This window comes from Clostridium sp. LIBA-8841, from assembly GCF_057782475.1.
On record NZ_CM173488.1, the window covers coordinates 2270830 to 2386172 of the forward strand.

102 protein-coding genes, 1 tRNA gene, 3 riboswitches and 1 other annotated feature (2 of these 107 only partly in view) are annotated in these 115343 nt (G+C 28.7%); of the genes, 32 read left to right on the forward strand and 71 right to left on the reverse strand.

What is annotated here, in order from left to right; all coding sequences use genetic code 11:
- From epsC to AC2A4K_RS09830, 3 genes are all read right to left on the reverse strand, one after another.
- Positions 1-12 carry the beginning of a serine O-acetyltransferase EpsC gene (epsC, locus tag AC2A4K_RS09820; RefSeq protein WP_322502308.1) on the reverse strand. It extends 498 nt beyond the left edge of the window, so only the first 12 of its 510 coding nucleotides appear in the window; its start codon is at positions 10-12; its stop codon lies beyond the left edge, outside the window.
- A gap of 18 nt (positions 13-30) precedes the next feature.
- Entirely contained in the window at positions 31-942 is a 912-nt protein-coding gene (gene cysK / locus AC2A4K_RS09825; RefSeq protein WP_322502309.1) for a cysteine synthase A, read from the reverse strand.
- A gap of 44 nt (positions 943-986) precedes the next feature.
- Positions 987-1225, reverse strand: a binding site (T-box leader).
- Between the two features lie 58 nt (positions 1226-1283).
- Positions 1284-2555 carry a magnesium transporter gene (locus tag AC2A4K_RS09830; protein ID WP_322502310.1) on the reverse strand — a complete coding sequence of 424 codons (1272 nt, stop codon included), beginning with the start codon at positions 2553-2555 and terminating at the stop codon, positions 1284-1286.
- A gap of 340 nt (positions 2556-2895) precedes the next feature.
- On the opposite strand from AC2A4K_RS09830, the gene AC2A4K_RS09835 reads away from it, so the two are divergent.
- Genes AC2A4K_RS09835 through AC2A4K_RS09845 form a run of 3 tightly spaced genes read left to right on the forward strand, consistent with a single transcriptional unit; the run spans position 2896 to position 5062 of the window.
- Positions 2896-3684, forward strand: coding sequence for an amino acid ABC transporter substrate-binding protein (locus AC2A4K_RS09835; RefSeq protein ID WP_322502311.1), 789 nt, complete (start codon positions 2896-2898; stop codon positions 3682-3684).
- A 15-nt stretch (positions 3685-3699) separates the two neighbouring features.
- Positions 3700-4341 carry an amino acid ABC transporter permease gene (locus AC2A4K_RS09840; protein ID WP_322502312.1) on the forward strand — a complete coding sequence of 214 codons (642 nt, stop codon included), beginning with the start codon at positions 3700-3702 and terminating at the stop codon, positions 4339-4341.
- 13 nt (positions 4342-4354) lie between these two features.
- On the forward strand, positions 4355-5062 hold the full coding sequence (locus tag AC2A4K_RS09845) for an amino acid ABC transporter ATP-binding protein (protein ID WP_322502313.1): 708 nt from the start codon (positions 4355-4357) through the stop codon (positions 5060-5062).
- Positions 5063-5311: 249 nt separating this feature from the next.
- Here the strand turns inward: AC2A4K_RS09845 and AC2A4K_RS09850 are convergent, their stop codons facing one another.
- The 3 genes from AC2A4K_RS09850 to AC2A4K_RS09860 form a co-directional block, all read right to left on the reverse strand.
- Positions 5312-5755 carry a hypothetical protein gene (locus tag AC2A4K_RS09850; protein WP_322502314.1) on the reverse strand — a complete coding sequence of 148 codons (444 nt, stop codon included), beginning with the start codon at positions 5753-5755 and terminating at the stop codon, positions 5312-5314.
- A 72-nt stretch (positions 5756-5827) separates the two neighbouring features.
- Positions 5828-6496: a hypothetical protein gene (locus AC2A4K_RS09855; RefSeq protein ID WP_322502315.1), complete on the reverse strand. Its 669-nt coding sequence runs from the start codon at positions 6494-6496 to the stop codon at positions 5828-5830.
- A gap of 75 nt (positions 6497-6571) precedes the next feature.
- Complete coding sequence (locus AC2A4K_RS09860; protein WP_322502316.1) at positions 6572-7453, reverse strand: YegS/Rv2252/BmrU family lipid kinase; 882 nt, start codon at positions 7451-7453, stop codon at positions 6572-6574.
- A 318-nt stretch (positions 7454-7771) separates the two neighbouring features.
- Between AC2A4K_RS09860 and pssA the strand changes: the two genes are divergently transcribed.
- Positions 7772-8293: a CDP-diacylglycerol--serine O-phosphatidyltransferase gene (gene pssA, locus AC2A4K_RS09865; protein ID WP_322502317.1), complete on the forward strand. Its 522-nt coding sequence runs from the start codon at positions 7772-7774 to the stop codon at positions 8291-8293.
- A gap of 40 nt (positions 8294-8333) precedes the next feature.
- On the opposite strand, the gene AC2A4K_RS09870 is transcribed toward pssA, so the two are convergent.
- From AC2A4K_RS09870 to thiD, 8 genes are all read right to left on the reverse strand, one after another.
- Positions 8334-8687, reverse strand: coding sequence for a hypothetical protein (locus tag AC2A4K_RS09870; RefSeq protein ID WP_322502318.1), 354 nt, complete (start codon positions 8685-8687; stop codon positions 8334-8336).
- 49 nt (positions 8688-8736) lie between these two features.
- Positions 8737-10086, reverse strand: coding sequence for a SpoVR family protein (locus tag AC2A4K_RS09875; RefSeq protein ID WP_322502319.1), 1350 nt, complete (start codon positions 10084-10086; stop codon positions 8737-8739).
- Positions 10087-10098: 12 nt separating this feature from the next.
- Entirely contained in the window at positions 10099-11292 is a 1194-nt protein-coding gene (gene yhbH / locus AC2A4K_RS09880; RefSeq protein ID WP_322502320.1) for a sporulation protein YhbH, read from the reverse strand.
- A 4-nt stretch (positions 11293-11296) separates the two neighbouring features.
- Positions 11297-13219 carry a PrkA family serine protein kinase gene (locus tag AC2A4K_RS09885; RefSeq protein WP_322502321.1) on the reverse strand — a complete coding sequence of 641 codons (1923 nt, stop codon included), beginning with the start codon at positions 13217-13219 and terminating at the stop codon, positions 11297-11299.
- Between the two features lie 92 nt (positions 13220-13311).
- Complete coding sequence (gene recQ / locus AC2A4K_RS09890) at positions 13312-15090, reverse strand: DNA helicase RecQ (RefSeq protein ID WP_322502322.1); 1779 nt, start codon at positions 15088-15090, stop codon at positions 13312-13314.
- A gap of 205 nt (positions 15091-15295) precedes the next feature.
- Positions 15296-15919 carry a thiamine phosphate synthase gene (gene thiE / locus AC2A4K_RS09895; RefSeq protein ID WP_322502323.1) on the reverse strand — a complete coding sequence of 208 codons (624 nt, stop codon included), beginning with the start codon at positions 15917-15919 and terminating at the stop codon, positions 15296-15298.
- Positions 15912-16709 carry a hydroxyethylthiazole kinase gene (gene thiM, locus AC2A4K_RS09900; RefSeq protein ID WP_322502324.1) on the reverse strand — a complete coding sequence of 266 codons (798 nt, stop codon included), beginning with the start codon at positions 16707-16709 and terminating at the stop codon, positions 15912-15914. The genes thiE and thiM overlap by 8 nt, the downstream gene beginning before the upstream one ends.
- Before the next feature lie 11 nt (positions 16710-16720).
- Positions 16721-17515: a bifunctional hydroxymethylpyrimidine kinase/phosphomethylpyrimidine kinase gene (gene thiD / locus AC2A4K_RS09905; RefSeq protein WP_322502325.1), complete on the reverse strand. Its 795-nt coding sequence runs from the start codon at positions 17513-17515 to the stop codon at positions 16721-16723.
- A gap of 74 nt (positions 17516-17589) precedes the next feature.
- Positions 17590-17699: riboswitch (TPP riboswitch) on the reverse strand.
- A gap of 120 nt (positions 17700-17819) precedes the next feature.
- On the opposite strand from thiD, the gene AC2A4K_RS09910 reads away from it, so the two are divergent.
- Positions 17820-18689: a patatin-like phospholipase family protein gene (locus AC2A4K_RS09910; protein ID WP_322502326.1), complete on the forward strand. Its 870-nt coding sequence runs from the start codon at positions 17820-17822 to the stop codon at positions 18687-18689.
- Between the two features lie 188 nt (positions 18690-18877).
- Here the strand turns inward: AC2A4K_RS09910 and AC2A4K_RS09915 are convergent, their stop codons facing one another.
- Entirely contained in the window at positions 18878-19891 is a 1014-nt protein-coding gene (locus tag AC2A4K_RS09915; RefSeq protein ID WP_322502327.1) for a LacI family DNA-binding transcriptional regulator, read from the reverse strand.
- 226 nt (positions 19892-20117) lie between these two features.
- On the opposite strand from AC2A4K_RS09915, the gene mglB reads away from it, so the two are divergent.
- The 3 genes from mglB (at position 20118) to mglC (ending at position 23814) form a co-directional block, all read left to right on the forward strand.
- Positions 20118-21182 carry a galactose/glucose ABC transporter substrate-binding protein MglB gene (gene mglB, locus AC2A4K_RS09920; protein WP_322502328.1) on the forward strand — a complete coding sequence of 355 codons (1065 nt, stop codon included), beginning with the start codon at positions 20118-20120 and terminating at the stop codon, positions 21180-21182.
- 84 nt (positions 21183-21266) lie between these two features.
- Positions 21267-22814, forward strand: coding sequence for a galactose/methyl galactoside ABC transporter ATP-binding protein MglA (gene mglA / locus AC2A4K_RS09925; protein WP_322502329.1), 1548 nt, complete (start codon positions 21267-21269; stop codon positions 22812-22814).
- The gene (gene mglC / locus AC2A4K_RS09930) at positions 22786-23814 is read left to right on the forward strand and encodes a galactose/methyl galactoside ABC transporter permease MglC (RefSeq protein ID WP_322502330.1); all 1029 of its coding nucleotides are present in this window, start codon (positions 22786-22788) and stop codon (positions 23812-23814) included. Before mglA ends, mglC begins: the two co-directional genes overlap by 29 nt.
- 43 nt (positions 23815-23857) lie before the next feature.
- On the opposite strand, the gene AC2A4K_RS09935 is transcribed toward mglC, so the two are convergent.
- On the reverse strand, positions 23858-24883 hold the full coding sequence (locus tag AC2A4K_RS09935; RefSeq protein WP_322502331.1) for an aldose epimerase family protein: 1026 nt from the start codon (positions 24881-24883) through the stop codon (positions 23858-23860).
- Positions 24884-25107: 224 nt separating this feature from the next.
- Here AC2A4K_RS09935 and AC2A4K_RS09940 point away from each other — a divergent pair, with 224 nt between their 5' ends.
- A complete protein-coding gene (locus tag AC2A4K_RS09940) occupies positions 25108-26271 on the forward strand; it encodes a galactokinase (protein ID WP_322502332.1) in 1164 nt (387 codons plus the stop codon).
- A gap of 82 nt (positions 26272-26353) precedes the next feature.
- Entirely contained in the window at positions 26354-27850 is a 1497-nt protein-coding gene (gene galT / locus AC2A4K_RS09945; protein WP_322502333.1) for a UDP-glucose--hexose-1-phosphate uridylyltransferase, read from the forward strand.
- Between the two features lie 297 nt (positions 27851-28147).
- Here the strand turns inward: galT and AC2A4K_RS09950 are convergent, their stop codons facing one another.
- Entirely contained in the window at positions 28148-29803 is a 1656-nt protein-coding gene (locus AC2A4K_RS09950; RefSeq protein ID WP_322502334.1) for a nucleoside kinase, read from the reverse strand.
- 130 nt (positions 29804-29933) lie between these two features.
- Here AC2A4K_RS09950 and AC2A4K_RS09955 point away from each other — a divergent pair, with 130 nt between their 5' ends.
- The 3 genes from AC2A4K_RS09955 to fba all read left to right on the forward strand — a co-directional run bounded on the left by AC2A4K_RS09955 (position 29934) and on the right by fba (position 32025).
- On the forward strand, positions 29934-30632 hold the full coding sequence (locus tag AC2A4K_RS09955) for a DUF421 domain-containing protein (RefSeq protein ID WP_322502335.1): 699 nt from the start codon (positions 29934-29936) through the stop codon (positions 30630-30632).
- Positions 30629-31063, forward strand: a complete 435-nt coding sequence (locus AC2A4K_RS09960; protein WP_322502336.1) for a DUF4363 family protein — start codon at positions 30629-30631, stop codon at positions 31061-31063. The genes AC2A4K_RS09955 and AC2A4K_RS09960 overlap by 4 nt, the downstream gene beginning before the upstream one ends.
- Before the next feature lie 95 nt (positions 31064-31158).
- On the forward strand, positions 31159-32025 hold the full coding sequence (gene fba, locus AC2A4K_RS09965; RefSeq protein ID WP_322502337.1) for a class II fructose-1,6-bisphosphate aldolase: 867 nt from the start codon (positions 31159-31161) through the stop codon (positions 32023-32025).
- Between the two features lie 46 nt (positions 32026-32071).
- Here the strand turns inward: fba and AC2A4K_RS09970 are convergent, their stop codons facing one another.
- A complete protein-coding gene (locus tag AC2A4K_RS09970) occupies positions 32072-33112 on the reverse strand; it encodes a nucleoid-associated protein (protein WP_322502338.1) in 1041 nt (346 codons plus the stop codon).
- A 146-nt stretch (positions 33113-33258) separates the two neighbouring features.
- On the opposite strand from AC2A4K_RS09970, the gene AC2A4K_RS09975 reads away from it, so the two are divergent.
- Entirely contained in the window at positions 33259-33822 is a 564-nt protein-coding gene (locus AC2A4K_RS09975) for a class IV adenylate cyclase (protein WP_322502339.1), read from the forward strand.
- Between the two features lie 83 nt (positions 33823-33905).
- On the opposite strand, the gene AC2A4K_RS09980 is transcribed toward AC2A4K_RS09975, so the two are convergent.
- The 3 genes from AC2A4K_RS09980 to AC2A4K_RS09990 form a co-directional block, all read right to left on the reverse strand.
- Positions 33906-34502, reverse strand: coding sequence for a hypothetical protein (locus AC2A4K_RS09980; protein ID WP_322502340.1), 597 nt, complete (start codon positions 34500-34502; stop codon positions 33906-33908).
- Between the two features lie 145 nt (positions 34503-34647).
- Entirely contained in the window at positions 34648-36525 is a 1878-nt protein-coding gene (locus AC2A4K_RS09985; protein ID WP_322502341.1) for a C40 family peptidase, read from the reverse strand.
- Positions 36526-36688: 163 nt separating this feature from the next.
- The gene (locus tag AC2A4K_RS09990; RefSeq protein ID WP_322502342.1) at positions 36689-37057 is read right to left on the reverse strand and encodes a DUF2164 family protein; all 369 of its coding nucleotides are present in this window, start codon (positions 37055-37057) and stop codon (positions 36689-36691) included.
- Positions 37058-37255: 198 nt separating this feature from the next.
- On the opposite strand from AC2A4K_RS09990, the gene AC2A4K_RS09995 reads away from it, so the two are divergent.
- Complete coding sequence (locus AC2A4K_RS09995; protein WP_322502343.1) at positions 37256-37672, forward strand: hypothetical protein; 417 nt, start codon at positions 37256-37258, stop codon at positions 37670-37672.
- 98 nt (positions 37673-37770) lie between these two features.
- Here the strand turns inward: AC2A4K_RS09995 and ybaK are convergent, their stop codons facing one another.
- The 4 genes from ybaK to AC2A4K_RS10015 form a co-directional block, all read right to left on the reverse strand.
- Positions 37771-38256: a Cys-tRNA(Pro) deacylase gene (gene ybaK / locus AC2A4K_RS10000; RefSeq protein ID WP_322502344.1), complete on the reverse strand. Its 486-nt coding sequence runs from the start codon at positions 38254-38256 to the stop codon at positions 37771-37773.
- 60 nt (positions 38257-38316) lie between these two features.
- On the reverse strand, positions 38317-38877 hold the full coding sequence (locus tag AC2A4K_RS10005; RefSeq protein WP_322502345.1) for an AAA family ATPase: 561 nt from the start codon (positions 38875-38877) through the stop codon (positions 38317-38319).
- Positions 38878-38966: 89 nt separating this feature from the next.
- The gene (locus AC2A4K_RS10010) at positions 38967-39911 is read right to left on the reverse strand and encodes a ribonuclease Z (RefSeq protein WP_322502346.1); all 945 of its coding nucleotides are present in this window, start codon (positions 39909-39911) and stop codon (positions 38967-38969) included.
- A gap of 116 nt (positions 39912-40027) precedes the next feature.
- Entirely contained in the window at positions 40028-44455 is a 4428-nt protein-coding gene (locus tag AC2A4K_RS10015) for a discoidin domain-containing protein (RefSeq protein WP_322502347.1), read from the reverse strand.
- A 221-nt stretch (positions 44456-44676) separates the two neighbouring features.
- Between AC2A4K_RS10015 and AC2A4K_RS10020 the strand changes: the two genes are divergently transcribed.
- The gene (locus AC2A4K_RS10020) at positions 44677-45330 is read left to right on the forward strand and encodes a GntR family transcriptional regulator (RefSeq protein ID WP_322502348.1); all 654 of its coding nucleotides are present in this window, start codon (positions 44677-44679) and stop codon (positions 45328-45330) included.
- Between the two features lie 30 nt (positions 45331-45360).
- Here AC2A4K_RS10020 and AC2A4K_RS10025 read toward each other — a convergent pair whose 3' ends face one another.
- The 4 genes from AC2A4K_RS10025 to AC2A4K_RS10040 all read right to left on the reverse strand — a co-directional run bounded on the left by AC2A4K_RS10025 (position 45361) and on the right by AC2A4K_RS10040 (position 53296).
- Positions 45361-46113 (reverse strand): hypothetical protein, encoded by a 753-nt coding sequence (locus AC2A4K_RS10025; protein ID WP_322502349.1) that lies wholly within the window; start codon positions 46111-46113, stop codon positions 45361-45363.
- Between the two features lie 78 nt (positions 46114-46191).
- On the reverse strand, positions 46192-47355 hold the full coding sequence (locus AC2A4K_RS10030) for a YibE/F family protein (protein ID WP_322502350.1): 1164 nt from the start codon (positions 47353-47355) through the stop codon (positions 46192-46194).
- 76 nt (positions 47356-47431) lie between these two features.
- Complete coding sequence (locus tag AC2A4K_RS10035) at positions 47432-52555, reverse strand: CehA/McbA family metallohydrolase (RefSeq protein ID WP_322502351.1); 5124 nt, start codon at positions 52553-52555, stop codon at positions 47432-47434.
- A 237-nt stretch (positions 52556-52792) separates the two neighbouring features.
- Positions 52793-53296, reverse strand: coding sequence for a GNAT family N-acetyltransferase (locus AC2A4K_RS10040; protein ID WP_322502352.1), 504 nt, complete (start codon positions 53294-53296; stop codon positions 52793-52795).
- 307 nt (positions 53297-53603) lie between these two features.
- On the opposite strand from AC2A4K_RS10040, the gene AC2A4K_RS10045 reads away from it, so the two are divergent.
- The 5 genes from AC2A4K_RS10045 (at position 53604) to AC2A4K_RS10065 (ending at position 60153) form a co-directional block, all read left to right on the forward strand.
- The gene (locus AC2A4K_RS10045) at positions 53604-54383 is read left to right on the forward strand and encodes a histidinol-phosphatase (RefSeq protein WP_322502353.1); all 780 of its coding nucleotides are present in this window, start codon (positions 53604-53606) and stop codon (positions 54381-54383) included.
- A gap of 350 nt (positions 54384-54733) precedes the next feature.
- A complete protein-coding gene (locus AC2A4K_RS10050; protein ID WP_322502354.1) occupies positions 54734-56047 on the forward strand; it encodes a sodium-dependent transporter in 1314 nt (437 codons plus the stop codon).
- Positions 56048-56127: 80 nt separating this feature from the next.
- The gene (locus AC2A4K_RS10055) at positions 56128-57966 is read left to right on the forward strand and encodes a S8 family peptidase (RefSeq protein ID WP_322502355.1); all 1839 of its coding nucleotides are present in this window, start codon (positions 56128-56130) and stop codon (positions 57964-57966) included.
- A 110-nt stretch (positions 57967-58076) separates the two neighbouring features.
- Positions 58077-58179: riboswitch (TPP riboswitch) on the forward strand.
- A gap of 90 nt (positions 58180-58269) precedes the next feature.
- Entirely contained in the window at positions 58270-58965 is a 696-nt protein-coding gene (thiT, locus tag AC2A4K_RS10060; protein ID WP_322502356.1) for an energy-coupled thiamine transporter ThiT, read from the forward strand.
- Between the two features lie 111 nt (positions 58966-59076).
- A complete protein-coding gene (locus tag AC2A4K_RS10065; RefSeq protein WP_322502357.1) occupies positions 59077-60153 on the forward strand; it encodes a pyridoxal phosphate-dependent aminotransferase in 1077 nt (358 codons plus the stop codon).
- A gap of 142 nt (positions 60154-60295) precedes the next feature.
- On the opposite strand, the gene cax is transcribed toward AC2A4K_RS10065, so the two are convergent.
- The 7 genes from cax to AC2A4K_RS10100 form a co-directional block, all read right to left on the reverse strand.
- On the reverse strand, positions 60296-61342 hold the full coding sequence (cax, locus tag AC2A4K_RS10070; protein WP_322502358.1) for a calcium/proton exchanger: 1047 nt from the start codon (positions 61340-61342) through the stop codon (positions 60296-60298).
- Positions 61343-61720: 378 nt separating this feature from the next.
- Positions 61721-63007, reverse strand: a complete 1287-nt coding sequence (locus AC2A4K_RS10075; protein WP_322502359.1) for an alkaline phosphatase family protein — start codon at positions 63005-63007, stop codon at positions 61721-61723.
- A 141-nt stretch (positions 63008-63148) separates the two neighbouring features.
- Positions 63149-63508 carry a hypothetical protein gene (locus tag AC2A4K_RS10080; protein ID WP_322502360.1) on the reverse strand — a complete coding sequence of 120 codons (360 nt, stop codon included), beginning with the start codon at positions 63506-63508 and terminating at the stop codon, positions 63149-63151.
- Positions 63509-63636: 128 nt separating this feature from the next.
- Complete coding sequence (locus AC2A4K_RS10085) at positions 63637-64050, reverse strand: hypothetical protein (RefSeq protein WP_322502361.1); 414 nt, start codon at positions 64048-64050, stop codon at positions 63637-63639.
- Positions 64051-64248: 198 nt separating this feature from the next.
- Positions 64249-65160: a DUF368 domain-containing protein gene (locus tag AC2A4K_RS10090; RefSeq protein WP_322502362.1), complete on the reverse strand. Its 912-nt coding sequence runs from the start codon at positions 65158-65160 to the stop codon at positions 64249-64251.
- 35 nt (positions 65161-65195) lie between these two features.
- A complete protein-coding gene (locus AC2A4K_RS10095) occupies positions 65196-65969 on the reverse strand; it encodes a M15 family metallopeptidase (protein WP_322502363.1) in 774 nt (257 codons plus the stop codon).
- A gap of 285 nt (positions 65970-66254) precedes the next feature.
- Positions 66255-66803 carry a hypothetical protein gene (locus AC2A4K_RS10100; RefSeq protein ID WP_322502364.1) on the reverse strand — a complete coding sequence of 183 codons (549 nt, stop codon included), beginning with the start codon at positions 66801-66803 and terminating at the stop codon, positions 66255-66257.
- Between the two features lie 223 nt (positions 66804-67026).
- Between AC2A4K_RS10100 and AC2A4K_RS10105 the strand changes: the two genes are divergently transcribed.
- Both AC2A4K_RS10105 and AC2A4K_RS10110 read left to right on the forward strand, forming a co-directional pair.
- Complete coding sequence (locus AC2A4K_RS10105) at positions 67027-67386, forward strand: GntR family transcriptional regulator (RefSeq protein ID WP_322502365.1); 360 nt, start codon at positions 67027-67029, stop codon at positions 67384-67386.
- 31 nt (positions 67387-67417) lie between these two features.
- Positions 67418-68530 (forward strand): DUF5808 domain-containing protein, encoded by a 1113-nt coding sequence (locus tag AC2A4K_RS10110; RefSeq protein WP_322502366.1) that lies wholly within the window; start codon positions 67418-67420, stop codon positions 68528-68530.
- A gap of 22 nt (positions 68531-68552) precedes the next feature.
- Here the strand turns inward: AC2A4K_RS10110 and AC2A4K_RS10115 are convergent, their stop codons facing one another.
- From AC2A4K_RS10115 to AC2A4K_RS10125, 3 genes are all read right to left on the reverse strand, one after another.
- Positions 68553-68879, reverse strand: coding sequence for a hypothetical protein (locus AC2A4K_RS10115; RefSeq protein WP_322502367.1), 327 nt, complete (start codon positions 68877-68879; stop codon positions 68553-68555).
- A 94-nt stretch (positions 68880-68973) separates the two neighbouring features.
- A complete protein-coding gene (locus AC2A4K_RS10120; protein WP_322502368.1) occupies positions 68974-69564 on the reverse strand; it encodes a class D sortase in 591 nt (196 codons plus the stop codon).
- 70 nt (positions 69565-69634) lie between these two features.
- Positions 69635-69721 (reverse strand) — tRNA-Leu (locus AC2A4K_RS10125).
- A 231-nt stretch (positions 69722-69952) separates the two neighbouring features.
- Between AC2A4K_RS10125 and AC2A4K_RS10130 the strand changes: the two genes are divergently transcribed.
- On the forward strand, positions 69953-70894 hold the full coding sequence (locus tag AC2A4K_RS10130) for a DUF6414 family protein (RefSeq protein ID WP_322502369.1): 942 nt from the start codon (positions 69953-69955) through the stop codon (positions 70892-70894).
- A gap of 41 nt (positions 70895-70935) precedes the next feature.
- On the opposite strand, the gene AC2A4K_RS10135 is transcribed toward AC2A4K_RS10130, so the two are convergent.
- Together AC2A4K_RS10135 and AC2A4K_RS10140 are read right to left on the reverse strand one after the other, a co-directional pair.
- Entirely contained in the window at positions 70936-71805 is an 870-nt protein-coding gene (locus AC2A4K_RS10135; RefSeq protein WP_322502370.1) for a methionyl aminopeptidase, read from the reverse strand.
- A 307-nt stretch (positions 71806-72112) separates the two neighbouring features.
- The gene (locus AC2A4K_RS10140) at positions 72113-72709 is read right to left on the reverse strand and encodes a zinc dependent phospholipase C family protein (RefSeq protein ID WP_322502371.1); all 597 of its coding nucleotides are present in this window, start codon (positions 72707-72709) and stop codon (positions 72113-72115) included.
- A 101-nt stretch (positions 72710-72810) separates the two neighbouring features.
- Between AC2A4K_RS10140 and AC2A4K_RS10145 the strand changes: the two genes are divergently transcribed.
- On the forward strand, positions 72811-73731 hold the full coding sequence (locus AC2A4K_RS10145; RefSeq protein WP_322502372.1) for an FG-GAP repeat domain-containing protein: 921 nt from the start codon (positions 72811-72813) through the stop codon (positions 73729-73731).
- 64 nt (positions 73732-73795) lie between these two features.
- On the opposite strand, the gene AC2A4K_RS10150 is transcribed toward AC2A4K_RS10145, so the two are convergent.
- From AC2A4K_RS10150 to AC2A4K_RS10195, 10 genes are all read right to left on the reverse strand, one after another.
- Positions 73796-74419 (reverse strand): hypothetical protein, encoded by a 624-nt coding sequence (locus tag AC2A4K_RS10150; RefSeq protein ID WP_322502373.1) that lies wholly within the window; start codon positions 74417-74419, stop codon positions 73796-73798.
- Positions 74420-74502: 83 nt separating this feature from the next.
- Complete coding sequence (locus AC2A4K_RS10155; protein WP_322502374.1) at positions 74503-74793, reverse strand: hypothetical protein; 291 nt, start codon at positions 74791-74793, stop codon at positions 74503-74505.
- A gap of 36 nt (positions 74794-74829) precedes the next feature.
- The gene (locus tag AC2A4K_RS10160; RefSeq protein ID WP_322502375.1) at positions 74830-75339 is read right to left on the reverse strand and encodes a hypothetical protein; all 510 of its coding nucleotides are present in this window, start codon (positions 75337-75339) and stop codon (positions 74830-74832) included.
- Between the two features lie 220 nt (positions 75340-75559).
- The gene (gene yihA / locus AC2A4K_RS10165) at positions 75560-76153 is read right to left on the reverse strand and encodes a ribosome biogenesis GTP-binding protein YihA/YsxC (RefSeq protein WP_322502376.1); all 594 of its coding nucleotides are present in this window, start codon (positions 76151-76153) and stop codon (positions 75560-75562) included.
- Complete coding sequence (lon, locus tag AC2A4K_RS10170; protein WP_322502377.1) at positions 76153-78483, reverse strand: endopeptidase La; 2331 nt, start codon at positions 78481-78483, stop codon at positions 76153-76155. The genes yihA and lon overlap by 1 nt, the downstream gene beginning before the upstream one ends.
- Before the next feature lie 121 nt (positions 78484-78604).
- Positions 78605-80317, reverse strand: a complete 1713-nt coding sequence (gene lonB, locus AC2A4K_RS10175; protein WP_322502378.1) for an ATP-dependent protease LonB — start codon at positions 80315-80317, stop codon at positions 78605-78607.
- 103 nt (positions 80318-80420) lie between these two features.
- Positions 80421-81728, reverse strand: coding sequence for an ATP-dependent Clp protease ATP-binding subunit ClpX (gene clpX / locus AC2A4K_RS10180; protein ID WP_322502379.1), 1308 nt, complete (start codon positions 81726-81728; stop codon positions 80421-80423).
- A gap of 39 nt (positions 81729-81767) precedes the next feature.
- A complete protein-coding gene (clpP, locus tag AC2A4K_RS10185; protein WP_322502380.1) occupies positions 81768-82352 on the reverse strand; it encodes an ATP-dependent Clp endopeptidase proteolytic subunit ClpP in 585 nt (194 codons plus the stop codon).
- A 188-nt stretch (positions 82353-82540) separates the two neighbouring features.
- Positions 82541-83827, reverse strand: coding sequence for a trigger factor (gene tig, locus AC2A4K_RS10190; protein ID WP_322502381.1), 1287 nt, complete (start codon positions 83825-83827; stop codon positions 82541-82543).
- 123 nt (positions 83828-83950) lie between these two features.
- Complete coding sequence (locus AC2A4K_RS10195; protein WP_322502382.1) at positions 83951-84742, reverse strand: sugar phosphate isomerase/epimerase family protein; 792 nt, start codon at positions 84740-84742, stop codon at positions 83951-83953.
- Positions 84743-84945: 203 nt separating this feature from the next.
- On the opposite strand from AC2A4K_RS10195, the gene AC2A4K_RS10200 reads away from it, so the two are divergent.
- A complete protein-coding gene (locus AC2A4K_RS10200) occupies positions 84946-86532 on the forward strand; it encodes a DEAD/DEAH box helicase (RefSeq protein ID WP_322502383.1) in 1587 nt (528 codons plus the stop codon).
- A gap of 37 nt (positions 86533-86569) precedes the next feature.
- Here the strand turns inward: AC2A4K_RS10200 and AC2A4K_RS10205 are convergent, their stop codons facing one another.
- Complete coding sequence (locus tag AC2A4K_RS10205; protein WP_322502384.1) at positions 86570-86827, reverse strand: hypothetical protein; 258 nt, start codon at positions 86825-86827, stop codon at positions 86570-86572.
- 200 nt (positions 86828-87027) lie between these two features.
- Here AC2A4K_RS10205 and deoD point away from each other — a divergent pair, with 200 nt between their 5' ends.
- Positions 87028-87735, forward strand: a complete 708-nt coding sequence (gene deoD, locus AC2A4K_RS10210; RefSeq protein WP_322502385.1) for a purine-nucleoside phosphorylase — start codon at positions 87028-87030, stop codon at positions 87733-87735.
- Between the two features lie 45 nt (positions 87736-87780).
- Here deoD and AC2A4K_RS10215 read toward each other — a convergent pair whose 3' ends face one another.
- The 5 genes from AC2A4K_RS10215 to AC2A4K_RS10235 form a co-directional block, all read right to left on the reverse strand.
- On the reverse strand, positions 87781-89067 hold the full coding sequence (locus tag AC2A4K_RS10215) for a TcaA 3rd/4th domain-containing protein (protein WP_322502386.1): 1287 nt from the start codon (positions 89065-89067) through the stop codon (positions 87781-87783).
- 10 nt (positions 89068-89077) lie between these two features.
- A complete protein-coding gene (locus AC2A4K_RS10220) occupies positions 89078-89422 on the reverse strand; it encodes a hypothetical protein (RefSeq protein WP_322502387.1) in 345 nt (114 codons plus the stop codon).
- A gap of 258 nt (positions 89423-89680) precedes the next feature.
- On the reverse strand, positions 89681-90589 hold the full coding sequence (locus AC2A4K_RS10225) for an exonuclease domain-containing protein (protein ID WP_322502388.1): 909 nt from the start codon (positions 90587-90589) through the stop codon (positions 89681-89683).
- Between the two features lie 214 nt (positions 90590-90803).
- Positions 90804-93725 (reverse strand): insulinase family protein, encoded by a 2922-nt coding sequence (locus tag AC2A4K_RS10230; RefSeq protein WP_322502389.1) that lies wholly within the window; start codon positions 93723-93725, stop codon positions 90804-90806.
- Between the two features lie 378 nt (positions 93726-94103).
- Complete coding sequence (locus AC2A4K_RS10235) at positions 94104-94373, reverse strand: hypothetical protein (protein WP_322502390.1); 270 nt, start codon at positions 94371-94373, stop codon at positions 94104-94106.
- Between the two features lie 168 nt (positions 94374-94541).
- On the opposite strand from AC2A4K_RS10235, the gene AC2A4K_RS10240 reads away from it, so the two are divergent.
- Complete coding sequence (locus AC2A4K_RS10240) at positions 94542-95693, forward strand: amidase domain-containing protein (protein WP_322502391.1); 1152 nt, start codon at positions 94542-94544, stop codon at positions 95691-95693.
- A 186-nt stretch (positions 95694-95879) separates the two neighbouring features.
- Here the strand turns inward: AC2A4K_RS10240 and AC2A4K_RS10245 are convergent, their stop codons facing one another.
- Entirely contained in the window at positions 95880-96605 is a 726-nt protein-coding gene (locus tag AC2A4K_RS10245) for an N-acetylmuramoyl-L-alanine amidase (protein WP_322502392.1), read from the reverse strand.
- A gap of 157 nt (positions 96606-96762) precedes the next feature.
- Between AC2A4K_RS10245 and AC2A4K_RS10250 the strand changes: the two genes are divergently transcribed.
- Positions 96763-97344, forward strand: coding sequence for a flavin reductase family protein (locus AC2A4K_RS10250; protein WP_322502393.1), 582 nt, complete (start codon positions 96763-96765; stop codon positions 97342-97344).
- A gap of 47 nt (positions 97345-97391) precedes the next feature.
- Here AC2A4K_RS10250 and AC2A4K_RS10255 read toward each other — a convergent pair whose 3' ends face one another.
- Positions 97392-97571, reverse strand: coding sequence for a hypothetical protein (locus AC2A4K_RS10255; RefSeq protein WP_322502394.1), 180 nt, complete (start codon positions 97569-97571; stop codon positions 97392-97394).
- Positions 97572-97671: 100 nt separating this feature from the next.
- Positions 97672-99243, reverse strand: a complete 1572-nt coding sequence (locus tag AC2A4K_RS10260; protein ID WP_322502395.1) for a ClC family H(+)/Cl(-) exchange transporter — start codon at positions 99241-99243, stop codon at positions 97672-97674.
- Positions 99244-99505: 262 nt separating this feature from the next.
- On the opposite strand from AC2A4K_RS10260, the gene rsxC reads away from it, so the two are divergent.
- Together rsxC and AC2A4K_RS10270 are read left to right on the forward strand one after the other, a co-directional pair.
- Positions 99506-100816, forward strand: coding sequence for an electron transport complex subunit RsxC (gene rsxC / locus AC2A4K_RS10265; protein ID WP_322502396.1), 1311 nt, complete (start codon positions 99506-99508; stop codon positions 100814-100816).
- A gap of 13 nt (positions 100817-100829) precedes the next feature.
- Positions 100830-101795, forward strand: coding sequence for an RnfABCDGE type electron transport complex subunit D (locus AC2A4K_RS10270; protein ID WP_322502397.1), 966 nt, complete (start codon positions 100830-100832; stop codon positions 101793-101795).
- 311 nt (positions 101796-102106) lie between these two features.
- Here the strand turns inward: AC2A4K_RS10270 and AC2A4K_RS10275 are convergent, their stop codons facing one another.
- The 10 genes from AC2A4K_RS10275 to metF form a co-directional block, all read right to left on the reverse strand.
- Entirely contained in the window at positions 102107-102361 is a 255-nt protein-coding gene (locus AC2A4K_RS10275) for a DUF1653 domain-containing protein (protein ID WP_322502398.1), read from the reverse strand.
- A 131-nt stretch (positions 102362-102492) separates the two neighbouring features.
- Complete coding sequence (thiI, locus tag AC2A4K_RS10280; RefSeq protein ID WP_322502399.1) at positions 102493-103650, reverse strand: tRNA uracil 4-sulfurtransferase ThiI; 1158 nt, start codon at positions 103648-103650, stop codon at positions 102493-102495.
- Positions 103647-104792: a cysteine desulfurase family protein gene (locus AC2A4K_RS10285; RefSeq protein WP_322502400.1), complete on the reverse strand. Its 1146-nt coding sequence runs from the start codon at positions 104790-104792 to the stop codon at positions 103647-103649. The genes thiI and AC2A4K_RS10285 overlap by 4 nt, the downstream gene beginning before the upstream one ends.
- A 175-nt stretch (positions 104793-104967) precedes the next feature.
- Positions 104968-105405: an ACT domain-containing protein gene (locus AC2A4K_RS10290; RefSeq protein ID WP_322502401.1), complete on the reverse strand. Its 438-nt coding sequence runs from the start codon at positions 105403-105405 to the stop codon at positions 104968-104970.
- Positions 105406-105796: 391 nt separating this feature from the next.
- Positions 105797-108376 (reverse strand): alpha-mannosidase, encoded by a 2580-nt coding sequence (locus AC2A4K_RS10295; protein WP_322502402.1) that lies wholly within the window; start codon positions 108374-108376, stop codon positions 105797-105799.
- Positions 108377-108690: 314 nt separating this feature from the next.
- Positions 108691-109287, reverse strand: a complete 597-nt coding sequence (locus AC2A4K_RS10300) for a GNAT family N-acetyltransferase (protein WP_322502403.1) — start codon at positions 109285-109287, stop codon at positions 108691-108693.
- 46 nt (positions 109288-109333) lie between these two features.
- On the reverse strand, positions 109334-110173 hold the full coding sequence (locus AC2A4K_RS10305; protein ID WP_322502404.1) for a homocysteine S-methyltransferase family protein: 840 nt from the start codon (positions 110171-110173) through the stop codon (positions 109334-109336).
- Between the two features lie 107 nt (positions 110174-110280).
- Positions 110281-112632: a homocysteine S-methyltransferase family protein gene (locus tag AC2A4K_RS10310; protein ID WP_322502405.1), complete on the reverse strand. Its 2352-nt coding sequence runs from the start codon at positions 112630-112632 to the stop codon at positions 110281-110283.
- Positions 112625-113296, reverse strand: a complete 672-nt coding sequence (locus tag AC2A4K_RS10315) for a vitamin B12 dependent-methionine synthase activation domain-containing protein (RefSeq protein ID WP_322502406.1) — start codon at positions 113294-113296, stop codon at positions 112625-112627. Before AC2A4K_RS10315 ends, AC2A4K_RS10310 begins: the two co-directional genes overlap by 8 nt.
- A 22-nt stretch (positions 113297-113318) precedes the next feature.
- Positions 113319-114203: a methylenetetrahydrofolate reductase [NAD(P)H] gene (gene metF / locus AC2A4K_RS10320; protein WP_322502407.1), complete on the reverse strand. Its 885-nt coding sequence runs from the start codon at positions 114201-114203 to the stop codon at positions 113319-113321.
- A 77-nt stretch (positions 114204-114280) separates the two neighbouring features.
- A riboswitch (SAM riboswitch) is annotated at positions 114281-114393 on the reverse strand.
- 159 nt (positions 114394-114552) lie between these two features.
- Here metF and AC2A4K_RS10325 point away from each other — a divergent pair.
- On the forward strand, positions 114553-115281 hold the full coding sequence (locus tag AC2A4K_RS10325) for a lysophospholipid acyltransferase family protein (protein WP_322502408.1): 729 nt from the start codon (positions 114553-114555) through the stop codon (positions 115279-115281).
- Positions 115282-115325: 44 nt separating this feature from the next.
- On the opposite strand, the gene AC2A4K_RS10330 is transcribed toward AC2A4K_RS10325, so the two are convergent.
- Positions 115326-115343: the 3' end of an alanine/glycine:cation symporter family protein gene (locus tag AC2A4K_RS10330; protein WP_322502409.1), read on the reverse strand. It continues 1371 nt past the right edge of the window; the window shows 18 of its 1389 coding nt (coding positions 1372-1389); its start codon lies off the right edge, out of view; the stop codon is at positions 115326-115328.

Here is a 115343-nt window from a genome sequence, read left to right on the forward strand (position 1 = left end):
TTTTTCAAACAAAATTTTCACTCCTACTGATTAATCATATAGCCCTGTTGAAAAATATTTCTCCCCTCCATCAGGTGCTATAACTAATACTTTTTTATCCTTATCTAGTTTCTCTAAAACTTCTTTTGCACCTTGTAGAGCTGCACCTGAAGATATTCCTATAAGAACACCCTCTTTATCAGCAAAACTTTTTGCCATAGAATATGCATCTTCATTGCTAACCTTTATTATTTCATCAACTACTGAATCATCATATATCTTTGGTACAAATCCGGCACCTATGCCTTGAATTTTATGAGGCCCTGGCTTTTCTCCTGATAAGACTGCTGAGCTACTTGGTTCTACAGCAACTATCTTTATATTCGGATTAAATTCTTTTAATCTTCTTCCTATACCTGTAATAGATCCCCCAGTTCCAACTCCAGCAACTAGAACATCTAAGTCTGGTAAATCTTTTATTATTTCTTCAGCTGTTGTTTCATAATGTTTCTTTGCATTTGCCTCATTTAAAAATTGTTGTGGCATAAAATACCCTTTTGTTTCAGCTAATCTCTCAGCCTCCTCAATAGCTCCTTTCATACCTTTGCTACCTTCAGTTAATATGATTTCTGCTCCATAAGCTTTTATCATATCTCTTCTTTCCTTACTCATAGTTTCAGGCATTGTTATAATAACCTTATATCCTTTAACTTTTCCAATCATAGCTATTGCAATTCCTGTGTTTCCACTAGTAGGTTCTACTATAACTCCATTTTCCTTTAATAAGCCATTTTTTTCAGCCTCTTCTATCATTCCTAAAGCAGCTCTATCTTTTATGCTTCCTCCAGGATTAAACTTTTCTAGTTTAACAAACACTTGTGGCAATTCCTCTCCAACAAATAGATTGCTAGCTTTTAATATTGGTGTGTTTCCTATTAAACTTAAAAGATTGTTAAAAACCATATAAATTTCCTCCTAAAAATATATAATAAAAGGCCCTTACACTATTTAGAGACGAAGTATTTTACTCCGTGGTTCCACTCTAATTAGGTAAAGACCTCACTTAATCAAGTACAATAAATACTTTATCACTTTAACGGGTGATACTCGAAAATTTCTACTATTTAACTTCTTCGAAATTTCTGTTCAAAAGCGCACTTCTTATAAAGTTATGGTGAAAGATTTCCAGCATCACTTTCTCTCTGTGACCTTTCTTTATAATACTTTACTTTATCACAACATTTATCCGACTATTCTGATAAGAATTATATATTTCATTATATGCTTTTATTCAATTTTGTCAACTAATCTGCATACTTTTTCTTAAATTTTCTTTTTAAATTATTAGGAATCAATTCATCAACTATATCATGAATAAGAACCATACCAACTAATTTTTCTTCATAGTCTACAACAGGAATAGATATTAAATCATACTTAGTAGATTTTTCTATGGCATCCTCAATAGTACTATCTATATTAACACTTATAGAAGATGTATGCATAATCTCCTTAAGTCTAGTATTTTCTTCATTCATTATTAAGTCTCTTAGAGTTACTACTCCATTTAATCTATCCTCTTCATCAGTTATATAAACATAGTACATAACTTCTTCATCAGCATTTAATTCTCTTAATAACTCTATTGTCTCCTTAACTGTAAGGTCTAAGTTAAAAGATATAAAATCCTTATTCATGATACTACCTACAGATTCATCTGAATAACCCATAAGTTCTTTAACTTCTTCAGCATCTTCATTTTCTAGAGCAATTAAAACTTTTTCTCTTTCCTCTTCATCTAACTCATCTATAATATCTGCGATTTCATCGTTTGGAATATTTTCAAAAAGTTCTGCAGTCTTAGAATGAGAAAGCCCCTTTATTATACTGCTTTGTACTTCTGGTTCTATTTCTTCTAAGGTATCTGCTGCTAAGTCTTCATCTAAGCTATCAAAAACCTTTTTTCTGTTTGTGGCATCAAGTTCTTCAAGTATATCTGCTAAATCTGCTGGATGTAATTTTTGAAGCTTTTTATAAGGGATAGATAATTTTAAGTTCTCATTTATCATTTCTAAAGACTCAACGTCTTCCCACATAATAACTTTTTCTTGGAACCTCTCTCTAAATATCTTAGCTAGTATTTTCCCTAAAGTTTCCATACCCTTACGTCTAAACTTAACTATTTTTCCTGTTTCAACAGCTATAACTCTAAACTCTCCTGCTATCTTAACTATTCTTAAGTCATCAACCTTAACTACCTTTTTCCCGTTTATATCAACTATTTTTCTATCTAATAAGTTTTGAGATAATAGATAACTATAATTTCTAGGCAAAATTTCTCTGCTACCTCTTATTTGTATTTTAAACTTACCATTATCTTTTTGATAAAAATCTATATTTTTAAATTCATAATCAAATATGACTCCATCTCTCTTTACCTTATATCCTATAATTCTTGGATATCCATCTTCTGTTGTTACATATACGTCCTTTAAAACGCCTAGAACTTCATTAAATTCATCATATATTTTCTTATTGATTATATTACTGTATAAAAACATTGTTAATTTATTCATTCATATCTCCTCCTCTTAACTCTAAAATTCAAAAGAATTTTAAAATTAAATTTTATTATCAAGAAAAGGAGAAGTATGTCCTAAATTTACCAAATAGAAAATAACTTCCCTCTTCTCTTTTTTTATTTAATTTTAAATTGCACCTATCTTCTCGAGGGCTATCTTCCATTTAGTTTCACCACCTATAAATAAAAAATTACATAACTCTCTAATTTATTATATTATATAAACTCTAAAATGCAACGTTTTCCACATATTTAAATAAAAATATTTTATTTTTCCATTGACTTCATCACTTCATCATGGTAAAGTGATAATAAGATAAAGCAAGGAGGAAGTTATGAAAAAAGTATTATTTTTATTATTTAGCATATTAATTTTTTCAACTATACTTTATGGTTGCTCCTCAAAAAAATTAGAAAATAAAAAGGATGAAAATACTGTAATAGTTGGAATAGACGATACCTTTGTTCCTATGGGATTCAGAGATGAAAAAGGAAGTATTGTAGGCTTTGATGTTGATTTAGCAAAAGAAGCCTTTAAAAGAATGAATTTAAATGTTACTTTTCAACCAATTGATTGGTCAATGAAAGAAACTGAACTTAATAATGGAAATATAGATGTAATTTGGAACGGATATACAATGACTCCAGAAAGAGCTGAAAAAGTTGCCTTTACAAAACCCTATTTAAAAAATAGACAAGTTATTGTTACTCTTTCTGATTCTAACATAAAAACTTTAAATGATTTAAAAGGAAAAACAGTTACTACTCAAGACGGTTCAAGTTCTTTTGATGTTTTATTTGAAAGATCAGACTTAACTAAAACTTTTAAAGGGAAAGAACCAGTATTATTTGATAGTTTTAATGATTGCTTTATGGATTTAGAAGCTGGAAGAAGTGATGCTGTTGTTTGCGATGAAATTCTTGCTCAGTATTATATTTCAAAAAAAGATCAAAATAAATTTTATGTGTTATCTGAAGATTTAGGAGAAGAAAGCTATAGTATTGGTCTTAGAAAAGATTCTAACTTAGTATATTCTCTAAATAAAACTTTAGAGGAAATGAAAAAAGACGGAACAACAGCTAATATATCTAAAAAATGGTTTGGAAAAGACTTAGAAAGCTAAAAGGAGGTACAAGTTTTGGATTATATTATTACTTTAATGCCTTCAATATTTGACGGCTTAAAAAATACATTAGGAGTTTTTATATTAACATTAATACTTTCTATTCCTTTAGGAATATTTGTTGCAGTACTTAGATTATCAAAAATCAAACTAATAAGTTCTCTATCATCTTTTTATATTTGGGTAATGCGTGGAACCCCATTACTATTACAGTTAATATTCATATTCTTTGGATTACCTATAATAGGAGTTAGTATTGATAGATTTCCTGCTGCTATAATAGCCTTTACATTAAACTATGCTGCTTATTTTGGAGAAATATTTAGAGCTGGTATAAAAGATGTTGATAAAGGACAATTTGAAGCATGTAAAATCCTAGGGATTTCAAAGTGGTTTACATTTAAGAAAATAATTCTTCCTCAAGCATTTAAGAAGATTTTACCATCTATAGCAAACGAGGTTATTACACTTGTTAAAGATACATCATTGGTTTATGTAGTTGGTATAGGAGAACTTTTAAGAGCTGGGAAAATAGCAAGTAATAGAGATGCTTCTCTTATTCCATTATTCTTAACAGGAGTTATATACTTAATATTAGTAGCAGTATTAACTAAATTATTTGATAGATTAGAAAAAAAATATTCATATTATAATTAGGAGGGTTTATACAATGATAGAAATTAAAAATCTAGAAAAATCTTTTAAAGGCAATAAAATATTAAAAAATATTTCTTTTACCTTTAAAGAAGGAGAAATATTAACTTTACTTGGACCTTCTGGTGCTGGCAAAACCACAATACTTAGAATATTAAATGGTCTTGAAAGTTGTGATTCCGGCAGTATAAGCCTAGATAATATAAAAATTTGTGAAAATGGAGTATATGCTGATTCAAATACTCTAAAAGAACTTCACAAAAAAATAGGTCTAGTATTTCAGACCTTTAACCTTTTCCCTCATATGAGTATTTTAGAAAATTTAATCTTAGCTCCAATGCACACTTTAAATCTTTCTCTTGATGAAGCCACTGATAAAGCATTAAAAATACTTTCTAAGCTTTCTCTAGAAGATAAGGCTAATTCTTATCCTTGTGAGCTTTCAGGAGGTCAAAAGCAAAGAGTTGCAATTGGAAGAGCTTTAATGTTAAACCCGAATTATATATGTTTTGATGAACCAACTTCCGCCTTAGATCCTACACTAACAAAGGATATTGCAAATATCATAAAATCTTTAGCTGAAGAAAATATAGGAGTATTAATAATAACTCATGATATGCTATTTGCAAAGGAAGTTTCTTCAAGAGTTATAAAATTAGACTCTGGAGAAATATTAAAAGATCTTCCATCTGAAGAATTTTGGTGTGAGGCACCTGTTATATAAAATTTAATCTTATAGCTCTGTTTTAGGCAAATCTTTAAAACAGAGCCAATCTTATAAAACAAGAATAATCAAAGTAACTTAAAATAAATCCTATAAATACGCTCTAATAATTACTATATTTCACTAAAAATTTATTGCCATTACTTCGAAGATCTTACTTAAACTCAGAAGTTAAGTGAAATTCTATCTAGATATTCTCTTCATACTATTATAAGTTTTATTCTTTAAAGTTTTAATGCATCTCCATTCTTATTTTATGTTAGATTCAATCTTTCCCTTCAATTTTTTTATTTCTTCTTTATTGCCATTTCCCTTTAAAAACTTATCATATTCATAAGTTAAGTTTTTTAATAATTCTATATTTTTTAAGCTTTCAGTTCCTTTTAATTCTTCTTCTGCTTTTGCAAGTTCATTCATATAACTCTCCTTAAAGTCACTCCAATCCTTCTCATTAAACTCTTTAATTCCATCTACTTTATTCACCAGCTCATCATATAAACTCTTGATTTTATTTTTACCATATTCCTCTTTTGCATTTTTTTCTTCTGGCACCTCAGTTGGATTTGGTGAAACACTTTGTGATGGATTAACCTGTTGAGTGTTTGACTCCTTTGGCACTGTTTCCTTTGTACTCTTACATCCCATAGTAAAAAATGTTGCTCCAACTAAAAATGCAATTATTAATTTCCTCATACTTTCACCTCAAAATTTAGTTTTAACTTAGTGTGCCCTTTAAAGTAAAAAAAATAAATGGATAGTTAAAAACTATCCATTTATGGAAATTCTATTTTTCTTAAAGGTTAAAACTATATAAAAACATAAAAGACACAGAAAAACTTCACTAATTATTATGCCATTTAAAAAATTAGTACCTAATAATCCTAAAGAATTTTCTATTAATATAATAGATAAAGTGATTATTAAAAATACAATACCTTTTTTATCAGAATATTTTTCCTTTTTAAAAAGTATTAAAGCACTTAATATTATAGTCAGTATAAGTATATATATAGCCTTAAACAAAAAATATTTTTCTGTTGTAATTAGATACCCATATTCCCATGAAACAGTAAAATAAGGATTAAAAATAGCTATCATAATGAAATAAAATCCTATTAATATAAATGGAGCAAATTTAAAAAATTTAAATTTTATTTTATCACTCCTTAAGAATATATAGAAAGCTAACATTACTATTAAAGGGATATATATTATGTCTAAAAAACCAGTGTACTTAAATAAACTTATATATCTTTGATTATTTACTAAAGATAAAGCTATTAAAGACCCTATTCTTATTATTTGTAATAAAAAAACTATACTTATAATGTTTTTTATTTTTTTAGGTGAATATCTATAATTTTCTACTAAATTACTTATAGTAATAAAAATTATAAGAAACAAAACTGTGTAATAAATAAATGTTTGATTCATAATTCCTCCTCAATTATTTCTCACCTATTTTGTTTACATATTAAAAATTCTCATTACTATAAAGTATTATTTATATTACTTATTTATTCCTAAAACTTGTATTCCATCTTTAACACATTGAACTCTTAATGGGAAATCTGGTCCTCTTTCTCCATCTATATCTGTAACTATTTCCTCATTAGATTCTATAAGTAATTCATCTGTTTTTATATACTCAATTCTTGGATCATCTAAGTGTTCTCCTTTTAATACCTTTATGAACATAGGTATTATTTCCGGAATATGGCATGCCTTAAACACAACTACATCTAAAAATCCATCTTGAACCTTAGCTTTTGTTGCTAATTTAAAGTTACCCGCAGTTTGCCCATTAAAAACAAGCATTAAATATATAGGCTCATCAAAAACTGTTCCGTTAGCAGTTATTTTAACGTCTAATTTTCTAAAGTTAGGTAATTCTTCTAGCCCTTTTAAATAGTACGCTAATTTACCTATTGTATTTTTTAAGTTTGTATCTGTTTTTTGTGATACATCTGTAAATAATCCTGTAGATAATACATTTACAAAATAATTATCATTTACCTTACCTAAATCAACACCAACAGCATGCGAATCTAATATTTGTTCAACACATGCACCAGCATCTTGAGGCATTCCTAAATGCTTTGCAAAGTCATTAGCTGTCCCTACTGGAATTATACCTATTGGAATATCTATATTTTTTCTCTTCATTGCATTAACTACAGTATCAATAGTTCCATCTCCACCTGCAATAAGTATGTATTCATAGGTAGAATCCACTATATCCAAAGCCTGAGTTACATCCACTCCTCTTTGAATTCTATAAGGAACTATAGTATATCCTTTTTCTTGATGCATAGTTATTATCTTATCAAGTTCTTTTAAAATAGCATTTTCTCCCGAATATGGGTTATATATAAATCTTACCTTCTTCAATGTTTTGCTCCTCCAATTTTAATTCTTTATTATAAATTAAATTGATATTTCCTTTAATTAATGGTATCATTTTTAATATATTATACAAACCCTGCAATATTATAAAATTATATCATTTGTTAATCCTGTTGTCGATAATATAGTATCAGTAAATGTTTTTGACTTTAATCAATATTTATGCAATAATATCTATGTTTTAACTTTATATTCACAATTAATTTAAAATTAATTCGTTATATATTGATTTTAAATCTAAAACTTATGGATACACATTAATATAATTTTATTATTGTTAATCTTTTTATTAGGAGTGATTATATGAGAAAAAGTAGTATACCAAATATATTTACTTTTATAAACCTATCTTTTGGTATATTATCATTATTAGCAACCTTTAAATCAGACTATCTATTAGCTTCAATATTCATAATTATGGCTGGATTAGTTGATAGATACGATGGAAGAGTTGCACGTTACTTAAATGTTTCTAGTGATCTTGGAAAGGAACTAGATTCTTTAGCTGATTTAGTATCATTTGGTGTTGCACCATCAGTACTAACTTTTGTATTTTATAATTTTGAATCTCTAGGTCCTAAAGGAATTATAGGTTATGCATTATTACTTTGCTTCCCTATTTGTGGAGCTTTTAGATTAGCTAGATACAATGCAACTGAATTTGACGGTATATTTAGAGGAGTACCTATAACTATTGCTGGTGCTGTTGTAGCTTTATTTATTTTATTAACTGTAAATAATCCTATAAACATTATATTCCCAATAGTAATATTAGCTGTATTCTCTTACTTAATGGTTAGTAATTTACAATTAAAGAAATTTTAAAAAAAGCCTATTAAAGAATTTTCTTTAATAGGCTTTTTTATTATTTTTCTTCCTCTTCTCTAATAGAATTATCAAAAAACAAGTCATGTTCAACTTCAGTTAGAATTACATCCTTTGAGGCTTTAGATGTTATAACTTGAGACTTAAGTTTTATATACTTAATATATGCCTCTTCATTTTCCTTGATTATCTCTAAAACAGAATCTATTATTTCACCCATTTCATCGACTCTATCTAAAGCCTCATCTAAATCTCTTTTCCTAACTTTGGCTATACTATTTAATTCTCCAGCTGCTCCCACTAAAAGTCTATAAGTATTGGCATAGCTATTTAAAAGTGAACTTAAATTATTAATCTCATCAAAATGTCTCTTAAAAACTTCAGTTTGACTCATTTTAACTCCATATAATATTAATTACAATTTATAATATGAAAGTTATTCTCTATTCATCACACATAAATAAAATATCTGAACCATCTTTCCCTTTACTACTTAAAGTTACCTTTCTTCCCCATAAAACATTTATATATTTTAGGGTCCTCTTAGCATAAGTAGCCTCTAATTCTCTACCATCAAAAACATGTTCTAAGTTTAATGTCATATCTTTTTTATTTAATTCTTTAACTCTAATATGTGGAATAGAGCTTACACCACATTCATCTGCAATTAAATTTCTAATATTTTTCCACCCTGATTCATCTGAAACGTCATCTACAACATAATCAAAGCCCTTTTTAACATATTGGAATAAATTAAGCTCCTCACAAAGTTCTCTAGTTAGATATTTTCTTATAAAAGAATTATCTCTTTCTAGAGCTCTTACCTCAAAAATCTTTTCTTTACCATACCTTTTTTCTATATCTTGAAAAACTCTGAATCCTATATAATATGGATTTAATCCATAAGCAATAGGTGCCACAACATCATTGTGTCTCTTTAAAAACTCTAAATGTAGACCCTGTGGCAGATTTAACTTTTTCAAAATATTATAATGCCAATAGCTTGCCCATCCCTCATTCATTATTTTAGTTTCTATTTGAGGTAAAAAGTATAGACTTTCTCTTCTCACTATTTTTAAAATATTTTTTTCCCAATCCTCTAGATTACTATAGTCTATTATAAATTGAATAATATCATCATCTGGATTTAATGGAATTTTACTTACATCTGGAGGAAGTATTTCTTCCATAGAGTCTAAAATACCCCTATTTTCTTTTTTCTTGTTGAATATGCTCAATATTCTCTTTCTCTGCTCATCTTGTGACTCTCTTTTTTCTCCAATAACTCTTGGAATTTGATATCTTATTGAGTGAGCAGCATCTAATATTCTCTCAACTTGACTATACCCTATACTTGGATCATTTATATATCCTCTTATAGTATCTGCATCTAACTTAAACATCTCTAATGTATTATCTGCATCTGTGCCTTCCGCAAACAATCTATTATTTTTAAAGAAATCATTATGACCATATACATGTGCCATAGTTAATATTTGAAGTAATAGTGTGTTATCCTTCATTAAATAAGCTAAGCAAGGATTAGAGTTTATAACCATCTCATATGGTAATCCTGTCATATTTAATGAATATAATGTTTTATTTTTTTCATAAGCCTTACCATAACTCCAATGTGGATATTTAGAAGGCATTCCCACATATGCTTCATAGCTCAGCATTTCATTATATCCTATAACTTCATATTCTTGTGGATAATAATTTAGTCCTTCACTCTTAGCTATTTCCTCTATCTTATTGTTCCACCCTTCTAAATCTTTTAAATTATAATCCATATTAAATGCCCCTTATCTTGAAATCTCTTCTTGCTGATTCTCCTCTTGTAGTTCTTCAGATAGCATATATTTTATTGCATTCCATAGATCCTTCTTCTCTTTTACAGCTACAGAAACAAAGTTTTTCTTACTTATTTCCTTTTTAAATCTATAGAACATAGTAGTTGAATAGGTTGAAGGAAGAAGCTCTATATATCCAAACATATTACTTAAATCTGAAATTTCATTTACAGCTTTCATAGCTCTTTCATTATCTTCACTCCAGTTATCTCCATCAGAAGCATAGAAAGGATATATATTCCAAACTCCTGGGTGATATTTTTCTTTTATTAAGTCTATAGCTGCATTTATACCTGAAGATATATAAGTTCCTCCTGATTCGCCTTTATGGAAGAACTCATATTCATTAACATTTTTAGCAGTAGTAGTATGAGATATGAATTCAAAAGCTAGATTATGATATTTTCTTCTTATAAATCTAGATAGAACAAAGAAGAAAGATCTTGCTAAATATTTTTTAGTATTATCCATGGAACCTGAAACGTCCATTATAAAAATCATTACAGCATTACTTTCCTTTTTAGGTTGTTTTTTTACCTTATAATATCTTAAATCATCTTCTCTAAAAGGAAATCTTTCGATTTCCTCTTTTTTACCAACCTCAAGCAATGCTCTTTTCTTCCCCTGTTTCCTTGCAATCTTTGACATAACAGTTTTCTTCTTTGCAAGTCTTGGTCTTATACCATACTTTTGATACCCTCTTTTTCTAGCTGCACTTTCAACTATTATTTCAGAGTATTTCTTTCTATCTAAGTTAGGCAAATCAAGATCTTCAACTATATAATCCATAAGCTCCTCTAAGGTTATTTCTGTTTCATATATGTCCTTTCCTTCTTGATTTCCTGCCTTATTATTTCCAATAGCCTTTCTTTTATCACTAGCTATTCTATCTCCTCTTCTCTCTTCTCCTGTTCCAGTTGTAACACCTTTATTATTAGAACCATAAATAAATTGATATTCTTTTATTCCTCTAATAGGAATTTTATACTTTTTATTTTTAGTTTCTCCAATTATACTTTCCTCAGAAAGTATGTCCCCTAAATTTTCTTTAATGGACTTTTCTACTAGCTGTCTATGACGTCTCCTGTCCTCTATAGATCTATCATGTTCTACTTGATTCTCTCCAAGGTCTCTGAATATGGCCATTCCTTTAATCCTTCCATAGGTTATTAGCTGCATACTTTAAGATTACATCGCAGCAATGTGGACAATAACCATTCTTCTCCATTTGATTTACCATTGAATCATATTTTTTATCTTGATCCTTATCTCTTACTCTAGATTTAGTTATTATTCTAGATAAATCCTTAACTGAAGCTGTTAATTTCTTTTCAATGGCCTCTTTTAGTGGTTCATAAGATCTATAGTCCATTTTTCCGCCACTTCTAACTATATAGAACATATATGATGTTACATCTGCTCTAAATCCCTTAGCAGAAGATTCTGATATTCCAATTTGTTCTTCTATACTTCTCATGAATTCTTCATCTGGTTCTAGCTCTTCACTAGTTGCAGAATCCTTAAGTTTTGTTTTGTTTACATAAGCTTCTGCATTATCTATATAATTATTAAATAAACTTTCTGCTTGCTCTTGGAATGAATGAATAAATGCTTTAGTAATCTCTTTTTCAAGAATTTTATTATATTCTTTTCTTATAGTATCTTGAATATATCCTAAATATTTTTTCTTATCATCTTGAGATATATCCATATCCTTAACTGACTTTATAATACTTTCCATTACACTTAGTGGATTTATACACTTATGCTCAGCATTTGATAAAGCATTATCTATAGCCTTTATAATAAATCTTGTTGAAATTCCTTTCATACCTTCCATAGGACCAGCTTCTTCTTTAAGCTCTAAAACATCAATTCTCTTAGTTGTTCCTTTTTCAACAATTTCCTCTCCGTTATAAAGTTTAAGCTTAGTAACTGGGTCAACCTTCATTGAAGGAAGTAATCTTGTTAAAATAGCAAACATTGACGCTATTTCTATAGTGTGAGGTGCTATATGAGCATCAAAGTTAGATTTCTTTAATATTTTTTCATAAATTTTCTTCTCTTCACTAAGTTCTAAACAATATGGAACTTCAACTTTTACAATTCTATCTAAAATAGCTTCGTTAGTATGATCTGATTTAAACTTATTCCATTCAGCCTCATTAGAATGAGCTATTATAAGTCCATCAAAATAAATCATTGACCCCTTACCAGGTGATGGAATAGACTTTTCTTGAGTTGCAGTTATGATTGTGTGTAAATATTCAACATCATTTTTAAACACCTCAATAAATTCAACCATTCCTCTATTACCAACGTTAAATGCTCCATTTAATGAGAATATTCTTGGGTCATCTTCTGGATACATATCCATTTTAGAAATATCAATAGATCCTGTCAAAATAGATGTATCTTGGTTATTAGGATCTACTGGAGGTACAACTCCAATTCCTTTTCTAGATCTGATTGAGAAATTCTTTGTTGAAACTGGGAATTTTTCATATTCTCCACCAAATTCATTTAATAATCTATACTTACAAACTGGACATAAGTCTCCTTCAATCTTAACTCCTAACATATCTTCAAATTCTTTTCTTAAGTGTTTAGGAATTAAATGTAATGGTTCCTCATGCATTGGACATCCATCTAAAACATATACTGGTGGTGCTGTTTCTAAAGATTTTTTAATAGCTTCAACTAATGAAGATTTACCTGCACCAACAGGTCCTACTAAATACAATACCTGTCTAGCTTCCTCTCCTTTCATTGATGCTGAATGAAAATAATTCATTAATTTCATAATAACTGTATCTATACCATAAAAATCTTCTTTAAAGAAATTATATTTCTTTATTTTCTCATTTCCGTATATCTTCTTTATCTTTGTATTTTCCTCTGGGCGTAATATCTCAAATCCTTTATCTACGATCAAATCATAAATCCTCTTATGAGAAAGTTTTGCAACGTCAGGATTATTTTTTACAATTTCTAAATAATCGATAAATGTTCCTTTAAATTTCTGCTTATTATGTTTTTCCCTATCACTTTTTATAAACTCTTTAAAATCCATTGTAATCCCTCCTTTACCCTAAATATATTCACCATACATTATGTTCTATGACAAAATATTTATATAAAATAAAAAAAAAGAAATTAGTTAAACTAATTTCTCTTTTTATACTTCTCATAATCTTTTAAGGTTGTAATAATAAAAGAGCCATATTTTGTTATTTTTTGCTCTCCAAAACCCCTAATATTTTTTAAAGCCTCTTTGCTTTTAGGATTTTTATTTATTATATCCATAATCATGGAATCAGTAAAAACTATATATGGCTTAATTCCCTCTCTTCTTGATATATCTTTTCTTAAAATACGAAGTCTCTTGAAAAGTTCTAAGTCCTTACATACACTTTCTTCGTTTTTATTGATATCTAAAAACACCTTTTCTTCTCCCTTTAATATCCCTATAGATCTTCTATTTAACTTTAACATGGAATATGTTCCTTCTTTTCTTTCTAAAGCACTAATAGCTAAAAGCTCATTTATTATGTCCTTTATGTACTTATTGGTATATTCCTTCATTATTCCAAAGGTAGAGAGTTCATACAGCTTATATTTTTCAATTTTTGGTCCATGAACACCTCTTAAAATATCTATTAGAACACTTTCTCCAAAAGCCTCTTTAGTTCTATAAATGCAAGATAATATTTTTTGAGCCTCTAAGGTCATATCTACAAAATCATTGTTTTTTAAACAATTAGTACAGTTATTGCAATACTTTATTGAATTTTCTTCCCCAAAGTAGTCTAAAATATATTTTCTAAGGCATTTGTCAAAGTTACAAAACTCTATTATTTGCTCTAATTTCTTAAGTTCTATAGTCCTTCTTGATATTTCTGTAGTTGAACTTATTAAATAGTCCATAAGACGTATATCCTGTTCTGAATAGAGAAGATAACACTTAGCTAAACTTCCATCTCTTCCTCCACGACCTATTTCTTGATAATAATTTTCTATACTCTTTGGGAAAGTTGAATGTATTATAAACTTAACATCAGGCTTATCTATTCCCATTCCAAAAGCATTTGTAGCAATCATAACCTTAAAATTATCATTTAAAAATTCCTCTTGATAATAATTCTTTTCCTTATTCTTTAAAGAGCCATGATACTTACCTACGCTTTTACCTCTATAAATCATATTTTTATAAAGTTCTTCAACCTCATTTTTAGTAGAACAATATATTATTCCTGACTCTTCTTCATGCTCACTTATAATCTCACTTATACTCTCTAATTTATCTACTTCTTTTAAGATATTTATTTCTAAATTATCCCTAGTGAAACTTCCCTTATAAACAAAAGGGTCTTTAAGACCTAATAGTTCTATGGAATCTTTCATAACCATTTCTGTTGCTGTTGCTGTAAATGCTGTAACAATTGGCCTTTTTCTTAATTTATTTATAAAGGGTTTTATTTTGCTATAACTTTTTCTAAAATCATGCCCCCACATTGAAACACAATGTGCCTCATCTACTACTACTTGAATAATATTAGCTTTTTCTATATTTTCTAAAAAATACTTATTTTCTAAACGCTCTGGTGAAACATAAAGAAGTTTTATTTCACCTTTTATAAAACTTCCCATTATCCTTTTAACTTCTTCAAAATCATTTCCACCACTTATATATGCTGCCTTAATCCCTAAAGAATTTAAATTATCAACTTGATCCTTCATTAGGGATATTAATGGAGAAACAACTAAAGTTACTCCACTCAAAATATAAGCAGGTATTTCATAGCATAAAGATTTTCCACCTCCAGTAGGTAATATACAAAATACATCCATCCCACTTAAAATCTTCTCAATTACTTCTTGTTGCCCTTTTCTAAACTCTTTATATCCAAAAATATTATTTAATATTTCAAATGCTTTTCTCATTTTTTTCCTAAAATCCTTACTAAATCTAACTTATTAGATTAAATTTTACCATCAAAATAAATTCTTAATTATGAATATTATACTATAAAATAAACTCTAAACAAAAATCAACATTCACCTAAAATAAAACTCAAGAAAAAGAGGCTCTAAAATTAAAGAACCTCTTTTGATTATTTCATATTTTTATTTTAATATTCAAGTTTTCCTATCTACTAAGCACCTTTAAAAACTCTTTGCTCTTCTCAATTATATCTTCGCTATTTAATAATGCTGATATAACTGCAACCCCTTCTAAATTCTCTAAAATATCCTGACTTAAATTATAAGGAGTTATACCTCCAATACCATATAGAGGTATAGAAGAAACTTCTCTTATTTCTCTTAAAGTTTCTAATGTCATTAAGATTGCATCATCTTTGCTATTGGTTGAAAATAAAGCCCCAACTCCTAAGTTATCAGCTCCATCTTCTATTGCTTTTAAGGCCTCTTCTTTATTGTGAACTGTAACACCTATAATAGCATCCTTTGGCATTATTTCTCTTGCTATAGACACATCCATATCATCTTGTCCTATATGAACACCATGAGCTTTTACTGCTAATGCCACATCAATTCTATCATTTACTAAAAAAATTGCTCCAAAGTCATTGCAAAGTTTTTTTAAAGCCTTAGCTTCTTTACACATTTCCTTAGTGTCTTTATTCTTCGCTCTATATTGAACAATAGATACTCCTCCAATTAAGGCTTCCTTAGTCTTTTCTAAAAGTTCATTAAAAGGAATCCTATAGTCAGTTACTAAGTATAATTTTTTACAGTATGAATTACTCATAATAAACCTTCTCTCTTTCTTTTATTACTTCATCACTAATCATTGAAAGCTCATCTAGAAGATTATGTTTAAAAGTCATTATCCCCTCTTTTTCTCCTAATCTTTCCTCAGCTATTTCTCCGCATATCCCCCATGCTGCTACTGCTTTAACAACTTCTTTAAATCTTAAAGCTTTATCATCATAAAAACTTAAAGCTATGGTTAATAAGGCTCCTAGCATACATCCTGTTCCTGTTATTTTGCTCATTTTATAAGTTCCATTTTTAACAATGGCTCCATCCTTCCCATTAGTTATGAAATCACATACACCAGAAACAACTATTATTAAATTTCTTTCCTTTGCATATTCTTTTATTTTATTTTTTGTATTTTCACTTAAGGTATCATTAAAAGAATCTATTCCTATTGACTTTGATGTTTCTCCTATAAGAGTTTTTATTTCAGCTAAATTTCCCTTTACAAGTGAAGGTTCTCCCTCTAATATCAACCTTTTTGCAAAATCTTTTCTAAGCTTAGAAGCTTGTACACCTACTGGATCTAAAACAGAAGGAATTCCTTTTTCTCTTGCTATTCTCATAGAAGTCATTGATGATTCCATTTGATAAGGTTCTAAAGTTCCTATATTAACTAATAATCCATTAGCCATTCCTGTTATTTCTTCTAGCTCCTCATGATGTGTAGCCATAAGAGGCAATCCACCATAGTTAATAGTTACTTGAGCTAAGTCATTAACTGTAACGTAGTTTGTTATCATGTGTATTAAAGGATTTTCTCTTTTTAAAATTCCCATTATTATTCCTCCTAATAAAATTTATAGAAATGATGTGTTGGCCCAACACCTTTTCCAAGTTTAAAGCCATTTTTTATAGCTCCTGTAATATATTCTTTTCCACTTTTAACTGCATCAGGTATATTCATTCCCTTTGATAAATTAGCTGTAATAGCTGATGATAAAGTACATCCTGTTCCATGAGTATGTTTTGTATTTATTCTATCTTGTTCAAAAAGAATAAAGTTTTCGCCATCATACAGAAGATCTGTAGCTTCTCCCTCTAAATGTCCTCCTTTAATTAAGACATTTTTAGCTCCCATTTTTTTAATATCAATAGCAGCCTTTTTCATATCTTCTATTGTAATTATTTCTCTACCTAATAACTCTTCCGCTTCTGGTAAATTTGGAGTTATTAAAGTAGCTAGTGGTATTAATTTATCTATTAAAGTATTTTTTGCATCATCTGATAAAAGCTTAAATCCACTTTTTGAAATCATAACAGGGTCTAAAACTATTTGTGGCAAGTTTTCTACTCTTCCTAAAGCATTACTTATTGCTTCTATTGATTCAATCTTAGACACCATACCTATCTTTATAGCATCAACTTCTATATCATCAAAAATAACATCTATTTGTTTTTCTATAATTTCAGGAGTAACATCCATTATTCCAAAAACTCCTTGAGTACTTTGAGCAGTTATGGCAGTTATTATGCTCATTCCATATACTCCATTGGCAGAGAATGATTTTATATCAGCCTGTATTCCCGCTCCTCCAGAACTATCAGATCCTGCAATCGTTAATGCATTAAATAATTTAGTCATATTTTTCTCTCCTTTTTTAAAATAAAAAAGCATATATAGCCCAAAGGCTATATATGCTTTAAAATCAATTAAAATATACTTGTCTCAGGCTTCCCTACGCTGGTATTAACCAGATCAGGTTAAAGGGTCAAGAAATTTAATTTCTAATCTCAGCCAGACACTACTGGCCCCCCTAGCTATTTTTATGATATTTTCTAATCCAAATGATACCATACTCATTCTTCTTTTTCAACATGTCTTTTTTTGATATTTTTTAAGTTAAGGATTATAATTTTAAATATATCAATTTTAGGAGGATATTTTTATGGTTAGTTTAGTTTTAGAAGGAGGAACTTTACGTCCTATTTTCAGTGCAGGGGTTATGGATGCTCTTCTTGATAACAATATAATCTTTCCATATTGCATTGGAGTATCAGCAGGAATAACTAATGGTTTTTCCTATTTTTCTAATCAAAAAGGAAGAAATATTGAAATATTAAAAAAATATAGAAATGACAAACGCTATTTAGGTGTTTCTAACTTTTTTAAATGTAGAAGCATTTTTGGTTTAGATTTTGTCTTTGATGAATTAGCAAACAAACTCTTCCCTTATGATTTTAATGCACTTTCAAATTATAAGGGAAAAGTTTTAATTGGAGTCACTAATGCTAACACAGGGAAAACAGAATACTTAGATGGCAAAATTAAGGATGAAAAATATATGGCCTTAAGAGCCACCTGTGCAATTCCATTACTTTTCCCATCAATAAAAATCAATGGAAACGAGTATTATGATGGAGGACTTTTAGATCCAATCCCAATAAAAAAGGCCTTAGAAGATGGGAACGAAAAGCATTTAATTATTCTTACTCGTCCTAAGAACTATAAAAAAACTTTAGGGAAAAGTAATAAATTAGCATCTAAAATAGTTGGACGTAAATATCCTAAATTAAAGGATTCTTTTTTAACAAGACATATTAAATATAATGATACAGTAAAGTTTTGTGAAGAATTAGAAAGGGATGGAAAAGCATTAATAATCAGACCTTCTGAAGAAGAATCAATTGAAAGCTTTGAAAAAGATGTCTGTAAATTAGAAAAAGCTTATAATGCCGGTTATAACGCCTGCATAAAAAACTTAGAAAAAATTAAAGCTTTATTTTTTACAATAGATTCTGTCTTAGGTGAATACTAATTTTTACTTAATTTAGATTTAAATAAAAAAGACTATGTCAGACTTAACTTAAAGTAGAACTTATGGATATATTCTGAAAATTACTCAGTTTTCTAAAAAATTTATAACTATCTTCTTCATATAATCTATAAGTTCTATTATTTTAAGTTCTGATATAGTCTCTTTTAGTTAAAAACTTAAATTATTTTTTAAAGTTTTCTACAACTATCTCTTACAATAAGCTTAACAGGTAAAACTATTTTTTTAGACATCTCTCTTCCTGTCCTCATTCTCTCTAAAAGTGTATCTACTGCAACATTCCCCATATATTCTGTGTACACCTTTATGGTTGTTAGTGAAGGATTTAAGAACTTAGCCGTACATATATCATCAAAGCCAACTATGCTTATATCCTCTGGTATTTTAAGTCCAGCCTCAGATATAGCTTTATAAGCTCCTATGGCCATAGGATCACTTGCAATAAAGAAAGCCGTGGGCAAATTCTTTTCTTTTAAAACTTTTTTCATAAGCTCATAACCATCCTCAGGTAAAAACCGTCCCTTTAAAACCCACTCCTCCTTATATCCTTTTATATCTTCCATATATTCCTTAAAAGTTTTTTCTCTATAATTTATTTTTCTTAAGGATTCATTGCTATTATGAATAATAGATTCTCCACCTAAATATCCAATTTTCTTATGACCTAAAGAAGTCAAATATTCTAAAGCTATTTTAACTCCGTACTTAAAATCCACCACAACAGAATCATACTTCCACTCTTCTGGAGAAGAATCTACAAAAACTATATTTTTAGATAGTTTCTCCATTAATTCTATTTCCTTTTCTCCAAATATTCCAATAGCTAAGATACCATCTAAATCTGTATATTCTTTAGTACCTTCATTAATAATCTTTTGAAAATCTATAGGTTTAAACTTAATTTTTTCTTCACTACATTTCTTTTCAACGGCCATTCTTATTGAAAGAAAATATGGATCATTTAACTCTTGTATTTCTGTGTACCAATAGACTATTCCTATAGTATAGTTTTTAATTTTATTTTTTCTCTCTTTTACTGTTAAATAATTTAATTCCTCAGCTATTTCCATTACTTTTTTTCTTGTTTCTTCAGACACATTAAGTGTTTCATCTAAGTTTAAAACTCTAGATACAGTAGCTATTGAAACTCCAGCACCTTTTGCAATATCTTTAATTGTAGCCACATCATCACTCCTTAACTTTCTTAAGTCTATTATATATTCTTTTAGTAAAATTTTCTAATATTTATTTCACATAATATATAAATTTAATAAATATATTTACTAAAAAAATTACTTTTTTTCATTATTTTTTCCATAAAAAACTCTTTCCTTTTATTCCTATATATGGTAATATTGTATTAAATTACAATAACTTTAAAAATTTAGGGTAAATATAGGGAGGATTTTTATGAAAAAGAAAGGTTTAGCATTAATTTTAATTTCAGCTTTAACTATGGGTACTTTAGTTGGTTGTGGTGGAGGTTCAGGTTCTACTGGATCATCTAGTGATGGAGCCAAAGAAAACGATTCCTTAAAGATAGGAGCTACAATCTACAGCTTCGAAGATAACTTTATGTCATACCAACGTAGAAATATAGAAAAGCTTGCTGATGGAAAAGCAGAATTATTAATGAATGATTCTCAAAACAACCAAGCTAAGCAAATGGAGCAAATAGATACTATGATAGCTAAAGGAGTTAACATACTTGCAATAAACTTAGTTGATCCTAAGTCAGCTCCTACTGTAATAGACAAAGCTAAAGCAGATGATTTACCAGTAGTATTCTTTAACAAAGAACCTGATGAGACTGCTATGCAAAGCTATGATAAAGCTTGGTATGTAGGTACAACTTCTGAGGAGTCTGGAATAATTCAAGGGGAAGTAATAACAGAAGGTTGGAAAGCTAATCCTTCATGGGATAAAAACGGAGATGGAAAAATTCAATATGTAATGCTAAAAGGAGAACCAGGACATCCTGATGCAGAAGCACGTACTAAATTTTCTATACAAACTATAAATGAAGCTGGTATAGAAACTGAAGAATTAGCAATGGATACAGCTATGTGGGACTCAACTAAAGCAACTGAAAAAATGGATGCTTGGGTTTCTAAATATGGTGACGATATCGAAGTTGTAATTTGTAACAACGATGGAATGGCTTTAGGTGCTATTTCTTCTCTTGAAAAAGCAGGTTATTTAGATGGAACTTCAGAAAAATTTGTTCCAATCTATGGTGTTGATGCTATTCCTGAAGCTTTAGATAAAATTAAAGCTGGTAAAATGGCAGGTACAGTATTAAACGATGCCAAAAACCAAGCTCAAGCTTTAATGGATGCTTGTATGAATCTAGTTGATGGAAAAGATATAACAGAAGGAACTGATTGGAAAGTTGATAATAAGAAATCAATTCGTGTTCCTTATGTAGGTATAACTAAGGACAATATAAACGTTGCTGAAGACTCTTATAAATAATGAAGATTCTTGCACAATAACTATCAATAATTAGGGAGACAAAAAACTCTGTCTCCCTTAATAAAAAACAGGAGGTATAAAAAGATGAAAGAATCTTCAAACCTGTTAGAAATGAAAAATATTTCTAAGGAATTCCCTGGGGTTAAAGCACTAGACAATGTCACATTAAAAGTAAAAAAAGGTTCTGTTCATGCTTTAATGGGGGAAAACGGTGCTGGTAAATCAACTCTAATGAAATGTTTATTTGGTATTTACCATCCTGATGCGGGAGAAATATTTATTTCTGGCAAAAAAATATTATTTAGAAACTCAAAACACGCCTTAGATAATGGTGTATCAATGGTTCACCAAGAACTTAATCAAGTTAGAGAAAGAAATGTTATGGACAACCTTTGGCTTGGTAGATACCCTAAAAAAGGGCTTTTTATAGATGAAAAGAAAATGTATGAAGAAACATCAAAGATCTTTAAAGATTTAGATATAGATGTAGATCCTAAAGCAAAGGTCTCTACTCTATCTGTATCTCAAATGCAAATGGTTGAAATCGCTAAGGCAGTTTCATATAACTCAAAAATAATAGTAATGGACGAGCCTACCTCTTCCCTAACTGAAAAAGAAGTTGGCCATTTATTTAGAATAATAAATAAACTTAGAGCCCAAGATATAAGTATAATCTATATCTCTCATAAGATGGAAGAAATATTAGAAATATCTGATGAAGTTACCATAATGAGAGATGGTAAGTGGATTTCTACTGAAAAAGCTTCCAATTTAACTATGGACTTAATAATAAAACTTATGGTTGGTCGCGAACTTACAGATAGATTCCCTGCTAAGACTCATACTCCAAAGGAAACTATTTTAGAAGTAAATAATCTTAGTGACACTAAAAATCAACTTAATAATGTTTCATTCAAACTTAGAAAGGGAGAAATTTTAGGAATTGCTGGTCTTGTAGGTGCTAAAAGAACTGAAACTTTAGAAACAATTTTTGGTCTTAGAGAAGTAGCTTCTGGTAACATAATTCTTCACGGTAAAAAGGTGGATAACAGTAAACCTTTTAAGGCTATGCAAAATGGATTTGCTCTTGTTACAGAGGAAAGAAGACAAACTGGTATTTTTGGAAAATTACCTATAGACTTCAATTCTATAATAGCTAATATAGATAGCTATAAGACATCTTCTGGTCTTCTTTCAAACGGAAGAATATCCGGGGATACTCAATGGGTTATAGACTCTATGAAGGTTAAAACTCCAAGTCAAAAGACCCTAATCGGCAGCTTATCTGGCGGTAATCAACAAAAAATAGTAATTGGTAAATGGCTTCTTAGAAAGCCTGAAATCTTACTTTTAGATGAACCAACTAGAGGTATTGATGTCGGTGCTAAATTTGAAATATATCAGCTTATAAATGATCTTGCAAAGGAAGATAAAGGAATAATTATGGTATCTTCTGAAATGCCTGAACTTTTAGGTGTATGTGATCGAATATTAGTAATGAGTAATGGTAGAGTTGCTGGCATAGTTAATGCTAACGAAACTACTCAAGAGGAAATTATGCATCTTTCTGCAAAATATCTATCAGTAACTGGAGGAATTAAAAATGCAAACGAAATCAAAGAAAAAGTTTAAATTAAATAGTCAGTTCTTAATGAACAATGCAATTTATATAGTATTATTCGCCTTATTAGTTGGAATTTGTATATTATCACCAGATTTCTTATCTATAAAAAACTTTATTAACATATTAAGCCAATCATCATCTCGTATAATCATAGCTCTAGGAGTTGGTGGAATACTTTTAACTGAAGGTACTGACCTTTCTGCTGGAAGAACTGTTGGTTTAGCTGCAGTAATCTCAGCTTCTTTACTTCAAGCTGGAGATTACGCATATAAAATGTATCCTAATTTATCTGAATTACCTATATTTATTCCAATTTTAGTAGCAATGGTTGTTTGTGGAATAGTTGGTCTTATAAATGGTATTGTTGTTGCTAAATTTAATGTTCCTCCATTTATCGCTACTCTAGGAATGATGACTGCAATATATGGTGTTAACTCAATTTATTTTGATAGACCTCCATATGGAGCTATGCCTATAGGTGGGCTTAGCGAATCATTTAGTAATTTTACTCTAGGATCTATTCCTATATATGGTAATATAAAAATACCTTACTTAGTTATTTATGCAATTATCGCTATAGCTATAATTTGGACTTTATGGAATAAAACTAAATTTGGTAAAAATCTTTATGCTATAGGTGGAAACAGAGAGGCTGCTGTTGTTTCTGGTGTAAATGTTGTCAGAACTCTTCTATTAGTTTATTGCTTAGCTGGAGTTCTTTATGGATTTGCTGGTACTTTAGAAGCAGGCCGTGTTGGTAGTGCTACTGCAAGTACCGGAAATATGTACGAACTTGATGCCATAGCTTCTTGTGTTGTTGGTGGTGTTTCTACAGCTGGTGGAGTTGGTACAGTTCCTGGTATAGTAACTGGTGTTTTAATTTTCCAAGTTATAAACTATGGACTAGCTTTCATAGGAGTAAGTCCTTATTTACAATTCGTTATAAGAGGCTTAATCATAATTCTAGCTGTAGCTCTTGATATGAGAAAATACGCTAAAAAGAACTAATAAAAAACTGTATGGAAGATAAATTTTCTTCCATACAGTTTTTTTAAATCCATTGAAATTCAAATATTGTTTTTTGATAATACTCATCATTTCCTTTTAACACTATATTCTCTAAGAAGCAATCATCGTAGCCTATTGGTAAACTTTGAGTTTCAAAACATATTCCGTCATGTTTTTTTGCCACTGCTCCACTTTCCAAAGGTAAGTTATCAGGAAAATTCATTGAATAACATACCATAGCCTTTTGATTTGTTTTAACCTTCATTACTCTTCCTGAAATTTCATCTAATAAAATTGCATCAACTTCACTATCCTTATTTAAAATCCATGGATGATCATATCCTGATCCGATTTTCAATTGCTCATCCTCTTTGTCTATGTCGTCTCCTATTTTTTTTAACTCTCTAAAATCGAAAGGTGTTTTTTCTACTTTTATAAAGTTTCCTGTTGGAATTAAGTTCTCATCTAATTGGCAAATTTTTTCTGAATTTATATATAATTTTTGTCCTAATACATTCCTCTTATTATTACCAGATAAATTAAAATAAGAATGGTTAGTTAAATTCACTAAAGTATCTTTATCTGAAGAAGCTTTATATTCTATAGCAAGTTCATTTTTTTCATTAAGTGAGTAGGTAATTGAAACTTTTAAGTTTCCTGGGAATCCTCCTTCACCATCTTCACTAAAATAATAAAAAGTTACAGATGATTTTTCTTCCTCTTCTTTATAATCATAGTCCCATATTTTTTTACTAAATCCTTTATATCCTCCATGAAGAGAATTTTCATTATTATTTTTATCTAAATCATATTTAATGCCATTTAACTCAAAAGTTGCATTCCCTATTCTTCCAGCTACTCTTCCTATGCTTGCTCCTAAACTTGAAGGATTTTCAATATAACTCTCATCATCTTTATATGTTAATACTATATTTTCCTTATTTCCTTCCTTATCTTCCACAAGTATTCTCTTTATAGTAGCTCCTAAATTTAAAAGTTCTGCAGATATTTTATCATTTTTCAGTATTATTTTACTTATTTTATCATTAAATTTACTTTCAATAACCATATTACACACTCTCCCCTTTATATTTATAGGTTAATTTTAACAATTTAACATAGGTATTTCAATAACTTTATATGCTTAAATTCCTTAAATAACAGTGAATTCATTCAAATCTTCTAAGTAAAAAATATTAAATGAAAAAATAGTAAAATTTTTAGTAAAACAATTGATTTTTTAACCATGTAATCGTATAATTATATTACATATTTTATATTCGGAGGTATATTATGGATTTAAATACACTTAAATCAGCTTTTATTAATAATTTTGAAACAGAACCTACTTCATTATTTTTTTCACCAGGAAGAATAAACCTTATAGGTGAGCATATTGACTATAATGGCGGTTTTGTATTTCCTTGCCCAATAACTCTAGGTACATTTGCAGCTGCAAACTTAAGAGAAGATAGAATTTGTAGAGCATATTCTCTTAACTTTGAATCTCTTGGCACAATAGAATTTTCATTAGATGATTTATCCTATAAAAAGGAAGATAATTGGACAAACTATATTAAGGGTGTTCTAAAAACACTTTCAAATAAGGGTTATAAAATAGATAAAGGTATAGACATAGTTATTAATGGAACTCTTCCAAATGGTGCTGGTCTTTCTTCATCAGCTTCTTTAGAAATGTTAATAGTAAAGATTTTAGATACTTTCTTCTCTCTTAACATCTCAAAAGTAGATGCTGCTATAATAGGTAAAGAAGTAGAAAATAATTATATAGGCGTTAATAGTGGAATAATGGATCAATTTGCAATCTCATTAGGGGAAAAGGATAAAGCAATTTTACTAGACTGTAACACACTATACTATGAATATGTTCCTTTAAATTTAGGAGATAATTCAATAATTATAATGAATACAAATAAAAGACGTGAACTTGCAGATTCTAAGTATAATGAAAGAAGAAAAGAATGTGACGACTCTCTAGAAATACTTAAAAAACACGCTGATATTTCTTCTCTTTGTGAGCTAACAAGTTCACAGTTTGAAACTCATAAAGACAAAATAGAAGATTCTAATAAATTACGTAGATGTGTTCATGCTATTTCTGAAAATGAAAGAGTAAAAAATGCTATAGAAGCATTAAAAGAAAATAATCTTGAACTCTTTGGAGAACTTATGAATCAGTCTCATATTTCTCTTAGAGATGATTATGAAGTTACAGGTAAAGAGTTAGATACACTAGCTGAAACAGCTTGGAAACAACCTGGTGTTTTAGGTGCTCGTATGACTGGTGCTGGATTTGGTGGATGTGCCATAGCTATAGTTAATAATAATCACATTGATGATTTTGTTAAAAATGTTGGACAAACATATAAAGATGCTATAGGATATGAAGCTTCATTTTACGTAGCATCTATAGGTGATGGCCCTACTAAACTTTAAAATTGATTTAGGCTATCTGAAAATAGATAGCCTAAATTATAATAAGTGGAAATTTACATGATTAAAATAAGGGGGAATTTACATGTTTAATTTAAATGCTTTAATAGATAGATTAATAGAGATATCAATAAATAATAACCTTATAGAAGAAATGGATACCATATATATTAGAAATAGACTTCTTAGCTTATTTAAGGAAGAAATTTATACTCCGAGTGAAGAAAGTCTTACTCTTTCTTTTCATGAAACATTAGCTGCCTTAATAAATATAGCTTTAGACAAAAAATTAATAGAAGATGCATTATATGCTAAAGATATTCTATCTAGCCATATAATGAATACATTCTTACCTTCTCCATCTTTATTAAATAAAGAATTTTTCGTAAAATACTCTTCTTCTCCTGAAGAAAGTACTAACTACTTCTACTCTTTAAGTAAAAATTCAAACTACATAAGAACTGATAGAATCGCTAAAAATATAAGTTTTAAAGCGCCATCTAAGTATGGAGTTATGGATATTACTATTAATTTGTCTAAACCCGAAAAAGATCCTAAGGAAATAGCATTAGCAAGAAATTCAGTTAAAAGCAACTATCCTAACTGTTTATTATGTATTGAAAATGAAGGATATGAGGGTACAGTAACTCATCCTGACAGAGCTAACCATAGAATGATAAGATTAAATCTTAATAATAAGACTTGGCTATTACAATATTCTCCTTATCTTTATTATAATGAGCATTGTATAATACTTTCTAAAGAACACGTTCCAATGAAAATAGATACTAATACTTTTAAAAATCTTTTAGAATTTGTAAATCAATTTCCTCATTATTTTGCTGGTTCAAATGCTGACTTACCTATAGTTGGAGGATCAATTCTTTCTCATGAACATTATCAAGGAGGAAATCATAGATTTCCTATGAATGATGCTAAAAAACTTTTTGATTTCTCCCTAGATGCCTTTGAAGATGTTCAATGTGAAGCTATTAACTGGCCAATATCAACTATAAGATTAAGAGGAGAAAATATAGATTCTTTAGTTTTAGCATCTGACTTAATACTAAAAAAATGGAGAAATTATTCTGATGAGTCTTTAGGTATATTAGCTTACTCTAATGAGGAGCCTCATAATACTGTAACACCTATGGTAAGAAAAGAAGAAGGAAAATTTGTTATTGATTTATCTCTTAGAAATAATAGAACTTCTGAAGAACATCCTCTTGGAATATTCCATCCTCATAAAGAAGTTCATCATATAAAAAAGGAAAACATAGGACTAATTGAAGTTATGGGTCTTGCTGTCCTTCCTGGAAGATTATTGAAAGAACTTGAAGAAATTAAAGAATATTTATTAGATAATACTTCTCTTGACTCTATTGAAGAATATCATAAACCATGGGTTCTTGAACTAAAAAAGAAATATAATTATTTAAAATCTTCAACTGAGTTAAATGATTTTGTAAATAAGGAATTATCAAATAAATTTGTATCAGTTTTAGAACATTGTGGTGTCTTTAAGTTAGACGAAAATGGATTAGAAGGTTTCAAAAAATTCACTAACTCACTTAATGAATAAAATTAATTTTTAAATAACAAAGGTATATATCAAAAGTAACTTAAAATAAAACTTATAAATATATTCCAAGAATTACTAGAATTCGCTAAGAATTTATAGCCATTACTCCGAAGATTTTGCTAAAGCTCCGAAACTCCCGTTGGTCAAACAGTCTCAGCTTCTTAACGCAAATTCTTCTACGTAATAGCTTAAATTCTAAAGCTTATCTAGATATTCTCTTCATACTATTTATAAGTTTTATTATTTTTATATAACCTCTTTGCTATTTTACCTAAAATAATAAAAAGCAAAAACTTATTAGTACTTGTAGAAACAACTTCCACCTATAAATTCTCTTAGTATGGAGTTTTCAGGAACTCTTTCTGAGGCTACTTCAACAAAAAACTTTAAAGAATTTATTATTCTTTTAGCTTCATAGTAAACCTTACTATTCCTATCTATTTTTTCTAGTTCTCTTAAAGCATATTTCTTTAAGGCAGCTAATTCATAGACTAAGGTTGAGTTAAACATAACATCAGCCTCTTCTTGATAAACAAATATATTTTTTTCTTCTCCCCTTTTTATAGAATCCCACATTTCTAAGGTTTGCTCTACACTATAGCCTCTTGATAAAGAATCCCTAACAATACGTCTTATTTTTCTTACATCTGTTGTTGGAATTCTATTATGATTATCTAAGTTTAATTGAGTTAATGCAGAAATATATACCTTAAACTTATTTTTAGAAGCTACTTTTTCTGTAAGCTTTGGATTTAATCCATGAATTCCTTCAACTACAAGTATTCCATTATCAGGTAGTTTAAGTTTATTTCCAACCCACTCTCTTTCTCCTAGCTTAAAATTATAAGAAGGTATTTCAACCTCTTCGCCATCTAAAATGTCGTGAAGATTCTTATTGAATAATTCTAAATCTAAAGCATTTATAGATTCAAAATCTGGTTTTCCTTCTTCATCTAAAGGGGTATGAGTCCTATTTATAAAATAATCATCTAAAGATATTGCTATTGGTATATATCCATTAACCCTAAGTTGTATAGCAAGTCTTTTAGAAAATGTTGTTTTTCCTGAAGATGATGGACCTGCTACTAAAACAACCTTAACTTCCTTTCTTTCACTTATCATGTCTGCTATTTGAGCAATTTTTTTCTCATGTAAAGCCTCAGAAACCCGTATTATATCTAAAGACTCTTCTCCTTCTAATTTATAATCCAAAGAACCCACATCTGGAGTTCCTAATATATTTAGCCATCTCTCAGTTTCTCTAAATACATTAAAAAGATTTCTTTGCTCCTTAAATACAGGTACAACAGTTGGATTTCTATGACTTGGTAACATAAGTATAAAACCAGGGTTATAATATAGTAAATCAAAATACTTTAATACCCCTGTTGAATAAGCCATATCTCCATAAAAATAATCATACCTATCTTCTAATTTATATAAATTAACATATTCCTCTTGAACCCAATGTAATAAATCAACCTTATCTTTCATTTTATAAGATTTAAAAATATCTATGGCCTCTTTCTTTGGAACTTTTACTTTTTCTATTACAATATTTTTATCTATTATTTCCTTCATTTTTTTCTTTATATTAACTATATCCTCTTCATCTAAGGCTTTTTCCTTATGAACTTCTCCAAATATCCCTTTGCTTATAGAATGCTCTATATCTATTCTTGCATCTTTAAAAAGATCTAAAGTAGCCTTTATAAATACAAATTGTAAGGTTCTACTATAAGCTATTTTACCTTGGGGATTACTTATGTTTACAAGTTCTATAATTCCATCTTCCCTTATTAAATCAGTAAATTCATAATACTGATTTTTTTGTTTAACCAAAGTAATAGGTATTGATTCTTTTATATAGTCTTTCTCTAAAATAGCTGAATATTTTTCTCCCTCATTAAAGACTAAGGTTTTACCTTTTACATTGACTTTAAAGCTTTTCATAAACACCATTCCTCTCTACTCATAATCCCGCTTTATTGTTATTATACACTTAAAATTTTAAAAAAGTTATCTATTTTTGTATAAATCTCCTCTAAATTTGTTAACCTATTTTACTAGAGGAGGGATTTTTATGCTAATAACCTTTATAAGAACTGCAATCTTATATTTCCTAGTAATAATAAGTATTAGGCTTATGGGGAAACGTCAAATTGGTGAATTACAACCTTATGAACTTGTAATAACCTTAATGGTATCGGACTTAGTAGCCTTACCAATGCAAGATCCTCGTCTTCCTCTCCTTCTAGGAATAATACCAATAATTACTCTTTTGTTTATAAAAGCATTGATATCTGAAATTGAACGACATAGCCGATTTTTTGAAAAACTACTAGATGGTACTCCTTCTATAATAATAAGTAACGGCGAAATTAATTTAGATATGATGAAAAAGCAAAGATTAACAATGAATGATATACTAGAGGAGTTACGAAGCGCAGGTTATTTGAATATAAAAGATATTCAATATGCAATCATAGAAACTAATGGAACTATATCTATTATTCCTAAAAGTGACTGTGAAAATGTTAAAAGAAAAGATTTAAAAATAAAAGAAAGTGAATCAAAGATGCCTGTTGTTTTATTAGAGAACGGACGTATAAAGAAAAAATCGCTTCAGGCACTGCACAAGGATGTAAAATGGTTAGATGATAAATTACAATCTATGAACTATCCTCCTAGAGATAAACTATTCTTAATCATGCTAGATTCTGAAGGAAAATTATTCATTCAAAAGAAAAATCAAAGAGATAAAGAGGATATTGTATTATGAAGAATACTATAATTTCAACATTAATATTTTTTTTCATTCTTGGTTCTGTTTTATTTTTCAATGTTAAATTAACAGATGTTTGTGGTAAAGTAAATGAATCTAGTGATAAAATAGAGTCATATTTAAATGAAGAAAATTGGAAAGAATCATATAGTGAATCTATTAACTTGAGAGATATGTTAGAAGAAAACTATGTATCTCTATCTCTTTATGTAAATCATGAGCAATTAGATAATTTAAGTAAAGAGGTACTTAGTTTAACTCAATACATTAAGGGAGAAGATATTTCAAACAGCTTGTCTTCTGTATATATAATTAAAGCTTATACAAAACATATAGAGGATATTCAAAAGGTTAACATAGGAAATATTTTAATTTCTAATCTAAAAAATATATTTTATTGTGGAATTTATACTAATTTTAGTTTATAATGTTATTGTAAGGGGCAAGTCCCACATGGACTTTTTATGTCCCTATACATGATTTTAATAAAGTTAATGTAAGATTTTGAAAGGTGGTAAACAAAATGGCATTAGTTAACACAAGAGAAATGTTAAATAAAGCAAGAGAAGAAAAATACGCTGTTGGTCAATTCAACATAAACAACTTAGAATGGACAAAAGCTGTATTATTAACTGCTCAAGAAAATAACTCACCAGTTATATTAGGAGTATCAGAAGGTGCTGCTAAATATATGTGTGGATTCAAAACAATAGTTGGAATGGTTAACGGAATGTTAGAAGAGTTAAAAATAACTGTTCCTGTAGCATTACACTTAGATCACGGTAGTTATCAAGGAGCTATAGATGCTATGGCTGCTGGATTCTCATCAGTAATGTTCGATGGATCACACTACTCAATCGAAGAAAATATAGTTAAAACTAAAGAAATAATCGATTTAGCTGCTGCTAAAAACGTATCAGTTGAAGCTGAAGTTGGATCAATCGGTGGAGAAGAAGATGGTGTTGTTGGAGCTGGTGAAATAGCTGATCCTGCTGAATGTAAACAAATCGCTGATTTAGGAGTTACTATGTTAGCTGCTGGTATCGGAAACATCCACGGAAAATACCCTGCAAACTGGGCTGGATTAAACTTTGAAGCTTTAGCTAATATTAAAGCTGCTACTGGAGATATGCCTTTAGTATTACACGGTGGTACTGGAATCCCTTCAGACATGATCGCAGAAGCTATATCATTAGGAGTATCAAAAATAAATGTTAATACTGAATGTCAATTAGTATTTGCTGAAGCTACTCGTAAATATATAGAAGCTGGTAAAGATTTAGAAGGAAAAGGATTCGACCCAAGAAAATTATTAGCTCCTGGTTTCGAAGCTATAAAAGATATAGTTAAAGAAAAAATGGAATTATTCGGTTCAGTAAACAGAGCTTAATAATCTTAAATAATAAAAAGAGATTAGATTTTCTAATCTCTTTTTTTTACTTTTCTATATAATTTTTAATATTCTTTATAACCATATTTATACTTCCATCACCATTTCTTACGATTTCAAACTTAGATTCATCATGATAAGCCTCATCATCAATATATAAATCTATTTCCTTATCAATTTTAAGTCTAGTTCTTTTCATTTTTTTCTCAACCCAAAGCTTATCTATTTCAACATCGTCCTCTAAACCTTGTCCTTTTACAAAGGTTGTAAAATTCTCTTTCATCATGGGTTCTTCATTGAATAACTCACGAGATAATTCTTCTATATTTATAACATCTTCTTCTTTTAGCTTACCTTTTATTTTAGTTCTAATATTTTCAGCTTTTTCTGCATCTTCAATAATATTATTTCTTGTCCAAGTTTCTGTTGCCTTAACAAAAGTTTTTGTCATGTCTCTTTCATTTTGAAACACTGTACACCCTAAATAATTATTTATAAAGTAATTTGCTCCATATTCATCCTCTTCTGATGATTTCCTTTGCTTATCTATTACCATAAGGTTTATATCCTGATCATCTCTTATAGGCTTTATAAATGCACATTTTTGAACCTTTTGTCCTGATGCTGGTAATCCCGCTGCCTGCTCCACTATTCCTATTCCAATTTTGTCATCAACAAAATCAACTTTATGAGTAAAATTTTTTATATAATCCATTTTTAATATTCCAAGCATAGGCCCTTGATCTGTTGATATTGATACTGTAAGTAAGTCACAGCTAGGTATATTACTATTTCCCCTCATTATATAAAACATTTGTCTTGCTAACTCTTGAGAAACTTCAACGATGTCTCTATTAACTCCATTTAAATAATCTTGAGATACTTCCTTTACTACATGTCTTTCCGGATTGAAAATAGCATATTTTAAGTCTTCACTTTTCAAACCCTTCTCAACGTGTTTATATATAAATTTATATACATCATCTGTTAAATCTATTTTATATTCATTTAATATAGGTTCATCACTATTACTATCTAATATATGTATAACAGCTTCCATTATATTTATATCATTTACGTACTCCATTCTTAAACCTCCATTGAAATTTCCATGTATTTTTGACACATCTTATATTCTATCAAAATACAATGGAAAAATCATCATTCATATTCTTTCATATCATTAATAATTTGTTTATAATAATATTATAAGAATTTTGGAGGTAACTTATTATGAAAGAACTTGAAACACGTGTTATAGATATTGATGTTGAAAAACTAAGAGAAACTTTAAAGAATCTTGGAGCAAAAAATGTTAAGCGTGAAAATCAAATAAATGATATTTTTGATTTTCCTGACAGAAAATTATTAGATAAAAAAGGTTATGCAAGAATAAGAACTGTTGAAGATCTTATAAATAATAAAACGGTATATTTTATGACAACAAAAAAAATGCTTAGCCAAGATAAATTTAAAGTAATGGAAGAAAATGAAACAATCATAGCTGACGGTGCTGTAGGTAAAAATATTTTTAAATCTTTAGGATTAGATTTATTTGAAACAATAAAAAAATATAGAGAAAGTTATGAATTTAAGGATTCTCTAATAGAAATAGATATTAATGATCCATCTTTTTGTCCATTTCCATATATAGAGATAGAAACTTCATCTGAAGAAAAACTTAGTGAAATACTAACTTCTTTAGGATATACCATGGAAGATACAACATCTAAAACTATTTATGAGATTCTAAAAGATAAAGGAATTTCTCCTAATAATAATCAAAAAGGATTATAAAATTTAAATATGTTATATAGTTTTCTATATAGCATATTTTTTTATTTATAAATTATAATATAAAAATCATTTACTTTATAATTCTAAGTAAAGTGTTTTATCCTTTTATTTATAAATTTTAAAAACCCACTTCCTTTTCTTGGTAAGGCAAAACTATTATGATGATATGTTTTACAGTTTATTATATCTTCGCAAAACATTTCTAATTCTATCAATAATTGCTCATACTCTAAACCATTATCTTCTAACCCATTTTTCCAAAGATTTAAGTCAGCCAATACCCCTATTCCCTTTTGCCATACAATGAATTTCTTCTTACATATTTTCATACAATTTTCTAAAAGTAATTCTAACTCTTCTGTACCCCTTAAAACATCTAAATCCCCATTTAAAATTACTGAAAAATAAATATTTCTATTGCCTTCTTCATTTTCATTACTAATTAAATTCAAAAATCTTTCTGATAAATCATTAAACCTATCTTTTTTTAAGGATGAAATAAAAACAATATTATCATAAACCTTTAAATCTTCATTTATATTTTTAAAATAATATTCACTCAATAAAATTTTTGAACATTTTACTCTTCCATCTAAATTATCTTCTATATAATTTGCTATACAATAGGAATTACTCTCACTTCCATCACAACTCCCTATAACCAACAGTACTCTTTTCACGAACCCACCTCCCATTATTTTACAATTTAATTATAATACATTTTCCAAATTTTGTATATCAGGTTAATAAAAAAACAAGTTATGCTTAATTAAACTTTAACTAAACATACCTTGTTCTATAATACATTTATTAATTATGTTAATCTTATAAGACTCTTCTTGCTCTTCCTATTTTACTCCATGGAACTGGTGCAATAGATACAAATTTACCTTTATTAGGCGCCTCTATCCACTGACCATTTCCTATATACATACCTACATGTTGTAAATTACTGAAGAATAATAAGTCCCCTGGTTTAGCATTACTTGGTGAAACCTCATAACCATTGTTTATTTGATCCCATGTTGTTCTTCCTAAGCTAACGCCAGCTTGTCTAAAGCTCCATTGCATTAATCCCGAGCAATCAAAAGCTCTATAATTTCCATTTAAATAACTTGATGGTATATCATAAAACCCTCTAGCCGCATGATCTGGGAAAGTCTTGCTTAAGCTATTTAAAAGACTTTGTGTTATAATTTCTCCTGAACCTCCCCATATATAAGGTGAACCAACTTGTGCCTTCATAACACTTAATACTTTTTCATATTTACTTTGGTTAACTTGTCCACCACCTGAACCTTCACTTGAACCTTCATCTGAAGATACTATTTTAACATATTCTTCATTTAAATAACCTACTTTTCCATTATAGTCTACTTTAAACCATCCTGAAGAAGTTTTTCCTTTTAATGTGAATCTTTCATTAGGTAATAAATATGCTAAAACAGAACTACTAGTATTCGGCTGACTTCTAAGCCTTAAATTAGTTGTTACATTTACAACCTTTCCAGTTTTTCCATTATAAGATTCATCTAAACCATTATTTGAGCTTCCACCTTGATTACCGCCAGAACTTTCATTTCCACTTACCACCTGAACATAATCCCCATGGACATATCCTGTTGTTCCTTGTGCTTCAATATGATACCAAGACCCTTTTTGTCCTTTTATTTTAAAAGTTTGTCCTGAGCTTAATGAGCCAACAACTGAGCTACTTGTACTTGCATCCTGTCTTACTCTTAAAGAGCTACTTACATTTACAACCTTACCTGTTTTTCCAGCTAGTGAAGTATCTAATCCTGATCCATTTTCTGATGATCCTCCACCATTTCCTGAACTACTTCCTGAATTACTTCCACCTACCTGTACATAGTCTCCATGAATATATCCTATAACTCCATTTGCACTTATATAATACCAATCTCCACTTTTACCTTTTATCTCAAATGTTTGTCCACCACTTAAGCTTCCTATAACTGAACTGCTTGTGCTTGGTGATTGTCTAACTCTTAATGAACTACTTACATTTACAACTTTACCAGTTTTTCCTGCCAATGAAGTATCTAGTCCTGAACCATTTTCTGATGATCCTCCACCATTTCCTGAACCACTTCCTGAGCTACTTCCACCTACTTGTACATAGTCTCCATGAATGTATCCTGTAACTCCATTTGCACTTATATAGTACCAAGATCCCTGCTTTCCTTTTATCTCAAATGTTTGTCCACCACTTAAGCTACCTACAACTGAGCTACTTGTGCTTGGTGATTGTCTAACCCTTAAAGAGCTACTTACATTTACAACCTTACCTGTTTTTCCTGCTAATGATGTATCTAAGTTAGAATTACTTTCTCCACTACTATTAGAACTACCATTTAGTTCTTTTACATAGTCTCCGTGTATGTATCCAACTTTACCATTAGCATTTATTTTATACCATGCTCCTTCTTTTCCATCTATATTAAATACTTCTCCATTAGTTAAATAACCAACAACTTCACTACTTGTATTAGGACTTTTTCTAATTCTCAAGTTAGTGCTTATATTTATAACTTGTCCTTTTTTTACCGTTTTCAACTGGTTATTTTCTTCTAATTGACTCGAATTTTTATGTTCAGTTGCATAAGCATTTTCACTATGCGCCGAAACAATACATACTGTTGACACAGCAAAAATCAAGGCTGCTATCTTATTCCTATTCATACAAAATCCTCCCTAGTAGTTATATAATCCCCCACTTAAAATTATCTTCCAACTTATATAATATATTTTTTAAGAAAATTTATCAATAAAATAGTTACAAAAAAATATCAAAAACAACAAAAAGAAGTTGTCTATATTAAATTTTGACAACTTCTATGTTCTATCATCTTTCAATGCTCAATAAGTCATCTGACTTATCTACAATATATTTATAAGAATCTATAACCCCTTGAATATAAAATTGAGCACCTAAATTTTCCACAAAGAATTTTATAAGCTTATCTACTTCCTCATTATCTAAATTTTCATTTTTTTCTAACTCAAAATATTTTAAGAGTTCTTTCTTTAAAAAATCTTTTTTCTCCTTAGAAACATCAAAATTGTTATTTATTGTAACACTACCTTTTTTATTATTATTTATAATAATATCACTTATAAAAAAGCTAGTATAACAATGCCCTTGCTTGTCATAATAGTCCTCTTTATTTCCATAATAACCTTCTTCAATTTTATTTAAATCATTTGTATTCATATAAACTCACGCCTTTAATAATAGTTTTGGAATATATTCCATATATTACATTTTATTCACTACAGCATATTAAAGTTACTTAATATAAGATAATAATCTATAAGTTTTTTCTTATATATATAAAATAAAATTTATAAATCCTCTTAAATTTATGATTATATAAATTAATTTTGTAAATAATAAATTTGAGGTGATTTTATGTACAAAGGAATTGGTGTAAACATGGATAAAGAATATAAAGCTTTAAGAAAAAGAGCTAAGCGTTTTGTTCCTCCATCTTACTATAAAGATAATTATCAATCTAATAATAATGAGTATTGTAGCTGCCATGATTATGATGAAGATAATGACAATCTTAATGATTACTCATTTTTTGATGCTATGGAAGATATGAAAGATTGTGTTCAATCAAATGATAATAGTTGTAGAATAAGATCTTGCCTATTAGATAAAGAAGTGGAGATAAACAAGAAAATGATTATTGTTTCTTGTATTGGCGCTGCTGCAGGAATCATAGGTATGACCTATGCAATAAAGAAAATGAATTCCAAGCCACAAAAAAGATTTTTAACAGCTACTCCAACCTTAATGAAATTTGCTAAAAATATGTTTTAAAGAAATGAGCCACATAAAAATATTTATGTGGCTTTTTAATATTTAATTATATATTGCTAAATAAATTTGTATATTTAAAATTAACTAAATAATTAATATTATTTTATTAGGAATCCAAATTCACCTTCTATTACTTTTATTAAATCTTCTGGATTTAATTTTATTTGGTGACCTATTTTCCCTGCACTAACTATCATAAAATCTAAATCTTTTGCACTTTCGTGTATAAATGTTTTATAATGACGTTTAAGACCTATTGGAGAGCATCCACCACGAATGTAACCTGTATATTTCATTATATCCTTAACAGCTATCATCTCAATCTTTTTTTCGCCTGCTATTTTAGCTGCATTCTTTAAATCTAACTCTTCTGCTACTGGTATAACGAAAACATATAATTCTTTACTTGTTCCCTGTGCTACTAATGTCTTAAACACATGTTCTTCATCTATTCCAATTTTATGCGCTACAGATACTCCATCAATTTTCCCATCATTACTCTCATAACTTAACATGTCATAAGGTATTTTTTTTGAATCTAGTATTCTCATAGCATTTGTCTTAAGTATTTTTTCTTTAGCCATTTTTACACCTCTAATAATATGATTACCTACCTATTTTATCATATACAGACTTACATTTCCTTATAATCCATTTTGAACAACAAAGTCTGTAATCTCTTTAGTTAATTTCTGAAAAGAACCACTATTATCAACAGTAAAATCACATAAATCAATTATTTTCCCTGTATTCTTTTCAAGATTATCTTCAGAATTCTGTTCATAACCATCTCTACTTTTTAGTCTTCCTCTTCTAACATTTTCATCACATTTAACACCTAAGGTCTTAAATCCACTCTTTTTCCAAAACTCATAATCTTCATAGGTTCTTCCACCAGTTACTATTATAAGTTGTTCATTATCTATTTCAAGTATAGAACTCTTTTTAAACTTATCTAAAATTCTTCCTAAAACGTAATAACTTAAAAAGTTCTCATCTATTTCCTTTAGTTTCATGGCAGTATCCACATAAAACTCTCTTTTTTTATTCTCCCACTTATCCGTAGCTAAAAATATACAAGACATATGCCTAACTAAATCTCCTATATTAAAGAAACTAACACTTTTCTCTGAATATTCATTTATAAGTCTAGCTACTGTATCTTTTCCTGAACCCTTTTCTCCAAAAACTATTAACCCCTTCATACCATCAATTCCTTTCTTAGTTATAACACTATATACTAATTATAACATTTATTGGAATTTTTAAACATCTTATTTTTATTCTCTATAAATTATTCTTCGAAATTTAAGGTTCTTTCCTCACCATCACTACCAACATAGGAATTTTCAAAAACCACTCTGGCATTATGTATAAATTCATCTGGCTTATTCATAGCTGGACTAAAATGAGTTAATAATAATTCCTTAACATCTCCATCTTTAGCTAAATTACTTGCTTCTTTAAATGTCATATGTTTATTTTTTATGGCCTTATGTATATCATATTCGCTTCCATAAGTTCCTTCACATATAAATAAATCACTATCTTTTATGAAAGAAGGAATTGTTGCTATTGGCCTAGTATCTGTAGTGTAGCTTACCTTAATTCCTTTACGACTTTCTCCAAGGACCATATCTCTAGAATACTTGATTCCTTCAAACTCTACTTCATTATTTTTTTGTAATTTAGACCATAGTGTCTTAGGAACATTATTTTTTACTGCTTTCTCCACATCAAATTTTCTTTCTCTTTTTATATAAAAAGAATAGCCAAAACAAGGTGCTGAATGTTCTAAATCTAATGTATGTATTATAATATCTGACTGTTCTCCATCCCCTACTAATTCAATATTTTCTTTATTTACCTTAAATTCGCCTTTTTTCAAACCTTCTATAATTCTAAGCTCACATGGTAAGTATGTTAAAACAACACTAAAACCTTTTATAACATTACTTATTCCTTCAGGGCCAATTACATAAATAGGTTCTTCTCTTCCGCTATTTCCAATTGTAGAAAGCAATCCTGGCAACCCATTAACATGATCTCCATGGATATGACTTATACAAATTAAATCTATACTCTTAAAGCCAGTTCCAGCTACTCTCATAGCTACCTGAGTACCTTCTCCACAATCTAAAAGAATTTTTCTTCCTTTATAATTCATAATTATTGATGATAAAAATCTATTAGGCATTGGCATTCCTCCACCAGTACCAAGTAAAGTTAAATTTAACATATAAAAATCTCCTTATAAAATACTTACTTTTATTATATATTAACTCTTTATTTCTATATAAATTCAAAAAAGACTAGAATTCAATAATTCTAGTCTTTTTCTTATTTTCATATTAATTATCTTGCTGTTCTTAAAGTTATTGACTCTTTGCTAGAAATCTCTCCATTTGAATACTTAGCTGCTATTTTAAAGTTGTAAATTGTATGTCTACTTAATCCTTTAAATTGATAAGTAGTTTCATCAGCACCAACTTCTCCAACCTTCTTACCATCCTTATAAAGAATGTATCCTTCTAAGCCTTCAGTTGTTTCTGGAGCCTCCCAAGTTACAGTTACATCTTTTTTATTAACCTCTGAAGCAACAAAGTTTCTTACTGGATTAATGATTATATCTACACTTCCCTTACTTACTTCTACTTCTCCACTTGTTAGTCCTAATTCATGAACATTTCCACTTTCTCCATCACCTAAGTTTGCTGAGATTATCTCAAAAGTCTCTTTTTCTGATTCACTCTTAGGAGTAAGTGTTGCTTTTATTAAATTAGTAGCATTTTCTATAGGTTTTCCTAAACTAGCAGCTACTATTTTAACTACACCTGGTTCTATTTCTTTATGATTGACAAAAACTCCCTCTATTCCATTTGTAACTTCAACTAAATCAAATATTTCTTGATTATATTTCAAAGTAAATTCTGCTGCATAAGCTGATAAATCTTCTTTTATTTCATTAGCACCTAAGAAAATATCGAAATTTTCATTTACTTTAACACTTTCAGGTAGTGTTAAGAAACTTTCTCCAACAATTTCTTCTGGAACCTCTAAAGACTTATGAACATTTAACTCAGCTGCTGAAGCAAATCCACCATGACCGGCCTTAGCTACTAATCTTACATGAGTTGCATTAACAGCATCAAAATTTAATACTTTTGTACTATTATCTGCTGTCCAATTTCCCTCTGCTACCTTAGTGAAATTCTCTCCATCTGTACTTACTTGTAATTCATACTCACTTATACTTCCATTTAAACCATTTTGTCTAGGCATATATGTGAATTTATTTATATCATAACTTCCACCTAAATCTAAAGTAATGTGTTGAGGTAATTTATCTACTGGGCTCCATTTTGTGTGCCAAATAGTACTTTCATCTCCATCTATAGCAAACTCAGCAAGTCCCTCTGTTCCTATATTAGGATGCTCACTACTTGCAGTAGCCTTCATTTGCTCTTGAGGAATAACTGTAGGATCTGTAATTTTTACAGCTCCATCTTTAACAGTTATTTCATCTATACTTCCTTTAAAGGAATTAGTTGAACTTCCTATTCTATCTAATGGTAATATAAATGTTCCTACTTTACCTCCATTACTCTTCTTAATAACATCAGTAAGCTCACCATTTACATAAAGAGATGTCTGATTTAATTTACCTACAAAGGTTAATTCAACCCATTCACCTTCAGGTAATTTATAATTAAATGAATAGTCATAACCTTCTCTTGAGAAACCAACATTACCAGTTTCTTTTTGACAAGCTTTTAATAATCCTGTATTAGATTCTGATAATATTTGTTCACTATAGTCTCCATTAGCATCCTTCTTAACCCACATAGAAACTGTATAATCTAACCCTTTGTTATCTACTGGAGTATCAATATAACTTTCTCCTCCATTTAATTTAATTCCTTTTCCCTCTTTACCTTCTACAGATTCTACATTTCTTCCTGTAGCATCATATTCATTTCCAGAGTTGTCTGTAATATTTTCTGATATATCTCCTTCAAAGTCATAATCAATTACTGTTTCAGTTTTAGATTCTACATCATAAGTTAAGTTAGAACCTGGAACATCACTTACCTTATCAACTCTTTCTTTAAATTCATCAAAGCTAGTCTCACTATCAGGTGCTGCCCACATTTTTTCTGATAACACTTGGGCTGCTTGGAATGATCTATCATAAATATCTCTCTCAGATATTCCATTTGCTTTTTCATCTATCATATCATTCCATACAGCAAACATTCCGCCTTTTAATTGAGGATGACCTGCTGGAAGTTTATAATTTGAAGCAAACCTTCTTGGCTCCCACTCATTATATAAAAATTTTGTGTTAAGATAGTTATTATAATATCCTGCCTCTGGAACTATATAAAGATCTGCATCCTGTGTATTTAAAATATCATAACCTTGATTTATCATATTTCTAGCATCAGCATATCCTCTATACCAAATATTCATAAGAGCTCCATCACTAGTTACAGGTGTTTCTCCTGGGAAAACATCTAAACTTCCCCATAATCTTGGTCTTCTTCCATATTCATCTCTTACCTTTTTAAGATATCTATCTGTAAATGCTCTAAATTCCTCTTTTTTCTCAGGAGCACCTTTATATTCATCTGTTCCAATATGGAAATCTTGATCACTAAATACTGGATCTTCCCCTCCTAAATACTCATCAAACAAACCATCTACAAAATCATAAACCTCTGGATTACCTACATCTAAATAAGTGGCATCTCCTCCAGTACCTAAAGCTAAAGATGGATTATAACGAGTAAATGCTAGAGAATGTGCAGGAACATCTATTTCTGGAATTATCTCTACTCCATGATCATCAGACATTTCTATAAAATCTCTAAATTCATCCTTAGTATAGCTACCATCTGTTGCTGTTAATCCAGGATAAGTATCATTTTCTAATCTAAAGGCAGCATAAGCAGTTTCCCAATTCTCCTCAGTAGTCCAAATATAATTATCACTTAAGTGAACTTGGAAATTATTCATCTTATACCATGACATAGCTTCCATAAATTGTTCTAGATAATCCATGGTGAAGAATTTTCTTCCTACATCAAGCATAAATCCTCTATTTTCATACCTTGGGAAATCTCTAACTATACCCATTGGGATATTATCACCATTTTGCTTTAATATTTGTAGTATTGATCTAGTCGAATAGAAAGCACCTGTATCATGAGTAGCTTCAACCTTTAAGTAATCAGCTACATACATATAGTATCCTTCTTCTCCTATACTCTTATCTTCACAATCTAAAGTAAAATAAAAATCTCCTTTTTTAGGTGAGTTTGAATAAACAATTTCAATAGGTTTCTTAACTATCTCCTCATAGTCAGCTTTAAATTCACTTGAAGTTTTACTTAATTCATTTTCATAAGAAGGATCAATAACTATTCTTGAAGAATCAGTTATGGTAAAATTTCCATCTGTTCCAACCCACTCTCTTAAAGTAGGAACAACTTCTGGCTTACTATTGCTTCCTAAAGATCCTGAATATTTACCTGGTACATTTATTTCTATACCAGCTGTCTCTCTTTTTTCATTCCCCTTTTTAATTTCAAAGTCTACAATTACAGTAGTATCCACTAAAGGTTCATTTATTGTCATATCATCATTTATGATTTGACTATAATCAGCTCCAATAAATGATATCTCATAGCCTTGTGGCACCTCTGGCATTTGAAGTTCAGAATCTCCCTTATTTATAGTAGGAACCTCTATAGAACTTACAACTTCATCAATATTACTTGATGATGGTATTTCTCCATTATATATCTCTACTTCATATAATGATACAGAGCTCCATACCTCTGGATTATTTTTTTCACAAAATACCCTTACATATCTAGCATTTTGTTTTTCAGAAAGTTCTATGGTTTCAACTCCACCTTTTCCAGCTTCATTTCTATGAATAGTTGTCCAATTTTCATTGTCATTAGAAGTTTGAACCTCGTAAACCTTTGCATTAGCAGCTTCCCAGAATAATCTCACCTTATCAAAAGTGCTCTCTTTTTCTAAGTCAATAGTTATCCATTGCTTAGCTCCATTTGAGAATGCTCCACTTGACCATCTGGAAGTTTTTGAAGATGTATCCCCATCTACAACCTTGTCAGGAGTAAGAGCATTAGTCTCTGATGCAGATGCCGTAGCAGTCTTATTTAAAGCAATATTAACTCCTGTTTCTGTTTCAGGTGGTGCTGTTTCACCTTCATTATCATAAACTTCGACTTCATATATTGATACATTTCCCCACTCATGTGCTGTATCCTCACAACTAACTCTTAAATAATTAGCAGTTACATCCTCCTCAAGATTTATAGATTCTTGATTTCCTTTTCCATCACTAGTTGTATAAACTTCTCTCCAAGTTTCTGCATCATCTGAAACTTCTAACTTATAATTTCTAGAATATGCTCCATCCCAAAGAATATCAACTTGATCAAAGGTAGTTGATTCTTCAAAATCTATATATACCCATTGTGGTACACTTCTTTCACTAGCCCATCTAGAATTACCAGGTTTAGCATTTGGATCACTTGATTTATCCTTAATTCCATCTGTTATGAGCTCTGCTCCCCACTTATCACTAACCTCTCTTGAGGAAGCTACAGCTCTCTTATTTAAGGCTAAATTCACTTTATCTGTTTTGTTTACCTCTGTTGCAAAAACAGATAAACCATTAGCTGAAACTATACTAGCTACTATACCACAAGCTATTAGCCTTTTTATTTTCTCCCTATTCTTTAACAAAATTCCACCCCCCAAAATTTTAAAGTATTATTACATACTATATTTATTCAGCACATTAAATATATATGAATAATTTCCCTAAAATATGTTAATTAAATTTTTTTAATCCCTGCAATTCTTAATTTTATTTAAGTTAAAGCCTTCTTTATGATTTACAATTATAACCCTAAATGATAAAATCAATTAAGTACATATATAAATCTCTGGGGTGTGATATTATAATGACTAAACGTACAAAAACACCAAACTATATAAAAATAGCTATTGATATAGCTAATAGAGTTTTAAATAATGATTTTGAAGAAGGAAGTAAAATTACAGGTCGTACAACATTAGTTAGCATATATAAGGTTTCTCCAGAAACTATAAGACGTTCAGTGGCTTTGCTTAAAGATATGAATGTAGTGTCTGTTAATGAAAAGAGTGGCATAATAATAAATAGTAAAGAAAGTGCTAAGGATTTTTTAAGTAAGTTTAAGACTCAATCTGACTTCACAACACTTAGTAATGACACTTATAAAATATTAAAGGCTAAGATGGAATTGGACAAGCAGCTTGAAGAAAATATAGAAAATATGATTGAATTTGCTACTCAACTTAGGAATGTAGGAACCGTTATTCCTTTTGAAAGTATAGTTGAAAGTGAAAGTTTTGCAGTTGGTAAGAGTATTGGCGACTTAAATTTCTGGCAAAATACTAAAGCAACAATAATAGGTGTAAAAAGAAATGGTGAATTATTTTTATCACCTGGTCCATACTTCAAAATAATGGCTAATGATATAATAATGTATGTTGGTGAAGATGAGGTTTTAGAAAATGTAAAGAATTATATATCTAAAATTAGTACTTTTTCAAATGAAAAAATAGTACAGTAGTAACTTAAATGTTACACTGTACTATTTATTTTATAAATAATTACATTCTTTTTCTTTTAATGATCTTTTATCAAAAGGATTATTAATTAATGCTTTTAGGAATAATTGGGGATAATTTGCTTTTAACTGTTTCATATACTGAACCCATTCAAAAGCTAAATATCTATAAGCAACATTTATATCTAATTCTAAATGTTGAACTTCATAAGCTTCTAAATTATGGGAACATCTACTGCTTAATTCTTCTCTTAAATGAAGTATTGACATGAGCATTTCCGAAAACTCCTCGTGTTCTATTAACATCGGGTTAGTTATTAAATTAATAACTAAATCCTTTTGAGTATTTAACTTCTTTTCCAAAGCTATTAAATCTATTTTTTCAATATCTACTTTATACTCATATTCATTAACTACTTTTTCTAAATTTTTAAAGTCATTCTTATCCCATTCCTTAGTAACTATGGCTTCCTTTGCAATAAGCTCTGTATTATTATCTGTATGAACAAATGTATCTAAAATATCGGTTCCTAATTCGCTGAAGAAAACACCTATAAGCATGCTTAGTTTGTCCTTTAAATGCTCTTTTTCTCTCTTTTCAAGTAATTTATCAATTACCAAAGTAGTAAAGAACACTTCCATAGGTATGAAAGCTATATCAGCAAAAAGAAATATTAATGTATGATGTAAATCTTGAAAGACAAGATAATGTACATAATGTAAAAATAGGGATAATCCTATTAAGCCAATTCCAATTATTAAAAACTCTTTCTTTTGTTTGCTCATTCTAGTCCTCCTTATTAGTCTTAAGTAAATTCTTAATTAATAATACTTGGAATTTTATACTATCATATTATGGTAGTATTATGAAAGACTTTTAACACTTTTTTTTAAATTTAAATTACAAAGATAGCTTGCTATAAAGGCTGTTATTGGTACAGTAAGTATAATTCCTATACTTCCTGAAAGCCCTTGTATAATCTCTATACACAATACATCTAAGTTTAACATTTGATTTTTACTCATATTGGAAGCATAAAGCATTATTATTGTGTTTAGAGAACCTCCAGCAAAAGCTAAAATTAATGTATTAGCCATAGTTCCTATTATGTCTTTTCCTATATTCATTCCACTTTTAAACAAACCTTTTTTAGTTAGACCACTATTCACCTGATTTATCTCAAAAATTGAGGATGAAATTGACATTGCCACATCCATAACAGCGCCTAAGGAAGCTATTAAAATAGCTGCAAACATTATTCCATGAATATTTAAAGATGTATTTTCTGCTATATACATCATACTCTCGGCTTCTGCCATACTAATACCTGATAATTTAGCAATATTTCCAAAACTTATTGCTATTCCCCCTGATATAATAATTCCAATTAAAGTTCCTAAAATAGCTGTAAAGGTCTTTTTATTCACTCCCGAAACTAAAGTCAATGTAACAACAATACTTATAAAAGATGAAAAAATTGCAGCTGCTATAGGATTTACTCCCCTTAGCATTAAAGGAATCATTAAGAATATTATACAAACACAGGTAAAAAATAAAGAAACTAAGGATTTTACTCCCTTAAATCCTCCTACTCCTATTATTACTATTACAAATAATAAGCCTAATAAAAATATTATGTTACTTCTTTTATAGCTATAGACAGCTATATCTTTTATTTCCTCTCCTTCATAGAAAAAACCTAATATCACCTTAGTATCTTCTTTAACCGGCATATTATAAACTCTACTAATATTATTTACAATTTCATATTCCTTTCCTTTTTCAGGTCCTTCTAAAATTTCTATTACTATATTTTGATATCCTAGCTCTATACCTTCTATGTATTTATCTCCTTCTAACATTTCCTTAGTTATTCTCTTTACTTTTCCCTCATAATATTGAACATTCTTATTCAACCTATCATTAATAAAGCCACTATCAAATATGAACTTTGAAATTCCTACAATAAAAAAAGATAATAAAACTATACTCACTAAAAAAATAATGCTTTTTTTACTATTTTTCATAATACTTCTCCCACTACCCCAATTAATTATTATTGAAGCTGGCCTAAAAAAGGCCAGCCCTAAAATTTACAAACTATTATCTTACTCTTTTCTTTTTAGAAATAATGAAGAAACCTACAGCTAAATATAAAACTCCAAATATCACAAGGATATTAGAATTCATTCTATTTCCTGTGTTAGGTAATTCATCTGGCTTTTCTGTGTCTGGATCATCTGTATCTGGTTTATCTTCTCCACCTGATCCATTATCTGAGTCATCTCCATCATCTCCTGGATTTTCACCATTTCCTGGATTTTCATCACTGTCCTCTTCTAAAACTAATAATAGGAAATTTTTATTGTTAGTCTCTATTTCATCCCCTTCTGAATCAAAAAGCTTTATGCTTATATCATATTTTCCTTGATTTTCAAAAGAATAATCAAAAGTTACTTCCTTAATTTCATTAATTCCTAAAGAAGTAAAATTCTCTTCTCTTAATAAAATTTCCTCTTTTCCATTATTAGCAAAGATTTTAGCAGTTATATTTTCTAAAGCTTTATTAGTAGTATTTTCTATCTTAGCTACTAAACTTACCTTTTCATTTTCCTTTATTTCATTTTTATCTCCTAAAACCTCAGTATTTATAGTTCCAATGTTTTCTTCTTCTTGAAGAACTATTTCGCCAGTATTTCTTACCCTTAATCTATTTCCTTCTGGATCTTCTGAGCTAAGTCCTATTGCTGAAACAGTATCTCCAACCTTTATTCTTGGATCCCACTTACCTTTCATATCTTCATTTATTCCATCCCATATATATCCTTCAACATATACTCTTGAAACTCCTGAACCATCATCTAAGTAAAGGTTACTCTCATTCATATCAACAACTTTTCCAGTTACTTTAGTTAGCCATCCTTCATTTTCATGACGCATACTATCTCCAGTACTCATTTCTTTAGGCATAACTTCATTTATATTTTCATCAATTATCTCTAAATCTGCATCTTCATCACTTATTTGTATCTCAAATTCACCTTGGTATGCTTCTACTCTTCCTTTAACCCTTACTTTTTGTCCAACTTTTACAGGAGTATTGGAAACGCCAAAAACATTTATTCCACCAGTTTCATCTTGAATATAAATAACCTCAAAGAAAGCATTTTTAGGTTCTATAGCTTCTGATTGAGCAGTTACAGTTCCCTCTAAAACATATTCTTCACCTAATCTATCTGGAACTCCATCTCCATCCTTATCTTCTCTAAATTCCTTAATAGTAAGCTTTTCTGCTTCTTTTTCAGGTAACATCCAATTTATAATATTTTCTGTTATTGACTTATTACTTTTACTTTCAGCATTAGTTCCATCTATTTCAAAGTTTGAGAAGAAAGTACTTCCACCTACAGCAACTTTTCCTCCATTAGATAATTCTTCTACTGCTAAGACATTAACTTCCCCTTTTTCTACTGGAACATTATCACCCTGTTTATCTGAATCATCTGCTCCTGTAGTTTCATTACCATTTACTAAGAAATCAACATTTTCTCCCTTAGCTCCATCTTTTAATATTACCGATGCTCCACTATAGAAACTGAATTTATCCTCTTCACCTAAGCCTTCAACAAGATTGAAATTAGGAGAAGAATACTTATTTAACATAAGTCTAAATTGTTGTCCCTCATTGACCTCATAATCTGCAACTTGGTCATCATTTACTCTTAGCTCTGAATTTATCTTTTCTAAAATAGGATTTAATTGAGCTGAGTTACTATAATCTCCAATTCCATCTTTATAGTCTGCTCTTGAAGTAATTATTATATTTCCACCATTAGCCATGTATTTTCCTATAGCATCAATTTCTGAAGGTGTAAAATTGCTCTTATATACATCATAATCAGGTTCATCAGTTCCTTGGGGGTCTGTTATAACTAATAAATCAACATTTTTTAATGATTCCTCTGTTATTTCTTCTTTGTTTATTATAGGAATACAATCATTATCTGTTAATAACTTCTCAAAGGCATCTATTTTGCCAGCATAGTTTCCTGTTACATATTGGTTAGCATGAGCTCCATCTATCATTACCTTGTAGACATCACCTTCATTTACAACTTCTAACTTAGAACTCTTAGTAAAGACCTTATCTGTTCCATTTATTGAAATTGTAGCTCTTGCATAAATAGTAAATTCTCCTGCTCTTTCTGGTTTCCATGTTAAAGTGCTTTCTTTTACACTATTGCTATCTAAAATCTCTATATTTTCTTCTCCAATTTTATTTTCCTCTGAAATTTCTCCATTGAAGAATTCAACTTTTATATTATTTAATGACTCTAAACTATTATTGTAAACTTCTACTGAGAACTTAGCTTCATCCCCTACTAGAAGCATTTCTTTATCAACTTTTAATTCATTTAATCCTACATTTACATTTTCCCCAATCCATACAGGCGCTGTTACTGCAATGTCTTTGTCTTCTTGTATAACTTTCACATAATAATAGCTATACTCTGGTTTAAGCTCAAAATTCCAAGAAACCTCATTGCTATTAAATTCCTTTGAAATAACTTCAACCCCACCATTAGCTATAATTGAAACTTTTTTTATAGTATCATTTTTATCTTGATCATTTATTGAAATATTAAACTCTAAGTTCTCTACTTCTCCTAAATTACTTCCCATGATTTGATTGTTAACAGCATAATCAATAGTCATGTTTTTATCTTCTGAAGAGTAAACTTGCTTTTTACTCATAGCTTCATATAAAGCATCTCTTGATTTCTCTTCTGCTAATACTATTGTTCTAGCATCATTAGCTGTAAGCCACTTTCCCTTATGGTTATCTTGGTTATTAGTAGGTGCAACATGCCATCCCTTATCTAAAGCCCTTGTGTAGTATTCATAGCTTGGGAAATATCCACTACCTCTTACAGGTCCTTCTCCATTTCCAACTTCTATTAAATTAACAACTTTATCTGTACTTTCACTATAAAAACCAAAGTCTGCAAAGTCACCAAAAGTTTTTCCAGGGTGATTTAATTGAGAAACTGACTCTGGTACTTGTGAAATTGTATCATAATAAGTTTTTAGATCCATCTTGCTATTTTTTCTTGTTTCAAAACCTGGAGTATTGAAGGTGTTTATATGTCCCCATCCTCCAGTAGATCCTGACCAAGTCATTTCATAACCATACATAGCAACAAAATCGCCATCTTTATTGTATTTATTAGATATATTTTGAGCATTAGACCAAGCCTTACTCATAGATCCATCATTTATACTAGCTGCAGTATCATTATCAAACCAGTTTGAGTGGTCCGTTACAGCAAAATAATCGGCATTTCCTTCATCTCTCGCCCACTTGTAAGCATCATCTAAGCTTCCAGTTCCATCTGAAATATTAGTGTGTGAATGTAGTTGACCATAATAATGATTTATCTTTCCAACTCTAAACTTCCATTCCTTACTAGCATTATTTCCTAAAGAATCCCTTAAACTAACTTCTACTCTATGTTCACCATCTTCTAAATCTTCCTTCACTTCATATGAGAAGCCTTCTTCTGTTATCTCTGCCTTTGCTGTTATGTCTTTATTGTTTAATTTAATAGTTATACTTTCTAAGTTTATTCCTGAATTATCAATAAACTCTCCACTTATAATAGGTCTTCTATTTTCTCCAACACTTGAATTTTCTTTTGGCAGAACATTTTTAACCTCTGGTCCACTTAAATCTTCGTCTACTATTTCAACGTAATATGATCCATTTTCAGGTACTCTTGAAACATTCTTACCATCACTAGCTTCAATATAATATTCTATTCCAGAAGCTCTTAGCTCTTCCTTAAGTATTGTAGACTTAAATATTCCATCTACTTCTGTGGCTATTAATTTTTTAAATTCATTTTCTTCTGTTCCTTTAAAACTAATAGATACCTCTGTTACTTTATTATTATCACTTACTCTAGCTTCAATATTTAAATCCTCATTTATATTAGCTTTTTCAATCTTTTCATGTGCTATTATAGGACTTTCATTATCCTCAACTATTTTTATGAACTCTGCTGAAGCACCATAAAGCTGAACAGTCTCCTTAAATCTACCAACTACTCCCTTTACATCTACTAAGTCTCCAGTTTTAACATCTAAACCAGAAGGGATAAAGTAAATATCTAAAACATCCTCTCCTTGAGTTAATGTTTTAGCTTCTAAGTCCACCACTGCATTTTTTATTTCAATATAATGAGAATCAAAATTCTCCTCTTTTAATTCCTTTATAGTAACTACCTTAGGATTTGGCATTCCTATATTTTCTAAAACCTTTATTTTAGTAGCTTGTACTTGAAGTAATGCATTAAAATCATCTAAAGTACCACTTATTTCAATCTTATCACCATTAACAATAGATGATAAATCAACTCCTGATTCAAAGTTTGAAACTGCAATCGCTCCTGTTTCATCCTGTATATGAAGAGTTTTATTTCTATCGTTAAAAGTCACTATTCCTCTTATAGTAACTTCTTCTCCCAAGGTCTTTTCCCTTGCTTCTTTTACCTTAATAACTTTTTCTGAAGGATTTTCTCCCTCACTCCATGAAACATCATGTTTTCCTAAATCATCATATAAATTTTCTAAATTTACATCCCACTGTATGTTTATATCAAAAGGTGTATTATCTATGTTCTTTTCGCCATTTTTTATTTCAGCTTTTCTTCTAGCACTTATAGTTTTACTGCTATAAAAATTATTCCCCTTTTCAGTCTTTGCTCCAAAGGAATCTATTATTTCATATCCATTTCCAGTGTTTTTTCTAAGTAGTAAGACATCATCTCCATTAAACCCTACTGGTTGGCTTCCTACTCCTAATTTATTTTCTAGGCCTTCTATAACTGTATTAAAATTTTCATCTTTTCCTTGATTGTTATAAAGTACAAAGGTTTCTCCATTTTCTATAACCTTATCCTCTAAACTTTGAGAAACTGGACTTCCATCATATTTTCCATTTGAATATATAGCTAAATCATAATTAGAAAGATTTACCCCTTCTCCTGTACCGTTATAAATTTCAATAGCCTTTGAATTAGATGGCCCATGTAAATATTCTGATATTATCAAGTCATCTGCTTGTGCTTTAATTTCCTTAGCTAAAGCTGGATAAGCAGTAAATAGACTCCCTATCATACTTAAAGATAATGCTTTGGTTATTAAAAGCTTATAATTCTTTTTCATATAAATCCCCCTTAAAATAAACTAAAGATGCTACTCCTCTCCCCTCCTTCTTTCAACATATATAGAGTAATAAATGCATATTTTTATCTATTACCCCATTTTTTTCATAGCATTCAATATATGTTTATTCATAAGAAAAACCCAATATTCTTAATTAACATAACCTTAATGTAAATTTAACAATAAAAAAAACCAATTCATAGTCTATTTAAAACTATAAATTGGTTCATATCATAATCACATTATTGCTTTTTCAAGACATAAGAAAGGTTCCACTATGTCTCTCATGGACATCATATCACCTACATGGACATATCCTAAATTCTTATAAAGATTAACTGCATTTTCATTTTTATGATAAGCACTAATCCTTATAGAGTTATACTTTTTTTCTTTTGCCATTTCTTCTACAAAATTTATTATTTTTCTTCCATAACCTTTTCCTCTATGATATGGACAAACAGCTATTCTATGAAATGATAAAAATGGACCATCTACTTTCCATGCAATATCATTATAAATATCATAAGCTTGGTCATTTATAGTAGCAACAGCTACAATTTCTCCTGACGATTCTAATCCATAAAGATGTTTATTAGAAATATCTTTAAATATGATTTCAGTATTGGGATATTTTTCATTCCAATTATATAGCCCTCTTGAATTCATTTCTTTTACAACATTATCATAAATACCTTTAACTTTGTTTAATTCATGTTCTTCTATTAATCTTATTTTCATTCCTTTTTTTACCTCTTCTAATAATTTAATTTAAAATAATGTTTTATCCAAAAATCAAATCAAACTTTTACCTCATGTTCATATCTCCTTTAAATATTAATAATTAAATAACTTTACTTCATTAAATTTCCTTTAATAAATAATCTCTTCTAAACACGGCCACTTACTCACCGTGGAATAATTTTATTTTATTCAAAAGAAAAAGTCAAAGAATTTTTTGTTAACATTTTTCTGTTTAAAATTTATTAAAATTTATCTTTTATTTGATTTTTTGATATACTTTATTTAAAGAGAGGAAGTGGAATTTATGTTAAAAAAAATTAACTTTCATACACATACAAAAAGATGTAAACATGCTAATGGAGAAGATGCTGATTATGTTAATGCTGCTATAAAAAATAATCTAAGTATTTTAGGATTTAGTGATCATGGTCCCTACCCTGATAATAGATTTGGACTTAGAATGAATTTCAATGAACTTGAAGAATATCAATCTACTTTAGAAAGTCTTAAAGAAAAATTTCAAGATTCTATTGATATTAAAATAGGTTTAGAGATAGAATATTTATTTTCTGATGATTTTTACTATAATTATTTGAAAAACGAGTTAAAATTCGACTATTTAGCCTTAGGACAACACTTATTTTTAAATAGTAATGGTGAGTTAAAAAATACATATTCTCTACAAAGCACAAAGGATTATTTAGAATATGCTGAAAGTATTTGTCTTGGTATAAAAAGTGGATATTTTTCCTTCGTAGCTCACCCTGATTTAATGTTTATAAATGATTTTCCTTGGGATGAAAATTGTGATAAAGCCTGCGATTTAATTATAAATACAGCAAAAGAATACGATTTTATATTAGAATTTAATGCAAATGGTCTTAGAAGGGGTTTAAAAAAATATTGTGATGGGAAAAGATACCCTTACCCTTATGAAAAGTTTTGGAATAAGGTTTCTTCAAAAAAAGTTAAAACCTTAATCAACTCTGATTGTCATAGTCCTAAAGAACTTTGGGACAGTATTATGGAAGAGGCTTATGAACTAGCAGAAAAACTAAAATTAAATATTGTTTATGATATTTAAAAATAAAATTCCTTGCATTTTATTTTTTTTAGTTATATAATCAGTTTAAATTTATTTTTAGGAGAAATTGTTATGAATATTACAAACTTAATAAAAGCAAAACTAAATAACTTTTATTATTGCTATTATAGATAGTTTGTATTTATGATTGAATATATGTGGTCATAGATACAAACTCCAAAGAAAATTTTGGATTGTATCTATGATGGCTTAGTTTTCGTTAATAAAGATAGGTCACATAGGTAAGACTATATGACCTTATAAAAGTGTTTTGATACCATAGGTCATATAGTTTAGCTATATGACCTATTTTTTTATATTTATATATAAAAATTTAGGAGGTATTCAAAATGAAAGAACGTGAAAATTTTACTGGAAAGTTTGGATTTGTAATATCCTGTGTTGGTGCTGCACTTGGTCTCGGTAACATATGGCTATTTTCTTACAGACTAGGGCAATATGGAGGTGCTGCCTTTTTAATTCCATACTTCTTATTTGTTTTTATACTTGGAACTACAGGTCTTATGACAGAATTTGCATTTGGTAGAAAGTTTAAAGCTGGTTCATACACTGGTATAGTTGAATCTTTTAAAAGTAAATCATTAAAGGGAGGAAAATTCTTTGGAATGCTCCCACCTATAGGATTGATTGGAGTTTTTATATTTTACTCTATAGTTATAGGTTGGATTCTTAAATACTTTTTCTTAAGTTTAACTGGCTCTATTAATAATATTGATACTACTACTTACTTTAGTAACTTTGCTGGAACACCTAGTACAATATTTTGGTTTGCTTTAGCTATAATTTTAACTTTAATAATAGTTTCCTTAGGAGTAGGCCGTGGTATAGAAAAATTAAATAAAATAATTATGCCACTACTTCTTTTAATTTTTATAATTTTAACCATAAGATCTTTAACATTGCCAGGTTCTTTTGAAGGCGTTAAATATTTATTAGTTCCAAGATGGGAAAACTTATTTAAAATAGATACTTGGGTAATGGCTCTTGGACAAGCCTTTTTCACAGTTTCACTTAATGGATGTGGTATGGTCGTTTATGGTAGTTACATAAACGATAAATTTGATATTCCATCATCTGCAATCCAAACTGCTATATTTGATACTTTGGCTGCTCTTTTAGCATCCTTTATGATTATGCCAGCAGTATTTGCATATGGATTAAATCCATCATCAGGTCCATCTTTATTATTTATAACTCTACCAAAGGTATTTCAAGGTATGAATTTTGGCTCATTAATAAGCACATTATTTTTCCTTAGTGTAATATTTGCAGCTATTTCATCCTCTGTAAATATGTTAGAAGGTCCTGTTGAAGCTTTCATGGCACACTTTAAATCAAAAAGGGTAAAAACTTCAATTATAATTTCAGTACTTTGTTTCCTATGTGGAATACCTCTATCTTTAAATATGAGTATGTTTGATAGCTTTTCAAACCTTATTACAATAATAATTTCTCCTCTTTGTGCTTTATTAGTAGCTGTTGTATTCTATTATATTATTGGGGGCAAAAGTGTATTATTAGAAATCAATAAAGGAGCACATAAACCTCTTGGAAGTTGGTTCATTCCATTAGGTAAATATATATTTATTTTAGTTACTATACTAGTAATAATACTTGGAGTAATATACGGTGGAATAGGTTAAGTTTTTCTTTTAAAAAACAATAGAACTTAAAGACAGCTATAGAATAATATAAATATTATTAATATAAATTAGGAGTCTTTATGAAACAAAGCTTTTATAATAATCCAGATTTCATAAATTTGCTTGTAGAATATTTTGGTGATATTCAATCCGAAATAGAAAACATCCCCAACGCAAGTATTTATATTATAGATGAAAAAATTGCAATACTCTCTTTAAAAGAAAGTGATTTAGAAAACTTATTAAAAAAAATTCAACCTTTTATTCTTGCAGAATTAGGAACACTTTATACTTTAGAGAACACGTCCCCAGTTGAGGCTTCTTCTGCAATAACTTTTCACAGAAATCCTTATTTAACACTAACTGGAACTGATGTAATCATAGGAATGGTTGATACTGGAATTGATTACTTAAATAATGAATTTCTTCTGGAAGATGATACTACTAGAATTCTTTATTTATGGGACCAAACAATTGATACTGGAAAAGTTCCAGATAATATGCTTCATGGTAGTGAATATTCAAAAGAAGATATAAATAGAGCTATAACTCTCTTTAAAGAAGGAGGAGACCCATATACAATAGTTCCCTCAAGAGATGAAATTGGTCATGGCACAAAAATGGCATCCATAGCTGGTGGAAGAGGTCGCAATAGAGATTTTATAGGTGCTGCACCTAATTGCGATTTCATTATAGTTAAATTAGAACAAGCCTCTAAAAATTATGCCAACTTATTTTTTCCTCAAAACGATATACCAATGTATAGTAATACCGATATTATATTGGCTGTAAAATATTTATATGAAAAATCTATAAAGCTTCAAAAACCAATAGTGATATATATAGGGTTAGGAGGAAATCTAGGACCCCATTCCGGTGAAAGCAATTTAGAAAGATATATAAATAGAATTTCTACTAAAAGAGGCATAATAGTAGTTAGCTCAAGTGGTAATCAAGGAAACACAGATACTCATACCTCTAATATAATTCCTGGTACTGGCCTTGATAGCGTAATTGAAATAAGCGTTGGAAAAGAGCAAAAAGGACTAGTTTTACAAATTTATGGTAAAAAACCCGATAAATTCACTTTAAGCATAACTTCACCTTCTGGAGAATCAATAAAAAACATAACGGTATTTGATACCAAATTAGGTTTATTTGGATTATTTTATAAAATTAAATTTATATATGAAGGAACTTCAATGGAAGTAGCTTATGATTCTCCTGATGAATTTACAGGAGATGAATCCATCTTAATCCGTGCAGATAATATAGCAGAAGGTATTTGGAAATTTACTCTTACTGGCGAATATATAGTTTATGGCAAATACAATGCTTGGTTACTTCAAAGAGAATTGTTAGCTCCAGACACTAAGTTTTTAGCACCAACTAAGGAAACTACCTTAACAGAACCTGGAACATGTACAAATATAATCTGTACGGCCTATTATGACCAAAATAATAATGCTTTAGTATCTAGTTCTGGCCAAGGCTTTACAAGAAATGATATAATTCAACCTATTATAGCAGCTGGTGGAATTAATGCCATAGCAACAAAGCCTGGTGGTGGAGCTTCTCTAGTCTCTGGTGGAAGTGTAGCTGCTGCTGTTACTGCTGGATGCTGTGCTATCCTCCTTCAATGGAGTATTGTAGATGGTAATAACCCAACAATGTACGCTCCAAAACTTCAAACTTATTTAATTAGAGGAGCTAGAAAAAGACCAAATGATATATATCCTAACCGAAATCTAGGGTATGGTATTTTAGATGTAGTTGGAACCGTAAATAGTCTGAGACTAGGTTCTTTCGGTAGAGGTTATTCACCAAACAGAAATCTTAATGAAGATCTTTTAAGTAAAAATGATGATTCAACAGAAACCTTTAATGTGAATAATTTATTCATAAGAATTCCAAAGTAAATTTTTTGTTTGCTTTTTAATATTTCTTAACCTAAGGTAAACTTTTTGTTTACTTTTTAATATTTCTTGACCTAAGAATAATTAGCGTATAAAATAAACTTAGAATTATTTTCATGTGCTAGGGGTGCCTTTAGGCTGAGAGATGATAATTATCATTAACCCTCAACACCTGATCTGGTTAATTCCAGCGTAGGGAAGCGTTTAGGGCTGTATTTAAACCGGATCTATGTTTAGATTCGGTTTTTTTATTTACATTCTTTAGACTCTCTAAGCACACTTAAAGTTTAAGGAGGGGTTTAAACTATGATGTCATTTTCACAAATAATAAATGACTTTATACAAAGTTTTTCATCAATTAATTTAGGAGGAAATTTAAAGGAGATTTTAACTAATCCACTAACAATACTCACTTTAATTGGATTCCTAATAATATTAGTTTTACTTATAAAAGCTAAAGATATAAAATTTGATGCTAAAATGCTTACAACTATAGGGATTGCTTTAGCTCTTACAGCTGTATTAAACATGCTAAAGATATATAAATTTCCTCAAGGCGGAGGAATTACATTAGGTAGTATGATTCCTATAATACTTATTGCTTATGCTTATGGTCCATTAGTTGGAATGCTTACTGGATTTTTATTCGGTATAATTTCCTTATTCATAGATCCATATATACTTCATCCTGTTCAAGTGTTATTTGATTATCCTTTACCATATATGGCTTTAGGAGTAGCAGGATTCTTTAAAAATCATAGAATTTTTGGAGCCACAGTTGCAATATTCCTAAAATTTGTAGCACACTTTATTTCTGGAGTTGTTTTCTTTGGAACATTTGCTCCTGAAGGAATGTCTCCAATTCTATATTCATTTTTAATAAATGGTTCTTTAATAGGTATTGATGGTTTAATCTGTATAGTAATATTAAGCGTTCTACCTATTAATAGACTTATTAAAGCCATACAATCTAAAAGCATAACAAGCAAATATGCAGCTTAAAATAAAAAAGGTCTAGATTTTTATAAAAATCTAGACCTTTTTATTTTTTTCTTAAAGAATTATACTATAATTATAAAATAAAAAGTTAAATCAACTTAGGAGGTACTACTTATGAGTATTAATCATGGAGCTAATTTATTTGATTTATCAAGTAAGTTAGGCTTAAATAAAACAGATATTAAAGACTTTAGTTCAAATATAAATCCCTTTGGCGCATCTAAAAAAGCTAAAAATGCTATTCTAGAAAACATTGATATGGTTTCTATGTACCCTGATCCTAAATATACGGCTTTAAAAGAAGCTATTTCAGAATACTGTAATTGTAAAAAAGAAAATATTATAGTGGGAAGTGGTGCTACAGAATTAATCTCTTCTTTTATAAGCATTATTAATCCTAAAAAAGCATTGTTACTCTCCCCTTCCTATTCAGAATATGAAAGTGAACTTGAAAAAATAAATTGTGAAATAGTTAAGTTTTTCTCAAAAGAAGAAGACGACTTTAAAATAGATGTACATAAATTAATAAATTCTATAAATTCTTCAAATTATGACTTAGTTATAATCTGTAACCCTAATAATCCTACAGGTTTTGCTTTTTCAAAAGATGAAATTTCTTCTTTACTAAAAAATACTTCTACTATATTTATGGTAGATGAAACATATGTTGAGTTTACAGAACCTGAAATATATTCTTCTACTCCTCTTGTAGATAACTTTTCTAATCTTTTTGTAATTAGAGGGACTTCTAAGTTTTTCTCAACACCTGGAATAAGATTGGGCTATGGACTTATTTCTAATAAAAAAATAAAAGAAGAAATGCTTGAAAAGCTTGATTTATGGAATATAAATATTTTTGCCACAACAATGGGAGAAATTATGTTTAAAGATAAGGAATACATAACTTCAAATACTTCTAAGTTAAAAGAAGAGAGAGACTTCCTATTTAAAGAACTAAGTTCCATAGAAGATTTAAAAGTTTATGAAAGCTACAGTAATTTTATTCTTTGCAAAATTACTTCTAAAAAGCTTACTGCCACAGAGCTTTACAATAAGCTTTTAGAAAAAGGGTTAATAATAAGAAACTGTTCTTCTTTTGAAGGATTAAACGAATATTTCTTTAGAGTGTGCGTATTAAAACCTGAAGATAATAAGCTTCTTATAGAAAATCTTAAAAATTTATTTTTATAATTTTATTAAAATGAAGAAGATGTTGTATCGAAATAACTTTTAATACAACATCTTCTCTCTTAAAATTAGACTATAATATATAAAGTCATCCTTTTTAAACATAGCCTAAAAGTAACTCATTTTATATAATTATCCTTTTAATTTAAACAATCATAAACATAGCTGCTATTATTAAATAAACTGCTAAGAGTTGAACACCTTCAAGCCAGTTAGATTCTCCATCACTGACAACTCTATTAGCTATAAATACAGAAACGATTAATGCAACTAATTCAAAAGCATTAAATATTATGCTCATAGGTTTAAATATAAGACTTAAAAATATTAATACTGGAGCTACAAATAAAATAACTTGTAAACTTGAACCTATAGCTATTTCAACTGCAACATCCATTTTATTTTTCATTGCCATTATAATTGCTGTACTATGTTCAGCAGCATTTCCTATTATAGGTATTAAAATTATACCTACAAAAAGTTCGCTTAATCCAAGACTTTCTGTCATTGGCTCTACTGCTCCTACTAAAAATTCACTTTCTATAGCTATTATTACTGTAGCTACAATAAGTACTGTTATGGCTTTTTTTAATGACCATTTAGCTTCCCCTTCTTCCTCATCCTGCTCTACAGCATAAATATCTTTATGAGTGAAAAATGAGAATATTAAACTTAATATGTATATAGCAAACATTACTACAGCAACTATTACACTTATGCTTTCATATTTTGTGTTTAAAAATTCTGGTTTTATTGTGTGCATAAATATAGCAGGAATAGTTAATCCAATAACAGCAAATAATAGCATACTTGAACTAGTCTCCATTACTTTTTTATTAAAACTTTGAGTTTTATACTTTAATCCTCCTGCTAACATACTAGCACCTAATACTAATAATATGTTCCCTATTACAGATCCTGCAATAGAAGCCTTAACAACATCGAATAATCCATCCTTTAAAGCAAAAAATGATATTATAAGCTCTGTAGCATTTCCAAAAGTAGCATTTAAAAAACCTCCTAATTTAGGGCCTGTATAAAATGATATCTCCTCAGTAGCCTCTCCCATAAGTCCTGCTAAAGGGACTATTGCTAAAGCAGATAATATAAACATAAGTGTTGGTGAAAAGTGCATAAACTCTCCTATAATACTTATAGGAATAAATATTAAAAACCACTTTAGTATTTTCATGTTTTGTCCTCCTAATATTAATAATAATTTTTACCAAAAACAATTATATCATTTTTGTTAATCAAATTAATAGTTTATTATCAATTTATTCGTTTAATATATTTAAAATACTAAAGCAAAAGTTCCGTAAAATATTATATATGTACTAAATTCTATACTTATCTTTGTAAATTAATTTAATTTTTATTATAAAAATCCTTATTTTTCTTTAAAATAAAAAAAACGCTATTATAAGCGTTCTTTTAATTAACTACATATCTACATTATGAAATAATTTTTGGCAATAATTTTTCTACTATTTTAAAATATCATAATTTTGCGACAATTTCAACAATTTTATTTAATTAATTATTTTCTCCAAGTTATAAAAAAAAATTCTTAAATATCCAATATTCTTTCTTCAATTACTCCATCTGCATTTTTAAAGTCAAAACCCAATATTTTCCCTAAGGTAGGACCATGATTTATTAACTTACCTTTCTCTAAAACTACCCCTGATTTTACTCCTCTTCCAAAGGCTAAGAAGAAAGTTTCATAATTCTTTTTCTTAGGTGAATATCCATGAACCGCTTTATAGGTATGTTTATTGTGTATATTCTTAGTATCTTCAACAACAATTCCCTCATATTCATTAGAGAAATAATATCCTCTACTAGCTTCTACCATAAAATCACACTGGTCATTTGCTCCAGCCTTAATAGTTTCTTCTCTATTTAATATAAATTCTAAAGCACCTGTCTCCTTAAGTTCCTCTAAAACTTTTAGACACTTTTTATTTTCTTCATTACTATTCTTATCATTTAAATAAATATATGCTGATCCTCCACATTCTCTAGAAATAGCTTTAATTTCTTTAAGATTTCCGTTTTTAAACTCGATTAAATCTGCCTTCTTAAAAGCACTATTAAGGCGTATTACTTTATTAGTATCTATAGCACTATGATCTCCTAATAATATTAGAGTTGTATCTTCATATATGCCAGCTTCCTTTAAACACTCTATTATCTCTCCAACTCTAATGTCATGTCTCTTTAAAGCATCTATTGCTTCTAAACTTCCATAACCATAATCATGTCTATGAGAGTCTACATCTATTAAATGAATCATTGTTAAATTTGGCTTGTATTTCTTTATTGTTTCTTTAGCGCATTCTGTAACAAAATTATCTAAATAAGGTTCTTTAGTTCCTTTTCTAAGAGAACCAAACTTTTTATTCATTGTAAATTGATATGCTTTACTTCCAGCTAAAGCTGACATAATTATTTGATTATGCCAAGGTTTAGTTTCAAATATCTCAGGCATGTTATAATCTATTTTCATTTTTCCAGTTACTGGCCAAACTACTGAAGCTGTTGTAAGTCCATTCTTTTTAGCTAATTCAAATAAAGTTTCTCCCTTTATTTTATTTCCATACCAATTCCAATTTGGATTTTTGTCCTTAAACTTCAATACAGTATTGTTAGTTATGCCATGATTAACTGGATATCTTCCTGTTATAATAGATACATGTGCTGGATATGTTAAAGATGGATATATTGTCTCTACATTCTTTATAAGCGCACCATTTTTTATCAATTTAGATATGTTAGGTAAATCCTTCATTATTTCAATATCCTTTGAAGATACTGCATCTAAAGATATGACTACCATATATTTATTTTTCATCTTAATTGCCATCTCCTGTTCTTACTAAATTATTTCAAATCTTTTATCATTTGTATGAATATATGAACATTTTAATGTTACTTATTCAACTAATAAATCTTACTTTTGTTATTCTAAGCTTTAACTGACTAAGCTTTATACCTAACCATTAACTTTTATGTTATTTTCCATACTTAACATATCTTTAAGCTCTGAGTAAATTCCCTCATCTACAACGCCTTTTAACTTAATTAGAATTTTTTCAGCCTCTTGAAATCTTCCATTCCTTATCTTTTCTATAAAAGTACTTACACGCCAAGACCTTTTCATTTTTTTAGTTAAAAACATTAGTAAACTCAATAAAAAAGCAGGTAATAAAATTCTAGGCTCCACTAATGCAATTACTACTATAATCCAAGCTACATTAGAAATTATCCTATATGGTTTGCAAATTTCCCTTATGGAATCACTATATTCAAACTCATAAATCTTATTCCTCTTTGCAAAAGCTCTACTTCCCATATATCTCTCCCCCTAATAAATAATTAACATAATTATACCTTTTTCCGCCATATTTTTCCATAATTTATAATATAAAAGATAAAAAAATACTCAAAGCCTTTAACTTTAAGTATTTTTAAAAGTTTATATTAACCTATTATATCTCTTGCCAGCTCTTCTAATTTTTCTTCTCCATCTTTTTCTGAGAAATTATAAAAACAATTTGCTACTTGTATTTTTTTAGCTCTTGATATATTTAAATCTTTACTTATTTTTTCTAAGAAATCAACTTCTTCTATATCACAATCCTCATCAACAAGACCTATTCTAACAAGTTCAAAATAAACAATATTTTTAATCTTTTCTGATGAATTTCTTATTGAATTTATTGCTTCTTCATATGAAAGATTTCCTAAATCCACTTTTTCTAAATCTAATTCTTTTATATATGTACGAATTAATACTTCTTCTTCTTTTCTTATATCCTCATCAGCTAAAGCAAATTCAGTTACTAAATTTATAAATGCTAATCCCTGTTCTTTATTTAATTCTTTTAAAAACATTGCTTATCCCTCCGTGTAAATAATTTTTAGTTTATTATTAATATACTATAAAATCTTTAGCATAACAAAGTCTTTATAGTTAAATTTCGATTAATAAATGGATACAATTCTCTGTTTCTTTATTATATTCTAAAAATCTATAGTATTAACTAATAAGCTGTTATTACTTATAAGTAATAACAGCTTAACTTCTATTTTTTATATATCTGATACCATTTCTTTCTTTTCAAGATAAATCTTTAATTGTTGTAATCCTATAATTAAAGCTCCTCCTATAATAAAGAAAAGGAAGTTAAAACTACTTAAATTCATAGCAGCCTTAGGAATTTCTAATGTAGTTGGTCCCATGAAGACTGCATATATAGATCCAATCATTAATCCTATTATGAAGTAAATCATTTGTGGTCTATAATTTGAAAGCAAGAATTTTATTAGTCTTATTGTTGTTATTATACCCGTAATTACTCCTAGTCCAAAAACTATAAGCATAGGTAAATAACTAAAGTTTAGTGTTAATACTTCTTTTACAGCATTTACTACTGGTGCATAAAGTCCAAATATTAAAAGTAATGTTGAACCTGATATTCCTGGTAAAACCATTGCTGAGATTGCTATCATACCAGCTACAAAAACATATAAAGCAAGTGGTAATGAAAATTGATTTAATACTAGACTTGTACTTTTTGCACTTCCAGTTGCTGGATTAAAATAAGTTATAGTAGCAACAATAGCGATACCTAAAATAGCATATATTATGTATTCATAATTTTTCTTTAATGCTTTTTTATCCTCACTTATTATTATTGGTATAGAAAATATTATAAATCCAGTAAATAAAGAACTAATTTTATATATTTCCTTATCAAATATTGATGCTATGAAAAATATGGATAAAACCATACCAGTTATCCAACCTACTCCTAATTTTAATAAAAACACTAAGGCATCTTTCTTAGTCATATCAGTTTTTTTAGTTGAGGTTAAAGCATTTAATGAACTTATAAATTTGTTATAAAACCCCATTATAAAAGCTATAGTTCCTCCAGAAACACCTGGAACACTATCAGCTAAAGCCATAAAAAATCCTCTTATAAAGTTAATCACATACATAGACTATCTCCTTTAAAATCTTATATATTATAATATTATTTTGTTATATCTAATTCATCATATAATTCTTCTAATGTAAGATTATTATCATAACAATACTTACTAACCTCTAAATTTCCAACATATCTATAATGCCAAGGTTCATAGCTATATCCTGTTATCTCTTCTTTACCATTTAAATATCTTAAAACAAAACCATATTTATATGAATTTTCTAAAAGCCATTGCCCTTCTTCAGTATTCTCAAAAGATTCCTCTAGTTGGAATCCTATAGAACTAGTAGTTAAATCAACAGCTAATCCTAACTGATGTTCACTTCTTCCTGGAAGAGCTACAAGTACACTTGAATTGCTTTTTTCTTTCTCTAATGCTCTGTTATATAAATATTCCTGTTCCTCGAAGGATCTATATGCACAAGAAAGATATAAATCAAGTCCTTCCTTTTGTGCATCTTTGAATAATCTTTCTAAATCATCTTTTAAAACCTTGCTTATCTTATTTCTAGGCTCACTTTCTAATCCAACCAAACTAACATTTGGAACTATTAATTCCTTTGGTTCATAGTTTCTATCTATAGGATTTTCCTCATTTACAATTTTAAATAATCCATCTTTATCATTTAAAATTATATTTTTAATACGAATTTGTTCTTCACTAAGCTCATCTTTTTTATTGATTTCTTCATTTAGCTCTAAATTATTTGTTTCTAAAGCATTTAACTTATAAACTTCATAACTTCTTCCTATAAAAAAACTAATTATTGCTACTGTAGCAACAATTCCTATAGATATATATCTTTTTAGTTTCACTTAAATCTACCTCCAAATTATGCATTAAACAGACTAATCCTTTAAATTATTACCAAATTTAGATTATATAAACTTGATTTTTTAAAAATTAACCTGTAAAACCATAAAAAAGAGATTTTTCCTAAAGAAGTAATACAACTTTTATTATATTATAAACTTTATTCTATATTCAATATTATAAATTTTAAATTATATATTTTCATTAAAATTCAGTAAATTTATAGCATATTTTCAACAAATAAAAAAGATATCAAAAAATTCAAAATTTCTTGATATCTTTTTATTTTAAAACTCATAAATTATTACTTCATATGCTCTCAATCTCAATTCATCTATTTCTTTTTCAGAATTTTTATAATTACTAATTAATATCTTTGGGTTTATACCTTCACACCAATCAAAGGAGAAGAAATTTTCTCTATCCAAAAGATTGCACACAACAAGTAAATTTTTATCTTCATACTTACTAATATACGATAATATACTTTCATCATTATTTACTACTTCTTTAAATTCATTTTCTTTTATATATTCTTTAACTCTTAATAAATTATTTAAATATCTTTTAAATCCTATTATTTTAAAAAAATCAGCTTCCTTTACTATGTTAAGATAATTTTCAAAAGTACTTTTATTATCTTGTAATAAAATAAAATACGTAGATATAAGATTTAACAGCTTTAATCTATGAAAACTAACAGTAGTATTTTCTGCTATCCTCTTTAAAAGCCCTTGAAAAATTTCCTTATTTTTATTTAATACTTCATTAAGGTTTCTTAAATTTAATCTTCCATCACATATTAATTCCTTCTTTTTATTACTTAAATTTATCATAAATCATCTCCACCATTTAAATAAATTTAATATTAAATAATATTAGTAAATTATATGAAAGAAAAACTGTTTATATCATCTAAAATTTAAAAAATTCCTTCTTAGCTAAAATATTAACTATTCTATTAAAATTATAGAAAACAAAAATAAGTATAATATAGTATTCCATTTACATATAATATTTGTTATATTATATATATAACAATGATTAGGAGGTAATTTCATGATTGTTGAATTAGATTTTGAAAGTGATGTTCCTATATATATACAACTAAAAAATGAAATAATAAAATTATTGGCAAATAAAACTTTAGTCAACGGAGATTCATTACCCTCAGTAAGGTCCTTCGCCTCTCAACTTGGTATAAATCTTCATACAGTAAATAAAACCTATTCACTCTTAAAAGATGAAGGCTACATAAAACTAGATAGGCGTACTGGAGCTGTTGTTTCTATTGACTTCTTATCTAATGAAAAGTTTAAAGAAAACTTAAAAGCAGATATGCAAAATTATATAAATGAATGCATTGCTAGAAATATCTCTAAAGAAGAGTTTATAAAAATTGCTGAGTCACTTTTTTAAAATGAAAAATATATTTTATTAGGAGGGGACTATGGACTATATCATATCCTTTTTATTTATATTATTTGATTTCTTTATATTTTACTTTTTAGGAGCATATGTGAATAAATTTTCAGATCAAGGAATCATATTTGGCGTTAGAGTTCCTATAGAATTTAGAAGTAATCCTAAAATTAAATTAATAGAAAAAATTTATAGAAGACATTGTTTAATATACTGCTTAATGGTTACGGCAATAGCATTAATTGTTAGTATCTTCAATCATCCAGCCTCTATAGTTCTTCATATATACCTTCTTTTATTTGCAATTACAATACCTTATGTAAAAGCAAATAAAGCCATGAAAAGAATAAAAAAAGAACTTGGCTGGAAAGTTTTATCTAAAAATAAAATAATATTATCTATTGATAATAAAAAAGAAAAGGTTACTTTAAATCTTTGGTGGTTTTCTATTCCTATTTATTTAGGTATAGTAAATTTATTAGAAGTAATTATTTTTTATCCTAAGAAAATTATAGAAATACCTATGCATTTTGACTTTTCAGGGAATATAACAAGCTTTGCTAGTTCAAATTTAATAGGAACAAAAGCTTCTGTCTATATGCTACCTGTTTCTTCACTATTTATTACATTATTTTCATTATTTATAATAAAATCTTTCGTAAAAAAAGGAGCTAGATTAAATGGAGGAACAATTGCTTCCCTAATAAAAGAAAAAAAAGTTTTTAAACGTGAAATATCATTAATGTTATTTTTCACATCATTAAATATTAGCTCATTATTTGTATTTCTAACATCTATAATTCTAGGCTTAATTAAGGTCAATAAAGAAATTTTTACTGCTGTAAACATCTTATTTTTGATTTTAATAATATTAATACCTTTACTATTTATCTTTAGAATATTAAAATCAAGAAATCGCCCAATAAGTACTAATGATGATGAACTTTATAGAGATGATGATGACTTATATAAATTAGGTTTATTTTATTATAATCCTAATGATCCAGCTATTATGGTTGAAAAACGTGCTGGTATTGGGTATGACTTCAATTATGCTACCTTACCTGCAAAAATATTTGTTATAATAACATTTTTAATTCTTTTAGCCTCTTTAATAATGCCATTTTTTTATTCAAAATAAAAAGAGGACAAACTGTCCTCTTTTATTTCTCTGCTTTAAGTCTACTTCTCCTATGTTTATCTGTTTTAAAAGTAAGATTAACTATAAATAATACTATAACACTCACATAACAAATTAAATATACTCCTACAGATATTTTACTCATAAAAACTAAATACATAGCTGTAAGTATAATTCCACAGTTGCCAATTCTTTTAAGTGTATCTCCTAATATGCAACTTATATATTCCACATCATCTTTTTCTTTATCAAAGCCTGATAAAAGATTGGCTAACTTTTTTTCTTTTACCTTATTTCCTATAAATATGTTAAAAATACTTAATGATAATAATAAAATAGCTATAACCATATTTCCCTCCAAATACCATTTTATTGAATTATACCATAAATTAACATATATTTTTTGTATTACTAATTAATCTTTATTAAAATTTTTTTAATTTTTATTCAATTAAAATTCCTTTTACCACAAGTCTATTTTTTGCTCTATTAGTACATGTTACTAAGGTTATTTCCTTTCCTTCTCCTTTTTCTAATAAAGTAAAATCTGTTGGCTCTATAACTTTCTTTGTAAAAATCTTATATTTATATATCTTGTTTTTATAATTTAATTCTATAATATCTCCTACTTCTAATTCCTTTAAATTTTCAAATATACTCCCATAAACATTATTATGAGCTCCTAAAACACAATTTCCTTCTTCATCTGGTAAAGAGGAATTTTCAAAATGAGCTATAGAGTATTTTAAATTCTCCTCAGATACCCCTTCTACTATTGGTGATAAAAGATTAATTTTCTTTATTTCTAGTAATCCCCATATATTTCCTTTATTTGTATTTTTCTTTTCTTCTCTTAAAGAATCTGAAGTATTATCATTTATATTTAAACTATTCTCATACTCTTTTATCAATGCTTTTTCTCTTTCTTTTCCTTTATAATTTAAATATAATATGCTGCTTGTTATAAATAAGCCCATTATAAAAATTATTAATATACCTATATTAATAATTAGTTTTATTTTTTTATTTTTCAAATTACTTCCTCCAAAAACTTATAATTTTATAAGTAACTATAAAAAAAACACCTGAGAACTCTCAGATGTTTGGTGCCGAAGACGGGACTCGAACCCGTACGAGTATTAGCCCGGCGGATTTTGAGTCCGCTGCGTCTGCCAATTCCGCCACTTCGGCGTGAACATTTTTATTATATAACAATTGTACAATTTTGTCAATACAACAATTTCCACATCATACACTTCATCCTACTTCTCTACCATTATATAATAATTTATTCCTCACTTACTAGAAATAATAAAATCTCTTTCTCCAATCTATTATTACTTTATTATCTTAAATATTCATAGTAAATAAATCTTTATAATATAAATTATAATAACAGCATGTTAAGTTAGGAGAATAATAATGAATGATCTTTTAAACCTCTTTATATACATAGATGAATACTTAATTAAAAGCCTATCCTCTGTATATTTGAATGGATTTATAGATATACGAACTTCTAGAAGAATATGTGATAACACCTTAGCTGGAAGAATCCACTTAGATGAAAATAATAAAATATTTTGTAGTGACGGAAAAAGTAAATCTTATAATAAGGGTTTTAAGACTAATAATAGAGCAAATGATTTCAATGAAACAACTTTTTATGGAAATGATCGAAGTGTAGAAAGTAGAATATTTGGAAGAACTGAAGAAGAGATAAAGAGAATTTTTACCACCTTTGAAATACACAATAATATGATTACGAGAATGACTGATTCAAATGCACTAAAAGATATAAATGACATCTCCTTTATTAATTCAAATATTTCAGAAGGAGATTATATAAGAATAAAAGGATGCATAACTGAAACCTCAATGTCATCCTATTTAGATTCAATCATAAGCTTATTGGAATGTTTTCCTATAGAACTACTTGATTCTCTTTTAGTAGATAAGAACTTAGGCAAGTTAAATTTTTCAATAATATTGAATTTATTAAAATCAATCAAAACTAAACTCTCTTGCACTTCTACTGAAGATATAATTATGAATTGTTCTGATTATACGGCAATACTTAATACAAATTCTAAATATTTTTTAAATGGAGATTGCTATGTTTATGATAAATGTAACTGTAGTTGTAATGTTCTAGGTAAGGTTATTAAAGTTTGTACAGATGGTAATGATTGTATAAACCTCTTACGAAAACTTACGCAAGAAAATTATTATATTAATTTACTAAATTCAATTTCCCCTTATTTAGATTTAATAAAAAATCTTGATATACCTATTCCCAAATACCCTGATCCTAAAATTAAATCTCCAACTGTGTTAATAGCACCAATAAGTATGTATTTTTAAAGGCTTTCTAATTTAAACTAGAAAGCCTTTAAAACTTTTTACTATTTAGCTATTATTTCTATTCCATCTTCTGTTACTAATATAGTATGCTCCCATTGAGCTGAAAGAGAGCCATCCATAGTTAATGCAGTCCAATCATTATCAGCATCCACAAATACATCATATTTTCCTTCATTTATCATAGGCTCTATAGTGAATATCATTCCTGGAACTAATATCATTCCTTCTCCTGCATCACCATAATGATATACAAACGGATCCTCATGGAATTTTAACCCTACTCCATGGCCCCCAAAATCTCTTACAACTGAATATCCATTCTTTTCAGCATGTTCTTGAATTGCTGCTCCTATATCTCCTAAGAATCCCCAAGGTTTAACTGCTTCAATTCCTTTTTCTAAGCACTCTTTAGCAACTCTAACTAGTCTTTTAGCATTTTCACTAGCTTCTCCTATAATAAACATTCTTGAAGCATCTGAATAATATCCATTGTATATAGTAGAAACATCTACATTTATTATATCCCCTTCTTTAAGGATTATATTTTTATCTGGAATTCCATGACAAACCTCATCGTTTATTGATGTACATACACTTTTAGGGAATCCGCCATAATTAAGTGGCGCTGGAATAGCCCCTTTACTTATTGTATAGTCATGTACTATTCTGTCTATATCTTCAGTACTCATTCCTGCCTTTATTTTTTCTGCAACTAAATCTAAGACAGCATTATTTATTTCTGCACTTTTTCTTATTCCTTCTATTTGTTCTTCATTTTTTATTATATCTCTAGTAGGAACTTCAAAACCTTCTCTAGCTAAATTTTCTATTCTCTCATCAAATTCCATATGACATTTTTTATATTTTTTCCCACTATTACACCAACATAAATCGTTTCTATTCATTTTCATTTTTTTGTCTCCTTATAAAAACTTTAAATACTCAATAAAGTATATATCTATACTTTTAAGTATATACTAAGTTATACTTTTTTCAAGTTTCCTCCTCCCCCTTTAGTTCAAAAAAAGAATAGCTTTTATTAAGCTATTCCCTCCAATTACTATCTATAAAAAGAGCTATATTTTCTTATATTGTATTCATTATAATTCATTAAGTTATATATAACTCCTTTTATATTAAATCTCTTTGCTAATATTATCATAATATCCTCCTATCATTTACCCTTTTTATAATAATATGTAATATTATTAGTTTTTATTAAAAAGCAACGTATTTTTCTCTTAAAAGTTCTTTTTTATCATTTTTTTCTATACACTCTAAAATATATCTTGTGACTGAATTAGTAAGATACATAGCAAAAAACAAGTCATTATGATGGCCATATAATTTTCTATATTTTTTCAAAGCTTCTCTTAAAAAATCATCATAGTTGGAATTTCCCAATATCTTATAGCTATCACTTATTATTACCTTTTTACTTAAAACCTTATGTAACTTTTTCTCATATAAGACATGCTTAAGTGTTACACTTTCTTTAAATCCCCATTCTTCATCGTGAGGTAATGAAAAGAAATCACATAGAAAATGACATATTACTCCCAATTCTATACTAAACTTTTCTTTTCCTAATTGATTTATTATGTTATAGCTATTTAAGCTTGTTAAATGAACTATCTTCTCCTCAATAATCTTTTCAAACTGCTTTCTACCATGTTTCTTCAGTCTATATTTAGGTGATATGTCTGGAAGAACATTCCCTTTTAAGAAACTCTTTTCATCAATTAATTTTCTTCCTCTTCCCTCAATAGTTTTTAATGTATTTTCTCCTATTTCAATATGAGTTTTATAAAGCATATTAATCACCACCTTTAATATATTTTGTTCAAAGTACAAAAAAAAAATTACAAGTTAATAAAAAATATAATATCTACATATAATCTAATTGAGGTGATTTTATGAGTTCTATAAATAAAAATCATATAAAAAAACTCACTTATTTTATGCTTATTTTAATTTCTTTTGTTTTAGTAGTTTCCTTTAAAAAAACTTCTACTAAGGCTATTATTAATGATCATATACAAGAACAAACTGTAAAAGCAGATTTAAATGGTGATGGTAAAGAAGATTATATATATATTGAATTAGAAAACGAACAAAAATATCATGTTTATGCAAGTATTAATGATAAAAACTATGACTTAATTCCAAATAAAAAAATTAATTCTTTAGGTAAATTTTCTTCTAATTGGCCAATGACTTTAAACCTATTAGATTTAGATAGAAATAATATTCCAGAGATAATGATTCAATCCTCAGAAGATAATGTTTCTATTCAACATCTATTTAAATGGACTGGAGAAAGTTTTGAAGATATTTTTTATTCTACAAATAATGTATTAGGAATTATAGATTCAAATAATGGAAAAACGCCAAAAATAATTTCATTTTCTTTAACAGATTCTAAGGAAAATATCCAAAAGTATATGCTTTTAAATAAAAAAACAAAAAACATATCCTATGATTCCATAGAACCTCCTGGATTATATCCTATCATTAGTTTCATAGATATAATCTCATTAAATTATGAACTCTCCGAACTTCCAAACATATTTATAAGTTATATTCCATCTGAGGACTTATCTCAAATATGGCGACTAGAAAAAGAGCTTTATTACTATACCTTTCAAGATGCTTTTTTCAGAGATATCGTTTGGAATAACAAAGGAGAAATAACTACTTGCTCATGGAGTATAAATTTTAATAAAATTTCAAAAGAAAATAGTAGCTCTAAATCACAGATTAATTTTACAATACAATTAGAAAAAGTTGATGATACTTTTCTTATAAGTTCAATTAATCTTCATTCAAAGAAATAAAAAGAGGTTAAGTTAAAATCATATGATTTTAATTTAACCTCTTTATCCATAAATGTTTCATATATTAATATGTTATTTTTCCTTCCTTATACATTCTTAAAACTTTATCTAAAAATCTAGCTCTTTGGGGATCAACAAAATTTCTAAGAGAAAGTAGCATAGTAACTATAGGATCCATACTGACACTACTATTAATGCTATTGCCTCCTGAATTACCTTTCCCCATACTTCCACCTAACATATTAGCAAGAGCTCCCAATCCTCCCATGCCACCCATAGGATTCATTGCACCATTTGGTGATCCTCCTCCACCTAATAATCCCATAAGTGGTCCTAAATCTCCCATAGGATTTCCTCCTCCCATCATGGCTGCCAAAGGATTATTATTGTTATTATTCATTTTCCCCTTTTCTTCTTTATAATTACTTGGCGAGTCTTTTTTTCCTCCTTGTTGATTATTTAACATTGAACTTATAGAGCTCATATCGAATCCATTATTTCCCATAGAAGATAAAACTTCAGAAACTTTATTCATATCTATATTCCCAAGACCTAGCATATCTAACATTTGAGGATTTAATCCTCCCATCATATTTCCTTGCTTTGAATTTGAATTTGAATTTGAATTTGAGTTTGAATTTGAGTTTGAATTTTGATTGTTTTTGTTCTTATGTCTACGTTTTGACATCTCCTATCCCCCTTAATATATTTTTGATATGTACTATATTTCTTATTTTTTTAGGAGGGTTAAAAAACCCTCCACATATTATTCTAACAACAATTACAGCCGCAGCTATTTGTATTATTTGTACCACCACATAGCAAGAATAATAAGAATAAGATAAATGCTCTATCATTGCATAATAAGCCTGAGCTTTGTAATACTAAGAGTGTTGGCAATACTGTACAAGGATCAAATCCTGAACAATTATTTACTCCTGAAAAACTATTTCCTACACAACAGCAATCTTGTTTCTTACATTTGCATTTGCCATGTTTGCATTTACATTTACAACATTTGCATTTACAACATTTGCATTTGCAGCATTTTTTTCTACTCATAATGTTCACTCCTTTTTGAATTTCTAAAAACCATTACTAACATCCGCAATTACCAAAGAAACCATCTCCGCTGTTATTTCCGAAGCCGAAGCCGTTACCGCCACATAGAACTACTAAAATAATTATCCAGATTAACCAGCTACAACCGCCGCCTCCGAATCCGCCAAATCCGCCAAATCCGCCGAATCCGCCTTGGTTTCCACAGCAGCAACAACAATCATCATCACAACAACAACAACAACCTCTATTGCCGGAACCTCCAAATCCGCCACAGCCGCCGCCAAATCCGCCACAACATAGAAGTATCAGCCAGATTAAAGTCCATATTCCACCACCGCAGCCAAATCCAAAGTTTCCAAAGTCACATCTTCTTGATCTTGATCTGTCAAAGTCACAACAATCTCTTAAAATTCTGTCTATATCACATCTTCTTGATCTTGATCTACGTCTGGATCTAGAAACCCTTCTTGATCTAGACCTATCACAGTCACGATCGTCTCTCCAATTATTATCTGATATTCCTTCTAAGATTTCATTTAAATCCATAAAATTTGCCTCCATATATTTTCTTTATACTATATAGTATTCTGACTTATATTTTTTGACACTTGTTTATGGATTTTTTTCAATATTTTGTAATATATCTTTATAGCCTAGCATATACTTCAAAAAAAATAGCCATGAAGGCATAATCCTTCATGGCTATCTTTTAATATTATATTCTTAAAACTTCTAAAAGGTTAACTATATAATAAATCTTTTAAATTTAATTTTCTTCCACTAAATCATCAAATAGATAATCTACAAGTTCATCTTTTCCCTTTTTATTTAGTGAAGAGAAAAACTTCAATTTATAATCTTTAGGTAAACCTAAAGTTTCTTTTATAAGTTTTTCACTTTTTCCTATTTGATTGTTAGATATCTTATCACTCTTTGTTGCAACTACTACAACTTCATATCCATAGTGCTTTATCCATTCATACATTTGAATATCATCAGCAGTAGGTTTATGTCTACAATCTACTAATAAAACAACCTTTTTTAATGGTTCTCTATTTATTAAGTATCTTTCTATCGTAGCACCCCAAGATGCTTTTTCCTTTTTAGATACCTTAGCATATCCGTATCCAGGTAAATCTACTAAGTAAAACTCTTTATTTAATAAGAAAAAGTTTATTAATCTAGTTTTTCCTGGAGTTTGACTTACCTTTGCTAATCCTCTTCTATTTGTTAATGAATTTATTATAGAAGACTTACCAACATTTGATCTACCAACAAAAGCAATCTCAGGTAAATTGTCATCAGGGTATTGCTCTCTCTTAACCGCTGATATTATAAATTCCGAACTTTTTATTTTCATTATTTTTCAACTCCAACCAATGCATTTTTTAATACATCATCAATTTTATCTGCAAGTATTATATTTAAACTATCCTTAACTATCTTAGGAAGTTTAATTACATCTTTTTCATTTTCTTTAGGAACTATAACTGTATCAATTCCAATTCTTCTTGCTGCTAAACATTTCTCTTTTAATCCACCAATAGCTAGAACTTTTCCAGTTAAAGTTATTTCTCCTGTCATAGCAACATTATGCTTAACTTTTTTACCAGTTAATGCTGATACTAAGGCAGTAGTCATAGTAACCCCAGCAGAAGGACCATCCTTAGGAACAGCTCCTTCAGGAGCATGTATGTGAATATCTTTCTTAGAATAAAATTCATCTTTTATTCCTAACTCTTTCATATGAGCTCTAACATAAGAGTATGCTGCTCTTGCAGATTCCTTCATTACATCTCCAAGTTGACCTGTAAGTTCTAGTCTTCCTTTACCATCCATGACCATTACTTCTACAGGTAGAGTATCTCCACCATAAGCTGTCCAAGCCATTCCTGTTACTACTCCAACTTTATCTTCTTTATCAATCTCTTCATAGCTAAATATCTTAGGTCCTAGATATTTTTCAACTAATTTTGTGGATATATTTAGCTTTTCCTTATTCTTTTCTATTATATCCCTTATTCCTTTTCTTATAACATTAGCTATCTGTCTTTGAAGATTTCTTACTCCTGACTCTCTTGTATAACTATCTATAATAAGCTTTAAAGCTGAATCAGATATGTTTATTTTTTTACTACTTACTCCATGTTCTTTTAAAGCCTTCGGTACTAAATATCTTTTAGCTATTCTAAATTTTTCTTCATAAGTATATCCTGATACCTCTATTAATTCCATTCTATCTAAAAGAGGTCTTGGAATTCCATCTAAAGAGTTTGCTGTTGTTATAAACATAACCTCTGATAAATCTACGTCTACTTCTAAATAGTGATCTCTAAAAGTTTTATTTTGTTCATTATCAAAAACTTCTAATAAAGCATCAGCTGGATTCCCTTTAAAATCCATTCCTAACTTATCAATTTCATCTAGTAAGAAAACTGGATTCATGCTTTTAGCTTCTTTTAATCCAGTAACTATTCTTCCTGGAATTGCCCCAACGTAAGTTCTTCTATGACCTCTTATATCAGCCTCATCTCTAACTCCACCTAAAGACATTCTTACAAAGTTTCTATTTAATGAAGTCGCAACACTTTTAGCTATAGAAGTTTTACCTACTCCTGGAGGACCAACTAGACAAAGGATAGGACCTCTTAATGAATTACTTATTTGTTTTACAGCTAAGTATTCAAGAATTCTGTCCTTTACGTCTTTTAATCCATAATGATCTTTGTCTAATACTTTCCTAGCTTCCTTTATATCTAAAGTATCCTTGGTGTATTCTCCCCAAGGCATGTCCAATAAATTTTCTAAATAAGTTCTTGTAACTCCTCCATCTTGTGAATATGGTGATGAAGCTTTAAGTTTTGAAATTTCATATTGAGCTTTTTCTTTAACTTGATTTGGTAACTTTTTCTCTTCTATTATTTTTTCAAAATCTATTATAGCCTTTTTATTTTCATCATCTTCCCCAAGTTCTTCTTGGATAACCTTTATTTGTTCTCTTAAATAGTATTCTCTTTGTCCTTTATCAAGTTTCTTCTTAACCTTAGTACCTATTCTTTTTTCTATCTTAGCTACTTCAATTTCTTGTTTCACATAGAATATTAATTTTTCCATTCTTTCCTTAAGGTTTAAAGTTTGAAGAATATCTTGTTTATCCTCTTGTTTTATAAGAACATATGAAGAAATTAAATCAGTAACCTTATTCAAGTCTTTTTCTTCTTCTAGATTATCAAATAAATCAACACCATTTATTCCACTACTTGCCGTAATATCTAAAAATTCAAAAAAGTCATCTTTTAACTTTCTTGATAAAGCTTCAATTTCATGGTCAACTTCATTATCAATATCTATTTTTTCTATTGATGCTTCAAGTAATTCCTCTTTATCAAAGAATTCATCCATCTTTGCTCTTTCAATACCTTCTACTAAAACTCTTATAGTATCCTTTGGCATTTTTACAATTTGTTTTATTTCACAGATTGTACCTATATTAAAGATGTCATCTTCACTTGGTTTGTCAATTTCTATATCCTTCTGAGCTGCTAAAAATATTTTTTGGTCTCCTGCCATAGCTTTTTCAACAGCTTCTATTGACTTTTCCCTACCAACGTCAAAGTATATAACCATATTAGGAAATACAGTTAAACCTCTTAGAGGAATTAAAGGAAGAATTAATTTATCTTCTTTCATAAATATCCCCTCCAAAAAAATTAATAACTATATATTATGTAAATATATAGCCTTTAACAAGTATACACATATTATAAGTTTTTTTCAACCTTAATTAATTGCATAAAAGAAAACTAACACTTTAAGTGTTAGCTTTCTTTAAAGATTCTGCATTCAAGGCACCAGCACCAAAAAATGCTGCATTATCCTTAATTGTCAAATTATCTTCTTTAACACTTTCTTCTTCAAAAAGTGCAAGTTTTAAAACCTCTTCAATTCCTTTAACTCCTACTATCTTTATTCCATCAATATCTCTTGTTACACTACTTAAATTTTCCTTGGGAACTATGACTAATTCTGCTCCTGCTCTCTTTGCTGCTAAGATTTTAGCATTTACTCCACCAATTGGTTTTACCTTACCCTTTATTGATATCTCGCCAGTCATAGCAACTCTGTTGCTCACAGGAATCCCCTTTATTGCACTATATATAGCCGTAGCTATACTTATTCCAGCCGATGGCCCATCAACTGGTATTCCTCCTGGAAAATTCACATGAATATCATATTCTTTTGAATTTAAATTAAATATATTATCTAAAACAGTTAATACATTTTGTACAGAACAATATGCAGTGCTCTTTCTCTTTATTTTTTTCTCTCCTCCACCTAATTCTTCATCATCTACTATTCCTGTAATTTTTATATTTCCAACATTATTTTTTGAAGCCTTGGCTGTAGCTTCTATCTCCATTAAAGCTCCATTATTGGCACCATATACAGCCAAACCATTCACATATCCAATCTCCGGCTTATCATTTATCATTCTTTCCATTCTCGGATTATATTGACCATTTTCAATAACCCAATAAATATCACTTTCTTTTATATAATCCCTATTTTCATTTATAGCAAGACCAGAACATAATTGAACTAAATTTATAACCTCTCTTCCATTAGTACAATATCTAGCTACTATATCCAATCCTTCATCACTTATTCTATATCCAACTTTTTTAGTTGCATTTAAGGCGATTTCTCTAATCTCTTCAACAGTTAATCCTCTAAAAAATATCTCTACACACCTTGATCTTATGGCTGGAACAATTTCTTCTGGACTTCTTGTAGTAGCTCCAATCAATCTAAAATCTGCTGGTAATCCATTATCAAATATTTCCTTTATATATCTAGGTGTATTCGGATCTTCTGAACTGTAATAAGCTGAATCTAAAAAAACCTTTCTATCTTCTAAAACCTTAAGAAGCTTATTTAATTCAATTGGATGTAATTCTCCTATTTCATCAATAAAAAGTATTCCTCCATGTGCCTTAGTTACCGCTCCTGGTTTTGGTTGAGGCACTCCTGCTATACCTAAAGAACCCGCCCCTTGATATATAGGATCATGTACAGATCCTATTAAAGGATCTGCTATTCCTCTCTCATCGAATCTTAGAGTTGTTGCATCAATTTCAACAAACTTAGAATCCTTGTTAAAAGGAGATGAAACCATTCTTTTTGCTTCCTCTAAAATTATTCTAGCAGCCGCTGTTTTACCTACTCCTGGAGGACCATATATTATTACATGCTGTGGATTTGGTCCACACAATGCAGCTTTAAGAGCTTTTATTCCTTTTTCTTGCCCTATTATTTCTTCTAATTTACTAGGTCTACTCTTTTCAGTTAAAGGCTCTGTTAACTTTATCATCCTTAGTTTATTTAACTTTTCCATTTCTTTTTCGTTTTCTTTTTCTAATACATTATTATTTTTCTTCTTATTGTTAACTGAATTACTCATATATACGAAAAATAAAACTGATATAAGCAATTGCAATAACATTATAAATGTGTAACTATTCATCTTTAATACCTCCCGTTCTTTAAGGTTAGTATTTACTTATTAATGTGATGATATTCCAAAAAATCCAAAAAAAAAGATGCATACTAGTACGCATCTTTTTTTACTAAGCAGTTTCTATATCTTTTCTACTTTTACTTTTCTTTTCAGTTCTTAAAGTTGGTCTAACTTCTCCTTCTGGAAGTTTCTCAACTTCAGGCTCTTTTCTATCTTTTATTGTTTCTTCTGTTATAGTAGCTTTCACTATACTTTCTTCTGATGGTATTTCAAACATTATATCCATCATAGTTTCTTCTACTATAGCTCTTAATCCTCTAGCACCGGTTTTTCTATTTATAGCTTCGTCAGCAATAGCTTTCAATGCCTCTTCTGTAAAGTCTAGCTTTACATTATCAAGCTCAAATAACTTCTTGTATTGTTTAACTAAAGCATTCTTTGGCTTAGTTAAAATACTTACTAGAGCTTCATTATCTAGAGCTTCTAAAGTTACTAGAACTGGTAATCTACCAACAAATTCTGGAATTAATCCGAATTTTAATAAATCTCCAGGCATTATATCCTTTAAAAGTTCTCCAACATTTTTTTCGCTTTTCCCTTTAACTTCAGCGCCAAATCCTATAGAACTCTTAGTGCCTCTTTTTTCTATTATTTTATCTATTCCATCAAAAGCTCCACCACAAATAAATAATATATTTGAAGTATTAATTTGTATAAACTCTTGATGAGGATGCTTTCTTCCACCCTGTGGTGGTACTGAAGCTGTTGTTCCTTCTAATATTTTTAGTAAGGCTTGTTGAACACCTTCTCCTGAAACATCTCTTGTAATAGATGGATTTTCTGATTTTCTAGCAATCTTATCTATCTCATCTATATATATTATACCTTTTTCAGCTCTCTCAACATCATAATCTGCATTTTGAATTAGCTTTAAAAGTATATTTTCAACGTCTTCACCAACATATCCTGCTTCTGTTAATGTTGTAGCATCAGCAATAGCAAATGGAACATTTAACATCTTAGCAAGAGTTTGTGCAAGTAATGTCTTACCTGAACCAGTAGGACCTAATAAAAGTATGTTACTTTTTTGTAGTTCAACGTCATCTTCTGCCTTATTAGCATTTATTCTCTTATAGTGATTATAAACTGCTACTGCTAAAGACTTTTTAGATCTCTCTTGGCCAACTACATATTGATCTAAATAGTCTTTAATTTCTTGTGGCTTTGGAAGATTACTTGCTTCTAATGGTGATGTTTGTGTATTTCCCTCAAATTCATCTTCTATAATTTCTGAACAAAGTTCTATACATTCATCACATATATATACACCAGGACCTGCGATTAATCTCTTAACCTGTTCCTGATTTTTACCACAAAAAGAACATCTTAATTGCTTTTTATCTTCGAATTTTCCCATCTCATCCACCTCAACTTTCAATAAGATTTAAGTTGTAGATTATTTTCTTTCTATAACTTTATCTATTAATCCATATTCTACAGCTTCTGATGCTTCCATGAAATAATCTCTCTCAACATCTACCTTTATTTTTTCAAGAGGTTGATTTGTATTTTCACTTAATACTTGATTTAATTTATCTTTTATCTTTAATATTCTCTTAGCATGAATATCTATATCAGTTGCTTGACCTTGGAATCCACCTAAAGGTTGGTGTATCATTATTTCAGCATTTGGTAATGCAAATCTTTTTCCTTTTGCACCTGAAGATAATAAGAATGCTCCCATGGAAGCAGCCATACCGATACAGATTGTAGATACATCAGGTTTTATATATTGCATAGTATCATAAATTGCCATACCTGAAGTTATAGAACCACCTGGCGAATTTATGTAAAGATGTATATCTTTATCTGGATCTTCACTTTCTAAGAATAATAATTGTGCAACAACAAGGTTAGCTGTTACATCATTAACCTCTCCACTTAACATTATTATTCTATCTTTTAATAATCTTGAGAATATATCGTAACTTCTTTCACCTTTGCTTGTTTGTTCAATTACCATAGGTACTAAATTGCTCATGAAATTCCCTCCTTTTAAAAACTCTAATTATAATATTGCCATATTTCTCACTAAAACATACATTATCATAATTATTATATAAAAAAAATAGTGATTTGTTAATTGTTTCTTTTTCAAATAAACTTTTAATTTTAAAATAATTGCCAAGAAATACTTCCTGGCAATTATCTGAAAGTTTGTTTATTTTATTATTTTAAAGATTCAAATAACATTTTTAAAGTTTTCTCTCTTTTAACATCTAACTCTAAAGCTTCTTTTTGAGCGTTTAATAAAAGCTCAACCATTTTTTCTGTTTCTGCTCCGTTTGAGTACATTTTAGCAACTTCTTCAGCTTTTGCTTTTAACTCTTCTTCAGTAGCTTCTATAGCTTCTGCTTTAGTTATAGCATTCATAACTAAGTCAGTTTTAACTTTTCTCTCAGCGTTCTCTTTCATGTAAGACTTCATTTTGTCTTCAGTACTTCCAGTGAACTCATAGTATTGCTCTAAGCTTAGTCCTTGTTGTCCTAATCTCATTTCTAAATCTCTTACCATGTTTTCAACTTCTCTGTTTATCATAGCTTCTGGAATTTCTACTGTTGCGTTATCAACTACAGCGTTTATAACTTTTTCTTCCATTTCTCTCTTAGCTCTTAATTCGTTAGCTTTTACAGCTTTTTCTTTTAAGTCAGCTTTTAATTCTTCTAAAGTATCGAACTCTGAAACTTCTTTAGCAAACTCATCATCTAAAGCTGGTAATTCTTTAACTTTTATTTCTTTTACAGTTACTTCGAATTTAGCTGGTTTTCCGTTTAAATCTTCTTTTCCATAAGATTCTGGGAATGTTACATTAACATCTTTGCTTTCTCCAGCTTTTAATCCAACTAATTGCTCTTCGAAGTTATCTATGAAACTTCCTGAACCTATTTCTAATGGATAATCTTTTCCTTCTCCACCTTCGAATGCTACATCATCGATGAATCCTTTGAAATCTATAACAGCGATATTTCCGTTTTCAACTGTTCCTTCTTCTTTAGTTTCAACTCTAGCATTTCTAGCTTGCATATCAGCTAATTGTTTTTCGATATCTTCGTCTTTAACTTCGTAAGATACTTCTTCAACTTCTAATCCTTTGTAGTCTCCTAAAGTAACTTCTGGATAAGTAGTAACTTTAGCTTTGTAAACTAAGTCTTTTCCTTCTCCAACTTCAACTACTTCGATTTGTGGATAATCAACTGGTCTTATGTCGTTTTCTTCTAAAGCAACTCCATAAGTTTTATCTATACAAGTGTTTATTGCATCATCAAATAAAACTTCTACTCCATAGAATTTTTTAACCATGTTCATTGGAACTTTTCCTTTTCTGAATCCTGGTATGTTAAACTTCTTTGAGTTTTTATTGTAAGACTTCTTTAATGCCTCAGCAAAGTCTTTAGCATCAACTTTAATTTCTAATTCTACAACATTTGTGTCTATTTTGTTCATTTTAGCTTCCATTGTATATTCCTCCTGTAAATAGCCTTTTAATTCATCTTTTTATGAATTAACCTAGGCAATTATAACATATAATTTCTTTTTTTATCAAATATTTCTTTAATTTTATTCTTACATTTATACATTTTACCATACTAGTAGATTTTTTTCTATAAAATATTTGACATCTTTTAATTCTTCATATCTTTTAAAATTCTCTCTATAAACTTCAATTACTAATGGTCCTTTATATCCTATATTGCTTAGTTTTTCAAATATAGGTTTGTAATCAACTATTCCCTTTCCTGGAAGTAAACAAATACTTTTTTCATCTCTATCATTTATATGAAAATTAACCAAATCATTTCCCATAATATCAAGATAATCAAGAGGACTTTTATTACTTTTATATGCTTGTTTTATATCACAAGTAAATTTAATATCATATTTTATATTGTTTTTTAAAAACTCTAAAAATTTCACCTCTGATGACATACACCAAGAAACATTTTCTTGAGATAAATATATATTGTTTTCTCTAGCTATATAAGCTAATTCATTATATATTTCTAAAACTTCTTTCTTATTAATAAGATCTAGTTCTCTTTTTCTCATACCATGAAAAGTATAAGATGAAGCTCCTAACTTATTGGTTGCTTTACATATATTTTTATATATGTCTAAGGCATCTTTTCTTCTTCTTTTATAATCATCAAATAAATAAGGCTCGTACATAGATGAAAAAAAATGTACTGATTTTATATTAAAATTATTTTTCTCTTTTTCTTCTATTAACTTGAATAAAAATTCATCACTATATTCATAGTAAGTATTTAAAAACAATTCTCCTGTATCGAAATCCAATCCTTTCATTATCTTAATAGATTTTTCTAATTCAAAATCTGGATAAAAACATGCTGAAGAAATTCCTATTTTCAAATCTATTCCTCACTCTCCTTCTTAATTTATAATATTATAACCTATAGTAAACATTTAAATAAACTTTTTAATTCTTATTTTAAATAATATCATTTGCTTATATGGAGATACTATGTTATGATAAGCTTTGTTTGATTGTGAGAATTTTTTAAAAATAAAATAAATTTAAAAACTAAAATACACGAAAAGAAAGAGGATAAAGAATGAACAATATAAAATTTGATGACTTAGGTCTTAAGGAAAGCTTACTTAAAGCTATAAAAGATATGGGATTTGAAGAACCATCTCAAATACAAGCTGAGAGTATTCCTGTAGCCCTAGAAGGACACGATATAATCGGTCAAGCTCAAACTGGTACTGGTAAAACAGCTGCTTTTGGATGCGCTATAATAAACAATGCTGATTTTTCTGGAAAAAAGAAAACTCCTAAAGCACTTATTTTAGCACCGACTAGAGAGCTTGCTATACAAGTTAATGAAGAACTTGTAAGACTTGGTAAGCACGAAAGACTTTCTGTTTTACCAATATACGGTGGTCAACCAATAGATAGACAGATTAGAGCTTTAAGAAATGGTGTTGATATAGTAGTTGGAACACCTGGTAGAGTATTAGACTTAATAAGAAGAAAGAGTTTACCTCTTAACGATATAGGATTCCTAGTATTAGATGAAGCTGATGAAATGCTAAACATGGGATTCATTGATGATTTAGAAGAGATTGTTAAATCATTAAGCACTGATAGACAAACACTTTTATTCTCTGCTACTATGCCTCCACAAATAAAAAAATTAGCTAAAAACTATATGAAAGAAGATACTAAGCACATCGCAATAAAGAAAAGTTCTTTAACAGTTTCAAAAATAGAACAATTTTATTTTGAAATAAAACATAGAGATAGATTCGAAACACTTTGTAGAGTTTTAGATTTTGATGAACCAAATGCTGCAATAATTTTCTGCAAAACTAAAAAAGGCGTTGATGAAGTTGTAGAAAAAATGCAAGCTAGAGGATATATGGTTGAAGGAATGCACGGAGATATGAGCCAAAACCATAGACTTCAAACTTTAAGAAAATTCAAAGAAGGAAGCTTAGACTTCTTAGTTGCTACTGATGTTGCGGCTAGAGGAATCGATGTTGAAAGTGTAACTCACGTTATAAACTACGATTTACCTCAAGATAATGAAAGTTATGTACATAGAATCGGAAGAACTGGTAGAGCTAACAGAGAAGGTGTTGCGTATTCTTTAGTTACTCCAAAAGAATATATGATGCTTAAGCAAATTCAAAAACATACTAAGAGTAAAATAGTAAGAAAAGCTGTTCCTACAGTTGATGAAATATTCCAAAACAAACATAATAACATAATAAACACTGTAAAATCTACAATAGAAGAAGCTTCAGAAGACTTCCAAAAGTTCATTCCAATAGCTACTCAATTAGATGAAGATTATAGCTTAGTAGATGTTGCAGCTGCACTTTTAAAAATAGTATTTGATAAGGAATCTTCATTTGAGTACACTTCAAATTCTATAGAAGCACCTGTAATGGATGAAACTAGATTATTTATGTCTGTTGGAAGAAGAGATGGTATAACTCCTAAATCTCTTGTAAACTTCTTAAAAGAGACTGCTAGAATAAGCCCTAAGCAAGTTGGAGATATAGATATAAAAGAAAACTTCTGTTTTGCCAACGTTGATGCTGATGCTGTAAACAACATTATGAAAAAATCAATGGGTAAAAAACTTAATAAAAGAACTGTTAACATAGAAGTTGCTAAAAAGAAAAAATAATAATAAAAAATACATACTCATATGAGTATGTATTTTTTTATTTATTCTTGCAGCATCCTCCCCCTTTTGAACATCCGCCACCATTTGAGCAACCGCCCCCTGAACAGCTTCCACTTGAACACCCACCACAAGTTCCATTATCTTTTTTAGGACATCCTCCTCTACTTCCACAACAACTTTTTTTGAATCCCAACTCTTCTAATTCTTCTGCACTAAGATATTTTAAAGGGAATTCATTTTCACCAAAGCTTTCATACTCCGGAGTATCCTTAATTTCATTTCTATCTATATTCAACAAAATTATCACCTCATTATTTTCTTTTTAAAATATAATATAAAATAATAATACTAAATTACTATTACTTAATAATATAGCACAAGAAACAATGTTTAACTACTTAAATAAAATTTTAATTTTTTATAATTTTTAGCATTTTTTCACTATTTATGATAAAATTTATTTACAAAAACATTTACATTACGAGGAGGTACATTATGAGCGTTCATATAGGTGCAAAAGAAGGTCAAATAGCCGAAACTATTTTATTACCAGGAGATCCCTTAAGAGCTAAGTTTATAGCTGAGACATTTTTAGAAAATCCAGTTTGCTATAACGAAGTTAGAGGCATGTTAGGATATACAGGAACATATAAAGGAAAAAGAATATCAGTTCAAGGTACTGGTATGGGAGTTCCTTCAATTTCTATTTATGTCAACGAACTTATAAGAGATTACGGAGTTAAAAATTTAATAAGAGTTGGTACTGCTGGCGGTATGCAAGAAGATGTAAAGGTTAGAGATTTAGTTTTAGCAATGTCATCTCATACTGATTCTGCAATAAACAAAGTTAGATTTAACGGTTTAGATTTCGCTCCAACAGCATCATTTAAACTTTTAAAAGCCGCTTATGATACTGCTGTGGAGAAAGGATATAGCCCTAAAGTTGGTAGTGTATTCACAGCTGATAGTTTCTATAATGATAACCCTGAGGCATGGAAACAATGGGCTAAATTTGGCACCTTAGCTGTTGAAATGGAAACTGCGGCTTTATATACTTTAGCTGCTAAGTATGGAGTTAATGCTTTAACAATACTTACTATAAGTGATCATTTAATAACAGCGGAGGAAACTACTGCTGAAGAACGTCAAACAACATTCACTAAAATGATGGAAGTTGCTCTTGATACTGCTATTACTCTATAAAAATGAAAAAAACAGATTGATAATTATCAATCTGTTTTTTCATTTTTATTGGTTATTATTATTTTCTTCTATTCCAGGTAAAGAGAAATCTTGAACGTCATAAACTAACCATTTTCCATTTTCATATTTCATCTTTGTGAAGAAATTCTTTTCTACATTATCACTCTTAACATCTATTCCTAGTATCTTCTTCTTTATTTTATAAGATACATTAACAACAATATTAGCCTCATATAACCCATGATTACGTTCTATAGAACTATTTTCCATCTTAATCTGTAAATCACTTATATCATAATCATTCTTTAAAAAGAAATATTTTTGACTTAATGTTGAGTATATATTTTCTTTAACATTAGCTGTAGCATCTTTTATATCATTTTTATCTTCTGAATTTAAAGATTGAAAAACACTATTATAGAATTCTTTAACAACTTTTTCTACATCATCTTTAATAACTGTATTCTTTAAGTCTAATTCTATTTTTATCTCTGGATGATCTTTTATATATACTTTCTCACTATCTATTTCTCCCCAAGGAGTATTGCACTTAATAGTTAAATAAGTTGAGCCATCCTTTGGAAAAGGCCCTACATCTTTAAAATCCCTAACCTTTATACCTGAATCTTCTCCATTTATATAAACATTACTATCATCAAAGCTACTTTTTACTGTAATTAAAGTTCCATTTAAAGGTATATCTACTTTATTATCATCCATAAAAATTATGCTTTTTTCTTCCACAAGGTTAGAATTATATGCTTTCTTTTCAACTTTAAGATTATAAATACCAGGAATTAAATTAGGAATTTTTAAACTTCCAGAACTATTTGTTGTTCCTATGAAATTATTGTTTAAATATACACTTGATTCTTGGAAATTTGATGATACAAGTAAATCTTTTTTTTCTATTACTATATACCACTTTTCACCCCAGAAACTTTTTCTAGATTCTAATTTTGTGGAATATATTTCTTCTCCATTCTCTAGAGAATGAATCAATTTATTTACTCTAGTTTTATCCTCTTTAAAAAAATCAATATAGGGAGTTAGTTCCTCTTTTGTTATTCCTGAATTCATATCCCCCTCTTCTATTAAATTCATTAAAGCTCTTTCATTCCCTTTATTCAAAGAATTAGCTAATTGTTCTATAACATCACTTCTTTTACTGCTAACATTACCATATAGAACTACTATAATTCCAATTAAGGATATAAGACATAAAATAATTATTTTAGGATCTTTTTCCCTTATAATCTTATTTTTTCCCTTCTTAAAAAAATCAGAAACTTTATGACCTACCTCTTTAATATTCTCCTTTAGTTTATCCATATATTAAGGCTTACTCCTCTAATAAATTTATAATCCATTTATTACATGCTGTACATTTATAAACTTGTATTCCAAAAGGATATAGCATTTCATCTTTAAATCTCTCATAATCGCTTCTTAACTCATTTAACGAATAAAATTCATCATCTTTAGTTAAAGCTCCTATAAGCTCGCATATATAGTTTTCCTTAGTTTTAAAGCAGCAGTCATTCTTATCTATACACTCTATCTTTTCTAATTTCAACTCATCTTGAAAATCTTGTATTATAGGTATTATATCTTGAAATTCATTTATATTATCTTGAAAATCCTTTTCTAAAAAATCCACTCCACTTATAGTAAATAATTTATCCATTTAACCACCTCTAATTTTCTAATTAACTTTAATAACTAAATTTATTATTACATAAATTAATTAATTTTACTAATTTATTTCAGTATAATAAATTTTACTTTAAATAAAGAAATTCTTCAACTAAAATGAAAAGATAATAACCTTCCTTTCTTTTGCTATAGTATTATTATATTAAAAATTCTGCTCAGTTATTTCTATTAAAATTATAATAGAAATAATAAAAAAGTATCTTACAAAACTTTATAAGATACCATTCATTTACTCTATTATTGATAAAAATTCTTCTTCACTTATAATCTTAATATCAAAATTTTCTTTTATTAGCTTTTCAGCTTTTTTTAATTTAATACTCTTTTCAGATTCTTTTAATTTCTCTAATTCTTTAATACCTGTAATTAAATAATTTGTTTTTTTACTAACGGAACTAGAAACAGATCCTCCACATCTTATTACATTGCCTATAGCTTCCTCTCTAGACATTGAGCTTAAAGGACCAGTAAAAACTACACTCTTGCATTTTAAAGAAGATTTTCCTTCTTTTTTATCTTCTTTAAATTTTAGATTACTCGAATACCTACATTCTCCCTTTTTCCCTGAAGGCTTATATCCCTTATCATAAACAGCTCCTATTCTAATTGCAAGCTTATCTGAAAGCTCTTCAACAGAGTTAATCTCCAAGTCTTTACATATGTTAATAAGTATATTAGCACAGGCTTTAGCATCCTCTCCTGCATGGTGATGAGAAAATTCAAAGCCTAAAGCTTCACTGACAGTTCCTAATTTATGATTTGGTAAATTTTTATAATAATTTTTTGCCATAACAACAGTACAAGCATATTCAAAGTCTGGATAAGATATATTATAAAAATCTAAAGTTTTTCTAAGTACACTAATATCAAAAGCTGCATTGTGGGCAATTACTAAATTGCCATCTATATAATCCTTTATTTCTTTCCAAATTTCATCAAAGGTCTTTTCTTTTTCTACATCCTCTGGTCTGATTCCATGTATCCATATATTCATAGGCTGAAATCTCATTTCACAAGGTTTTATCAAAAAATATTTTTCCTCTACAACCTCATTATTTTTAACAATAGTCAATCCAATAGAACAAGCACTATTTCTTTTCTCGTTAGCAGTTTCAAAGTCTATTGCAACAAAATCCATTTATGTCCGTCTTCCTTTCTATGTACAATAAATAATATTATATCATATTTTATTTTTATATTTTTAATTTTTTAAGTTTAATTTAAAATTAAAAGACCTTACTAAATAATTTTTTTATTATTCTAATTTTTCAATTATAATAATAAAAAATCATCAAATTTAGTAAGGTCTTATACTTGCTTTATTTTAGTTATAATAATTTATTGAATATGGCTTATTTTATAGCCTTTTTAATATTATTAAATAAATTTCTATTTTCTTTTATTTTCTCTTGATTTCCTAACACGCAAATATATTCTTCTTTCATTAAATCCTTAACCATAGGTGCAAAACTCTTGATTTTTTCAATATTTGCATTTATTATTTCTTCTCTTTCCTTTTGTAGCTCCTCATAGCTAAAGTTACTTAAATAATATGAAACTGCTATATCTCCTTTTATTCCATTGCTTAAAGGTTGATCATATTTCCTTATTGTACCTATAATATATTTTGTCATTTCTCTTTCATCAGCTTCAAAATTTTCTAAATAATTAGGTATATTATCATAAGCCTTTAATGTCTCTACAATATTAGGATCTCTATATGAAACTATATAAGCTCCACCATCTCTCCTAAAATTAGAAAATACTCCATAGGCTCCACCTTTAACTCTTACAGTATTCCATAAATAATCAAATCCTAAAATGCTTTCTAATAGTGATAAGGCACCTGAATATTTGTATTCATCAGCTTTATAATTACCACCTTTAGCTACATATTGTACATTTCCTTGAGTTAAAAGTCCTTCATTTTTATTTCCTAAATCGAACTTATAATCTACTTTATCAAATTTTTCATCTTTTATTTTATCTATTAAATACTTGACTTCTTCTTTAAAGTTTTCATACTCTTCTTCTTTGCCTGAATAGCTTATAAGCATATTTTCCTTATTAAATATTAACTCTCTTACCTTTTTTAATCTTTCTGATAAAATTGACTTTTTACTATCATCATCTATGCTAACTAAGAAATCATAGTAATCTAATCCACTTATTTTTTCATCATAAGCTCCTCTACTTGTGCAATATGATAAAACCTTTTTCATGGCTATTCTATGGCCACTATCAAAAATAGCACCTTCTAATCTAGCTCTCTTTTCTCTGATTAGTTGCATAACTCTATCCATATCATCTAAATCAGTGTGATTTAAAATCTCTTCAACTAATTCTATAGCTTTATTAGTCTTACTGCTTAATGCTTTATATGAAATTTCTAAATACGGTCTAAAGGCATTATTTTCTTTTAAGTTAGCAAAGGTTATAGCACCAAAACTTATTCCACCTGTATTTATATTTATTGCATTTGATAATTTAGAATAATCGTATTTTTCTGTTCCACATTTACCTAGTATGTCACATAGTAATCCAACATAAGGTATTAAGTCCTGGTGAACACTACTTGTATTAAAGAAGAAATTAACATAATCTATTTTATTAGTATGGAAGTCGTGATGTAATGTTTTAATTCCCTCTATCTCTTTTTCTTCCATAGGAATTTTTGTAGCATCTTTGTTTATATCCTCTAAAGATAACATAGGAATGCTCTCTAAATCTTCCTTTTTATCCGGTGTGCTTTGTCTTTCCTTTAACTTCTTACAGTTGTTTATTATTTCATCTAAAGTTTTTTCATCAAAACTATTTTTTATGTCTTCTAATTTTTTCTTTAATTCCTCTAATTTCTTTTCATTTATTCCTCTTTCAGGATGTAGTGAAACAAGTGAAGAATGCGTATTATTAAGCATGTATTCTTCAATTAATTTTTCAAAATAGTTGCTTGTTAAAGCAGTCTTTACTTTTTCAAGATCTTTCTCATATTTTAAATGAACGTATGGCTTTCCATCATAAAGCCAACTATCCATTACCTTTAAATAATAAATTAATCCACTTGGGTAAGAACCATAGTCTCCCTCTCTTAGTTCAAATTCTACTCTATTTATTGAAGCCTCTATAAGTTCTTTGTCTATACCATTTTCAACTAATTCCTTTAAAGTATCCATTACAACCTTTTTAAACTCTTCTTCCTTATTAAGATCTGCATTCTTAACTAAAACAGTAAATGCTGATTGTTTAGTTGAATTATCAAAATCGCCAGATACAGCTTTTCCTATACCAGCATCTATTAAAGCTTTCTTTAAAGGAGCCGCTGTACTTCTTGTTAAAAGATAAGCTAAAACATCAAATGCTAATCCCTTTTCACTATCTGTAGCATCTCCTATTACAAAGTTTAGACTATAATAACTCTTATGATTTAAATCTTCGCTTTCAGCTACTCCATAAGTAAAACTCTCTTCTTTCATTTCTTTAAAAGGTTTTTGTTTCTTTATTTCTGAATCTATATTTCTATATTCAAAGTCTTTTAAATACTCATTATTTATAAATTCTAATTCATTTTCTGTATCTCCGTTACCATATAAGAAAATATAGGAATTGGATGGATGATAGTATTTTTCATGAAAAGCTAAAAACTCTTCATAAGTTAAGTTAGGTATTTCATCAGGATCTCCACCTGAAGATAATGCATAACAAGTATCTGGATATATTGTTGCAGGAATTTTTCTGTATAATAAAGAATCTGGAGATGAATACGCTCCCTTCATCTCATTATAAACAACACCATTATATTTTAATTCATCCTTCTTATTTTCTATATAATAATGCCATCCTTCTTGCATAAATATTTCTTTATGCTTATATATATTGGGATATAATACTGCATCTAAATATACATCCATAAGATTCATAAAATCTTTTTCGTTTCTTGATGCTACTGGATATATTGTTTTATCTGGATATGTCATAGCATTTAAGAATGTATTTAATGATCCTTTTAAAAGCTCTACAAAAGGTTCTTTAGTATTGAACTTTCTAGATCCACATAAAACTGAATGCTCTAAAATATGAGGAACTCCAGTACTATTTTCTGGAGGAGTTCTAAATCCTATTGCAAAGCATTTATTATCATCTTCACTTAATATTTTTATAAGCTTAGCCTTAGTTTTTTCATGTTCAAATGTTAATCCGACTCCACCTATTTCTTCTAAGTTTTCTATGTTTAAAAGTTTAAATCCACTATAAATATTATTCTCTTTAAAATTCATTTTTCACACTCCTATGGAAAGCAATTTTATTAATATGTTTATTTTAATAATTGTACCATAATTACCCTTTATTAAAAAGTTTACTAATATTAATAAGTATTTATTCTTTAAAATCAATATATGCAGATATAATACTACTTAGAAAAAACTAATTTTTAAAGGTTTTTTATATAAAACGCTCTCATTATAATACTTTTAAAATTCATCTTAATTTATTTATTTCCAATGTACATGTAATTTATTTAAATTTATAAAAAAAGAAATGACATAGAATTACTATGCCATTTCTTTTAAGTTTAAATTATTATTCTTTAATATTATCTCATCTTTTTAAGAAAATAAAATACTAAAAATTATATTTACACTCAATATTAATTATTATAATATTCCAAATTGTCTAGCTATTACATAAAGAATTATTATTCCTCCACAAAAAAAGCTATACTTTGCATTTTTTTTATTTTTTGCCATAACTTCCTCAAAGACACCTCTAGCTATAAGTAAAACTCCGGCTACAACTCCAATCCATTGATTAGTTACAAACCAACTTGGATTAAGGTATGTATAAAAATACCCTATTACAAGGGGAAAGATAAAACATCCAAAAATACTTCTTATAAATGGAACTTTTCCTTTAATTAATTTCATCCTATGTAATTCTCCTTTACTTTCATATTACATATTAATTTTATCAACATTCTTTTAAATTTAAAAGCATATATACTTTATTAAACTAATATTTTGATTTTAATTATTATTTTTTCTTATTATTTATCATATACATTATTGAATTATGTATTAACTAGGAGGATATTAATGCTAAAAAAACGCAAAGTACTTTTATTAACATCTATAATATTAATAGTCATATTAAGCTTATCTATATATGTGTCTTTAAATAAGAAAAATAATTCTGATTTCACTGAAGCAATAAATTTATTAAAGGAACCAGATAAAAAAGAAGATGAGGAATTAAAAACTAAATTTGAAGTTGTTATTCAAGATTTATTTAAAAATAGAAATATAGCAATACTAAATAATGATTTAGAAGAATTAAAGAAATTTTATGATTTACAAAAAAAACCTAGTCTTTGGGCTTATGAAAGTGAAAGTAAAAAAGTCGAATATTTAAATAACTGGTCTCAAAAACAAGGAGTTGTATTTAATGATATAAGATCAAAGATTCAAGTAAATAAAGCTAAGGAAAGAGAAAAAGATTTATATGGAATAATATGTGTAGTATCCACAGAATTTACATATTATTACTTAAACGATCCACTTAAGACTAATACCTTCAGATTAGGTACCTACCATTACTTAAACTTAAAAGCTGAAGGAGATAAATATATTATAACTAAGGAATGGTACACAGATCCTTTTGCTGATTCTCTAGATTTAAATAATATAAAATCAGATGAAATAAAATCTTATATTTTAAATAGCACAAGACCAGATTATACTCCTGATGAGAGAACCCAGAAAGCAATTGACTATGCTCATGAATACTGTGGTGCCGCTGCAGATGATGAACTTGGATTTAACTATAATAAAAAATATACTGATTTCAATCCTCAAGGAGGCGATTGTGCTAACTTTGCCTCTCAAATACTACATGAAGGAGGAAGCTTTAAGAAAAACTCAACATGGAATTATTCAGAAGGTGAAGGAACCAAAGCATGGGTAAATGCTCAAGCTTTTAAAAATTATATGGTACACAGTGGACGTGCTTCTTATATCGCTAAGGGAAAATATTCTGAAGTATATAAAGAAGCCTATAATTTACGACCTGGTGACTTTGTAGCCTATGAGAAGAATGGACGAATAACTCACATATCAACAGTTACAGGATTAGATAGCAAAGGATATCCTTTAGTTACTTGTCACAATACTGATAGGCTTCTTGTTCCTTTTGATTTAGGATGGAGCAATGACAACATACGCTTTCATCTAATAGATGTACATTACTAATAATAATTATTTAATATAGCCATCTATTCTAATTAAATAAATACTTATTTTAAAAAGATTCTTTAATATAAAAATTCACCATGCTTAATTATTTTCTTAGGCATAGTGAATTTTTTATAATCTTTTTTATATTTTTTCTAAAATTTCAAGCTAATTTATAAGCGAAATTTTTTAAGCTAATTTATATTATAAATTAACTCTATATTTTTCTAAGGATTTAACTATTAAATCTGCTATTTTTTGCTGATATAATTTATCTCCTAAAAGCCTATCGTCTTCCCAATTGCTCATAAAACCCATTTCTAATATTATTACTGGTCTTTGAGACCAGTTAAAACCAGTCATATCTTTTCTTTCAAAAACTCCATTAACTTTTATTCCATTTTCTTTTAAGGTTTCACATAAAACCTCTCCATATCTTTTACTTTCTCCATATATACTTGCAAGTTGTTTCGTTTCAGAGGAAGGTATTAAAATTGAAGCACCCCTTTTACCTGAGTTATTTGAGCCATCACAATGTATCTTTATTGAAATATCCGCCATTGATTTATTTGCTATATCAGCTCTCTCTCTGTTACTTAAGGAAACCTCATTTTTCTCTCTAGTCATAACTACATTATATCCTTCTTTATTTAAAAGCTCCTTTAATATCATAGCAACTTCTAAATTTACTTCATATTCTCTGTTTTTTGTTCCCACTCCTGCAGTACCTGATGATACTCTTGGCTTTTTGTTACTAGACCACGGAGCTATTGGCTCAAGCTTACTATCTCCTTTTTCTTGATGTCCTGCATCAATACATATTGTAACTTCACTCTTCTCTTTTGCCTTAATTTCCTTTTCTCCTATTCCACCCATAATAAAACTTGCTAAAATAAAAACTACACATAAAAATATACTTTTCTTCTTCATAAAAAAAATCCTTTCTAAAATTAAATAATAGATAGTATTCCTCTAATTTATTAAAAATATTATTCTCTTAGTTTTACATATAAATTTTTCATGTTATAATTTTAAAGTCTTAAATTATGTCTAATAAAGAATTTAATATAAATTAAAGGAGATACATATGAGAAAAGTTAATTTTAAAGGTAGTGTAATGTTAAATCCTACTCCAGTAGTTCTTGTTACTTCTAAAAATGAAGAAGATAAAGTAAATGCTTTTACTGTAGGTTGGGTAAGTACAGTTTGCACTAAACCTCCAATGATAGCTATGGGTATAAGACCGGAAAGATTATCCTATGAATACATTAAAAAGAGCGGAGAATGTGTAATAAACCTACCTTCTAGGGATATGGTTAAATTTGTTGATTTTTGTGGCGTTAAATCTGGAAGGAAAGTCGATAAAATAAAGCACTTTGGATATGCTCTTAGTAAAGGTGAAGCAATAGATACTCCATCTATTGAAAAAGCACCAGTAGCTTTAGAGTGTAAGGTTAAATCCATAACTCCACTAGGTACACATGACATGTTCCTATTTGAAGTTGTTAACGTAAAAGTTGATGAAAGCCTTATAGATGAAAAAGGAACTATTCATTTTAGCAAAGCTAATCTAATGGCTTATAGTCACGGTGAGTATTTTGGCCTTAACTCAAAACCTTTAGGCTCTTTTGGATATTCAATTAAAAAAAAGAAAAAAGGTTCAAGATAAAATTTAATTAAATAAAAAAAATGATGCATCGTTTGATACATCATTTTTTATTTTGTATATTTATCACAAACTTCTAGTAAAAGACCTTCTGTTTCAAGATCAACCTTAATTTCATCTGTTCTAATATCTTCTAAAATCTTTTCACATTCCCTTATAATCTCTTCATCTACTTCTCCAACTTCCCAAAGATTATAAACTTCCTTTGCCCACTCATTTATTTTATGCATAATACCCTCCAAAGAATACTTAATAATAAACTTAATATGATTATATTCGCTACTTCCCTACTTATGCATAAAAAAATAAAGCTGTGAATAATTCACAGCTTTAAATTTCTTCCTTAGCAGATGTTAAAAATTGAACTTCTTCTAAAACAGAACTTGCTCTACTTTCATCAACCATTACAACTAAATAATCCCCACCCTGTATTTCAACAGATCCTTTAGGTATTATTTCATTATTTCCTCTTTTTATTGCAACTAAAAGAGCTGATTCTGGCCACTTAACATCTTTTATTTCTTTTCCAGCAGCATCACTACCAAGTTCTACTCCAATCTCTAATAAAGTTTTATTATTAGCTGACTCTTCTACATCTGATCCAGCTTTTTCTATCCATTTTTCTAATAAAGATTCGTAAATTGGTTCGCTCTTTAATAAATCTGATGTTACATATGATATTATAACAACTACTGATAAAGCTAACATATGTTCAAAAGAACCTGTCATCTCAGTAATAAGTATTATCCCTGTAATAGGAGCCTTTACTATTGAAGCAAAGTTACCTGCCATAGCTAATATTATAAAATCTATTATATATTGATTTGGAACTCCAAATACATTACAACTTATTATTCCAACTATATTACCTATTACTGCACCTAAAAGTAATAATGGGAAGAATATACCCCCTGGTGTTCCAGCTCCAAAACTTATAATTGTTAATAAGAATTTCACTAAAAGTACAGCTAAAAGAATTTTAATTGTAAAGTTCTTAGTTGCTAAATCCATTATAAGTTCATGTCCACCACCTAATATTATAGGTGCAAAAATACCTAATATACCTGTTAGTAAGAAAGGAATCATAACTTTAATCTCTACAGGAACCTTTTTAAACTTTCCATACATACTTTGTACTTTCAAAATTCCATTTGAGAATATTGCACCACCAACTCCTAAAACTACACCTAATATTATTAATACCCAATAATAATTTAAAGGTAATACAGGAACATTGGCCATTCCTAAACTAGGATTCATTCCTAAAAATTGTTTTGAAACAAAATCAGATACTAATGATGCTGCCATTGCAGAAATTAAAACTAGAGGTGAAAAACTCTTATGGACCTCTTCTAAAGCAAATATAACTCCTGATAAAGGTGCATTAAACGCTGCCGCTAGTCCTGCTGAAGCACCTGATGTTATTAGATATTTCTTCTCTATATTTATTCTCTTTAGGCTATTACTAAATCCTTCACCAATTGCAGCACCCATTTGTACTGATGGGCCCTCTCTACCTAAAGATAATCCAGCTCCTAGAGATATTACTCCACCTAAGAACTTATAAACTAAAATCTTTAGCCAATTCATTTTAAGTTTACCTATTAATTCTCCTTCAACTTGAGGAATACCACTTCCTGAAATCATTGGCTCTATTCTAACCATAAATCCAACTATTGCTCCTAAAATAGCTAAAATAACTAAAACTATAATCATATTAGTACCGCTTAATGCAGCCCAGGCATAAAGCTTTTTAAAAAGTGGAAATAAGTAATTGACAATAATTCTATTTAATACTAAAACTAAAGAACATAAAAGCCCTATAGCAGCACCTTCTAGAACCAATTTAAATCTTAAATCCTTTCTGTGTGACAGTACTCTCTTCGTACTCTCATTACTCAAAAGTTCCCCCTCCTTACACTTAACATTTTATTAACATATACATTATACGCTTATGTTTTTTTATATTCAAATTTAATTAAACTTCAATTTCAAATTATTTTTTCAAAAAACATCTCTGTAAACATTACCTTCTTCTAATAACAATAAGTTTTACATAATTTTATCTTTAAATACAAAACCTTAATAATTAAAAATATGTAATTTATTAATGATTTTATACATAGTATTAAAATATGAAGATTATATGAAAGGATGTGCATCTATGAGTCTCTTTACCTTTAAAAAAGGGCTTCATTTACCTTATAATAAAGAGTTTACTAAAGATAATCCTATAGAAATTTTTGAGCCTAAAGAAGAATTACTATTTCCACTTTCTCAACATATAGGTGCTCCCTGTGAACCTATAGTAAATGTAGGAGATAGGGTTTTAGCAAATCAAAAAATAGCTGATTCTTCTTCCTTTGTTTCTGCTCCAATTCATTCTAGTGTATCAGGAACTGTAAAAGAAATTAAGGATACTTGTGCATTTAATGGTTCAAAAGTTAAAACAATAATAATAAAGAATGATTTTAAATATGAAAATTTTCGAAATGAAAATATTAAATACTCTAATACACTTTCTTTAAAGGATGTTATTTCGCTAGTAAAGGATAATGGTATTGTTGGTCTTGGTGGAGCTACATTTCCTTGTCACGTAAAGCTTAATGTTCCTGAGGATAAGGAAGTTAATCATATCATTATAAACGCGGCTGAATGTGAGCCATACTTAACCTGTGATCATAGAGTTATGCTTGAATATACAGATGAAATAATTGGTGGCTTAAATATTCTTCTAGAACTTTTCCCTAAGTCTATAATCTACATAGGTATAGAAGACAACAAACAAAATGCCATAGATAAATTTATTAGTACTTTAGGAATCAACGAGAGAATAAAAGTAATACCATTAAAAACAAAGTATCCTCAAGGATCTGAAAAACATTTAATTTATGCTATAACCAAACTTCAAGTTCCTTCTGGAAAACTTCCTTTAGATATAGGATGCCTTGTTCATAATGTATCTACTATTTATCAGCTATATATTAGTTTAGTAAAAGGATATCCTCTTACAAAAAGAATAATTACAGTTACTGGAGATGCTATAAAAACGCCTAAAAATATTAAAGTAAAACTAGGAACTCCAATAAAAGATGTAATTGAATTTTGTGGTGGCTTTATAAATAAGCCTTCAAAAATAATCTTAGGTGGTCCTATGATGGGTTTTGCTATAAATTCTTTAGAATTACCTATAACTAAAGGAACTTCTGGTATTCTTTGCTTATCTAAAGTAGATAATTCGCCTAAAACTCATTGTATAAGATGTGGAAAATGCTTAAATTCATGTCCAATGAATTTATTCCCACAAAAATTAAATGATTTTGCTATCCAAAATAAACTTGAAGATTTTAAATCATTTAATGGAATGGATTGTATAGAATGTGGTTGTTGTACATTTTCTTGTCCTGCCAAAATTTCTATAGTCAATAACGTTAGAGAAGCAAAGAAATCAATTAGAAATAATTCTAAAAAGTAAAGAGGTGGAAAGAATGATTGATACAAAACAAGAGTCTATGGAATCACTCTTAATAAATGATGAGGATCTTTTAGTTAATTCATCTCCTCATATAAAGTCAACTATCTCTACACAAAGCATAATGAAAGACGTTTTAATAGCTTTAATTCCTACCTCCCTAGTTGGAGCTTTAGTTTTTGGATTAAGGGCTATATTTGTTATTGCAACCTGTGCCCTCTCCGCTGTAATTGCTGAATACGCATTTCAAAAGCTCACAAAAAAGGAGATTACCATAAGGGATTTAAGTGCAGTTGTTACAGGTGTTTTACTAGCATTAAATCTTCCTGTTAACACACCACTTTGGGTAGCATGTATAGGTTCTATTGTGGCAATAGTACTAGTAAAGCAAATTTTTGGCGGTATAGGATGTAATTTTATGAATCCAGCCTTAGTAGCTAGAGCTTTTATCCTAGCTGCATGGCCTGAAACCATTAGTATTTTCACTTTAGATGGTGTTACTACAGCCACACCTTTAGCTTTATTAAAAAGTGGACAAGGAAATCTTCCTTCCTTAAGTAATGCCTTCTTAGGCAACATAGCAGGATGTATAGGAGAAGTTTCTGCTCTTGCTATATTAATTGGTGCTATCTATTTAATGTATAGAAAAATAATAACTTGGCATATACCTGTTGTCTATATTGGTACAGTTTTAATATTAACAACTGTTATAGGTAGAAATGGTTTCTTAAGTGGAAATGGTCTTTATGAGATTTTCACAGGAGGTTTATTTCTAGGAGCCTTCTTTATGGCAACAGATTATGTAACCTCTCCAATGACAAAAAAAGGACAAATTTTATTCGCCTTTGGATGTGGACTTATAACTACATTAATAAGAATATTTGGTGGTTATCCAGAAGGAGTGTCTTATTCTATTCTACTTATGAATTTACTTGTACCAGTCATAGATTACTACATTAAACCTAAAGGTTTTGGTCATTAAAAATAATTTTTTTCAAAAAATTTAGTATATAACTTCTTATATATGATAATAATATTAGCTGTAGAGTTATTTAATCTATACAGCTGTTCCTATATAAATCTTCTCTACTTTAGAGCTTCAATTTAAGGCTGTATTCTAAAATGTACGCGTTATTATTTTAGGGTCTTAAATTTCTCTAAACTCATTTCGTTATAGCTAAGTCTGCTATAACCTCTTATTCATTAAGATAGCTCAGAAAGTATTCTAGAATTCTTTCTGAGCTATTACGTTTTTAATATATAATTTTATCAGTTATATATTAAACTCTCTCTTTATCTATTTAAACTTTTAACTTCAAACTCTTCAAATCTATATTTTTGTCCTGTAGGATTTTCTTTTCCCTTTGGAACCTCTTCTAAAAACATATCATAAGGTCTTACGAATTGACCACAATCTCCGTATAGTGCTCTATATAAAACCAGTTTTTCGCTGCTCTCAGAATGAGTAACTATTCCTTCTACTAAATAAAGATCTCCTTTAAAGTGTCTAAATATTTTCCCTATGCTTTTTTCTATATTTCTCTCCATATAAATCCTCCTAAAAATAAAAGAATCAAGTTAAACTTGATTCTTCTATTTTATATTTAATTAATTTAAAATACAATATACTAATGAGTTTATTAAAAATAATACTTTAAAATATTATTTTTAGAATAAAATTATTCAAAGATGAATGTTTCCATTTCATCAATAGCCTTATTTACTAAAGCCTCTACATCAAGCTTTCTTTCAGCTATTCTCATGTCCTTAACTCTAGGTTTAGTCCTTGGATGTTTTGGTACAAAGATTGTACAACAGTCTTCGTACGGAAGTATTGATGTTTCATAAGTATCTATTTCTCTAGCTATATCCATTATATCCTCTTTATCCATAGCTATTAATGGTCTAAATACTGGTCTATCTGCTACATCATTGCTTACCATAAGCCCTTCCATAGTTTGAGAAGCTACCTGTCCTATACTCTCACCAGTTGTAACTGATTGTATATTTTTTCTTTCAGAAAGTTCACAAGCAACTCTCATCATAAATCTTCTCATTATTATTGTTAATTCATCTTCTCTACACTTTTCTATTATATCCATTTGTATTTCTGTAAATGGAACAACATAAAGTGTTATTTTTTCTGTATATCTACCTACTATCTTAGCTAATTCTTTAACCTTATCCTTAGCTCTTTCTGATGTATATGGATGAGAATGATAATAAACGCAGTGTGTTTCAACACCTCTTCTAGCCATTAAATAAGCAGCTACTGGAGAATCTATTCCTCCTGATAGCATGACCATAGTGCTTCCATTCATTCCATATGGTAGCCCTCCTACAGCTTTTATTTTATCTTTATCAGTAAATACATAAGCATTTCCTCTTATCTCAACATAAAGCTTACATTCTGGATTATGTATATCTACCTCTATTTGATCCTTAAGCTCTGAAAGAATATATCCACCAACCGCTCTTGAAACCTCCATAGAGTTCATTTCAAACTTTTTGTTAGCTCTGTTAGTTTCAACCTTAAAGCTTTTAGCTCCACTTTCTTTAATTTTTTTTAATCCTTCTTCCTTTATGGCATCAAAAGTTGCTTCTACTTGAGTAACTAAACAAAGTTCCTTAACTCCAAATACCTTTTTAACTCTTTCAATAACTCCATCTAAATCTTCTGATTTTATGAACCATCTATTTTGATCTGTTATTATTTCATGATCTATATCTTTTAATTTCTTTCTTATATTATCTTTTAATTTTCTTTCAAACTTATTTTTATTAAGTCCCTTTAAAAATATTTCTGAAGCATATTTTACTAAAATCAATTTATTCATATTTTTATTCTCCTTAAAAATTTCAAAGATTTTTCTAAAGAATTTATGGTATAATCCACTTCTTCTAAGGTATTGTATTTAGAAAAACTAAATCTTATAGCTCCTTGTATGCATCTTGGTTCTAACCCCATAGTATTTAATACATAACTTCCTTTCGCTACTGCTGATTTTGAAGAACAAGCTGAACCTGTTGAAACAAAAATGTTATCTTCCTCTAACATGTGAAGTAATACCTCTGACCTAATCCCTAAAAATGAAACATTTAAAATATATGGACTATACTCTTCACTATTTGGAGCATTTATTATAACATTTTCTATTTTTGAAAGTTTCTCTATAAAATACTCTTTAAGTTTCTTTACATGATTATAAGAATCCTCTAAAGAATCATAAGCTATGTTCATTGCTTTAACCATACCCATATACCCTGGAATATTTTCTGTTCCAGCTCTTAAACCACCTTGTTGACCGCCTCCAGTTATTAAGGACTTTAGGTTTAATCCTTTTCTCATATACATGAATCCTACTCCCTTAGGTCCATGAAACTTATGAGCCGATACAGAATAGAAGTCTATATTACATTCTTTAACATCAATTTTAAATTTTCCAAAGCCTTGTACCCCATCTACATGAAACTTAGCTCTTTTACTTTTTTCCTTGATTAATTTACCTATTTCTTTAATCTTTTGAATGCTTCCAATTTCATTGTTTACATGCATTATTGAGATTAAAACAGTATTTTTGTTTATAGCTTCTTCTAATTCTTTTAAATTTATAAATCCTTTATTATCTACTTTTAAATAAGTTACACTTACACCTTGTTTTTCTAATTCTCTATATGTATTTAAAACACTTGAATGTTCAAAGGCTGTAGTTATAATATGATTATTTTCTCCTACAAGACCTTTTATAACCATATTATTACCTTCACTTCCTCCTGAAGTGAATATTATTTCTTCTTTAGAACAATTTAATCTTCTTGCTATAGATTCTTGAATTTCCTCTATCTTTCTTTGTGATTTTACACCTAACTTATGTAAAGATGATGGATTTCCCCAAAATTCATCCATAGCATAATAAATTTCTTCTCTAACTTCCTTTAAAGGCTTAGTAGTAGCACTGTTATCAAAATAAACTTGCATATTCAACCTCCCTTATAGTTATATAATTTTCTATTAAATCATTATATATACACATTTTCTGATTATATAATAATTATTAAACCACAATAATAATTATTATCAAAAACATTTTCTACCAAATTAAAAAAGTTTAAAAAAAATTCCTAACTTAGCTAATACTAAGTTAGGAATCTCTCTACTCCATAGCAACAAATTCTACTTTTTCAACTCCATGTACTAATTCTATTTCACTTAACATTTCTTTTATATCACATTTCATAGTAGATATATCTATTGTAAAACTTACATGAGCTAATCCATGTATAGGTAATCCTTGATCAATTGTAAGTATATTACCCCCAACATCTGATAGTATATTTAAAACAGATGATAAAACTCCTTTTTCATGAGTAACCACCATATTAAATATAACTTTTCTTCCTTGAAGCGTTTCTGCAAACTCAAATATATAATCCTTATACTTATAATATACACTTCTACTAATTCCAGCTTGCTTTGTAGCTTCTGTTATTTCTTTAACTTTTCCTTCTTTTAAAAGTCTTTTAGCATTTATTACCTTCTCAAAAACCTCTGGTAATACTCTTTTATCTATAACTAATAAATTTCCTTCCATTGGAACTATTCACCTCTTTTATCTTTATATAAATACCCAAAACTTAAGTAAATAATAGCCCTCTTTTATTCGCCACTTATTAAAATACCACCTCTAATTAATATTTTCAATAAGAAACATCGCTTATTATTAATTAAATTTATAAATATTTTAATTAATAACCCTAATTATTTATTAAAGCAACCCTATTATTTTAATTTATTTCCTTTATTAGATAAAATATACGTTTACAACTTATCCTTCCATCTACTAAATTATACTTTTAATTTAAATATATCTATATAAAAAGTATATCACCCTACATTTTAAAACACAACTGTTCTCTTATAAAAGACAACTTAAATTAATAAAGAGGATATACCTTAAAGATACACCCTCTTACACTTCTTGATTAAAGTACTATTTCAAATGTTTTTATTTGTTTCTTTGAAATAATTCCATTAATAGCATTTTCTTTTACTTCTAGTTTTTCTATAATTTCCTCATTTAAGTTAACTTCGTTTATTTCCTTAACATCTCTATTAACTTTTATTTGGAAGTTTTCTTCTTTATCAGAAATATTAAATATTCTTACTATTATAGAATCTCTATCTTCAGCTTTCTTAAATGCTGATAAAACTATATTTTCTCCTGTAATTGAAACTAAAGAGTCCTCTACTTTGAAATCTCCTTGAAGAGCTAACATTGGAGTATTTAAGTTGTATGCTTCTTCGTAAGCTCTTTCTCCAGTGTAATCTCCTTCATGAGCTATTACTGAATATTCGGCAATATTATTTCCTAAGCATTGTGCTTCAGGTGTTGGGAATACTCCCCAATCTCCTAACTCTCCAACAGATCTTAATATTGTTATAGCAATAGTATTTTCTCCATCTCTTAATACTTCATATTCAGGTAATCCCATATTAGCAACCATAAGACCAACTTTTCCATCATTTACATCAACAAAGTTAGTTTGTTTTTGACAGTTAGAAGGATTTTGCCATCCTTCCCATGGAGTTGTTTCTCTTTCTATAACATCAAAATGTCCTTCTGCAAAGTGAGTGCTTGCTTCTATTCCTGTTGGGAATAATGCTCTTACTCTATGATCTTTTGCAGTATTTTCTATTTCAACCTTAACATCTACTCTTCTAGAAACTTCGCTAAGAACTATTGTAGAAACTAACTTAATTTCTGTCATTTCTTCTACTCTTCTACTTTCTTTCTTAACAGCTTCTACTGGAACTTCTAAAGTATTTTTAACTTCAATAACTTTTTCTACTTCATTATCTTTTAATACTTTAATCTCAGCCTTATTTCCTAAAGTATTTACTACTAAATCCTTCTCTGGAGCTCTAAAGATGTATTCATCTCCTATATCTCCACAATCTTCAAAGGCATTTAAATTCCTATACTCTTTATTTGTTCCTTTATGAAGTAAATCAAATGTACCATTTTCATTGAATTTTAGTGAGAAGAATTTATTTTCAAAAGTTAAATCTTGAGAAACTTCCTTTTCTTCTATAACTTCACATGTAACTATCTTAAATGATTTTAATCCTAAAGCTTTTATATTATTAGCTAAGAACTTAACTTTAAATCTATTTACATACTCTGGTTGTCTAAATCTATTGTTTGGAAGAGTATATTTAAATGTTTCACCTAAAGCTTCAACTACTGATGGAACCTCTTCTCCATTCTCTGTAACAACCTTAAAGTTTTCTATTCCTGATTCTTTATTTACATCAACTGTAGCTTCTACTACTTCACTTCTATCCCATCCTAATGTATTGAATACAACGATGCTTTCTCTGTCAGTAGTAGTTCCATTTACTAGATTTAGCATATGCTCAGTACTTCTATCTATCATTTCTTCTGATATTTGCATACTAGCTTTAAATCTTGTTACCATATCTTGATGAACCTCATCAATACTACATCCACAAATTGAATCATGAGGATGGTTTTGAATTAAGTATTTCCATGATTGAAGTATGAAATCACTTTCGTATTTCTTTCCTTCTAATGAAGCCATAACTCCTAAAGGTTCAACATATCTTTCTAAAAGAACTTGAGACTTATTGTTCATTTGCTTTAAATAAAGTCTTGCTGAAGCTGTGTTACATAAAGTCCACCAACCATCTGTATATTGGCCATTTAACTCTCCAGTAACTTCTTTTAAGTCCTTAACTTCGTCTTTAACATCAGCTATATAATCAACTAAGTTACTATGAACTAATTCAAAATCAACATCTTCTTTTACATTATCTATTATGTCACCAACATTTGTTTGAACTGGTTGGTGGTCACATCCGTTCATTAATAATATTTGATTTGTTGTAGCATACATATCTGCCTTGTTAACTCTGTCATTTAAGAATTCAACAGCTTCTTTCTTATCTGCTGGAATTTCATTACCATTACTATACCAGTTAGCCATAAGTATTCCTAAAACTTCTGATCCATCTGGTGATTTCCATAATACTTCTGAATGGTACTCATTCTCTCCAGCTTCTTCAACCTTTTGGTTATCAAATGCTATTGGAGTTATTCCTCTACCAAAAACTGCATTATCTATTCCAAATCCTCTTAATATTTGAGGTGCTTGAGATATGTTACCAAATGAGTCTGGGAAATATCCTATTTTTACTGGATCTCCAAATCTCTTTGCAAATCTCATTCCTAAAAGCATATTTCTTACATTTGCTTCTGCACTTATTAAATATTCATCTTGAAGAACATACCAAGGACCTACATGAAGTCTTCCTTCTTCTATAAGCTTCTTTAATCTATCAAACATATATGGCTTTACTTCTAAATAATCATCTAAAGCTATAGTTTGTCCATCTAAATGGAAATATTTAAAATGCTCATTATTTTCTAATGTATCTATTAATGAATCCATAAAATCTACTAATTTAACTCTATGTTTTTGAAATGGTATGTACCACTCTCTGTCCCAATGACTATGTGAAACTACGTGTACTTTTTTCATGTCTAACCTCTCCTTATCTAAAGTTCATTAACCTATACCTAGATTATATACGTTTACAGATTGTTTCTTCAATTTTCATTCTTATATGTTTAGTGGACTTTTTATAGATTGTTTAATTTTAGCTAATTGGTTTTTTATCAAAGTTGTATATAAAAAATTAAGCCATGTTTTAAACTGATATTGATTTTAGATATTCCCTAAGACCTATCTTACGGTTATATCTAAAAATTAACACTCAACTAAAACATAGCTAAAATTTAAAGTCAGTAATCATTAAAACTACCGACTTTTAATGATTTATTGCTCTAATCTTATTATATTTTTATATCACTTTTTATAACTGAATAAACGCATATATTAATATATTCATCTCTATTCTTATTATAATAATGTTCTCTTAATATTCCATCTCTATGAAATCCAAGCTTTTCTGATAGTTTAATTGATGAAATATTATTACTATCAATCATAGCTACAATTCTATTCATACTTAAATTTTCAAATGCAAAGTTTTCTATAGCTTTAATACACTCAGAAGCAACCCCTTGCCTCCAAAACTTCTTTGCTACAGTATACCCAATCTCAGTATTATTAGAATAAAAATCCATATTATAAAAACCTATATCTCCAATGAACTCTTTACTTTCCTTATTGACTATAGCCCACCTTATGCCTTTTTTCTCATTATACATTACTTTAACTTTTTTTAGATAAAAATCCACTTGTTTTTCTGGATTAGAAACTTCTGTTCCAGAATATTTCATAACATCTTCATCTGAAAATAAATTAATGAAATTCTCCTTATACTTTTCTTCTATCTCTTTAAGTATAAATCGTTTAGTTTCAAAAATTGGAAACTCTAAGAAAAATTTTTCTATTTTATTTTCTAAAAGTTGATTTTTAATACTCATATTATCCACCTTATTATACCATTAATAAATATTTATAACTTATACTCTATATTAAGTTACAAATAGCTCTTATATATTTAGGCGTTGTTCCACAACATCCTCCTATTATATTTACACCTTTTTCAATAGCCTTTTTAGACAAATCTTTAAATTCTTCTGGAGTCTGTTCATATATAAGTTCATCCCCTATTTTTTTAGGTATTCCTAAATTAGCTTTTATCATAATAGGAAGAGAAGTATTTTCTTTTAAAATATCTAACGCCTTTAATACTTCCTCATACTCTGTACAATTTATTCCTAAGGCACTTACTTCACAAGACTCCAAAATTGAAATCATCTCTTTTATAAACTTAGGAATATCCTTTTTCCCAGCTAAAGTAAAAGAACATATAACTGGTTTATCTGTTAGTTCCTTTGCTTTTTTAATTGCAAATTCTGCTTCTTCTATACTTCCTAAAGTTTCAAAAACAACAATATCAAATTTATTATTTGACGAGTTAATTATTCTTTCTGTATTTTCTTCTACAACACATTTAAAATTTTCATTAGTTTCTTCTATATAATATGAAAGAGGCCCTATATCTAAAGCAACTATTCCATTCTTCTCACACACTTTTTTAGCAATATTAACACCTGCTTCTACAACCTCTTCTAAATCATAATTATTCTTTTTTGCATTTATAACATTGCACATAAATGTATTTGAAAGTATTAAGTTAGCTCCAGCGTCTCTATACTCTCTATGAATTTTTTCTATTAATTCAGGCCTTTTAATATTTAAAAGTTCTGAAGGAGTCTCTTTTAAATTTACTCCTAACTCCATAATCCTAGTTCCCATAGCGCCATCAGCTACTATGAACTCATTTTTCAAATCTAATTTTTTCATCTTAATGTATTCTCCAATCAAATTTACTTCTTTTTTATTTAATGTTTATTTTTAAATAAAACCATATTTTAAACTAGCTAAAATTAACACTTACCTAAAACATAGCTTTAAATTTTAAATATTTGCTTAGCTATTTCTACAGCTCTATTAGCGTCTTTAGCATAAAAATCTGCTCCTATTTCTTTAGCATATTCCTTTGTTAAAACAGCTCCTCCAACAAATATTTTAGTTTTCAAGTCTTTTTCTTTAACTCTTTTTATTGTCTCTTCCATACTCTTTAAAGTTGTTGTCATTAAAGCACTGAGACCTAATAATTTAACATCTTTTTCAATGCACACCTTTAAAATTTCTTCTGGTTCTACATTTTTTCCTAAATCAATAATATCATAACCATAGTTTTCTAGAATAACTTTAACTATATTTTTACCAATATCATGTATATCTCCTTTTACTGTAGCTAATACTATGCACCCCTTATTTTTATCCTCTTTAGAGAAATCAACACTTGATTTTATAACCTCAAAGGATTCTTTAACCGTTTCAGCTGATGCTATTAATTGTGGCAAGAATATCTCTTCTTTCTCAAATTTTTCTCCAACCCTATCTAGTGCAGGTATTAATTCCTTATTAACAATTTCCATGCCTTTAAAACTTTTAAGAAGTTCTTCTGTTTTTCTTCTTGCTTCTCCTCTTAATCCTTTTATGACTATTTCTTTTAAGGTTAAAATATTTCCTCCCTTTTCTCTTAGATTTTCTTCCTTAATATTATTTTTCTTAGAATAATAACTTACATACTTATTAGCCCCTTTATCATATCCATAAAGAAGTTCAAATCCTCTTACAACTTTCATTATTCCCTCTTTGTTAGGATTGACTATAGGAAAATCTAGTCCTTCATTAAGAGCCATTCCTAAAAATACTTCATTTATATTTTCCCTTTCTGGCAATCCAAAGGAAACATTTGAAACTCCTAAAGTAGTCTTAACTCCAAGCTCCTTCTTTATTTTTCTAATAGTCCTTAATGTTTCTCTAACCTCCATCTGGTTTGTTGCTGCTGTTAATATAAGAGGATCTAAAATTATATTCTCTTTACTAATTCCATACTCTGAAGCTTTCTCTATTATTTTTTTCCCTATTTTTATTTTTTCTTCACAGGTTTTTGGTATTCCCTTATTACTTAAGGTCAACCCAATAACCATAGCCCCATATTTTCTAACTATTGGAAGTATTCTATCTAAAGTCTCTTCATCTCCATTTACTGAATTTAAAATACATTTACCATTATAATATCTTAGTGCCTTTTCTATTACCTCTGGATTAGAAGAGTCTATTTGAAGAGGAACATCTAAAACACTTTGAAGATCCTTTACGATTTTAACCATCATGCTTTCTTCATCAATATCTGGAATTCCTACATTAACATCTAAAATATTTGCTCCAGCTTCAACCTGTTCAATCCCCTGTTTCACAATATAATCTATATCATTATTTTTTAAAGCCTCTTTAAATCTTTTTTTCCCAGTAGGATTTATTCTCTCTCCAATTACAGAAACTCCTCTTCCACTTATAGTAAGTGAAGGCGTACATACACCTGTTAGACTAACTTTATCTCTTTTTATACTTTCTTTCTTTTTTAATCTTTTCGATAATTCCTCTATATATTCAGGAGTTGTCCCACAACATCCACCAATATAATTAACACCTAGAGAAACAAATTTTTCTCCATATTCACCGAATTCATATTTATCAACTTCATAACTTGTCCTATCTCCATCTATACTAGGCATTCCTGCATTAGCCTGTACTATTACATCCTTGTTAGTTGATTTTACTATTCTTTTTATTATTGATTCCATTTCTCTAGGTCCTAAAGAACAATTAACACCTAAAGCATCAACTCCTAATCCTTCTAATGTCATAGCCATACTCTCTGGAATACATCCTGTAAAAGTTCTCTCATTTTTTTCAAAACTCATAGTACAAAATACAGGCAAGTTAGAATTTTCTTTTGCTGCTAAAATAGCTGCCTTAGCTTCATATAAATCACTCATTGTCTCTATAAGTATAATATCTGCTCCATTTTTTACTCCAACTATAACCTGTTCCTTAAATATATCATAAGCTTCATCAAAACTTAGAGTTCCCATAGGCTCTAAAAGTTCTCCTATAGGACCTATATCTAAGGCTATTTTCACTTCATTTCCCTCTCTAGCTCTCTTTGCTATTTCTAAAGCTTTTGTTATAATTTCTTCTACTTTAAAATCTGTATTTCTTAATTTTTTTCTATTTGCTCCAAAAGTATTAGTAGTTATAAAGTTTGCTCCTGCCTCTATATATCTTTTATGAACTTCATATATAATATCTTCATTATATATATTAAAAACTTCTGGATTCTCCCCAAGCTTCAATCCTAACTTTTGAAGCATAGTCCCCATAGCCCCATCAAAAATCTTAATCATAACATCTCTTACCGCCTTTCCTATAATTGCACTTTGTATAAAAACTACATTGATCACAACTTCTTATGGAAGCTTGATTATTTCTACATTTACTTATTCCTATTATTGCTGTAACTGATTTTCTAGGTATTAAAATATTACTCTCTGTTAAATTTAAACCTATTGCTTTTTGCCCATCTATTAACTCTAAAAAATCCTTTTGAAATTCTATTGAAAAATCTCCATACCCTGGACTAAATCTTTCTCTTATAAACTCATTTTTACTTTCAACCTTTTCCTTTATAGCCTCTTCAATTTCATCACAGACTTCCTCTATGGCAGCAGTAGCACAGGCATCTAATACGAGAGCTTTTAACAAATCTATCTTCTCATACTTATTTATAGCCCTTTCTATCTCATATCCTAAGGTAACTCCTAGTAAAATCACCTTATAGCACCCTTTTAAATGTCTCTTTATAGATACTCCCTTTAAAATTTTTTCAGTTCCTAATATTTTTAAATTATCTTTATACTCTTCTAAACCATATTCTCTATAGGTTACTCTATAATCAGCTATTTCCTTGCATTCTTCGATGCATTTATCTATAAGTTCAAAATCTTCTTCATTTCCTTTTACACCTAAATATCTAAGCACTTCTTTTTTATCTATATTAGTAATTTTCATATTTATATAATTCTTTCTCCTTTTAAGATATTTTTTCCTTTCTATTTACTGAATTAATAATATTTTTAGTTCCACTTACTATATTCTTTGCTACATATGAATTATTCATTGTATATAAATGCACACCTCTTACCCCGCTAGAGATTAAATCTATTATTTGCTCATTTGCATATGCTATTCCAGCATCTCTTAAAGCTTCCTTATCATGCTCATACTTATTTACTATTTTCATAAATTTTTTAGGGAATGTTGCCCTACAAAGAGATAATATCCTCTCTATTTGTTTTTTATTAACTACAGGCATTATTCCAGCCTGAATTGGTACATCTATTCCTTTCTTTTCACAGGATTCTAGAAAATCAAAAAATATATCATTATCAAAAAATAATTGAGATATTAAGTGATTAGCTCCAGCATCTACTTTTCTTTTTAAAAATTCTAAATCCTTATCTTTGTTAATGGCTTCTGGATGAATTTCTGGATAACAAGCTCCTGCAATATTTATATCTTTATATTTTCCAATATGTTTTATTAAATCTATGGAAGAATTATATTCCGATATAATATTTTCTCTTTTATCTCCTCTTAAAGCTAATACATTCTCTACTCCTTTACTTTTTAATATGCTCAAAGTTTTCTCTATATCTTTTTTTTCTGCTCCTATACAAGTTAAATGTGCTAAAGTTTCTAAATTGTATTTATTTTTTATTATTGATGATAATTCTATTGTTCTATTACTTACAAAATTTCCACCTGCTCCATAAGTCACACTTATAAAATCTGGTTTTAATTCCTGTATCTCTTCTAAAGTTCTGTATATATTTTCTATTGGAGTACTTTCCTTTGGAGGAAAAACCTCAAATGAAAACACAAATTCTTTTTTATCAAATAATTCTTTAATATTCATAAAATCCCTCCTAAAAATAAAAAAGCCTAAAGGAAATAATCCTTTAGGCATAAAATCTCTAATTTTCTCAACTTCAAAACTTATCTTTCAGTAAACCTGCAGGATTTAGCACCGTTATAGAATAAAATTTATTTATACTATAGGTTGCTGGGCTTCACAGGGCCAGTCCCTCCACCTCTCTTGATAAGAATAATATTCTGTTTTGGTAAATTATAGTATATAAAAATAAAATAGTAAATATATAAGTTTTTTTTATTATTATAATTTGTAAAACACACTACATATTTGATATTTTTTTAAAACTGTTATAATATTACTTAGTACTAGTAATATTAAAGGGGCGAAATATATGTTTAGATCTATATATTGGTATGGAAAAGGATATGCCTGGACATTAATAAAATCCTTATCTGATATAAAAAAAATAAATAAAATGGAAGAGGAAGGTAAGCTTGAAGAAAGAGATGAATATATCTATCAATGTAGTAGAAGGATAGCTCATACTTTTCTTAAAGATGCCGGAATAAAAGTTAACGTTGAAGGCTTAGAAAATATTCCTGAAGGACCTGTTCTTTTTGTTGGTAACCATCAAAGTAATATGGACATTCCTGTTGTCATGTATTCTATTGATAGACCAAAAGGATTCATAGCAAAAAAAGAACTTGAAAAAATGCCTATACTAAAAGATTGGATACTACTTTCAAAAGCTATATTTATTGATAGAGATCATCCTAAAAAAGCCATGGCTGGTATTTTACAAGGAATTAAGCAATTAAAAGAAGGATATTCAATGGTTGTTTTTCCTGAAGGAACAAGAAGTCATTGTAGTAAACTAGGAGAATTTAAAGCAGGTAGTTTTAAATTAGCTACTAAATCAAAAGTTCCTATAGTGCCTTTTACAATTGATGGAACATATAAAATAATGGAAGGAAATCATTATTTTATAAAACCTGGTGAAGTAAATCTTTATATTCACCCACCAGTTTATACTGATAAACTTACTAAGGAAGAAATTGCAGAGCTTCCTGAAAAAGTTGAAAATATCGTTAGAAGCAAACTTCCTAATGAAGGAAGATAAAAAAATCCATGAGTAAAATTTACTCATGGATTTTTTTATTTATATCAATTTAAAACAGTTCC

What these genes read in the sequence shown, in the direction of transcription:
- yihA (WP_322502376.1), bottom strand. Translation starts at nt 76,153, where the DNA reads ATGAAAATAAAAAGTTCGGAATTTATAATATCAGCGGTTAAGAGAGAG.
- AC2A4K_RS10245 (WP_322502392.1), bottom strand. Translation starts at nt 96,605, where the DNA reads ATGAAGAAGAAAAGTATATTTTTATGTGTAGTTTTTATTTTAGCAAGT.
- AC2A4K_RS10155 (WP_322502374.1), bottom strand. Translation starts at nt 74,793, where the DNA reads ATGAGTAGAAAAAAATGCTGCAAATGCAAATGTTGTAAATGCAAATGT.
- AC2A4K_RS10085 (WP_322502361.1), bottom strand. Translation starts at nt 64,050, where the DNA reads ATGTTTTTAAAAGAATTAAATAAAGAACAGGGATTAGCATTTATAAAT.
- AC2A4K_RS10115 (WP_322502367.1), bottom strand. Translation starts at nt 68,879, where the DNA reads ATGGTTATAGCTATTTTATTATTATCATTAAGTATTTTTAACATATTT.
- AC2A4K_RS09850 (WP_322502314.1), bottom strand. Translation starts at nt 5,755, where the DNA reads ATGAGGAAATTAATAATTGCATTTTTAGTTGGAGCAACATTTTTTACT.
- thiI (WP_322502399.1), bottom strand. Translation starts at nt 103,650, where the DNA reads ATGAATAAATTGATTTTAGTAAAATATGCTTCAGAAATATTTTTAAAG.
- deoD (WP_322502385.1), top strand. Translation starts at nt 87,028, where the DNA reads ATGAGCGTTCATATAGGTGCAAAAGAAGGTCAAATAGCCGAAACTATT.
- AC2A4K_RS09955 (WP_322502335.1), top strand. Translation starts at nt 29,934, where the DNA reads ATGCTAATAACCTTTATAAGAACTGCAATCTTATATTTCCTAGTAATA.
- lon (WP_322502377.1), bottom strand. Translation starts at nt 78,483, where the DNA reads ATGAAAGAAGATAAATTAATTCTTCCTTTAATTCCTCTAAGAGGTTTA.
- mglC (WP_322502330.1), top strand. Translation starts at nt 22,786, where the DNA reads ATGCAAACGAAATCAAAGAAAAAGTTTAAATTAAATAGTCAGTTCTTA.
- AC2A4K_RS10160 (WP_322502375.1), bottom strand. Translation starts at nt 75,339, where the DNA reads ATGGATTTAAATGAAATCTTAGAAGGAATATCAGATAATAATTGGAGA.
- AC2A4K_RS10055 (WP_322502355.1), top strand. Translation starts at nt 56,128, where the DNA reads ATGAAACAAAGCTTTTATAATAATCCAGATTTCATAAATTTGCTTGTA.
- AC2A4K_RS10310 (WP_322502405.1), bottom strand. Translation starts at nt 112,632, where the DNA reads ATGATTAAGATTTTTGATGGGGCTATGGGGACTATGCTTCAAAAGTTA.
- AC2A4K_RS10275 (WP_322502398.1), bottom strand. Translation starts at nt 102,361, where the DNA reads ATGGAGAGAAATATAGAAAAAAGCATAGGGAAAATATTTAGACACTTT.
- recQ (WP_322502322.1), bottom strand. Translation starts at nt 15,090, where the DNA reads ATGAGAAAAGCATTTGAAATATTAAATAATATTTTTGGATATAAAGAG.
- AC2A4K_RS10305 (WP_322502404.1), bottom strand. Translation starts at nt 110,173, where the DNA reads ATGAAAAAATTAGATTTGAAAAATGAGTTCATAGTAGCTGATGGCGCT.
- AC2A4K_RS10110 (WP_322502366.1), top strand. Translation starts at nt 67,418, where the DNA reads ATGGACTATATCATATCCTTTTTATTTATATTATTTGATTTCTTTATA.
- galT (WP_322502333.1), top strand. Translation starts at nt 26,354, where the DNA reads ATGTTTAATTTAAATGCTTTAATAGATAGATTAATAGAGATATCAATA.
- AC2A4K_RS10325 (WP_322502408.1), top strand. Translation starts at nt 114,553, where the DNA reads ATGTTTAGATCTATATATTGGTATGGAAAAGGATATGCCTGGACATTA.
- AC2A4K_RS09995 (WP_322502343.1), top strand. Translation starts at nt 37,256, where the DNA reads ATGTACAAAGGAATTGGTGTAAACATGGATAAAGAATATAAAGCTTTA.
- AC2A4K_RS10300 (WP_322502403.1), bottom strand. Translation starts at nt 109,287, where the DNA reads ATGAGTATTAAAAATCAACTTTTAGAAAATAAAATAGAAAAATTTTTC.
- AC2A4K_RS10020 (WP_322502348.1), top strand. Translation starts at nt 44,677, where the DNA reads ATGACTAAACGTACAAAAACACCAAACTATATAAAAATAGCTATTGAT.
- AC2A4K_RS10235 (WP_322502390.1), bottom strand. Translation starts at nt 94,373, where the DNA reads ATGAAATTAATTAAAGGAAAAGTTCCATTTATAAGAAGTATTTTTGGA.
- AC2A4K_RS10065 (WP_322502357.1), top strand. Translation starts at nt 59,077, where the DNA reads ATGAGTATTAATCATGGAGCTAATTTATTTGATTTATCAAGTAAGTTA.
- clpP (WP_322502380.1), bottom strand. Translation starts at nt 82,352, where the DNA reads ATGAGCAATTTAGTACCTATGGTAATTGAACAAACAAGCAAAGGTGAA.
- AC2A4K_RS10090 (WP_322502362.1), bottom strand. Translation starts at nt 65,160, where the DNA reads ATGTATGTGATTAACTTTATAAGAGGATTTTTTATGGCTTTAGCTGAT.
- AC2A4K_RS10100 (WP_322502364.1), bottom strand. Translation starts at nt 66,803, where the DNA reads ATGATAAATTTAAGTAATAAAAAGAAGGAATTAATATGTGATGGAAGA.
- tig (WP_322502381.1), bottom strand. Translation starts at nt 83,827, where the DNA reads ATGGAAGCTAAAATGAACAAAATAGACACAAATGTTGTAGAATTAGAA.
- mglA (WP_322502329.1), top strand. Translation starts at nt 21,267, where the DNA reads ATGAAAGAATCTTCAAACCTGTTAGAAATGAAAAATATTTCTAAGGAA.
- AC2A4K_RS10080 (WP_322502360.1), bottom strand. Translation starts at nt 63,508, where the DNA reads ATGGGAAGTAGAGCTTTTGCAAAGAGGAATAAGATTTATGAGTTTGAA.
- AC2A4K_RS09870 (WP_322502318.1), bottom strand. Translation starts at nt 8,687, where the DNA reads ATGAGTCAAACTGAAGTTTTTAAGAGACATTTTGATGAGATTAATAAT.
- AC2A4K_RS10105 (WP_322502365.1), top strand. Translation starts at nt 67,027, where the DNA reads ATGATTGTTGAATTAGATTTTGAAAGTGATGTTCCTATATATATACAA.
- thiD (WP_322502325.1), bottom strand. Translation starts at nt 17,515, where the DNA reads ATGACTAAATTATTTAATGCATTAACGATTGCAGGATCTGATAGTTCT.
- AC2A4K_RS09830 (WP_322502310.1), bottom strand. Translation starts at nt 2,555, where the DNA reads ATGAATAAATTAACAATGTTTTTATACAGTAATATAATCAATAAGAAA.
- AC2A4K_RS10270 (WP_322502397.1), top strand. Translation starts at nt 100,830, where the DNA reads ATGATTGATACAAAACAAGAGTCTATGGAATCACTCTTAATAAATGAT.
- mglB (WP_322502328.1), top strand. Translation starts at nt 20,118, where the DNA reads ATGAAAAAGAAAGGTTTAGCATTAATTTTAATTTCAGCTTTAACTATG.
- AC2A4K_RS09940 (WP_322502332.1), top strand. Translation starts at nt 25,108, where the DNA reads ATGGATTTAAATACACTTAAATCAGCTTTTATTAATAATTTTGAAACA.
- AC2A4K_RS10295 (WP_322502402.1), bottom strand. Translation starts at nt 108,376, where the DNA reads ATGAAAAAAGTACACGTAGTTTCACATAGTCATTGGGACAGAGAGTGG.
- AC2A4K_RS10215 (WP_322502386.1), bottom strand. Translation starts at nt 89,067, where the DNA reads ATGGATAAACTAAAGGAGAATATTAAAGAGGTAGGTCATAAAGTTTCT.
- AC2A4K_RS10135 (WP_322502370.1), bottom strand. Translation starts at nt 71,805, where the DNA reads ATGAAAATGAATAGAAACGATTTATGTTGGTGTAATAGTGGGAAAAAA.
- AC2A4K_RS09985 (WP_322502341.1), bottom strand. Translation starts at nt 36,525, where the DNA reads ATGAATAGGAATAAGATAGCAGCCTTGATTTTTGCTGTGTCAACAGTA.
- clpX (WP_322502379.1), bottom strand. Translation starts at nt 81,728, where the DNA reads ATGGGAAAATTCGAAGATAAAAAGCAATTAAGATGTTCTTTTTGTGGT.
- AC2A4K_RS09975 (WP_322502339.1), top strand. Translation starts at nt 33,259, where the DNA reads ATGAAAGAACTTGAAACACGTGTTATAGATATTGATGTTGAAAAACTA.
- AC2A4K_RS09875 (WP_322502319.1), bottom strand. Translation starts at nt 10,086, where the DNA reads ATGGATTATAATTTAAAAGATTTAGAAGGGTGGAACAATAAGATAGAG.
- cysK (WP_322502309.1), bottom strand. Translation starts at nt 942, where the DNA reads ATGGTTTTTAACAATCTTTTAAGTTTAATAGGAAACACACCAATATTA.
- AC2A4K_RS10040 (WP_322502352.1), bottom strand. Translation starts at nt 53,296, where the DNA reads ATGAAAATAAGATTAATAGAAGAACATGAATTAAACAAAGTTAAAGGT.
- AC2A4K_RS09950 (WP_322502334.1), bottom strand. Translation starts at nt 29,803, where the DNA reads ATGAAAAGCTTTAAAGTCAATGTAAAAGGTAAAACCTTAGTCTTTAAT.
- AC2A4K_RS10130 (WP_322502369.1), top strand. Translation starts at nt 69,953, where the DNA reads ATGAATGATCTTTTAAACCTCTTTATATACATAGATGAATACTTAATT.
- AC2A4K_RS10025 (WP_322502349.1), bottom strand. Translation starts at nt 46,113, where the DNA reads ATGAGCAAACAAAAGAAAGAGTTTTTAATAATTGGAATTGGCTTAATA.
- metF (WP_322502407.1), bottom strand. Translation starts at nt 114,203, where the DNA reads ATGAATATTAAAGAATTATTTGATAAAAAAGAATTTGTGTTTTCATTT.
- AC2A4K_RS10240 (WP_322502391.1), top strand. Translation starts at nt 94,542, where the DNA reads ATGCTAAAAAAACGCAAAGTACTTTTATTAACATCTATAATATTAATA.
- rsxC (WP_322502396.1), top strand. Translation starts at nt 99,506, where the DNA reads ATGAGTCTCTTTACCTTTAAAAAAGGGCTTCATTTACCTTATAATAAA.
- thiM (WP_322502324.1), bottom strand. Translation starts at nt 16,709, where the DNA reads ATGGGAATTTTAAAAAGAGAAAATCCTTTAATACACATGATAACAAAC.
- AC2A4K_RS10250 (WP_322502393.1), top strand. Translation starts at nt 96,763, where the DNA reads ATGAGAAAAGTTAATTTTAAAGGTAGTGTAATGTTAAATCCTACTCCA.
- AC2A4K_RS10035 (WP_322502351.1), bottom strand. Translation starts at nt 52,555, where the DNA reads ATGAAAAAGAATTATAAGCTTTTAATAACCAAAGCATTATCTTTAAGT.
- yhbH (WP_322502320.1), bottom strand. Translation starts at nt 11,292, where the DNA reads ATGGCCATATTCAGAGACCTTGGAGAGAATCAAGTAGAACATGATAGA.
- pssA (WP_322502317.1), top strand. Translation starts at nt 7,772, where the DNA reads ATGAGAAAAAGTAGTATACCAAATATATTTACTTTTATAAACCTATCT.
- AC2A4K_RS09960 (WP_322502336.1), top strand. Translation starts at nt 30,629, where the DNA reads ATGAAGAATACTATAATTTCAACATTAATATTTTTTTTCATTCTTGGT.
- AC2A4K_RS10220 (WP_322502387.1), bottom strand. Translation starts at nt 89,422, where the DNA reads ATGGATAAATTATTTACTATAAGTGGAGTGGATTTTTTAGAAAAGGAT.
- AC2A4K_RS10315 (WP_322502406.1), bottom strand. Translation starts at nt 113,296, where the DNA reads ATGAAAATTACTAATATAGATAAAAAAGAAGTGCTTAGATATTTAGGT.
- AC2A4K_RS09990 (WP_322502342.1), bottom strand. Translation starts at nt 37,057, where the DNA reads ATGAATACAAATGATTTAAATAAAATTGAAGAAGGTTATTATGGAAAT.
- AC2A4K_RS09855 (WP_322502315.1), bottom strand. Translation starts at nt 6,496, where the DNA reads ATGAATCAAACATTTATTTATTACACAGTTTTGTTTCTTATAATTTTT.
- thiT (WP_322502356.1), top strand. Translation starts at nt 58,270, where the DNA reads ATGATGTCATTTTCACAAATAATAAATGACTTTATACAAAGTTTTTCA.
- AC2A4K_RS09970 (WP_322502338.1), bottom strand. Translation starts at nt 33,112, where the DNA reads ATGGAGTACGTAAATGATATAAATATAATGGAAGCTGTTATACATATA.
- AC2A4K_RS10050 (WP_322502354.1), top strand. Translation starts at nt 54,734, where the DNA reads ATGAAAGAACGTGAAAATTTTACTGGAAAGTTTGGATTTGTAATATCC.
- AC2A4K_RS10200 (WP_322502383.1), top strand. Translation starts at nt 84,946, where the DNA reads ATGAACAATATAAAATTTGATGACTTAGGTCTTAAGGAAAGCTTACTT.
- AC2A4K_RS09835 (WP_322502311.1), top strand. Translation starts at nt 2,896, where the DNA reads ATGAAAAAAGTATTATTTTTATTATTTAGCATATTAATTTTTTCAACT.
- AC2A4K_RS10030 (WP_322502350.1), bottom strand. Translation starts at nt 47,355, where the DNA reads ATGAAAAATAGTAAAAAAAGCATTATTTTTTTAGTGAGTATAGTTTTA.
- lonB (WP_322502378.1), bottom strand. Translation starts at nt 80,317, where the DNA reads ATGAATAGTTACACATTTATAATGTTATTGCAATTGCTTATATCAGTT.
- fba (WP_322502337.1), top strand. Translation starts at nt 31,159, where the DNA reads ATGGCATTAGTTAACACAAGAGAAATGTTAAATAAAGCAAGAGAAGAA.
- AC2A4K_RS09885 (WP_322502321.1), bottom strand. Translation starts at nt 13,219, where the DNA reads ATGGATTTTAAAGAGTTTATAAAAAGTGATAGGGAAAAACATAATAAG.
- AC2A4K_RS10225 (WP_322502388.1), bottom strand. Translation starts at nt 90,589, where the DNA reads ATGGATTTTGTTGCAATAGACTTTGAAACTGCTAACGAGAAAAGAAAT.
- AC2A4K_RS10075 (WP_322502359.1), bottom strand. Translation starts at nt 63,007, where the DNA reads ATGAAAAATAAATATATGGTAGTCATATCTTTAGATGCAGTATCTTCA.
- AC2A4K_RS10140 (WP_322502371.1), bottom strand. Translation starts at nt 72,709, where the DNA reads ATGCTTTATAAAACTCATATTGAAATAGGAGAAAATACATTAAAAACT.
- thiE (WP_322502323.1), bottom strand. Translation starts at nt 15,919, where the DNA reads ATGAGTAATTCATACTGTAAAAAATTATACTTAGTAACTGACTATAGG.
- ybaK (WP_322502344.1), bottom strand. Translation starts at nt 38,256, where the DNA reads ATGGCTAAAGAAAAAATACTTAAGACAAATGCTATGAGAATACTAGAT.
- AC2A4K_RS09935 (WP_322502331.1), bottom strand. Translation starts at nt 24,883, where the DNA reads ATGGTTATTGAAAGTAAATTTAATGATAAAATAAGTAAAATAATACTG.
- AC2A4K_RS10010 (WP_322502346.1), bottom strand. Translation starts at nt 39,911, where the DNA reads ATGTTAAATTTAACTTTACTTGGTACTGGTGGAGGAATGCCAATGCCT.
- AC2A4K_RS10145 (WP_322502372.1), top strand. Translation starts at nt 72,811, where the DNA reads ATGAGTTCTATAAATAAAAATCATATAAAAAAACTCACTTATTTTATG.
- AC2A4K_RS10285 (WP_322502400.1), bottom strand. Translation starts at nt 104,792, where the DNA reads ATGCAAGTTTATTTTGATAACAGTGCTACTACTAAGCCTTTAAAGGAA.
- AC2A4K_RS10255 (WP_322502394.1), bottom strand. Translation starts at nt 97,571, where the DNA reads ATGCATAAAATAAATGAGTGGGCAAAGGAAGTTTATAATCTTTGGGAA.
- cax (WP_322502358.1), bottom strand. Translation starts at nt 61,342, where the DNA reads ATGAAAATACTAAAGTGGTTTTTAATATTTATTCCTATAAGTATTATA.
- AC2A4K_RS10150 (WP_322502373.1), bottom strand. Translation starts at nt 74,419, where the DNA reads ATGTCAAAACGTAGACATAAGAACAAAAACAATCAAAATTCAAACTCA.
- AC2A4K_RS10230 (WP_322502389.1), bottom strand. Translation starts at nt 93,725, where the DNA reads ATGAATTTTAAAGAGAATAATATTTATAGTGGATTTAAACTTTTAAAC.
- AC2A4K_RS10045 (WP_322502353.1), top strand. Translation starts at nt 53,604, where the DNA reads ATGTTAAAAAAAATTAACTTTCATACACATACAAAAAGATGTAAACAT.
- AC2A4K_RS10005 (WP_322502345.1), bottom strand. Translation starts at nt 38,877, where the DNA reads ATGAAGGGGTTAATAGTTTTTGGAGAAAAGGGTTCAGGAAAAGATACA.
- AC2A4K_RS09845 (WP_322502313.1), top strand. Translation starts at nt 4,355, where the DNA reads ATGATAGAAATTAAAAATCTAGAAAAATCTTTTAAAGGCAATAAAATA.
- AC2A4K_RS09910 (WP_322502326.1), top strand. Translation starts at nt 17,820, where the DNA reads ATGGTTAGTTTAGTTTTAGAAGGAGGAACTTTACGTCCTATTTTCAGT.
- AC2A4K_RS10290 (WP_322502401.1), bottom strand. Translation starts at nt 105,405, where the DNA reads ATGGAAGGAAATTTATTAGTTATAGATAAAAGAGTATTACCAGAGGTT.